The sequence below is a fragment of the Burkholderia sp. AU32262 genome (assembly GCF_020419985.1).
Lineage (GTDB): Bacteria > Pseudomonadota > Gammaproteobacteria > Burkholderiales > Burkholderiaceae > Burkholderia > Burkholderia semiarida.
Map to the genome: position 1 here is coordinate 1 of NZ_JAIZRS010000020.1, position 113,215 is coordinate 113,215.

General features: G+C 67.7%; 104 protein-coding genes, 1 tRNA gene and 1 pseudogene (1 of these 106 cut by a window edge). 58 read left to right on the plus strand and 48 right to left on the minus strand.

Going from position 1 to position 113,215, the window contains the following annotated elements; translation table 11 throughout:
• Both LGN10_RS22870 and LGN10_RS22875 read left to right on the plus strand, forming a co-directional pair.
• The coding region (locus LGN10_RS22870; protein WP_226225097.1) for a uracil-DNA glycosylase at positions 1–883 on the plus strand (883 nt) is incomplete at its 5' end.
• Entirely contained in the window at positions 880–1,845 is a 966-nt protein-coding gene (locus tag LGN10_RS22875) for a DUF1853 family protein (protein ID WP_226225098.1), read from the plus strand. The genes LGN10_RS22870 and LGN10_RS22875, both read left to right, overlap by 4 nt.
• 18 nt (positions 1,846–1,863) lie before the next feature.
• Here the strand turns inward: LGN10_RS22875 and thiD are convergent, their stop codons facing one another.
• On the minus strand, positions 1,864–2,673 hold the full coding sequence (gene thiD / locus LGN10_RS22880) for a bifunctional hydroxymethylpyrimidine kinase/phosphomethylpyrimidine kinase (RefSeq protein ID WP_089464922.1): 810 nt from the start codon (positions 2,671–2,673) through the stop codon (positions 1,864–1,866).
• Positions 2,674–2,731: 58 nt separating this feature from the next.
• The gene (gene lplT, locus LGN10_RS22885; RefSeq protein ID WP_059573680.1) at positions 2,732–4,039 is read right to left on the minus strand and encodes a lysophospholipid transporter LplT; all 1,308 of its coding nucleotides are present in this window, start codon (positions 4,037–4,039) and stop codon (positions 2,732–2,734) included.
• 218 nt (positions 4,040–4,257) lie between these two features.
• Here lplT and alr point away from each other — a divergent pair, with 218 nt between their 5' ends.
• From alr to LGN10_RS22900, 3 genes are all read left to right on the plus strand, one after another.
• Entirely contained in the window at positions 4,258–5,328 is a 1,071-nt protein-coding gene (gene alr, locus LGN10_RS22890) for an alanine racemase (protein ID WP_059645348.1), read from the plus strand.
• 11 nt (positions 5,329–5,339) lie between these two features.
• Complete coding sequence (gene radA / locus LGN10_RS22895; protein ID WP_060316840.1) at positions 5,340–6,716, plus strand: DNA repair protein RadA; 1,377 nt, start codon at positions 5,340–5,342, stop codon at positions 6,714–6,716.
• A 148-nt stretch (positions 6,717–6,864) separates the two neighbouring features.
• Entirely contained in the window at positions 6,865–7,131 is a 267-nt protein-coding gene (locus LGN10_RS22900; RefSeq protein WP_006488228.1) for a DUF2866 domain-containing protein, read from the plus strand.
• A 203-nt stretch (positions 7,132–7,334) separates the two neighbouring features.
• On the opposite strand, the gene LGN10_RS22905 is transcribed toward LGN10_RS22900, so the two are convergent.
• On the minus strand, positions 7,335–9,266 hold the full coding sequence (locus tag LGN10_RS22905) for an ATP-binding cassette domain-containing protein (RefSeq protein WP_060966279.1): 1,932 nt from the start codon (positions 9,264–9,266) through the stop codon (positions 7,335–7,337).
• 136 nt (positions 9,267–9,402) lie between these two features.
• Between LGN10_RS22905 and LGN10_RS22910 the strand changes: the two genes are divergently transcribed.
• Positions 9,403–9,882, plus strand: a complete 480-nt coding sequence (locus tag LGN10_RS22910) for a glutathione peroxidase (RefSeq protein ID WP_226225099.1) — start codon at positions 9,403–9,405, stop codon at positions 9,880–9,882.
• 28 nt (positions 9,883–9,910) lie between these two features.
• On the opposite strand, the gene cls is transcribed toward LGN10_RS22910, so the two are convergent.
• The 7 genes from cls to LGN10_RS22945 form a co-directional block, all read right to left on the minus strand.
• Complete coding sequence (gene cls, locus LGN10_RS22915) at positions 9,911–11,350, minus strand: cardiolipin synthase (RefSeq protein ID WP_226225100.1); 1,440 nt, start codon at positions 11,348–11,350, stop codon at positions 9,911–9,913.
• Between the two features lie 143 nt (positions 11,351–11,493).
• Entirely contained in the window at positions 11,494–12,402 is a 909-nt protein-coding gene (prmB, locus tag LGN10_RS22920) for a 50S ribosomal protein L3 N(5)-glutamine methyltransferase (RefSeq protein WP_059645359.1), read from the minus strand.
• Between the two features lie 11 nt (positions 12,403–12,413).
• Positions 12,414–13,553 carry a succinyl-diaminopimelate desuccinylase gene (gene dapE, locus LGN10_RS22925; RefSeq protein WP_059573687.1) on the minus strand — a complete coding sequence of 380 codons (1,140 nt, stop codon included), beginning with the start codon at positions 13,551–13,553 and terminating at the stop codon, positions 12,414–12,416.
• A 120-nt stretch (positions 13,554–13,673) separates the two neighbouring features.
• Positions 13,674–14,042 (minus strand): ArsC family reductase, encoded by a 369-nt coding sequence (locus LGN10_RS22930; RefSeq protein ID WP_034207673.1) that lies wholly within the window; start codon positions 14,040–14,042, stop codon positions 13,674–13,676.
• A complete protein-coding gene (gene dapD / locus LGN10_RS22935) occupies positions 14,042–14,869 on the minus strand; it encodes a 2,3,4,5-tetrahydropyridine-2,6-dicarboxylate N-succinyltransferase (protein WP_059573688.1) in 828 nt (275 codons plus the stop codon). The genes LGN10_RS22930 and dapD overlap by 1 nt, the downstream gene beginning before the upstream one ends.
• A 45-nt stretch (positions 14,870–14,914) precedes the next feature.
• On the minus strand, positions 14,915–16,147 hold the full coding sequence (gene dapC, locus LGN10_RS22940; RefSeq protein WP_226225101.1) for a succinyldiaminopimelate transaminase: 1,233 nt from the start codon (positions 16,145–16,147) through the stop codon (positions 14,915–14,917).
• A 176-nt stretch (positions 16,148–16,323) separates the two neighbouring features.
• Positions 16,324–17,376: an RNA-guided endonuclease InsQ/TnpB family protein gene (locus LGN10_RS22945; RefSeq protein WP_059573690.1), complete on the minus strand. Its 1,053-nt coding sequence runs from the start codon at positions 17,374–17,376 to the stop codon at positions 16,324–16,326.
• A gap of 92 nt (positions 17,377–17,468) precedes the next feature.
• On the opposite strand from LGN10_RS22945, the gene LGN10_RS22950 reads away from it, so the two are divergent.
• The 5 genes from LGN10_RS22950 to def all read left to right on the plus strand — a co-directional run bounded on the left by LGN10_RS22950 (position 17,469) and on the right by def (position 26,197).
• Positions 17,469–18,410: a DMT family transporter gene (locus LGN10_RS22950; RefSeq protein ID WP_059645379.1), complete on the plus strand. Its 942-nt coding sequence runs from the start codon at positions 17,469–17,471 to the stop codon at positions 18,408–18,410.
• Between the two features lie 139 nt (positions 18,411–18,549).
• Positions 18,550–22,062: a chromosome segregation protein SMC gene (smc, locus tag LGN10_RS22955; protein WP_226225103.1), complete on the plus strand. Its 3,513-nt coding sequence runs from the start codon at positions 18,550–18,552 to the stop codon at positions 22,060–22,062.
• Between the two features lie 85 nt (positions 22,063–22,147).
• Positions 22,148–23,428 carry a cell division protein ZipA C-terminal FtsZ-binding domain-containing protein gene (locus tag LGN10_RS22960; RefSeq protein WP_226225104.1) on the plus strand — a complete coding sequence of 427 codons (1,281 nt, stop codon included), beginning with the start codon at positions 22,148–22,150 and terminating at the stop codon, positions 23,426–23,428.
• Positions 23,429–23,591: 163 nt separating this feature from the next.
• The gene (ligA, locus tag LGN10_RS22965) at positions 23,592–25,667 is read left to right on the plus strand and encodes an NAD-dependent DNA ligase LigA (protein WP_099316527.1); all 2,076 of its coding nucleotides are present in this window, start codon (positions 23,592–23,594) and stop codon (positions 25,665–25,667) included.
• Positions 25,664–26,197, plus strand: coding sequence for a peptide deformylase (def, locus tag LGN10_RS22970; RefSeq protein ID WP_059573695.1), 534 nt, complete (start codon positions 25,664–25,666; stop codon positions 26,195–26,197). Before ligA ends, def begins: the two co-directional genes overlap by 4 nt.
• A gap of 82 nt (positions 26,198–26,279) precedes the next feature.
• Here def and LGN10_RS22975 read toward each other — a convergent pair whose 3' ends face one another.
• The 3 genes from LGN10_RS22975 to map are packed head-to-tail and all read right to left on the minus strand — an operon-like array spanning position 26,280 to position 31,481.
• A complete protein-coding gene (locus LGN10_RS22975; protein WP_226225106.1) occupies positions 26,280–28,025 on the minus strand; it encodes a pseudouridine synthase in 1,746 nt (581 codons plus the stop codon).
• Between the two features lie 16 nt (positions 28,026–28,041).
• Entirely contained in the window at positions 28,042–30,618 is a 2,577-nt protein-coding gene (locus tag LGN10_RS22980) for a [protein-PII] uridylyltransferase (protein WP_059645395.1), read from the minus strand.
• Between the two features lie 47 nt (positions 30,619–30,665).
• Entirely contained in the window at positions 30,666–31,481 is an 816-nt protein-coding gene (gene map, locus LGN10_RS22985) for a type I methionyl aminopeptidase (RefSeq protein WP_059573697.1), read from the minus strand.
• Between the two features lie 377 nt (positions 31,482–31,858).
• Between map and rpsB the strand changes: the two genes are divergently transcribed.
• The 16 genes from rpsB to LGN10_RS23065 all read left to right on the plus strand — a co-directional run bounded on the left by rpsB (position 31,859) and on the right by LGN10_RS23065 (position 47,541).
• Positions 31,859–32,599: a 30S ribosomal protein S2 gene (gene rpsB / locus LGN10_RS22990; protein ID WP_006483818.1), complete on the plus strand. Its 741-nt coding sequence runs from the start codon at positions 31,859–31,861 to the stop codon at positions 32,597–32,599.
• Between the two features lie 162 nt (positions 32,600–32,761).
• Positions 32,762–33,643 carry a translation elongation factor Ts gene (tsf, locus tag LGN10_RS22995; RefSeq protein WP_006483826.1) on the plus strand — a complete coding sequence of 294 codons (882 nt, stop codon included), beginning with the start codon at positions 32,762–32,764 and terminating at the stop codon, positions 33,641–33,643.
• Positions 33,644–33,799: 156 nt separating this feature from the next.
• Positions 33,800–34,513: a UMP kinase gene (gene pyrH, locus LGN10_RS23000; protein WP_006402648.1), complete on the plus strand. Its 714-nt coding sequence runs from the start codon at positions 33,800–33,802 to the stop codon at positions 34,511–34,513.
• Positions 34,514–34,646: 133 nt separating this feature from the next.
• On the plus strand, positions 34,647–35,207 hold the full coding sequence (gene frr / locus LGN10_RS23005; protein WP_006483822.1) for a ribosome recycling factor: 561 nt from the start codon (positions 34,647–34,649) through the stop codon (positions 35,205–35,207).
• 49 nt (positions 35,208–35,256) lie between these two features.
• Positions 35,257–36,039: a polyprenyl diphosphate synthase gene (gene uppS, locus LGN10_RS23010; RefSeq protein ID WP_034201584.1), complete on the plus strand. Its 783-nt coding sequence runs from the start codon at positions 35,257–35,259 to the stop codon at positions 36,037–36,039.
• The gene (locus LGN10_RS23015; RefSeq protein ID WP_226225108.1) at positions 36,033–36,854 is read left to right on the plus strand and encodes a phosphatidate cytidylyltransferase; all 822 of its coding nucleotides are present in this window, start codon (positions 36,033–36,035) and stop codon (positions 36,852–36,854) included. Before uppS ends, LGN10_RS23015 begins: the two co-directional genes overlap by 7 nt.
• A gap of 15 nt (positions 36,855–36,869) precedes the next feature.
• Positions 36,870–38,066, plus strand: a complete 1,197-nt coding sequence (locus tag LGN10_RS23020; RefSeq protein ID WP_226225110.1) for a 1-deoxy-D-xylulose-5-phosphate reductoisomerase — start codon at positions 36,870–36,872, stop codon at positions 38,064–38,066.
• 11 nt (positions 38,067–38,077) lie between these two features.
• Positions 38,078–39,466 carry an RIP metalloprotease RseP gene (gene rseP / locus LGN10_RS23025; RefSeq protein WP_060316790.1) on the plus strand — a complete coding sequence of 463 codons (1,389 nt, stop codon included), beginning with the start codon at positions 38,078–38,080 and terminating at the stop codon, positions 39,464–39,466.
• A 61-nt stretch (positions 39,467–39,527) separates the two neighbouring features.
• Complete coding sequence (bamA, locus tag LGN10_RS23030) at positions 39,528–41,837, plus strand: outer membrane protein assembly factor BamA (protein WP_059573701.1); 2,310 nt, start codon at positions 39,528–39,530, stop codon at positions 41,835–41,837.
• A gap of 64 nt (positions 41,838–41,901) precedes the next feature.
• Positions 41,902–42,399: an OmpH family outer membrane protein gene (locus LGN10_RS23035; RefSeq protein ID WP_048248617.1), complete on the plus strand. Its 498-nt coding sequence runs from the start codon at positions 41,902–41,904 to the stop codon at positions 42,397–42,399.
• A gap of 16 nt (positions 42,400–42,415) precedes the next feature.
• Complete coding sequence (lpxD, locus tag LGN10_RS23040; protein ID WP_060966269.1) at positions 42,416–43,495, plus strand: UDP-3-O-(3-hydroxymyristoyl)glucosamine N-acyltransferase; 1,080 nt, start codon at positions 42,416–42,418, stop codon at positions 43,493–43,495.
• A gap of 129 nt (positions 43,496–43,624) precedes the next feature.
• Positions 43,625–44,092: a 3-hydroxyacyl-ACP dehydratase FabZ gene (gene fabZ, locus LGN10_RS23045; RefSeq protein WP_006495559.1), complete on the plus strand. Its 468-nt coding sequence runs from the start codon at positions 43,625–43,627 to the stop codon at positions 44,090–44,092.
• Between the two features lie 67 nt (positions 44,093–44,159).
• Positions 44,160–44,948 (plus strand): acyl-ACP--UDP-N-acetylglucosamine O-acyltransferase, encoded by a 789-nt coding sequence (gene lpxA / locus LGN10_RS23050; RefSeq protein ID WP_059573703.1) that lies wholly within the window; start codon positions 44,160–44,162, stop codon positions 44,946–44,948.
• Positions 44,949–44,951: 3 nt separating this feature from the next.
• Positions 44,952–46,121, plus strand: a complete 1,170-nt coding sequence (gene lpxB / locus LGN10_RS23055; protein ID WP_059573704.1) for a lipid-A-disaccharide synthase — start codon at positions 44,952–44,954, stop codon at positions 46,119–46,121.
• Positions 46,118–46,762: a ribonuclease HII gene (gene rnhB, locus LGN10_RS23060; protein WP_226225112.1), complete on the plus strand. Its 645-nt coding sequence runs from the start codon at positions 46,118–46,120 to the stop codon at positions 46,760–46,762. Before lpxB ends, rnhB begins: the two co-directional genes overlap by 4 nt.
• Entirely contained in the window at positions 46,759–47,541 is a 783-nt protein-coding gene (locus LGN10_RS23065; protein ID WP_226225113.1) for a TrmH family RNA methyltransferase, read from the plus strand. Before rnhB ends, LGN10_RS23065 begins: the two co-directional genes overlap by 4 nt.
• A gap of 103 nt (positions 47,542–47,644) precedes the next feature.
• Here LGN10_RS23065 and LGN10_RS23070 read toward each other — a convergent pair whose 3' ends face one another.
• Positions 47,645–48,460, minus strand: a complete 816-nt coding sequence (locus tag LGN10_RS23070; protein ID WP_011549549.1) for a pyruvate, water dikinase regulatory protein — start codon at positions 48,458–48,460, stop codon at positions 47,645–47,647.
• A 375-nt stretch (positions 48,461–48,835) separates the two neighbouring features.
• Here LGN10_RS23070 and ppsA point away from each other — a divergent pair, with 375 nt between their 5' ends.
• The 3 genes from ppsA to LGN10_RS23085 all read left to right on the plus strand — a co-directional run bounded on the left by ppsA (position 48,836) and on the right by LGN10_RS23085 (position 52,829).
• Complete coding sequence (gene ppsA, locus LGN10_RS23075; RefSeq protein WP_059573707.1) at positions 48,836–51,235, plus strand: phosphoenolpyruvate synthase; 2,400 nt, start codon at positions 48,836–48,838, stop codon at positions 51,233–51,235.
• Between the two features lie 190 nt (positions 51,236–51,425).
• Entirely contained in the window at positions 51,426–51,860 is a 435-nt protein-coding gene (locus tag LGN10_RS23080) for an NfeD family protein (RefSeq protein ID WP_060316775.1), read from the plus strand.
• Between the two features lie 33 nt (positions 51,861–51,893).
• A complete protein-coding gene (locus tag LGN10_RS23085) occupies positions 51,894–52,829 on the plus strand; it encodes an SPFH domain-containing protein (protein ID WP_226225114.1) in 936 nt (311 codons plus the stop codon).
• Between the two features lie 152 nt (positions 52,830–52,981).
• Here LGN10_RS23085 and smpB read toward each other — a convergent pair whose 3' ends face one another.
• Positions 52,982–53,428 (minus strand): SsrA-binding protein SmpB, encoded by a 447-nt coding sequence (smpB, locus tag LGN10_RS23090; RefSeq protein WP_006478511.1) that lies wholly within the window; start codon positions 53,426–53,428, stop codon positions 52,982–52,984.
• A 99-nt stretch (positions 53,429–53,527) separates the two neighbouring features.
• On the opposite strand from smpB, the gene LGN10_RS23095 reads away from it, so the two are divergent.
• Together LGN10_RS23095 and LGN10_RS23100 are read left to right on the plus strand one after the other, a co-directional pair.
• A complete protein-coding gene (locus tag LGN10_RS23095) occupies positions 53,528–53,965 on the plus strand; it encodes a type II toxin-antitoxin system RatA family toxin (RefSeq protein ID WP_006483809.1) in 438 nt (145 codons plus the stop codon).
• A 4-nt stretch (positions 53,966–53,969) separates the two neighbouring features.
• Positions 53,970–54,293, plus strand: a complete 324-nt coding sequence (locus tag LGN10_RS23100; protein WP_050012887.1) for an RnfH family protein — start codon at positions 53,970–53,972, stop codon at positions 54,291–54,293.
• Positions 54,294–54,335: 42 nt separating this feature from the next.
• On the opposite strand, the gene LGN10_RS23105 is transcribed toward LGN10_RS23100, so the two are convergent.
• The 3 genes from LGN10_RS23105 to LGN10_RS23115 all read right to left on the minus strand — a co-directional run bounded on the left by LGN10_RS23105 (position 54,336) and on the right by LGN10_RS23115 (position 57,361).
• Positions 54,336–55,301 carry a DMT family transporter gene (locus tag LGN10_RS23105; protein WP_226225115.1) on the minus strand — a complete coding sequence of 322 codons (966 nt, stop codon included), beginning with the start codon at positions 55,299–55,301 and terminating at the stop codon, positions 54,336–54,338.
• 121 nt (positions 55,302–55,422) lie between these two features.
• A complete protein-coding gene (locus LGN10_RS23110; RefSeq protein ID WP_226225117.1) occupies positions 55,423–56,109 on the minus strand; it encodes a glutaminyl-peptide cyclotransferase in 687 nt (228 codons plus the stop codon).
• Positions 56,110–56,140: 31 nt separating this feature from the next.
• Positions 56,141–57,361: a helix-turn-helix domain-containing protein gene (locus LGN10_RS23115; protein WP_226225118.1), complete on the minus strand. Its 1,221-nt coding sequence runs from the start codon at positions 57,359–57,361 to the stop codon at positions 56,141–56,143.
• A gap of 113 nt (positions 57,362–57,474) precedes the next feature.
• Here LGN10_RS23115 and LGN10_RS23120 point away from each other — a divergent pair, with 113 nt between their 5' ends.
• From LGN10_RS23120 to guaA, 5 genes are all read left to right on the plus strand, one after another.
• Complete coding sequence (locus tag LGN10_RS23120; RefSeq protein WP_226225120.1) at positions 57,475–58,239, plus strand: DUF899 domain-containing protein; 765 nt, start codon at positions 57,475–57,477, stop codon at positions 58,237–58,239.
• 28 nt (positions 58,240–58,267) lie between these two features.
• A complete protein-coding gene (locus LGN10_RS23125) occupies positions 58,268–59,077 on the plus strand; it encodes a DUF2182 domain-containing protein (protein WP_226225122.1) in 810 nt (269 codons plus the stop codon).
• A 281-nt stretch (positions 59,078–59,358) separates the two neighbouring features.
• On the plus strand, positions 59,359–60,819 hold the full coding sequence (guaB, locus tag LGN10_RS23130) for an IMP dehydrogenase (protein WP_034207642.1): 1,461 nt from the start codon (positions 59,359–59,361) through the stop codon (positions 60,817–60,819).
• A gap of 6 nt (positions 60,820–60,825) precedes the next feature.
• Positions 60,826–61,434, plus strand: a complete 609-nt coding sequence (locus tag LGN10_RS23135) for a hypothetical protein (protein WP_226225124.1) — start codon at positions 60,826–60,828, stop codon at positions 61,432–61,434.
• 107 nt (positions 61,435–61,541) lie between these two features.
• Positions 61,542–63,161 carry a glutamine-hydrolyzing GMP synthase gene (gene guaA, locus LGN10_RS23140; RefSeq protein WP_059573715.1) on the plus strand — a complete coding sequence of 540 codons (1,620 nt, stop codon included), beginning with the start codon at positions 61,542–61,544 and terminating at the stop codon, positions 63,159–63,161.
• A 210-nt stretch (positions 63,162–63,371) separates the two neighbouring features.
• On the opposite strand, the gene LGN10_RS23145 is transcribed toward guaA, so the two are convergent.
• Entirely contained in the window at positions 63,372–63,989 is a 618-nt protein-coding gene (locus LGN10_RS23145; RefSeq protein ID WP_059645438.1) for a PolC-type DNA polymerase III, read from the minus strand.
• A 147-nt stretch (positions 63,990–64,136) separates the two neighbouring features.
• On the opposite strand from LGN10_RS23145, the gene LGN10_RS23150 reads away from it, so the two are divergent.
• Positions 64,137–64,727 (plus strand): 2'-5' RNA ligase family protein, encoded by a 591-nt coding sequence (locus LGN10_RS23150; RefSeq protein WP_226225126.1) that lies wholly within the window; start codon positions 64,137–64,139, stop codon positions 64,725–64,727.
• A gap of 3 nt (positions 64,728–64,730) precedes the next feature.
• Here LGN10_RS23150 and LGN10_RS23155 read toward each other — a convergent pair whose 3' ends face one another.
• The 8 genes from LGN10_RS23155 to LGN10_RS23190 all read right to left on the minus strand — a co-directional run bounded on the left by LGN10_RS23155 (position 64,731) and on the right by LGN10_RS23190 (position 70,977).
• Positions 64,731–65,180 (minus strand): acetyltransferase, encoded by a 450-nt coding sequence (locus tag LGN10_RS23155; RefSeq protein WP_226225128.1) that lies wholly within the window; start codon positions 65,178–65,180, stop codon positions 64,731–64,733.
• Between the two features lie 90 nt (positions 65,181–65,270).
• Positions 65,271–65,759: an NUDIX hydrolase gene (locus LGN10_RS23160; RefSeq protein ID WP_226225129.1), complete on the minus strand. Its 489-nt coding sequence runs from the start codon at positions 65,757–65,759 to the stop codon at positions 65,271–65,273.
• Between the two features lie 49 nt (positions 65,760–65,808).
• Positions 65,809–66,753, minus strand: coding sequence for an NAD(P)-dependent oxidoreductase (locus LGN10_RS23165; RefSeq protein WP_226225131.1), 945 nt, complete (start codon positions 66,751–66,753; stop codon positions 65,809–65,811).
• A gap of 36 nt (positions 66,754–66,789) precedes the next feature.
• Complete coding sequence (locus LGN10_RS23170) at positions 66,790–67,077, minus strand: gamma-butyrobetaine hydroxylase-like domain-containing protein (protein ID WP_059573720.1); 288 nt, start codon at positions 67,075–67,077, stop codon at positions 66,790–66,792.
• Positions 67,074–68,078, minus strand: coding sequence for a HEAT repeat domain-containing protein (locus LGN10_RS23175; RefSeq protein ID WP_226225133.1), 1,005 nt, complete (start codon positions 68,076–68,078; stop codon positions 67,074–67,076). The genes LGN10_RS23170 and LGN10_RS23175 overlap by 4 nt, the downstream gene beginning before the upstream one ends.
• Positions 68,079–68,213: 135 nt before the next feature.
• Positions 68,214–68,459: a ferredoxin family protein gene (locus LGN10_RS23180; RefSeq protein ID WP_006490846.1), complete on the minus strand. Its 246-nt coding sequence runs from the start codon at positions 68,457–68,459 to the stop codon at positions 68,214–68,216.
• A gap of 11 nt (positions 68,460–68,470) precedes the next feature.
• Entirely contained in the window at positions 68,471–70,210 is a 1,740-nt protein-coding gene (locus tag LGN10_RS23185; protein WP_060316695.1) for a fumarate reductase/succinate dehydrogenase flavoprotein subunit, read from the minus strand.
• Positions 70,207–70,977 (minus strand): GntR family transcriptional regulator, encoded by a 771-nt coding sequence (locus LGN10_RS23190; RefSeq protein WP_059573723.1) that lies wholly within the window; start codon positions 70,975–70,977, stop codon positions 70,207–70,209. Before LGN10_RS23190 ends, LGN10_RS23185 begins: the two co-directional genes overlap by 4 nt.
• Positions 70,978–71,296: 319 nt before the next feature.
• Here LGN10_RS23190 and LGN10_RS23195 point away from each other — a divergent pair, with 319 nt between their 5' ends.
• The 11 genes from LGN10_RS23195 to LGN10_RS23245 all read left to right on the plus strand — a co-directional run bounded on the left by LGN10_RS23195 (position 71,297) and on the right by LGN10_RS23245 (position 81,519).
• Positions 71,297–72,523: an MFS transporter gene (locus LGN10_RS23195; protein ID WP_104012059.1), complete on the plus strand. Its 1,227-nt coding sequence runs from the start codon at positions 71,297–71,299 to the stop codon at positions 72,521–72,523.
• Between the two features lie 274 nt (positions 72,524–72,797).
• Positions 72,798–73,199 (plus strand): DnaJ family domain-containing protein, encoded by a 402-nt coding sequence (locus LGN10_RS23200; protein ID WP_012328731.1) that lies wholly within the window; start codon positions 72,798–72,800, stop codon positions 73,197–73,199.
• A gap of 11 nt (positions 73,200–73,210) precedes the next feature.
• Complete coding sequence (tadA, locus tag LGN10_RS23205; protein ID WP_413227161.1) at positions 73,211–73,801, plus strand: tRNA adenosine(34) deaminase TadA; 591 nt, start codon at positions 73,211–73,213, stop codon at positions 73,799–73,801.
• A 103-nt stretch (positions 73,802–73,904) separates the two neighbouring features.
• On the plus strand, positions 73,905–74,843 hold the full coding sequence (gene ldcA, locus LGN10_RS23210; protein ID WP_059608799.1) for a muramoyltetrapeptide carboxypeptidase: 939 nt from the start codon (positions 73,905–73,907) through the stop codon (positions 74,841–74,843).
• A gap of 315 nt (positions 74,844–75,158) precedes the next feature.
• Positions 75,159–75,863: a GntR family transcriptional regulator gene (locus LGN10_RS23215; protein WP_060316692.1), complete on the plus strand. Its 705-nt coding sequence runs from the start codon at positions 75,159–75,161 to the stop codon at positions 75,861–75,863.
• Between the two features lie 149 nt (positions 75,864–76,012).
• Positions 76,013–77,497, plus strand: coding sequence for an NCS1 family nucleobase:cation symporter-1 (locus LGN10_RS23220; RefSeq protein WP_226225137.1), 1,485 nt, complete (start codon positions 76,013–76,015; stop codon positions 77,495–77,497).
• A gap of 10 nt (positions 77,498–77,507) precedes the next feature.
• Positions 77,508–78,299, plus strand: coding sequence for an aspartate/glutamate racemase family protein (locus LGN10_RS23225; protein ID WP_089464899.1), 792 nt, complete (start codon positions 77,508–77,510; stop codon positions 78,297–78,299).
• A gap of 150 nt (positions 78,300–78,449) precedes the next feature.
• A complete protein-coding gene (gene puuE / locus LGN10_RS23230; protein WP_059585148.1) occupies positions 78,450–79,403 on the plus strand; it encodes an allantoinase PuuE in 954 nt (317 codons plus the stop codon).
• Entirely contained in the window at positions 79,400–79,921 is a 522-nt protein-coding gene (gene uraD / locus LGN10_RS23235) for a 2-oxo-4-hydroxy-4-carboxy-5-ureidoimidazoline decarboxylase (protein WP_059585149.1), read from the plus strand. Before puuE ends, uraD begins: the two co-directional genes overlap by 4 nt.
• A gap of 75 nt (positions 79,922–79,996) precedes the next feature.
• Positions 79,997–81,010: an allantoicase gene (gene alc, locus LGN10_RS23240; RefSeq protein WP_059609106.1), complete on the plus strand. Its 1,014-nt coding sequence runs from the start codon at positions 79,997–79,999 to the stop codon at positions 81,008–81,010.
• Positions 81,007–81,519 (plus strand): ureidoglycolate lyase, encoded by a 513-nt coding sequence (locus LGN10_RS23245; RefSeq protein ID WP_059585151.1) that lies wholly within the window; start codon positions 81,007–81,009, stop codon positions 81,517–81,519. Before alc ends, LGN10_RS23245 begins: the two co-directional genes overlap by 4 nt.
• Before the next feature lie 75 nt (positions 81,520–81,594).
• Here LGN10_RS23245 and LGN10_RS23250 read toward each other — a convergent pair.
• The 3 genes and pseudogenes from LGN10_RS23250 to uraH form a co-directional block, all read right to left on the minus strand.
• A pseudogene (locus tag LGN10_RS23250) lies at positions 81,595–82,275 on the minus strand (LysR substrate-binding domain-containing protein); the annotation flags it as partial.
• Positions 82,276–82,393: 118 nt separating this feature from the next.
• Positions 82,394–83,587 (minus strand): urate hydroxylase PuuD, encoded by a 1,194-nt coding sequence (locus tag LGN10_RS23255; protein ID WP_089464898.1) that lies wholly within the window; start codon positions 83,585–83,587, stop codon positions 82,394–82,396.
• A gap of 53 nt (positions 83,588–83,640) precedes the next feature.
• Positions 83,641–83,994: a hydroxyisourate hydrolase gene (gene uraH / locus LGN10_RS23260; protein ID WP_060966249.1), complete on the minus strand. Its 354-nt coding sequence runs from the start codon at positions 83,992–83,994 to the stop codon at positions 83,641–83,643.
• Positions 83,995–84,501: 507 nt separating this feature from the next.
• Between uraH and LGN10_RS23265 the strand changes: the two genes are divergently transcribed.
• On the plus strand, positions 84,502–85,914 hold the full coding sequence (locus LGN10_RS23265) for an 8-oxoguanine deaminase (RefSeq protein ID WP_059585156.1): 1,413 nt from the start codon (positions 84,502–84,504) through the stop codon (positions 85,912–85,914).
• A gap of 131 nt (positions 85,915–86,045) precedes the next feature.
• Here LGN10_RS23265 and LGN10_RS23270 read toward each other — a convergent pair whose 3' ends face one another.
• Positions 86,046–86,975 (minus strand): LysR substrate-binding domain-containing protein, encoded by a 930-nt coding sequence (locus LGN10_RS23270; protein ID WP_006478550.1) that lies wholly within the window; start codon positions 86,973–86,975, stop codon positions 86,046–86,048.
• Between the two features lie 210 nt (positions 86,976–87,185).
• The gene (locus LGN10_RS23275; RefSeq protein ID WP_006493215.1) at positions 87,186–87,395 is read right to left on the minus strand and encodes a dodecin; all 210 of its coding nucleotides are present in this window, start codon (positions 87,393–87,395) and stop codon (positions 87,186–87,188) included.
• Positions 87,396–87,553: 158 nt separating this feature from the next.
• Between LGN10_RS23275 and LGN10_RS23280 the strand changes: the two genes are divergently transcribed.
• Positions 87,554–88,447, plus strand: coding sequence for an NAD(P)-dependent oxidoreductase (locus LGN10_RS23280; protein ID WP_226225138.1), 894 nt, complete (start codon positions 87,554–87,556; stop codon positions 88,445–88,447).
• Positions 88,448–88,513: 66 nt separating this feature from the next.
• Here the strand turns inward: LGN10_RS23280 and LGN10_RS23285 are convergent, their stop codons facing one another.
• The 4 genes from LGN10_RS23285 to LGN10_RS23300 form a co-directional block, all read right to left on the minus strand.
• The gene (locus tag LGN10_RS23285; RefSeq protein WP_006488003.1) at positions 88,514–88,960 is read right to left on the minus strand and encodes a hypothetical protein; all 447 of its coding nucleotides are present in this window, start codon (positions 88,958–88,960) and stop codon (positions 88,514–88,516) included.
• Between the two features lie 333 nt (positions 88,961–89,293).
• Positions 89,294–89,725 (minus strand): large conductance mechanosensitive channel protein MscL, encoded by a 432-nt coding sequence (mscL, locus tag LGN10_RS23290; RefSeq protein ID WP_059585158.1) that lies wholly within the window; start codon positions 89,723–89,725, stop codon positions 89,294–89,296.
• Between the two features lie 238 nt (positions 89,726–89,963).
• A complete protein-coding gene (locus LGN10_RS23295; RefSeq protein WP_226225139.1) occupies positions 89,964–91,145 on the minus strand; it encodes a tetratricopeptide repeat protein in 1,182 nt (393 codons plus the stop codon).
• A 91-nt stretch (positions 91,146–91,236) separates the two neighbouring features.
• Positions 91,237–91,917: a PspA/IM30 family protein gene (locus tag LGN10_RS23300; protein WP_059585160.1), complete on the minus strand. Its 681-nt coding sequence runs from the start codon at positions 91,915–91,917 to the stop codon at positions 91,237–91,239.
• A 476-nt stretch (positions 91,918–92,393) separates the two neighbouring features.
• Here LGN10_RS23300 and LGN10_RS23305 point away from each other — a divergent pair, with 476 nt between their 5' ends.
• On the plus strand, positions 92,394–94,916 hold the full coding sequence (locus LGN10_RS23305) for a penicillin-binding protein 1A (protein ID WP_226225140.1): 2,523 nt from the start codon (positions 92,394–92,396) through the stop codon (positions 94,914–94,916).
• A gap of 84 nt (positions 94,917–95,000) precedes the next feature.
• Here the strand turns inward: LGN10_RS23305 and LGN10_RS23310 are convergent, their stop codons facing one another.
• From LGN10_RS23310 to mfd, 4 genes are all read right to left on the minus strand, one after another.
• The gene (locus LGN10_RS23310; RefSeq protein ID WP_124658628.1) at positions 95,001–95,435 is read right to left on the minus strand and encodes a DUF3574 domain-containing protein; all 435 of its coding nucleotides are present in this window, start codon (positions 95,433–95,435) and stop codon (positions 95,001–95,003) included.
• Between the two features lie 145 nt (positions 95,436–95,580).
• Positions 95,581–96,600 (minus strand): threonine/serine dehydratase, encoded by a 1,020-nt coding sequence (locus LGN10_RS23315; protein ID WP_060966245.1) that lies wholly within the window; start codon positions 96,598–96,600, stop codon positions 95,581–95,583.
• A gap of 60 nt (positions 96,601–96,660) precedes the next feature.
• Positions 96,661–97,881, minus strand: a complete 1,221-nt coding sequence (argE, locus tag LGN10_RS23320) for an acetylornithine deacetylase (protein WP_226225141.1) — start codon at positions 97,879–97,881, stop codon at positions 96,661–96,663.
• Between the two features lie 126 nt (positions 97,882–98,007).
• Positions 98,008–101,478, minus strand: a complete 3,471-nt coding sequence (gene mfd / locus LGN10_RS23325) for a transcription-repair coupling factor (RefSeq protein WP_226225142.1) — start codon at positions 101,476–101,478, stop codon at positions 98,008–98,010.
• A 107-nt stretch (positions 101,479–101,585) separates the two neighbouring features.
• Between mfd and ispD the strand changes: the two genes are divergently transcribed.
• Together ispD and ispF are read left to right on the plus strand one after the other, a co-directional pair.
• Positions 101,586–102,296 carry a 2-C-methyl-D-erythritol 4-phosphate cytidylyltransferase gene (gene ispD, locus LGN10_RS23330; protein WP_059585166.1) on the plus strand — a complete coding sequence of 237 codons (711 nt, stop codon included), beginning with the start codon at positions 101,586–101,588 and terminating at the stop codon, positions 102,294–102,296.
• A 27-nt stretch (positions 102,297–102,323) separates the two neighbouring features.
• Positions 102,324–102,809, plus strand: coding sequence for a 2-C-methyl-D-erythritol 2,4-cyclodiphosphate synthase (gene ispF, locus LGN10_RS23335; RefSeq protein ID WP_060966243.1), 486 nt, complete (start codon positions 102,324–102,326; stop codon positions 102,807–102,809).
• A gap of 132 nt (positions 102,810–102,941) precedes the next feature.
• Here ispF and LGN10_RS23340 read toward each other — a convergent pair whose 3' ends face one another.
• The 4 genes from LGN10_RS23340 to ompR all read right to left on the minus strand — a co-directional run bounded on the left by LGN10_RS23340 (position 102,942) and on the right by ompR (position 106,420).
• A complete protein-coding gene (locus LGN10_RS23340) occupies positions 102,942–103,469 on the minus strand; it encodes a carboxymuconolactone decarboxylase family protein (protein ID WP_006478562.1) in 528 nt (175 codons plus the stop codon).
• A gap of 76 nt (positions 103,470–103,545) precedes the next feature.
• On the minus strand, positions 103,546–104,094 hold the full coding sequence (locus tag LGN10_RS23345; RefSeq protein ID WP_034207560.1) for a peroxiredoxin: 549 nt from the start codon (positions 104,092–104,094) through the stop codon (positions 103,546–103,548).
• A 189-nt stretch (positions 104,095–104,283) separates the two neighbouring features.
• Positions 104,284–105,645: an ATP-binding protein gene (locus LGN10_RS23350; RefSeq protein WP_059585168.1), complete on the minus strand. Its 1,362-nt coding sequence runs from the start codon at positions 105,643–105,645 to the stop codon at positions 104,284–104,286.
• A gap of 40 nt (positions 105,646–105,685) precedes the next feature.
• Positions 105,686–106,420 (minus strand): two-component system response regulator OmpR, encoded by a 735-nt coding sequence (gene ompR, locus LGN10_RS23355; RefSeq protein WP_006478565.1) that lies wholly within the window; start codon positions 106,418–106,420, stop codon positions 105,686–105,688.
• A 258-nt stretch (positions 106,421–106,678) separates the two neighbouring features.
• On the opposite strand from ompR, the gene LGN10_RS23360 reads away from it, so the two are divergent.
• The 3 genes from LGN10_RS23360 to LGN10_RS23370 all read left to right on the plus strand — a co-directional run bounded on the left by LGN10_RS23360 (position 106,679) and on the right by LGN10_RS23370 (position 109,879).
• Positions 106,679–106,957: a hypothetical protein gene (locus tag LGN10_RS23360; RefSeq protein ID WP_059585169.1), complete on the plus strand. Its 279-nt coding sequence runs from the start codon at positions 106,679–106,681 to the stop codon at positions 106,955–106,957.
• Between the two features lie 134 nt (positions 106,958–107,091).
• Positions 107,092–108,591, plus strand: a complete 1,500-nt coding sequence (locus LGN10_RS23365) for a DUF1800 domain-containing protein (protein ID WP_226225143.1) — start codon at positions 107,092–107,094, stop codon at positions 108,589–108,591.
• Positions 108,592–108,658: 67 nt separating this feature from the next.
• Complete coding sequence (locus LGN10_RS23370) at positions 108,659–109,879, plus strand: DUF1501 domain-containing protein (protein WP_226225144.1); 1,221 nt, start codon at positions 108,659–108,661, stop codon at positions 109,877–109,879.
• 10 nt (positions 109,880–109,889) lie between these two features.
• Here the strand turns inward: LGN10_RS23370 and hpnD are convergent, their stop codons facing one another.
• Positions 109,890–110,723 carry a presqualene diphosphate synthase HpnD gene (gene hpnD / locus LGN10_RS23375; RefSeq protein WP_059585325.1) on the minus strand — a complete coding sequence of 278 codons (834 nt, stop codon included), beginning with the start codon at positions 110,721–110,723 and terminating at the stop codon, positions 109,890–109,892.
• A 235-nt stretch (positions 110,724–110,958) separates the two neighbouring features.
• On the opposite strand from hpnD, the gene LGN10_RS23380 reads away from it, so the two are divergent.
• A tRNA-Leu gene (locus LGN10_RS23380) sits at positions 110,959–111,045 on the plus strand.
• 222 nt (positions 111,046–111,267) lie between these two features.
• On the opposite strand, the gene LGN10_RS23385 is transcribed toward LGN10_RS23380, so the two are convergent.
• The 3 genes from LGN10_RS23385 to LGN10_RS23395 form a co-directional block, all read right to left on the minus strand.
• Positions 111,268–111,498 carry a hypothetical protein gene (locus LGN10_RS23385; RefSeq protein WP_059585171.1) on the minus strand — a complete coding sequence of 77 codons (231 nt, stop codon included), beginning with the start codon at positions 111,496–111,498 and terminating at the stop codon, positions 111,268–111,270.
• Between the two features lie 112 nt (positions 111,499–111,610).
• Positions 111,611–112,720 (minus strand): class II histone deacetylase, encoded by a 1,110-nt coding sequence (locus LGN10_RS23390; protein ID WP_226225146.1) that lies wholly within the window; start codon positions 112,718–112,720, stop codon positions 111,611–111,613.
• Between the two features lie 14 nt (positions 112,721–112,734).
• A protein-coding gene (locus LGN10_RS23395) for an MFS transporter (RefSeq protein WP_226225148.1) crosses the window boundary here: on the minus strand, positions 112,735–113,215 show its final stretch. The gene runs 728 nt beyond the window's last position; only the last 481 of its 1,209 coding nucleotides appear in the window; its start codon lies beyond the right edge, outside the window — the gene reads right to left on this strand; the stop codon is at positions 112,735–112,737.

The following is a 113,215-nucleotide window of genomic DNA, read 5'->3' on the forward strand; positions in this document are numbered from 1 at the left end:
GGTGCGCGCCGCGCGGGCGCCGGTGCGGGACGATGCGCCCGCGGCTGTCGCGCATGGCGCGGCCGGCGGTGTGCCGGCTCGCGAGTCGCCGGCGGCGCACGGCGTCGTCGATCGCGATCGCCCGCCCGCGCAGGCCGCATCGACCGCATCGGCGGCATCGCCCGATACGATGCCGCCAAAGGGTGACGCGCCGCCAGCAGGTGACGACGATTTCGCGTGGTTCGACGCGGCGCCGCCGGGCGAATCCGTGCCCGTGCCGGCCGTCGAATCGCGCCCCGCCGGCATGCCGGTCGCCGCGCTCGACTGGGATGCGCTGGCCGAGCGCGTGGCCGGCTGCACGCTGTGCCGCCTCTGCGAGAAGCGGACCAACACCGTATTCGGCGTCGGCGACCGCGAAGCGGACTGGATGCTGATCGGCGAAGCGCCGGGAGAGAACGAGGACAAGCAGGGCGAGCCGTTCGTCGGCCAGGCCGGCAAGCTGCTCGACAACATGCTGCAGTCGCTGTCGCTCAAGCGCGGCGACAACGTCTACATCGCGAACGTGATCAAGTGCCGGCCGCCCGGCAACCGCAATCCGGAGCCGGACGAGGTCGCGCGCTGCGAGCCGTATCTGCAGCGCCAGGTCGCGCTCGTGAAGCCGAAGCTGATCGTCGCGCTCGGCCGTTTCGCGGCGCAGACGCTGCTGAAGACGGACGCGAGCATCGCGTCGCTGCGCGGCCGCGTGCATGCGTACGAGGGCGTGCCGGTGATCGTCACGTACCACCCGGCCTACCTGTTGCGCAGCCTGCAGGACAAGGCGAAGGCGTGGGCCGACCTGTGCCTCGCGCGCGACACGTTCCGGCGTGCGCAAGGCGCCGACGCGAACGGTCCGACCGGGCCATGACGACCGGCGCGGCGTACGCGTTCGTCGATACGCTGCATGACGTCGCGGTGCGCGATCTGTGCTGGCTGCTGGCCAGCCCGAGCCTGCTCACCGCGGCACCGGGCGCGCCGCTCGCGCGCCCGTGGCCGGATGCGGCGGGCCAAGCGGCCGTCGAAGCCTGGCTTGCCGCGCTCGATGCGCACCCCGGGCCGCTGCATCGCGCGCTCGACGGGTTCCGGCCCACGCGGCTCGGCCGCTACGCCGAATGCCTGCTCGAATACTTTCTGACGCACGGGCCGGCGCTACGGCTCGTCGCGGCCAATCTGCCGCTGCGCAGCAATGGCCGCACGCTCGGTGAAGTCGATTTTCTGGTCGATGCGCCGGACGGCCGGCGCCTGCACTGGGAACTCGCGGTGAAGTGCTATCTGTGCGCGCCGGTGCGCGGCGGCGCGGCGCTCGCCGACTTCGTCGGCCCCAATCTCGTCGACCGCTTCGACCGCAAGCGCAGCCGGCTGCTCGACCACCAGTTGCGGCTCGGCCAGCACGACGCTTTTGCCCGGCTCGGCTACGGCGCGCCGTCCGACGCGCAGATGTTCATCAAGGGCTGGCTGTTCCATCCGCACGGCGCGCCGGTGTTGCCAGTATCCACCGAAATCGCGCCGGATCACCCGCGTGGCTTCTGGCTCACGCACGCGCAGTGGCCGGCGTGGGCGGCCGCGCAGCGTGACGGCGCGGCATGGAGCGTGTTGCCGCGACTGGCGTGGCTGGCGCCGCGGCGTGCCGTCGCCGGCGCCGGTTTCGAGCCCGAGCCGCTGGCGAGCGCACCGGAGTTGCCGGCCGTGCTGGCGGCGCGCGGAGCGCCCGACCTGATCGCGATCCATGAAAAGGGGGCCGGCGGCACGTGGCGCGAGACGGCGCGCGGTTTCGTCGTGCCGGACGACTGGCCGGCGCGCGCGCAGGCGTTCGCCGCACAGGATCGCTGACGCCGCGCGAGCCGCCGCTCACCACCAGCGATGAAAATGGTGGACCGGGCCGACGCCGTGGCCGACGTCGAGGTCGGCGCTCGCGACGATTGCGCCGGTCAGGTAGGTCTTGGCCTCGCGTACCGCGCTTTCGAGGTCGGGCTGCTGCGGCAGCAGCGCCGCGATCGCCGACGACAGCGTGCAGCCGGTGCCGTGCGTGTTGCTGACCGGCACGCGCGTGCCGTCGAGCCGCACGGTGCGCGTCGTTTCGACGAGCCAGTCGGGGCTCGCGGACGCGTCGGGCAGGTGGCCGCCCTTCATCAGCACGGCGCGTGCGCCCGTCTGCAGCAAGGCCCGGCCTTGCCGGACCATGTCGTCTTCGGTGGTGGCGGGTGCGTCGTTGAGCAGCGCGGCCGCCTCGGGCAGGTTCGGCGTGACGACCGTCGCGAGCGGCAGCAGCGTGTCGCGCAGCGCGTCGACGGCATCGGGCGCGAGCAGCGCGTGCGCGCTCTTCGAGATCATCACCGTGTCGAGCACGACGAAGCGCGGCGCGTAACGGCGCAGCGCGTCGGCCACCGCCTGCACGATCGCCGCGTTCGCGAGCATCCCGATCTTGACCGCATCGATGCGGATGTCGCCGAACACCGCGTCGAGCTGCGCGGTCACGAAGGCGGCGTCCGGCGCATGCACGCCCGTCACGCCGCGCGTGTTCTGCGCGGTCAGCGCGGTGATCACGCTCGCGCCATACGCGCCGAGCGCGGAAAACGTCTTCAGGTCGGCCTGGATGCCCGCGCCGCCGCCCGAATCGGAGCCGGCGATCGTCAGGATGTTGGGTATCGGGTGCGTCATGAGGGCAATGCGCCGGTTCGAGGCCCGGCGCCGGCGGACGAAAACCGAAAGTGTAGCGTCAGTGCCGCGATTCGCCGATCAGCGCCACCGAGTCGAACTGACGCTGGTTCGCCTGATGGCGGCGCATCACGAGCCACATCGTCAGGCAGACGAACGTGCCGAACAGCACGATCACGACGCCGACCGGCACGTCGAGCCACACGAGCACCGCATACAGGCACAGCATCACGAGCACCGACAGGTTCTCGTTGAAGTTCTGCACCGCGATCGAATGGCCGGCCGACAGCAACACGTGGCCGCGATGCTGCAGCAGCGCGTTCATCGGCACGACGAAGTACCCGGACAGCGCGCCGACGCCGATCAGGAAGATGTAGGCGACGATCAGGTAGAACGGCAGGCGCAGGTGGCCGACATGCACGGCCCAGTGCGACGGGAACAGGTCGCGCGTGTAGAACGCCATCAGCATCACCGCGATGCCCATGATGATGCCGACGGGCAGCACGGTCAGCGACTTCTTCAGCGGGATCCGGGCGGCGGCGGCGATCGCGCCGGCCGCGACGCCGACCGCGACCACGGCCTGCAGGATCGCGCCTTCGGACAGCGACATGTTGAGCGACACCTCGGCCCACTTCAGCACGATGAACTGCAGCGTCGCGCCCGCGCCCCAGAACAGCGTCGTGACCGCGAGCGAGATCTGGCCGAGCTTGTCGCGCCAGAGCACCATGAAGCAGTCGGCGAAATCGGTGAGCAGCTTGACCGGGCCGCGCTCCTGTTTCGGATAGCGGGCGCCCGTGTCGGGAATGCGCAGGTTGAACAGAGCGGCGACCACGTAGATCGCCATGATGATCGCCATCGCCGCTTCGGCGGGCGTGCCGATCCAGGCGGGCGTGTGCGCGATCACGTGCGACGCGATGTGCGGGCTGATCAGCGCGCCGCCGAGCACGGTGCCGAGGATGATCGAACTGACGGTCGTGCCTTCGATCCAGCCGTTCGCGGCGACCAGCCGGTCGGCCGGCAGCAGCTCGGTGAGAATGCCGTACTTGGCCGGCGAGTAGGCTGCCGCGCCGAAGCCGACGATGCCGTACGCGATCAGCGGGTGGGCGCCGAACAGCATGATCAGGCAGCCGATCACCTTGATCGAGTTCGTGATGAACATCACGCGGCCCTTCGGACGCGAATCCGCGAACGCACCGACATACGCCGCCAACACCACATACGACAACACGAAGAACAGCTTCAGCAGCGGTGTCATCCAGTTGGGGGCGTGGAGATCTTTCAGCAGGGCGATGGCGGCGATGAGGAGCGCATTGTCGGCCAGCGACGAAAAAAACTGCGCGGCCATGATGGTGTAAAAACCTTTTTTCATCTGATGCGATGCTTTCGTCGCTGCGGCAGGGCCGCGTAGGCCGCCTGGTATGCGATCGGCTTATTCCGTTCGAAATGGGTTGTGCGCACGGCTTTATAACATGAAAATACGCGAATTCGGACTAGCAAGATTCCCCGATCGTTCCGCAAATTGTCGGCTTCGGTGCTCAAAAGGCGCGGTAAGCTGATGATTCGCAAGCGTCTTTACGTAAATTTCCCATGCCGCGCCCGATCTCCGCCACCATCCACACCGCCGCTCTCGCGAACAATCTCTCCGTCGTCCGCCGCTTTGCCGGCCCGTCCAAGGTCTGGGCGGTCGTCAAGGCCAACGCGTACGGCCACGGTCTCGCCCGCGTGTTTCCGGGCCTGCGCGGCACCGACGGTTTCGGCCTGCTCGACCTCGACGAGGCCGTGAAGCTGCGCGAGCTCGGCTGGGCCGGCCCGATCCTGTTGCTCGAAGGCTTCTTCCGCTCGACCGACATCGACGTGATCGACCGCTACAGCCTGACCACGACGGTCCACAACGACGAGCAGATGCGGATGCTGGAAACGGCGCGGCTGTCGAAGCCCGTCAACGTGCAGCTCAAGATGAACAGCGGGATGAACCGGCTCGGTTACGTGCCGGAGAAATACCGCGCCGCTTGGGAGCGTGCCCGCGCGTGCCCCGGCATCGGCCAGATCACGTTGATGACCCATTTTTCGGACGCGGACAACGAGCGCGGCGTCGCCGAGCAGCTCGCGACGTTCGAGCGCGGCGCGGAAAACATTGCCGGCGCGCGCAGTCTCGCGAATTCGGCGGCCGTGCTGTGGCATCCGGATACGCACTTCGACTGGGTGCGGCCGGGGATCGTGCTGTATGGGGCGTCGCCGTCCGGGCTGTCATCCGACATCGCGGACACGGGGCTGAAGCCGGCGATGACGCTCGCGTCGGAGCTGATCGCGGTGCAGACGATCGGAAAGGGGCAGGCGATCGGCTATGGCTCGACGTTCTCCGCGCAGGCGCCGATGCGCATCGGCGTCGTCGCGTGCGGCTACGCGGACGGCTATCCGCGCGTCGCGCCCGAAGGCACGCCGGTGATCGTCGACGGCATCCGCACGCGGATCGTCGGCCGCGTGTCGATGGACATGATCACCGTCGACCTGACGCCGTGCCCGCAGGCCGGCGTCGGCGCGCGCGTCGAGCTGTGGGGCAATGCGCTGCCGATCGACGACGTCGCGCGCCATTGCGGGACGATCGGCTACGAGCTGATGTGCGCGGTCGCTGCCCGCGTGCCGGTGCGAGCGGAATAAGGGCGTCGCGCGTGGCCAAACAGAAAACCGTATACGTCTGCAGCGAGTGCGGCGGACAGACCCCGAAATGGCAGGGCCAGTGCCCGTCGTGCCAGGCGTGGAACACCCTCGTCGAATCGGTTGCCGAGTCGCCGGCCGCCCATCGTTTCCAGTCGCTCGCGAAGCGCGCGCCGGTGCAGCGCCTCGTCGACATCGAGGCCGCCGACGTACCGCGCTTCTCGACCGGCATCGGCGAATTCGATCGCGTGCTGGGCGGCGGGCTGGTGCCGGGCGGCGTCGTGCTGATCGGCGGCGATCCGGGCATCGGCAAGTCGACGTTGCTGCTGCAGTCGCTCGCGGATATCGCGAGCGAGCGGCGCGCGCTCTATATCAGCGGCGAGGAATCGGCCGCGCAGATCGCGTTGCGCGCGCAACGGCTCGCGCTGCTCGACGGCGGCGCGCCGGCGGCCGAACTGAAGCTGCTCGCCGAGATCCAGCTCGAGAAGATCCAGGCCGCGATCGATGCGGAGCGGCCGGACGTGGCCGTGATCGACTCGATCCAGACCGTCTATTCCGAGGCGCTCACGTCGGCGCCCGGTTCGGTCGCGCAGGTGCGCGAATGCGCGGCGCAGCTCACGCGCATCGCGAAACAGTCGGGCACCGCGATCATCATGGTCGGGCACGTGACGAAGGAGGGCAACCTTGCCGGCCCGCGCGTGCTCGAGCACATCGTCGACACGGTACTGTACTTCGAGGGCGACACGCATTCGTCGTTCCGGCTCGTGCGCGCGTTCAAGAACCGTTTCGGCGCGGTCAACGAGCTCGGCGTGTTCGCGATGACCGAGCGCGGGCTGCGCGGCGTAGCCAACCCGTCCGCGCTGTTCCTGTCGCAGCACGAGCAGGTCGTGCCCGGCTCGTGCGTGCTCGTCACGCAGGAAGGCACGCGCCCGTTGCTCGTCGAAATCCAGGCGCTCGTCGATACGGCGCACGTGCCGAACCCGCGCCGGCTCGCGGTCGGCCTCGAGCAGAACCGGCTCGCGATGCTGCTCGCGGTGCTGCACCGGCACGCGGGCATCGCGGCCTTCGATCAGGACGTGTTCCTCAACGCGGTGGGCGGCGTGAAGATCACCGAGCCGGCCGCCGACCTCGCGGTGCTGCTCGCGATTCACTCGTCGATGCGCAACAAGGCGCTGCCGAAAGGGCTGATCGTGTTCGGCGAGGTGGGTCTGGCGGGCGAGATCCGGCCGTCCCCGCGCGGGCAGGAGCGGCTGCGCGAAGCGGCGAAGCTCGGCTTCACATCCGCGCTGATTCCGAAGGCGAATGCGCCGAAGCAGCCGATCGAAGGGCTGAACGTGATGGCCGTCGAGCGGCTCGAGCAGGCGATCGACCGCGTGCGCGATCTTGAATGAGCGGCCCGGCCCGTGCACGGGCCGTATCGAGCCGGGCGATCTGTCGCGTAATTCGCTGTAAAGAATATGTAGGCTGATGTAACCCGCCGGACATCGCTTTTCCCTATCCTTGGCCGGATTGTCGAACCGCGCAATGCGAAGGGAACCTATGTTGAAATCGTATGGGGAAGCGCCTGGCGGACGCCTTTACAACCTGCGCGGCTGCCGCGTGTCGGAGCCGATCCGCCAGCCGTGGGGTGGCGGATGCCGGATCGTCGAATGGATCGACGAAGAAGGGCGGCTGGCGCGCAAGGTCGTGTCCGAGGACGTGACGGAAGCGGAAGTCGCCGCGGCGATCCGCCGGCCGATCAAAGGGCGCCGGCACCTGATGGGCGACGACGAGCAGATGCCGCGCGACACGCTGCCGCGCCGCTGAGCGGATGGTGCGGCGGGCATAAGGGCCGGCCGATGCAGCCGCGTCGGACGCAGCCGTGACAAAGAGGCCGGGCCGGCGCGCCCGGCCTCGTCGTTTCAGGGGGCGGGGCCGCGGCCAGGCGGGTTCGTGGGGCGTCGACACCCCGACCGCCGCGGCGCACCCGCCGCCGATGAAGCGATCGGCTGACGACGCCCGCGCCGCGTTCAGCCGATCTGCTCGAGTTCTTCCTGCACGGCGAGCCAGTCGGCCTCGACCGTCTCGAGCCGAGTCGTGACTTCGCCGAGCTTGCGGATCGCGTCGGTCAGCTCCGTCTTGCGCGCGGCCTCGTAGCTCGCCGGATCGGCGACGAACGCGTCGAGGCGCGCTTTCTCCGCGTGCAGCGTCTCCATTTCCTTTTCGAGCTTCGTGATGCGGTTCTGCAGCGGCTTTTTCAGTTGCGACAGCCGCTGGCGTTCCTCGGCGGCCTGGCGTTTCTGATCCTTGCGGTTGACGCCCGGATCGGCGCCCGCGGCTGCCGCGCTGTCGGCCTTCGCGGCCGCGCGTTGCTCGGCCGCATGCTGCAGCAGCCAGTCGCGGTAGTCGTCGAGGTCGCCGTCGAACGGCTGCAGCCGGTGCTTCGCAACCAGCATGAACTGGTCGGTCGTCGCGCGCAGCAGGTGGCGATCGTGGGACACGAGGATCAGCGTGCCTTCGAATTGCGCGAGCGCCATCGTCAGCGCGTGGCGCGTTTCGAGGTCGAGGTGGTTCGTCGGTTCGTCGAGCAGCAGCAGGTTCGGCTTTTGCCAGATGATCAGCGCCAGCGCGAGGCGGGCTTTCTCGCCGCCGGAGAACGGCCCGACCGGGCTGGTCGCCATGTCGCCCGAGAAATTGAAGCCGCCGAGGAAGTCGCGCAATTCCTGTTCGCGCGTGTCGGGTGCGAGCCGCGCCAGGTGCGCGAGCGGCGAATCGTCCTCGCGCAGCGTTTCGAGCTGGTGCTGCGCGAAATAGCCGATCGTCAGCCCCTTGCCGTCGCGCACGTGCCCGGACAGCGGCGCGAGCGTGCCGGCCAGCGTCTTGATCAGCGTCGACTTGCCTTGGCCGTTCGCACCGAGCAGGCCGATGCGCTGGCCGTTCTGGATCGACAGCGCGACGCGCTCGACGATCGGGATGTCCGTTCCGTCGTCGGCGTGGTAGCCGCAGCGGACGTCCTCCATCACCATCATCGGGTTGGGCGCGGCGTCGGGCGTGCGGAATTCGAACGTGAACGGCGACGCGATGTGCGCGGGCGCGATCAGCTCCATCTTCTCGAGCGCCTTCATCCGGCTTTGCGCCTGCTTGGCCTTGGTCGCCTTGGCCTTGAAGCGGTCGACGAAGCTCTGCAGGTGCTCGATCGTCTTCTGCTGCTTTTCGTAGGCGCTTTGCTGCAGCGCCAGTTGCTGCGCGCGCAGTACCTCGAACTGCGAGTAGTTGCCGCCGTAGCGCTTCACCTGGCGATTTTCCAGATGCAGCGTGACGTTGCAGATCGAATCGAGGAACTCGCGATCGTGCGAGATCACGACGAGCGTGCCGGCGTAGCGGTGCAGCCAGTCTTCGAGCCAGACGATCGCGTCGAGGTCGAGGTGGTTCGTCGGTTCGTCGAGCAGCAGCAGGTCGGAGCGGCACATCAGCGCCTGCGCGAGGTTCAGGCGCATGCGCCAGCCGCCGGAGAAGCTCGCGACGGATTCGCGCGTTTGCGCGAGCGTGAAGCCGAGGCCGAGCAGCAGCGCTTCGGCGCGGGCCGGCGCGGTGTAGCCGTCGGCATCGGCGAACGCCGCGTGCGCGTCGGCTTCGGCCGCGCCGTCATGCGCGGCCGAAGCGGCGGCGATGCGCGCCTCGATCTCGCGCAGCGCGGTGTCGCCGTCGAGCGTGTAGTCGAGCGCCGAGCGGTCGACCGCGGGCGTTTCCTGCGACACGTGGGCGATCCGCCACGACGGCGGCATCGAGAAATCGCCTCCGTCGGAATGCAGCTCGCCGCGCAGGACGGAAAACAGCGTCGACTTGCCGGCGCCGTTCGCGCCGATCAGGCCGGCTTTCTCGCCGGGATTGAGCACGAACGAGGCCGACTCGAACAGCGGCTTGGTGCCGCGCGCAAGGCTGAACTGATTGAAACGGATCACGGCGGAAATGGCTGGCCAAAACCGCTATTCTAGACTGCGCGCCGCGTGCGCCGGGCATCGGCCGATCGGCGGATGCCGCCACGGCGCAATTTAGCCTAGACTCCACGTCGATCCGGTTTCGTAAAAGGAGTGCCCGATGTCCACCCTGTATTCGTTCGGTGCGGAGACGCTCGCCGGTGCGCCGGTATCGCTCGACGCGTATCGCGGCAAGGTGCTGCTGATCGTCAATACCGCGAGCGAGTGCGGTTTCACGCCGCAGTACGCTGGGCTGCAGAAGCTGTACGACCAGTACGCGGCGCGCGGCTTCTTCGTGCTCGGCTTCCCGTGCAACCAGTTCGGCAGGCAGGAGCCGGGCGACGCCGCGCAGATCGGCGCGTTCTGCGAACGCAACTACGGCGTCACGTTCCCGATGTTCGCGAAGATCGACGTGAAGGGCGACCATGCGCATCCGCTGTATCGCTACCTGACCGACGAGGCGCCCGGCATTCTCGGCCTCAAGGCGATCAAGTGGAATTTCACCAAATTCCTGATCGACCGCGAAGGGCGCATCGTCAAGCGCTATGCGCCGTCCACCAAGCCCGACGAAATCGCCGCGGACATCGACAAGCTGCTGTGACGGCGACGCGCGGCATGCGCCGCGGCCGTTACAGGATAGGCGCGAACAGCCGCGCGACGTGCATCGCGATGCGCCGCCAGGCGGGCGATTTCCGGTATTCGTCGGCATCGACCTCGTACGCCTGCGCGAAGTCGGCATCGAGCATCGCTTCCACTTCGTCGGCGAACGCGCGATCGACGGTCATGACCATGACCTCGAAATTGAGGCGGAACGAGCGGTTGTCGAGATTCGCGCTGCCGACCGCCGCCGCGATGCGGTCGATCAGCACGACCTTCTGGTGCAGGAAGCCGGGCCGGTAGCGGAACACCTTCACGCCCGCATCGACGAGCTCGCGTGCGTAAAGCTTCGACGCCTCGAACACGACGTAGTGATCGCGCCGGCTCGGGATCAGGATGCGCACGTCGACGCCGCGCATCACGGCGAGCTTCAGCGCGCAGACCACGGCTTCGTCGGGAACGAGGTACGGCGTGGTGATCCAGACCCGTTCGCGGGCGGCATTGATCGATTCGACGAAGAACAGCGAGCCGGTTTCCTGCTTGTCGGCCGGCCCCATCGGCACCGCGAGGCAATGCATGCCGTCGCCAGGCTGCGCGGGCGGCGGCAGCGCGATGGGCGGCAGCTTCTGCGTCGCCCAGTGCCAGTCTTCGGCGAACACGTATTGAATACTCGCCACCACGGGCCCGCGGATCTCGATGTGGGTGTCGCGCCATGGCGACAGCCGCGAATTCGCGCCGAGATATTCGACGCCGATGTTGTGGCCGCCGACGAACGCGCGATTGCCGTCGACGACGACGATCTTGCGGTGGTTGCGGAAGTTCAGCTGGAAGCGGTTGACGAATTTCCGGTTGGTCGCGAACGGATGGACCTCGACGCCGCCCCGGCGCAACGCGTCGACGTAGCGGTGCGGCAGGTCGAAGCTGCCGATGCTGTCGTACAGCACGCAGCAGCGCACGCCGGCCGCCGCACGCGCGAGCAGCGAGTCGCGCAGCATCCGGCCGAGCGCATCGTCGCGCACGATGAAGAACTGGACGAGCACGTAGTCGCGCGCGGCGTCGATCGCCGCCAGGATGGCCGAGAACGTCGCGTCGCCGTTGACGAGCGTGCGCACCGAATTGCCGCCGAGGAACGGCATGCCGCCGAGCCGCGTGAGCGCGAGCACGGCGGCCTGCCCCAGCGCGTCCGCGGCCGGCCCGTCGGTCGCGTCGGCGGTGCGCCACGGCGAGCGAGGCGTGTGCGTGCGCAACATTTCCGGCTCGTGGCGCCGGGCGTCGACGTAGCCTGAGAATTTGCTGCGGCCGAGGAACAGGTACGGAACGAGCGTCAGGTACGGCATGGCCGTGAGCGAGACGGCCCACGCGATCGCGCCTTGCGACGTGCGCGTGTTCATAATTGCGTGGCACGCCGCGACGATCCCGAGCACGTGGATGATCAGGATCAGGGTGCCGAGATGTAGCCAGTCGAGGGTCATGAGCGCGTAAAGAACTGCCGGGGTGCTGCCGGGAGAGCTCCCGAAGGGATTCCGCAGGGCGTGCGGCCGGGCGGCCGCCTACGCGCATCTTACCCAACCGTGCGGCGCAACGGTGCGCCGCACGGCGGGTGGCCCGCACACGCTCAGGCCTTGCGCGGCAGGTCCGATGCCTGGATCAGGAACACCGCGTCGTCGCCCGCGCTGGTGGGCAGCCACGTGAGCTCGAGGCCGCCGAACGCCGCTTCGACGTTCTCGCGTTCGTTGCCGATCTCGACGACGAGCACGCCGTCGTCGTGCAGCCAGCGGTGCGCTTCGGCGACGATGCGTCGCACGATGTCCATCCCGTCGTCGCCGCCGGCGAGCGCCATTTCCGGCTCGTGCCGGTATTCGGGCGGCAGCGCGGCCATCGACGTGGCATTGACGTACGGCGGGTTCGTCAGGATCACGTCGTAGCGCGAGCCGGGATCGGTGCGGAACGCGGGCAGCGGGGCGTAGAGGTCGCCGCGGTGCAGCCCGATGCGGTCTTCGAGGCCGTAGTCGCGCACGTTGATTGCCGCGACTTCGAGCGCCTTGTCCGACAGGTCGACCGCGTCGATCTCCGCGTTCGGGAACGCGCTCGCCGCGAGGATCGCGAGGCAGCCGGAGCCGGTGCACAGTTCGAGCACCGCGCCAACCTGCTCGGGATCGGCGACATACGGCTGCAGCCCGTCGTCGAGCAGTTCGCCGATGAACGAGCGCGGCACGATCACGCGTTCGTCGACGTAGAAGCGGTGGCCGTGCATCCACGCTTCGTGCGTGAGGTACGCGGCCGGTACGCGATCGGTCGCGCGTCGTTCGATCACCGCGAGCACGGCCGCGATTTCGTCGGGCAAGAGGCGCGCGTCGAGGAACGGCTCGAGCGTGTCGAGCGGCAGGTCGAGCGTATGCAGCACGAGGTAGGCCGCTTCGTCGTACGCGTTGTCGGAACCGTGGCCGAACGCGAGCTTCGCTTTCGAGAAGCGCGTGACCGCGTAGCGCAGCAGGTCGCGGACCGTGGCAAAAGGTGTCGTCATGCGAGGCTCCGTCAGGCGATCAGTTGTTCGAGCACGCGTCGGTACACGTTCTTCAGCGGGTCGACGAAGCGCAGCTCGATGTGCTCGTCGATCTTGTGGATGCTGCCGTTCGGCGGGCCGAACTCGATCACCTGCGGGCAGATGCGCGCGATGAAGCGGCCGTCCGACGTGCCGCCCGTCGTCGACAGCTCGGTCGTGATGCCGGTCTCGGCGCGGATCGCGTTTTCCAGCGCGCCCGACAGTTCGCCGCGCGGCGTGAGGAACGGCAGGCCGCTCACCGACCACTTCAGCGTGTATTCGAGGCCGTGCTTGTCGAGGATCGCGTGCACGCGGGCCTGCAGGCCCTCGACCGTGCTCGCGGTCGAGAAGCGGAAGTTGAACAGCAGGTCGGCGTGGCCGGGGATCACGTTGGTCGCGCCGGTGCCGGCGTGCAGGTTCGACACCTGCCAGGTGGTCGGCGGGAAGTATTCGTTGCCGGCGTCCCACTGCTCGGCGGCGAGCTCGGCGAGCGCCGGCGCGAGCAAGTGGATCGGGTTCTTCGCGAGGTGCGGATACGCGATGTGGCCTTGCACGCCCTTGACGACCAGTTCGCCGGACATCGAGCCGCGGCGGCCGTTCTTGACGACGTCGCCGAGCTCGGCGGTCGACGTCGGTTCGCCGACGATGCAGTAGTCGAGCCGCTCGCCGCGTGCCTGCAGCAGCTCGACGACCTTCACGGTGCCGTCGGTGGCCGGGCCTTCCTCGTCGCTCGTGATCAGGAACGCGATCGCGCCGCGGTGGCCTGGATGGGCCGCGACGAATTCCTCGGACGCGACGACGAACGCCGCGAGCGACGTCTTCATGTCGGCCGCGCCGCGGCCATACAGCTTGCCGTCGCGATGGGCCGGGATGAACGGCGGCGAGGTCCACTGTTCGAGCGGGCCGGTCGGCACGACGTCGGTGTGGCCCGCGAACGCGAGCAGCTTGCCGTCGCGGCCGTCGGTGCCGCGCTTGACGGCCCACAGGTTGGTCACGCCGTGCGACGCGATGGTCTCGCATTCGAAGCCGAGCGCGGCGAGGCGCTCGGTCATGATCTGCTGGCAGTGCTGGTCGTCGGGCGTCACGGACGCGCGGGCGATCAGCTGTTCGGTAAGGGCTAGGGTGGCGGACATGGTTCGGACCACTTTCGATAAAAAATGCCGGCGCGGTGGCCGGCAGCGACAGGGCGTCGGGCCAGCGCAAGCCCGTTATTAGCGTGAACAGGCCCGCCCGCAGGCGCGGCGCGGGCAGCCCTATGCGGCAAACAGCGCCGCGTATTGGTCGGCCGCGAAGCCGAGCGATTTCACGCGGCCGTTGACGACGAGCACGGGGCGCTTGATGACCGACGGCTTGTGGATCATCAGCGCGACCGCGCCGGTCTTCGTTTCGGCGGCCGCCTTCATCGCGTCGTCCAGGCCGCGCCACGTCGTGCCGCGCTTGTTCACGAGCGCGTCGAGCGACACGTCCTTCAGCCAGTCTTCGATCAGCGGCGCGCTGACGCCGAGCTTCTTGAAATCGTGGAACTCGAATTCGACGCCGTGATCGTCGAGCCACACGCGGGCCTTCTTCACGGTGTCGCAGTTCGGAATGCCGTAGACGACCACGGTGTGCGGCTTCGCCATCAGTCGCCTCGCAGCAGCTCGTTCAGGCCGACCTTCGCACGCGTCTTCGCGTCGACCTTCTTGACGATCACCGCGCAGTACAGGCTGTGCGAGCCGTCCTTCGACGGCAGGTTGCCGGCGACGACGACCGAGCCGGCCGGGATGCGGCCGTAGCTGACCTCGCCCGTCTCGCGATCGTAGATCTTCGTGCTCTGGCCGAGGTACACGCCCATCGAGATCACCGAGTTTTCCTCGACGATCACGCCTTCGACGACTTCCGAGCGCGCGCCGATGAAGCAGTTGTCCTCGATGATGACCGGGTTCGCCTGCAGCGGCTCGAGCACGCCGCCGATGCCGACGCCGCCCGACAGGTGCACGTTCTTGCCGATCTGCGCGCACGAACCGACCGTCGCCCACGTGTCGACCATCGTGCCTTCGTCGACGTACGCGCCGATGTTGGTGTACGACGGCATCAGCACGACGTTCCTCGCGATGAACGAGCCGCGGCGCGCGATGGCCGGCGGCACGACGCGGAAGCCGCCCGCGGCGAAATCCTCGGCCGTGTAGTTCGCGAACTTCGACGGCACCTTGTCGTAGAACTGCGAGTAGCCGCCGGCCGGCATCGGCGCGTTGTCCTCCAGGCGGAACGACAGCAGCACGGCCTTCTTCAGCCACTGGTGGACCGTCCAGTTGCCGTCGATTTTCTCGGCGACGCGCAGCGCGCCCTTGTCGAGTTGCTCGATCGCGTGAGCGACGGCCTCGCGGACGTCGGCGGGCGCGGCCTTCGGCGACAGCTCGGCGCGGTTTTCCCAGGCGGTATCGATGATTTGCTGAAGTTGTTGCGACATGTTCGTTTTCGCAGGAGATGGATGGAATTGATCGGGATGGACGTCTTACCGCGCGAGAGCCCGGCAGAAATCGACGATGCGTTGCGCGCCCTCGACGCATTCGGGGGTGCCCGCGACGAGCGCGATCCGGATGAAATCGCGGCCCGGGTTCGCGCCGTGCGCATCGCGCGCGAGGTACGAGCCGGGCAGAACCGTCACATTATAGTCGGCGTACAGGCGGCGGGCGAACTCGGTGTCCGACAGGCCGGTGCGCGACACGTTGGCCCACAGGTAGAACGCGGCGTCGGGCAGTTTCACGTCGATCACGTCGGCGAGCATCGGCGTGACCGTATCGAACTTCTGCCGGTACAGCGCGCGGTTCTCGCGCACGTGCGCCTCGTCGTTCCATGCGGCGATGCTCGCGTGCTGCCACACCGGCGACAGCGCGGCGCCGTGATACGTGCGGTACAGCAGGAATTTCCTGAGCAGCGCGGCGTCGCCGGCGACGAAGCCCGAGCGCATGCCCGGCACGTTGGAGCGCTTCGACAGGCTCGACAGCATCACGAGGCGCTCGAAGCCGCGGCCGAGGCGGTGCGCGGCCTCGAGGCCGCCGAGCGGGGGTGCCGCTTCGTCGAAATAGATTTCCGAGTAGCACTCGTCGGACGCGATCACGAAACCGTGGCGGTCGGACAGCGCGAACAGCTCGCGCCAGTCGTCGAGCGTCAGCACGGCGCCTGTCGGGTTGCCCGGCGAGCACACGTACAGCAGCTGCGTGCGCGCCCACACGTCGTCGGGCACGGCCGCGTAGTCGCACGCGAAGTTGCGGGCCGGGTCGCTGTTCGCGAAATAGGGTTCGGCACCGGCCAGGAGCGCCGCGCCTTCGTAAATTTGATAGAAAGGATTCGGACAGAGTACGATCGCCTTCTTGCCGTCCGCGGTCGTGCGCGCGTCGATCACGGTCTGCGCGAGCGAGAACAGCGCCTCGCGCGAGCCCGACACCGGCAGCACCTGCGTGGCCGGATCGACGGCCGGCAGCCCGTAGCGGCGCTCGAGCCAGCGTGCGATCGACGTGCGCAGCGCGTCCGAGCCGGCGGTGGCCGGATACGACGCAAGGCCGTCGAGCGCGGCCACCACGGCGTCGCGAATCAGCGCCGGCGTCGCGTGTTTGGGCTCGCCGATGCCGAAGCTGATCGGTTTGAGGTCGCCGGAAGGCGTCACGTCCTTGAACAGGGCGCGCAGCTTTTCGAAGGGATAGGGCTGGAGCGAGTCGAGTCGAGGGTTCACGGGCGAAGCGGCCATCGCGGCCGGTTGGAGCGAAAGAAGCGGCGGGCGCGCCGCGCGGCTGCGAGCGGCGCCTCGGGCGCGCGGGTCGCAGCGGATGATTATAGCGTGACGGAATGCGGTCACGGCCTGCCGGCGCGGCGGCCGGGGCCGCTCGAATAAAGGGTATCGAACCAATTGACGTCCTCGTCCGCCTAAAGGCGGAGGATTCCCACACCTGGCGATGCACGTCCGCATCGGAGAATGTTCAGCGCAGCGTTGATATCACGATCATGTTCGACACCACAGTCACTGCAGGTCCACTCTCTTATTCGCAGTCCCGCGATACCTTTCGGCCGCGTCGTGCTGTCTTGCGACCCGCACGACGAACAGGACTGGGTCGAACCGCTTTCGTCGACTTCCTCGAACGTGGCCCCGTGCGCGATCGCTTTGTAGCGGAGCTTGTTTCGGAAGGACGACCAGGATGCGTCGTAGACGCTCTTCGCCATCCTGGTTCTGGCAAGTTTGACGGCAGATACGTCGCCGACAGCGATGTAATCGAAACGCCGCACCAGATCGAGCGCGAGCTTATGCTGGAAATCGGCACGGGCATTCGCGACCTTGGCGTGCAACTTCGCGATATGACGCTTGTGCTTTCGCGCCCGTTGCGCTTTCGCCAGCTTTTCCGCCGCCCGTCGACCGAACTGTTCATTGGGCAGCTTCTCGCCGGTCGAAAGTGTGGCGAAGTCTTTCAGACCGAGATCGATGCCGACGCCGGAACGGATCGGGCGGGCCTGCACATCGGGCATCTCGATCACGATGTTCAGGAACCAGTTGCCGCGCGCATCCTGCGCAAAGTTGGTCCCGTCCTTGATCTTGCCTTCGGGAAGCGGTCGGCTGTTGAACACGCGAAACGTGTTGCCGGCGAAACGGAACGCGTCACCCTCGCGCTTCAGGTCACGGCCCTTCAGCGGCACCCAGCCCAGCGATTTCCTGCCGCGATAGCGCAGGTAGGGCCGTCGGTGCTGACTGCGCGACTTCGCATATTGCTCGCACGTCGCGTTGATCGTGCCGGAGTGGATGCCGAGTTCCTTGCTGCTCCCCGTCGTCAGCACGTTCAGATCGAACCCCGTCGGCCACTTCTTGCTCCACTTGAGCGCGTGCTTCTGCGTGTCATTGCAGAAGTTCCAGACGTAGTTCACCGCGCGGCTCTGCTTGTTAAGCAGTCCGTTGAGCGATTTCACCCGGTAGCGGTAGACAAGGATCATGCCGGTGATCCTAACCTGTGGGAAAAGCTGCCTGTCAACAGCACGCCTTTCCTTCCCGCCATCAATGGCGGGGTTTCTCGGAGCAAATTCTGATGAACAATGCGGTACGCGGCAGCCTGCCGACGCTGGCCATCCTGATCGGCGCGTCGGTATGGGGCCTGATCTGGTATCCGCTGCGGATCCTCGCGTCGCTCGGCGTGACGGGCACGCTGGCGAGCGCGCTGACGAGCCTCGTCGCATTCCTGTTCGTGATCGTCGCGCGGCACCGCGCGATCGCGACGCTGCGCTGGCACTGGGTGCTGCCGGGCATCGCGGTGACGGCCGGCGTGACGAACCTCGGTTTCGTGTGGGGCACGATCCACGGCGAGGTGCTGCGCGTGATGCTGCTGTTCTACCTGACGCCGGCCTGGACCGCGATCTACGCGCACTTCCTGCTGCGCGAGCGGCTGACCTGGGCCGGCGCGGGGCTCGCGGCGCTGTCGATCGGCGGCGCGATGCTGATGCTGTGGTCGCCGGCGCTCGGCTTGCCGCTGCCGGCCAACCCGGCCGAATGGGCGGGCCTCGCGGCCGGCCTGAGCTTCGCGATGAGCAACGTGCTGGTGATCAAGGCGAGCCGCGAGCTGCCCGACATGCGCGCGGAAATGCGCACCGCGACGCTGTTCGGCGGCGCGGCCGTGTTCGGCGCGATCGCGTCGCTGTTCGAGGGGCTGCCGGCCGCGCCGGCAAGCGGCCAGCTTGGCGTGGCCGCATTGATCATCGCGGCGATCGGCGTGACGATGGCGTCGAACAACCTGCTCGTCCAGTACGGCCTCGCGCGCGTGCCGGCGAACCGTGCATCGATCATCATGCTGTTCGAGATCGTGATCACCGCGCTGTCCGCGTGGGTGTTCGCGAACGAGCTGCCGAGCGCGCGCGAGTGGGCGGGCGGCGCGTGCATCGTGCTGGCGACGCTGCTGTCGAGCCGGGTCCATCGTGCCGCGCCGGCACCGGACAAACCCGGCGCCGGTCGGGACGGCGCACGCGCGATGGTATGATGGACGCCGTTTGCGGGGCCCAACGCTGGATGCGCGCGGCCCCGTTTTTGAATTCCGGGGCGCGTGGCGCGCAGGGGCTCTCCGGCTCCGCGCCGTGCGGCCCCGTCCGTCTCACACCTTCTTCACATCCGATACCGCCGTGCGTCTGAGCTCGATCAAACTCGCTGGCTTCAAATCCTTCGTCGATCCCACGCATTTCCAGGTTCCGGGCCAGCTCGTCGGCGTGGTCGGCCCGAACGGATGCGGCAAGTCCAACATCATCGATGCCGTGCGCTGGGTGCTCGGCGAGTCGCGCGCGTCCGAGCTGCGCGGCGAATCGATGCAGGACGTGATCTTCAACGGTTCGACCGCCCGCAAGCCCGGCAGCCGGGCCAGCGTCGAACTGATCTTCGACAACTCCGACGGTCGTGCGGCCGGGCAGTGGGGCCAGTACGGCGAAATCGCCGTGAAGCGCGTGCTGACGCGCGACGGCACGTCGAGCTACTACATCAACAACCTGCCGGCGCGCCGCCGCGACATCCAGGACATCTTCCTCGGCACGGGCCTCGGGCCGCGCGCGTACGCGATCATCGGGCAGGGCATGATCGCGCGGATCATCGAGGCGAAGCCCGAAGAGCTGCGCGTGTTCCTCGAGGAAGCCGCCGGCGTGTCGAAGTACAAGGAACGCCGCCGCGAAACCGAGAACCGCCTGCACGACACGCGCGAGAACCTGACGCGCGTCGAGGACATCGTGCGCGAACTCGGCGCGAACCTCGAGAAGCTCGAGGCGCAGGCGGTGGTCGCGACCAAGTACAAGGAGCTCGTCGCCGACGGCGAGGAGAAGCAGCGCCTCTTGTGGCTGCTGCGCAAGAACGAGGCCGCGGGCGAGCAGCAGAAGCAGCAGCGTGCGATCGAACAGGCGCAGATCGACCTCGAGGCGCAGACGGCGAAGCTGCGCGAAGTCGAGGCGCAGCTCGAGACGCTGCGCGTCGCGCACTACTCGGCGAGCGACGCGATGCAGGGCGCGCAGGGCGCGCTCTACGAGGCGAACGCCGAGGTGAGCCGCCTCGAAGCCGAGATCAAGTTCATCGTCGAATCGCGCAATCGCGTGCAGGCGCAGATCGCCGCGCTGAACGCGCAGCGCGAGCAGTGGCGCGCGCAGGCCGAGAAGTCGCAGGACGAGCTCGAGGAAGCCGAAGAGGCGCGCGCGATGGCCGACGAGAAGGCCGCGCTCGCCGAAGACAACGCGGCCGCGAAGCACGATGCGCTGCCGGCGCTCGAAGCGAAGTGGCGCGACGCGCAGGCGCAGCTCAACGACGAGCGCGCGCGGATCGCGCAGACCGAGCAGTCGCTGAAGCTCGAAGCCGCGCACCAGCGCAACGCCGACCAGCAGCTCCAGCAGCTTCAGCAGCGCCACGAGCGCCTGAAGAGCGAAGCGGGCGGGCTCGACGCGCCGGACGAGACGCAGCTCGAAGAGCTGCGCATGCAGCTGGCCGAGCAGGAAGAAATTCTCGCTGAAGCGCAGGCGCGCCTCGCGGACGCGGAGGAAACGGTGCCGCGCCTCGACGGCGAACGTCGTGCCGCGCAGGAGCGCGTGCAGGCCGAAGCCGCGCAGATCCACCAGCTCGAGGCGCGCCTCGCCGCGCTGAAGCAGCTGCAGGAGAACGTGCAGACCGAAGGCAAGGTGCAGCCGTGGCTTGACAAGCACGAGCTCGGCGCGCTGCCGCGGCTGTGGAAGAAGCTGCACGTCGAGGCCGGTTGGGAAGCGGCGCTCGAGGCCGTGCTGCGCGAGCGCCTCGCCGCGCTCGAAGTGTCGAATCTCGACTGGGTGAAGGCATTCGCGGCCGACGCGCCGCCCGCGAAGCTCGCGTTCTATGCGCCGCCCGCGGCCGGCGAGCCGCCCGCCGCGGCGGCCGGGCTGCGGCCGGTGCTGTCGCTCGTGCGCATCGACGACGCCGGTATCCGCGCGGTGCTGAACGACTGGCTCGGCAACGTGTACGTCGCCGACGACGTCGCGCAGGCGCTCGCCACGCGCACGCAGTTGCCGGCAGGCGGCGCGTTCGTCGTCAAGGCCGGCCACATCGTCACGCGCGTCGGCGTGCAGCTGTACGCGGCCGATTCGGAGCAGGCCGGGATGCTGGCCCGCCAGCAGGAAATCGAAAACCTGACGCGCCAGGTGCGCGCGCAGGCGCTGCTCGCCGACGAGGCGCGCACGGCGGCCGTGCGGGCGGAAGCCGCGCACACGCAGGCCACGCAGGCGCTCGGCGACGTGCGCGCGCAGGCCGAGCGCGCGACGCAGCGCGTGCATGCGCTGCAGATGGACGTGCTGAAGCTCGCGCAGGCGCACGAGCGTTATACGCAGCGCAGCACGCAGATCCGCGAGGAACTCGAGGAAATCGGCGCGCAGATCGAGGAGCAGCGTGCATTGCGCGCGGAGTCGGAAGCGAATTTCGAGCGCTTCGACGGCGAGCTCGCGGAACTGCGGGCGCGCTTCGAGGACAACCAGCTCGCGTTCGAGTCGCTCGACGAATCGCTGACGCAGGCGCGTCAGGAAGCGCGCGATCTCGAGCGCGGCGCGAACGACGCGCGCTTTGCCGCACGCAACGCGGCGACCCGCATCGACGAACTCAAGCGCACGATCCAGGTCGCGCACGAGCAGAGCGAGCGCGTCGCCGCGTCGCTGGAAGACGCGCGCGCCGAACTCGAGACGATCAACGAGCAGACCGCGCACACGGGCCTGCAGGACGCGCTCGAGATTCGCGCGGTGAAGGAAGAAGCGCTGCAGGCCGCGCGCATCGAGCTCGACGACCTGACCGCGAAGCTGCGCGCGTCGGACGAGCAACGGCTCGTCGCCGAGCGTTCGCTGCAACCGCTGCGCGACCGCATCACCGAGCTGCAACTGAAGGAGCAGGCCGCGCGCCTGTCCGTCGAGCAGTTCGCCGAGCAGCTCGCGGCCGCCGAGGTCGACGAGGCCGCGCTGGCCGCGAAGCTGACGCCGGATCTCAAGCCGTCGTACCTGCAGGGCGAAGTCACGCGCCTGAACAACGCGATCAACGCGCTCGGGCCGGTGAACATGGCCGCGCTCGACGAGCTGAAGGCAGCGAGCGAACGCAAGGTGTTCCTCGACGCGCAGTCGGCCGACCTGATCGACGCGATCACGACGCTCGAGGACGCGATCCACAAGATCGACCAGGAAACCCGCACGCTGCTGCAGGGCACCTTCGACGAGGTCAACCGGCATTTCAGCGACCTGTTCCCGCGCCTGTTCGGCGGCGGCCAGGCGAAGCTGATCATGACGGGCGACGAGATTCTCGATGCCGGCGTGCAGGTGATGGCGCAGCCGCCGGGCAAGAAGAACGCGACGATTCACCTGCTGTCGGGCGGCGAGAAGGCGCTGACCGCGACCGCGCTGGTGTTCGCGATGTTCCAGTTGAACCCGGCGCCATTCTGTCTGCTCGACGAGGTCGACGCGCCGCTGGACGACGCGAACACCGAGCGTTTCGCGAATCTCGTGCGCGCGATGTCCGACAAGACGCAGTTCCTGTTCATCTCGCACAACAAGATCGCGATGGAAATGGCGCAGCAGCTGATCGGCGTGACGATGCAGGAGCAGGGCGTGTCGCGGATCGTCGCGGTGGACATGGAAACCGCCGCGGGTTTTGCCCAGAATTGACGTTTGACGAAACCGGACCGCGTTCGCGCGGCGCATGGGCGCCCGTTCGCGGTCCCGACGAAAAAGAATTGCTGATGGAGCGTGCATGGACGAGTTGACACTCGGTTTGATCGGCGCGGGCGCCGTCGTGGTGGGCGGCGTCGTGGTCTACAACGCATGGCAGGGCGCGAAAGTGCGGCGCAGGATGCCGCGCCCGATGCCGGAGGAAGCGGCCGAGGCGATGAACCGCCCCGAGCGCGACGAAGAGCTGCCGTTCATCGAGCCGGTGCGTCAGCCGGTGCGTCGCGAGCCCGCGGCGCCGGTCTCCGCGGGTACGGCGGCCACGGCCGAAGCCACGCGCGTCGAGCCCACCTTCGGTGCGGCCGCGGGCGGCGCCGCGCCGGCCGATACGCCGGCCGACCTGCAGGCCGAGGCGACGGGCGTCGACACGTCGGCCCAACCGACCGAGCCGGCCGCGGGCGAGGAAGCCGTGCCCGCCGCCACGCACGAGGCGGCGGCCGAGCCGACCGAACCGGTGTTGCCGGCCGCGACGACGATCTCGTCGGCGCCGCCCGCGATCGTCGATCGCCGGATCGACTGCATCGTGCCGATCCGTCTCACCGGGCCGCTGCCGGGCGACAAGATCCTGCCGATCGCGCAGCGGCTGCGCCGCGCGGGCAGCAAGCCCGTGCACATCGAAGGCAAGCCGGAAGGCGGCCAGTGGGAGCTGCTGCAGAACGGCGTGCGCTACGAAGAGCTGCGCGCGGCCGCGCAGCTCGCGAACCGCGGCGGCGCGCTGAACGAGCTCGAATTCTCCGAATTCGTGACGGGCGTCCAGCAGTTCGCCGACGCGATCGACGGCGCGCCGGAATTCCCGGACATGATGGAAACGGTCGCGATGGCGCGCGAGCTCGACGCGTTTGCCGCGCAGTGCGATGCGCAACTGTCGATCAACGTGATGTCGGACGGCGCGCCGTGGTCCGCGAACTACGTGCAGGCGGTCGCGTCGCAGGACGGGCTGCTGCTGTCGCGCGACGGCACGCGCTTCGTGAAGCTCGACGCGAAGCAGAACCCGGTGTTCATGCTGCAGTTCGGCGATACGAACTTCCTGCGCGACGACCTGACGTACAAGGGCGGCAACATGATCACGCTGGTGCTCGACGTGCCGGTGGCCGAAGAGGACATCCTGCCGTTCCGGCTGATGTGCGATTACGCGAAGTCGCTGTCCGAGCGGATCGGCGCGCGCGTCGTCGACGATTCGTGCCGGCCGTTGCCGGAGTCGACGCTGCTCGCGATCGAGCAGCAGTTGATGAAGCTGTACGCGAAGCTCGAGGAAGCCGGCATTCCGGCCGGTTCGCCGGTCACGCGCCGCCTCTTCAGCCAGTAATGCGATCGCGCGGACGGCGGCGCCTGGCGCCGTCGTTCGTCGCCGCGGCGCACACCGCTCGGTGTGCGCCGCAGCATGCCATCGGGCCCGCATTGCGCACCCGCCGCGGCGTCAAACTGAGATAATCGGAAATCCGATTTTTCCGAACGAATCTGCCGCCAGCATGGCCCGAACCCAAGCCGAACCGCCAGCCAGCCAGCCCGACGCGCGCGCCGCGTGGCTGCGCGACCAACTCGAGCGGGCGAACCACGCCTATTACGTGCTCGATCAGCCGGATCTGCCCGACGCCGAATACGACCGGCTGTTCCGTGAGCTGCAGCAGCTCGAAACCGACCATCCCGAACTCGTGACGCCCGATTCGCCGACGCAGCGCGTCGGCGGCGAAGCGGCCGGCGGCTTCACGCCGGTCGTCCACGATGCGCCGATGCTGTCGCTGAACAACGGCTTCGCCGACGAGGACATCGTCGCGTTCGACAAGCGCGTCGCCGACGCGCTCGCCAAGACGACCGATCTCGCCGGCTCGGTGACGGACCCCGTCGAATACGCGTGCGAACTGAAGTTCGACGGCCTCGCGATTTCGCTGCGCTACGAGCAGGGCGTGTTCGTGCAGGCGGCGACGCGCGGCGACGGGACGACCGGCGAGGACGTGACCGAGAACGTGCGCACGATCCGCTCGATTCCGCTGAGGCTGAAAGGCAAGCACGTGCCGGCCGTGCTCGACGTGCGCGGCGAGGTGCTGATGTTCAAGCGCGATTTCGCGCGCCTGAACGAACGCCAGCGCGCGGCCGAGCAGCGCGAATTCGCGAACCCGCGCAACGCGGCGGCCGGCAGCCTGCGCCAGCTCGACTCGAAGATCACCGCGCAGCGGCCGCTGTCGTTCTTCGCATACGGGATCGGCGTGCTCGACGGGATGCCGATGCCCGACACGCACAGCGCGCTGCTCGACTGGTACGAGTCGCTCGGCCTGCCGGTGAACCGCGAGCGCGCGGTCGTGCACGGCGCCGAAGGCCTGCTCGACTTCTTCCGCAAGGTGGGCGAGAAGCGCGAGTCGCTGCCGTACGACATCGACGGCGTCGTCTACAAGGTCAACCGGCGCGACGAGCAGGAGCGCCTCGGTTTCGTGTCGCGCGCGCCGCGCTTCGCGCTTGCACACAAGTTCCCTGCGCAGGAAGCGCTGACGAAGCTCGTCGCGATCGACGTGCAGGTCGGCCGCACCGGCGCGATCACGCCGGTCGCGCGTCTCGAGCCGGTGTTCGTCGGCGGCGCGACCGTGACCAACGCGACGCTGCACAACGAGGACGAAGTGCGCCGCAAGGACATCCGGATCGGCGACACCGTGATCGTGCGCCGTGCGGGCGACGTGATTCCGGAAGTGGTCGGCGCGCTGCTCGACCGGCGCCCGGCGGATGCGGCCGAATTCGTGATGCCGACCGAATGCCCGGTGTGCGGCTCGAAGATCGAGCGCCTGCCGGACGAGGCGATCGCGCGCTGTACGGGCGGGCTGTTCTGCCCGGCGCAGCGCAAGCAGGCGCTGTGGCATTTCGCGCAGCGCCGCGCGCTCGACATCGACGGCCTCGGCGAGAAGATCATCGATCAGCTCGTCGAGCTGAATCTGGTGCGCACGCCGGCCGACCTGTTCAATCTCGGCTTCGCGACGTTGGCCGAACTCGACCGGTTTGCCGAGAAATCCGCGCAGAATCTGCTCGATTCGCTCGAGAAGGCGAAGCATACGACGCTCGCGCGCTTCATCTACGGGCTCGGCATCCGCCATGTCGGCGAATCGACCGCGAAGGATCTCGCGAAGCATTTCGGCTCGCTGACGCCGATCATGGACGCGTCGATCGAGGAACTGCTCGAAGTCAACGACGTCGGGCCGATCGTCGCCGAGTCGATCCACCAGTTCTTCGCGGAAGAACACAACCGGACCGTGATCGAGCAGTTGCGCGCGCCCGGCAAGGTCACGTGGCCGGAAGGGCCGCCCGCGCCGAAGGCGCCGCAGGGCGTGCTGGCCGGCAAGACGGTCGTGCTGACGGGCACGCTGCCGACTCTCACGCGCGATGCGGCGAAGGAAATGCTCGAAGCGGCGGGCGCCAAGGTGGCCGGTTCGGTGTCGAAGAAGACGGATTACGTGGTCGCGGGCGCCGAAGCCGGCAGCAAGCTCGCGAAGGCCGAGGAACTCGGCATCCCCGTGCTGGACGAAGACGGTCTGCACCAACTCCTGGAGGGCAATACGCCATGATTCGCGAGATCCTGAAGATGGGCGATCCGCGCCTGCTCGAAATCGCCCAACCGGTCGAGCGGTTCGATACCCCCGAGCTGCACGAGATCGTCGCGGACATGTTCGAGACGATGCATCACGCGAACGGCGCCGGGCTGGCCGCGCCGCAGATCGGCATCGGGCTGCAGATCATCATCTTCGGCTTCGGCAACAACAACCGCTATCCGGACGCGCCGCCGGTGCCCGAGACCGTGCTGATCAACCCGAAGATCGAGTACCTGCCGCCGGACATGGAAGAGGGCTGGGAAGGCTGCCTGTCGGTGCCGGGCATGCGCGGCGTCGTCAGCCGCTACGCGAAGGTGCGCTACAGCGGTTACGACCAGTTCGGCCAGAAGATCGATCGCGTCGCCGAAGGATTCCACGCGCGCGTGGTCCAGCACGAATACGATCACCTCATCGGCAAGCTGTATCCGATGCGGATTACCGACTTCACGCGCTTCGGCTTCACCGAGGTGCTGTTCCCGGGGCTCGATCCGGCCGACGACGACTGATCGTCCGCGCTTTGCGCGGAAAAGAAAAAGCCCGCGCAAGCGGGCTTCGTCATGGCGGGGCGCACGTCGCGCGTGCCCGAGGTCAGAACGTCTCGTCGGCCGACAGGTAGCGCCATTGGCCCTGCGGCAGCGCGCCGAGCATCACGCGGCCCATCCGCACGCGCTTCAGGCCGATCACGTCGAGGCCGACCAGTTCGCACATGCGGCGGATCTGGCGCTTCTTGCCTTCGCGCAGCACGAAGCGCAACTGTTCGCCGTTTTGCCAGCTCACCATCGCCGGCTTCAGCGGAACGCCATCGAGCTCGAGGCCGTGGCGCAGCTTCGCGAGCGATTCCGCCGGGAAGTGCTGGTCGATGTCGATCAGTCGCTCGCCGAAGCGCACGCGCACCAGGTATTCCTTGTCGATGTCCGACTGTTCGCCGATCAGCTGCTTCGCGATCACGCCGTTCTGCGTCAGCACGAGCAGGCCGGTGGAGTCGATGTCGAGACGGCCGGCCGGCGCAAGCGCATGCAGATGCTGCGGCGAGAAGCGCAGCGGCGAATGATCGCCGCTCCAGCGGTTCGCGCGCGTGATCAGCACGGACGCCGGCTCGTAGCCGTCTTCCGCCTGGCCCGACACGTAGCCGACCGGCTTGTGCAGCAGGATCGTTACCTGCGCGGCCTGCGCGGCGCTCGCTCGCTCGTCGATCTCGATCTTCTGATCGGCGCGCACCTTGGTGCCGAGCGTGTCGATGCGTTCGCCGTCGACGAGCACCCAGCCCTTTTCGATCCATTCGTCGGCTTCGCGGCGCGAGCACATGCCGAGCTCGGACATCCGCTTCGACAGGCGCATCAGGCCCGTTTCGTCGCCGTAGGCGACATCGGCCGCCGCCACGCGCTTGACGGGTTGCGCGGTCTTCACCGCGCCGAACGAACGGCGCTCGCCGTCGCGCGCGGGGCGGGCCGGGCGATCGCCGAAGCTGCGCTTCGCGCCTTCGCCGGCGGCCTTGTCGCGGTAGGACGGGCGTTTGCTGTCGTCACCGCCCGCTGCACGGCGCGGACGCGTATCGTCGTCGCTGCGGCGCGGCGGGCGATCCGATGACGTATTGCGGTCGCCATAGCTGCGTTTCGCACCTTCGCCGGCGGCCTTGTCGCGATAGGACGGGCGCTTGCTGTCGTCACCGCTTGCTGCGCGACGCGGACGGGCGTCGTCATCACGGCGGGGAGGGCGGTCGGAAGACGTGCGACGCTCGCCGAAGCTGCGCTTCGCGCCTTCGCCGGATGCGTTGTCGCGATAGGACGGGCGCTTGCCTTCGTCGCCACCCGCGCGACGCGGACGTGCGTCGTCATCGCGACGCGGCGGGCGATCCGACGACGTGCGACGCTCGCCGAAGCCGCGCTTCGCGCCTTCAGCGGATGCGTTGTCACGGTAGGACGGACGCTTGCCTTCGTCGCCACCGGCGCGGCGCGGCCGCGCATCGTCATCGTTGCGACGCGGCGGGCGATCCGACGACGTGCGACGCTCGCCGAAGCCGCGCTTCGCACCTTCGCCGGCCGCATTGTCGCGATACGGCGCGCGCGTGCCGCGCTCGGCGCCACCGTCACGCGGCGCGCGCTTCGCCGGTGCGCGATCCGCGCCCGGACGTTCGGCGCCGGCGGCGCCGCGCGGCTTGAACGAGCGCTCGCCGGTGGCGGCCGCCGCGGGCGCCTTCTTCGGGCGGGCCGGCTTGTCCGCCGCGGGCGGCGCGGCGGGGCGTACCGCCTTGCGGGCGACGAGGCTGCCGGAGCGGACGGGGGCGCGAGTCGGCGACGCCGGCTTCGGATTCTTGACGGTTAATTTGGTGCGCATAAACGCTGGGATTCATTCAGACTGCGATCGCACGCAGCAATTCGGTTTCGAGCTGGATCTGCAGGCGGTTGTCGGACAGGCCGGCACCCGCGAGCAGGAAGATGTCTTCGACGCGCTCGCCGAGCGTATTGATCCGCGCCGCATGGACGCCGATCCGATGTTCGGCGAGTACGCGCGCGATCGAATAGAGAAGGCCCGGCCGGTCGTTGGCCGACACGGACAGGATGTAGTACTGACCACGCTCGTCGGCCCGCAGGTCGACGCGCGGCGTGATCGGAAACGTCCGGGACAGCCGCGACAGGCGGCCCTTCGACGGCTCCGGCAGCGATGCGGTTTCGGCCAGCCGCGCCGCGAGCTGCTGCTCGACGAGATTCGCGATGTCGCGGTAGCGCACGTCGCGTTCGGTCTGCGTGACGATGAAGTTGTCGAGCGCATAGCCGTGCCGCGTCGTGCTGACGCGCGCGTCGAGCACCGACAGCCCGTTGCGGTCGAAATACGCGCAGATGCCCGCGAACAGGTCGGGGCGGTCCTTCACGTACACGAGCACCTGCAGCGCGTCGCCGATCGGCGACGGCCGCGCGCGGACGATCGCGGTTTCGGCGTTCACGTGCCGGTACAGCACGCGCGTCTGCCACGCGATGTCGGCCGCGTCGTGACGCAGGAAGAAGCCGACGTCGAGCTGATCCCACAATGCGCGGTGCGCGTCGTCGGGCACGGTTTCCAGGCGCAGCAGCGCGAGCGCCTGCTCCTGCCGCGACTTCAGCTCCGAATGCGCGTCGGGGTTCGCGCCGCCGAGCACCGCGAGCGTGATGCGGTACAGATCCTCGAGCAGCTTGCCCTTCCATGTGTTCCATACCTTCGGGCTCGTGCCGCGGATATCGGCGACGGTCAGCAGGTAGAGCGCGGTGAGGTAGCGTTCGTTGCCGACGACTTCGGCGAAGCGCTTGATGACCTCGGGGTCGCTCGTGTCCTGCTTCTGCGCGACCTGGCTCATCGTCAGGTGATGCTGGACGAGCCACACGATCAGCGCCGCGTCGTCGCCGTCGATCCCGTGCTCGCGGCAGAAGCGCCGCGCGTCGGCCATCCCGAGCGTCGAGTGATCGCCGCCGCGGCCCTTCGCGATGTCGTGGAACAGCGCCGCGACGTACAGCACCCACGGGCGCTCGAAGTTGCCGATCAGCTGGCTGCAGAACGGGTATTCGTGCGCATGCTCGGCCACCGCGAAGCGGCGGATGTTGCGCAGCACCATCAGGATGTGCTGATCGACCGTGTACACGTGGTACAGGTCGTGCTGCATCTGGCCGACGATGCGGCGGAAGTTCAGCAGGTAGCGGCCGAGCACGCTCGTCTGGTTCATCAGCCGGAACGCATGCGTGATGCCTTCGGGCTGCTGCAGGATCTGCATGAACGTGCGGCGGTTCTGCGGATCGCGGCGCCACGCGTTGTTCATGATTTCGCGCGAGTTGTACAGCGCCCGCAGCGTGCGGGCGGACAGGCCTTTCACGCCGCGCGTCGTCTCGTACAGCAGGAACGCTTCGAGGATTGCGTCGGGATGGCGCTCGAACACGCCGTCGTCGACGATCTCGAGCATGCCCTGTTTCTCGACGAAGCGATCGGCCGACAGCACGCGCGTGATGCCGCTCGTCGCGGGGAACAGCTGCGCCTCGATGTTCTGGATCAGGATCGTCGCGAGCTGCGTGACGGCCTTCGCGGCCCAGTAGTAGCGGCGCATCAGTTGCTCGCTCGCGCGCTTGGCCTGCGTCGGCTGGTAGCCGAAGCTCTCGGCGGCCTGCGTCTGCAGGTCGAACACGAGCATGTCCTGGCGGCGCCCGGCGATCACGTGCAGCCGCGCGCGCAGCGTCTTCAGGAAGCCTTCGTTGCGACGCAGCTCGCGTGCTTCGCGGTCGGTGATGAGCCCGCGCGTGTCGAGTTCGCGCCAGCTGCTGCCGAAGCCGGCCGCGCGCGCGATCCACAGGATCGTCTGCAGGTCGCGCAGCCCGCCCGGGCTTTCCTTCACGTTCGGCTCGAGGCTGTACGGCGTGTCCTGGAACTTCGCATGGCGCTGGCGCATCTCGAGCACCTTCGCGGTGAAGAACGCGCGGGCGTCGAGCGCTTCGTGGTAGCGCACGGTGAAGCGCTCGAACAGCGCGGTGCTGCCGACGATGCGGCGCGCTTCGAGCAGCGAGGTCTGCACCGTGACGTCCTGCGACGCCTCCTCGATGCACTGCGCGACCGTGCGCACGCTGCTGCCGATCTCGAGGCCGAGATCCCACGCCATCCCGATGAAGCGCTCGATGCGCGCGTCGAGCGCCGCGTCGTGCGCATCGGGCAGCAGCACGAGGATGTCGACGTCGGAATAGGGCGCGAGCTCGCCGCGCCCGTAGCCGCCGACGGCGACGAGCGCGAGCGTCGCGGGCAGCCCGCATTCGTCCCACACGCGCTTCAACGCGTCGTCGGTGAGTTTCGACAGCGCGTGCATCAGCGACGCGACGTTCGCCGCGCGGCGAAAACGCTCGAGCATTTCCGTCTTGGCGGCCTTGAATTCGGCGCGCCGCGACAGCGCTTCGGGCGAGGGGGCAGCGTGAGCGCTCATGGGCAGCCGTTCAGGTGCGAAAGTGGGGCGGGCTGGCGTGACGTCGCTCAGACGGCGGCGGCCGGTTGCGCGAACACGGGGCGCGCCGGCGTGCCGGCCGACACGGTCAGCACTTCGTAGCCGGTTTCGGTGACGAGCACCGTGTGCTCCCACTGCGCGGACAGGCTGCGGTCGCGCGTCTTGACCGTCCACTGGTCGGGCATCGTGCGGATGTCGCGCTTGCCGGCGTTGATCATCGGCTCGATCGTGAAGATCATGCCGGCCTTCAGCTCGACGCCGGTGCCCGGGCGGCCGTAGTGGACGACCTGCGGATCCTCGTGGAACACCGTGCCGATGCCGTGGCCGCAGTATTCGCGCACGACGCTGTAGCCTTGCGCTTCCGCGTGCTTCTGGATCGCGTAGCCGATGTCGCCGAGGTGCGCGCCGGGCTTGACCTGGTCGATGCCGAGCCACATGCATTCGTAGGTGGTCTGCACGAGGCGCTTCGCGAGGATCGACCCCTCGCCGACGATGAACATCCGGCTGGTGTCGCCGAAATAGCCGTTCTTGATCACGGTGATGTCGATGTTCAGCGCATCGCCGTTCTTGAGCACCTTCTCGCCGGGAATGCCGTGGCAGATCACGTCGTTGACCGAAATGCAGGTGGCCTTCGGGTACGGCGGATAGCCGGGCGGCTGGTAGTTCAGCGGCGCGGGGATCGTGCCTTGCTCGTTGAGCATGTACTCGTGGCAGAGGCGGTCGAGTTCGGCGGTCGTGACGCCCGCGACGACGTGCGGCGTGATGAAGTCGAGCACTTCGCTCGCGAGACGGCAGGCGACGCGCATCTGGGCGATATCGTGTTCGTTTTTGAGCGTAATAGCCATCGAGGTATGCCTGCAATGCGGTGAATTGACGGATTATCGCACCTTATGGCGGGCCTCGCAGCCCCTGCCGGCCGCGCGGATGCGGGTTTTCGCGGATTGTCCGGCCCGCTGCCGCACGGCACGCGAAAGTGCCGCGCGACTTGAGAGCGGACAATTCCGCGTGCTATACTCTCTGGCTAAGTCGATATCCAAATGCCGAATTTTCCCCGTCTTGGGGCGGCATCACGATGAAAGGCTTACGGCACGGGCGTTTTGCACGTGCCGAATCGCAAGCCGGCGCAACCAGGGTGCCGGCCGCGCGGTATCCGCGCCCTTCGGGCGGGTTCGCGCGGCGGTACGGCAGCCGGCTTAAGACCCAACCCTCGTGGAGAATTTACATGGCAGTCACGATGCGCCAAATGCTGGAAGCGGGTGTCCACTTCGGTCACCAGACGCGCTTCTGGAACCCGAAGATGGCTCCGTTCATTTTCGGTCACCGCAACAAGATTCACATCATCAACCTCGAAAAGACGCTGCCGATGTTCACGGACGCACAGAAGTACGTGCGCCAGCTGGCAGCGAACCGCGGCACGATCCTGTTCGTCGGCACGAAGCGCCAGTCGCGTGACACGATCGCCCAGGAAGCGCAGCGTGCGGGCATGCCGTACGTCAACGCACGCTGGCTCGGCGGCATGATGACCAACTTCAAGACGCTGAAGGTGTCGATCAAGCGCCTGAAGGACATGGAAGCGGCTGTCGAGGCAGGCGAGCTCGAGAAGATGAGCAAGAAGGAAGCGCTGCTGTTCGAACGCGAAATCGCCAAGCTGCAGAAGTCGATCGGCGGCGTGAAGGACATGGGCGGCATTCCGGACGCGATCTTCGTCGTCGACGTCGGCTACCACAAGATCGCCGTCACGGAAGCGAACAAGCTGGGCGTGCCGGTCATCGCCGTGGTCGATACGAACCACTCGCCGGAAGGTGTGGATTACGTGATCCCGGGTAACGACGACTCGAGCAAGGCAGTCGCGCTGTACGCGGAAGGCGTGGCCGACGCGATCCTCGAAGGCCGTGCGAACGCGGTCAACGAAGTGGTCCAGGCTGCACGCGGCGACGACGAGTACGTCGAGGAAAACGCGTAACTGGCCCCGAGCCGGCGCAAAAAGGGGGCTCTCAACAGGCCCCCTTTTTTTAAGCTTGTGCGCCGGACCTGATCGCGTCGAATCGGCGCGGGTCCGGAAACGAATCTCGGCCGTTCGCGTCCAAGCGGGCGGCGTTGTGAATACAGACTCAAGGAGCGAATGATGGCGGCAATTACCGCAAGCATGGTGGCAGAACTGCGCGCAAAGACCGACGCACCGATGATGGAGTGCAAGAAGGCGCTGACGGAAGCCGACGGCGATCTGGCCAAGGCTGAAGAACTGCTGCGCGTCAAGCTCGGCAACAAGGCGAGCAAGGCCGCGTCGCGCGTGACGGCGGAAGGCGTCGTCGCATCGTTCGTCGGCGGCAACGCAGGCGCGCTGGTCGAACTGAACTGCGAAACCGACTTCGTCGCGAAGAACGACGACTTCCTCGCGTTCTCGAAGACGGTGGCGGAACTCGTCGCGACGCAAAATCCGGCCGACGTGGCGGCACTGTCGGCGCTGCCGCTCGACGGCTCGACCGTCGACGCAGTGCGTCTGGCGCTGATCGGCAAGATCGGCGAGAACGTGTCGATCCGCCGTTTCGTCCGTTTCGAAACCGCGAACAAGATCGCCACGTACCTGCACGGCGCGCGTATCGGCGTGATCGTCGAGTACACGGGCGCGGACGAGCAGGTCGGCAAGGACGTCGCGATGCACATCGCGGCGATGAAGCCGGTCGCGCTGTCGTCGGCCGACGTGCCGGCGGAACTGATCGAGACGGAACGCCGCGTGGCCGAGCAGAAGGCCGCGGAATCGGGCAAGCCGGCCGAAATCGTCGCGAAGATGGTCGACGGCAGCGTCCAGAAGTACCTGAAGGAAGTGTCGCTGCTGAACCAGACGTTCGTGAAGAACGACAAGCAGACGATCGAGCAGATGCTGAAGGCAGCGAATGCCGCGGTGCAGAAGTTCGCGCTGTTCGTCGTCGGCGAAGGCATCGAGAAGCGCCAGGACGACTTCGCCGCCGAAGTGGCCGCGCAAGTCGCCGCAGCAAAGCAGCAGTAAGCAGTCAGGCAGTAACCGCGGCGGGCGTCCGCTCCGCCGCGGCCGGCGGCGCCGCCGGCCGGCCGGGTACCCCGGCCCGGTCGTCGGCGCTTGCCCGAATCAGTATTTCGCCCCTACAGTTCGTGGTTGTCATCCTCTCGTCGCTCGGAAGCCCCTATGTCCAATGCCTATAAACGCGTCCTCCTCAAACTCTCCGGCGAAGCGCTGATGGGCGACGACGCCTTCGGCATCAATCGCGCGACGATCGAGCGGATGGTGGCGGATATCGCAGAAGTCGTGCGCCTCGGCACGCAGCTCGCGGTCGTGATCGGTGGCGGTAATATTTTCCGCGGCGTCGCGGGCGGCGCGGCCGGCATGGACCGCGCGACGGCCGACTACATGGGGATGCTGGCGACGATGATGAACGCGCTGGCGCTGCAGGACGCGATGCGCCACGCGGGCATCGAGGCGCGCGTGCAGTCGGCGCTGCGGATGGACCAGGTCGTCGAGCCGTACATCCGGCCCCGCGCGATCCGTCAGCTCGAGGAAGGCCGTGTCGTGATCTTTGCGGCCGGCACCGGCAACCCGTTCTTCACGACGGATACCGCGGCCGCGCTGCGCGGCTCGGAAGTGGGCGCCGAAGTCGTGCTGAAGGCGACCAAGGTCGATGGCGTATATTCTGCCGATCCGAAGAAGGATCCGTCGGCTACGCGCTATACGACGATCAGCTTCGACGAGGCGATCAGCCGCAACCTGCAGGTGATGGACGCGACGGCGTTTGCGCTGTGCCGCGACCAGAAGCTGCCGATTCGCGTGTTTTCGATCAACAAGCCGGGTGCGCTCAAGCGCATCGTGCTGGGCGAGGACGAAGGTACGCTCGTCCACGTGTAAACTCCCGCGGATGCGGGCGACTGACGGCGGGCCACCGGCTATGTGCGACTGGCTGCGGGTTGCCGGCCGCGGCGCGCGACATGCGCCGGTCGGCGCTCGCGTTCTTTGAAGGTTTGAAGGTTCGGAGGTTGAAATGAGTGTCGCTGATGTCAAGAAGGGCGTCGAGCAAAAGATGCAGCGCTCGATCGAAGCGTTCAAGAACGATCTGGCCAAGATCCGTACGGGCCGTGCACACACCGGTCTGCTCGATCACGTTCAGGTCGACTACTACGGCTCGATGGTGCCGATCTCGCAGGTCGCGAACCTGACGCTCGTCGACGCGCGCACGATCGGCGTGCAGCCGTGGGAAAAGAACATGGTCGCGAAGGTCGAGAAGGCCATCCGCGAAGCCGATCTGGGCCTGAATCCGGCCACGGCCGGCGACCTGATCCGCGTGCCGATGCCCGCGCTGACGGAAGAGCGCCGCCGCGAGCTGACCAAGGTCGTGAAGAGCGAAGGCGAAACGGCCAAGGTCGCGATCCGCAACCTGCGCCGCGACGCGAACGAAGCGCTCAAGAAGCTCGTGAAGGACAAGGAAATCTCGGAAGACGACGAGCGCCGCGCAAGCGACGACGTGCAGAAGCTGACCGACAAGCACGTGGCCGAAGTCGACAAGCTCGTGCAGACCAAGGAAGCCGAGATCATGACGGTCTGACGACCGTCCTCGCGCGCCGCCTTCTTCCCGCATTACTGTCTCAACGGCCATGACCTATACCAGCTCTACCGTTCGCGTGCCTGACGTCGGCGTCGTGCCGCGTCACATCGCGATCATCATGGACGGCAATGGCCGTTGGGCGACCGAACGCCGCTTGCCGCGCGTCGCGGGGCACACCCGCGGCGTCGATGCCGTGCGGGCGGTGGTCGAAGGCTGCGCGCGCGCCGGCGTCGAATACCTGACGCTGTTCGCGTTCAGTTCGGAAAACTGGCGCCGGCCGAACGACGAAGTGTCGTTCCTGATGCGGCTGTTCATCACCGCGCTCGAGCGCGAGGTGGGCAAGCTGCATGCGAACGGGATCCGCCTGCGTGTCGTCGGCGATCTCGACCGTTTCGAGCCGCGCATCCGTGAACTGATTCGCCGCGCCGAAACCAAGACGGCGCGCAATACCCGTCTGACGCTCACCATCGCGGCCAACTACGGCGGCCGGTGGGACATCCTGCAGGCGACGAAGAAGCTCGTCGAGCAGGCCGTGCGCGAAGGTCGCGAGATCGAAGTGACCGAGGACGCTTTCGCGCCGCACCTGGCGATGGCCTACGCGCCGGAGCCCGATCTCTTCATCCGCACGGGCGGCGAGCAGCGCGTCAGCAACTTCCTGCTGTGGCAGCTCGCGTACGCCGAATTCTATTTCACCGACAAGTACTGGCCGGATTTCGACGGCGCGGCACTGGCCGACGCGATGGCGTCGTATACCGAGCGCGAGCGCCGTTTCGGGCGCACGAGTGCGCAGCTCGAACCGCAATCGCAGAACGCCGACTCCCTTTCATGCTGAAAACCCGTGTGATCACGGCGATCGTGATGCTGGCCGTGCTGCTGCCGGTGACGCTGTTCGCGCCGCTCGCCGGGTTCGGCGCGCTGATCGGCGTCGTGCTGGTGTTCGCCGCGTGGGAGTGGGCGCGCCTGCTGAAGCTCGGCGGCGCCGCGCCGGTCGTCTATGCGCTCGTCGCGGCGCTCGCGCTCGCGGCCACCGCGCCGCTCGGCGTCGACGCGGCTTCGTCCCGTCCCCTTTTCATCGCGGCTGGCGTGTTCTGGCTGCTGGTCGGCCCGTTCGCGCTGCGGCGCAAGCCCGAACTCGCGGGCGGCGTGTGGCGACCGTTCCTGCTGGCCGCCGGTCTCGTCGTGTTCGCCGCCTGCTGGCACGCGCTCGTGGCAGCCCGCGCGCAGGGCGTGCCGTTCGTGCTGTCGCTGCTTCTGGTCGTCTGGCTGGCCGATATCGGCGCATACTTCGCCGGCAAGGCCTTCGGAAAGCGTAAACTGGCCATCACGATCAGCCCCGGCAAGAGCTGGGAAGGCGCGATCGGCGGCTGGTTCGCGGTGATGGTCGTCGCCAGTGTCGCGATGGCCGTACACGCTTTCGAACCGACCCTGTTTTCCGCGCTCGCCGCGCGCTACGGAATGCCCGGCACGTGGGCCGCACTGACGCTGCTGGTTGCATACAGCGTGATTGGCGACCTGTTCGAGTCGCTGCTGAAGCGGCAGGCGGGCGTGAAGGATTCGAGCGGACTGCTGCCGGGCCACGGCGGCGTGCTCGATCGGGTCGACGCGCTGCTGCCGGTGCTGCCGCTCGCGATGCTGCTGCTTGGTTAAACCATTATTTCTGTTATGCAAAAACGCCTGACATTGCTCGGTTCCACGGGCTCGATCGGAGACAGCACGCTCGACGTGGTCGCGCGCCATCCCGAGCGCTTCTCGGTCTACGCGCTGACCGCGCACCGCAACGGCGACAAGCTCGTCGAGCAGTGTCTGCGCTTCGCGCCTGAAGTGGCCGTGGTCGGCGATGCCGCGACGGCCGCGCACGTCGACGCGAAACTGCGCGCGGCGGGCAGCAAGACGGTCGTGCTGCACGGGCCGCAGGCGCTCGTCGACGTGTCGAAGAGCGACGGCTGCGACACGGTGGTCGCCGCGATCGTCGGCGCGGCCGGCCTTGCGCCGAGCCTGGCGGCCGCACGCGCCGGCAAGCGGATCCTGCTCGCGAACAAGGAAGCGCTCGTGATGTCGGGCGCGATCTTCATGGACGCCGTGCGCGACCATGGCGCGATCCTGCTGCCGGTCGACAGCGAACACAACGCGATCTTCCAGTGCATGCCGCGCGACGCGGCCGAGCACGGCGGGATCTCGAAGATCATCCTGACCGCGTCGGGCGGCCCGTTCCGCACGCGCGAGCCGGCCACGCTCGTCGACGTGACGCCGGACGAGGCGTGCAAGCACCCGAACTGGGTGATGGGCCGCAAGATCTCGGTCGATTCCGCGACGATGATGAACAAGGGCCTCGAGGTGATCGAGGCGCACTGGATCTTCGGGCTGCCGGGCGACCGGATCGACGCGCTGATCCATCCGCAGAGCGTGATCCATTCGCTCGTGTCGTATCGCGACGGCTCGGTGCTCGCGCAGCTCGGCAACCCCGACATGCGCACGCCGATCGCGCACGCGCTCGCGTTTCCCGAGCGCGTCGACGCGGGCGTCGATCAGCTCGACCTCGCGCAGATCGCCCAGTTGTCGTTCGAGAAGCCCGACTACGCGCGCTTCCCGTGCCTCGCGCTCGCGCTGAAGGCGCTCGAGGAAGGCGGTATCGCGAGCGCCGCATTGAACGCGGCGAACGAAGTGGCGGTCGAAGCATTTCTCGAGCGCCGGATCGGCTTCATGGCGATCGCGGCGACGGTCGACGCCGTGCTCAACACGCTGCCGAACCGCGCGCCCGACGGGCTCGACGACGTCCTCGCGGCGGATGCCGAGGCTCGCCGCCTCGCCGCCGCGATCATTGCGAAAGCGCCTGCGCCACGCGTGGAGCGTGCGGTCTGAATGGAGTGCTCATGAACGTACTGGTCGAACTGGTCGCGTTTGCGGTGGCGATCGGGGTGCTGGTCGTCGTGCATGAGTATGGACACTATCGCGTCGCGCGCTGGTGCGGCGTGAAGGTGCTGCGTTTCTCGATCGGCTTCGGCCAGCCCGTCGCGCGCTGGGTCAGCCGCAGGACGGGCACCGAGTGGACGCTGTCCGCGCTGCCGCTCGGCGGCTACGTGAAGATGCTCGACGAGCGCGATCCAGGCCCGGGCGGCATTCCGCCCGAGGAACTCGGGCAGGCATTCAACCGCCAGTCGGTCTACAAGCGCATCGCGATCGTCGCGGCCGGACCGATTGCGAACTTCCTGCTGGCAATCGTGCTGTTCTCCGCCATATTCGCCACCGGCGTGACCGAGCCGACCGCGATCGTCGCGCCGCCGGCCGCCGGCACGGTGGCGGCTCGCGCGGGCTTCGACGGCAGCGAGACGGTCGTGTCGATCCGCGACGTGCGCGTGAGCGACGCGCAGGGCGGCGAGTCGGAGCCGGTGCGATCGTGGTCGGACCTGCGCTGGAAGCTGCTGTCGGCCGCGCTCGACCATCGCGAGGTCGTGCTCGGCGCGCGGGACGGCAATGCGACGTTCGATTTCCGCGTCGACCTGCGCAACGTGCCCGACAGCCAGCTCGACGACGACTTCATGGCCCATCTCGGCTTCGAGGCCGGCGGCGGCACGTTGTCGGTCGCGTCGGTGCAGCCGGGCAGTGCGGCGGAGCAGGCGGGCCTGAAGGCCGGCGACAAGCTGGTCGCGCTCGACGGCAAGCCGATCGGCGGCGCGTCGCGTTTCATCGATACGGTGAAGCACCATGCGGGCCAGCCGCTCGCGCTGCAGATCGAACGCAACGGCGCCGCGCGGACGGTGTCGATCGTGCCGCAGATGCAGCGCGACGACGAATCGGGGCAGCAGGTCGGCCGCATCGGCGCGGCGCTGTCGATGCACGCACCGTCGGTGGACGTGCGCTACGGGCCGATCGAGAGCCTGCGGCTCGGCGCGCACCGCACGTGGGACATTTCCGTGTATTCGCTGAAGATGTTCGGGCGGATGATCACGGGCAACGCGTCGTTGAAGAACCTGTCGGGCCCGGTGACGATCGCCGACTACGCAGGCAAGAGCGCACGGCTCGGTCCGTCGGCGTTCCTGTCGTTCCTCGCCCTTGTCAGCATTAGCCTTGGCGTCCTGAACTTGTTGCCGATTCCCGTTTTGGACGGGGGGCATCTGTTATATTATGCGGTTGAAGCCGCGACCGGGAAAGCCGTCTCGGAACGCTGGCAGCTGATTCTGCAAAGAGCCGGGTTGATCTGCATCGTCGCGTTGTCGGCGATCGCGCTGTTCAACGATCTGGCTCGGTTAATCCATTTCTGAAGCGTCAGGCGGCGGCCGCTGGCCAGCCGCCCGATTTGATGCAGCTAAATATTGGGGATGCATGTTGTTCAAACCTCATCGCTTTGTACCTAAGACAGTTGCAGCGGCCGCGCTCGCCGCGCACGGCCTCGCGGCGCATGCAGCGGCACCGTTCGTGGTGCAAGACATCAAGATCGAGGGGCTGCAGCGCGTCGAAGCGGGTTCGGTGTTCGCCTATCTGCCGATCAAGCAGGGCGATACCTTCACGGACGACAAGGCATCCGAAGCAATCCGCGCGTTGTACGCGACGGGCTTTTTCAACGACGTGCGCGTCGCCACGCAGGGCAACGTCGTGATCGTGCAGGTGCAGGAGCGGCCGGCCATCGCGTCGATCGACTTCACCGGCACGAAGGAATTCGACAAGGACAACCTGACGAAGGCGCTGCGTGCGGTCGGCCTCGCCGACGGCCGCTACTACGACAAGGCGCTCGTCGACAAGGCGGAGCAGGAGCTCAAGCGCCAGTACCTGACGCGCGGCTTCTATGCGGCCGAAGTCAAGACGACGATCACGCCGGTCGACGCGAACCGCGTGTCGATCCTGTTCGCGGTGGCCGAAGGCCCGAGCGCGAAGATCCGCCAGATCAACTTCATCGGCAACAAGGCGTTCAGCACGAGCACGCTGCGCGACGAGATGCAGCTGTCGACGCCGAACTGGTTCTCCTGGTACACGAAGAACGACCTGTACTCGAAGGAAAAGCTCACGGGCGACCTCGAGGCCGTGCGCTCGTACTACCTGAACCGCGGCTACCTCGAGTTCAACATCGAGTCGACCCAGGTATCGATCTCGCCGGACAAGAAGGACATGTACCTGACGGTCACGCTGCACGAAGGCGAACCGTACACGGTGTCGGGCATCAAGCTGTCGGGCAACCTGCTCGATCGCGAGGCCGAACTCAACAAGCTGATCAAGATCAAGCCGGGCGACCGCTTCTCGGCCGAAAAGCTGCAGCAGACCACCAAGTCGATCGTCGACAAGCTCGGCGAATACGGCTACGCATTCGCGACCGTCAACGCGCAGCCGGACATCGACCAGGCGAACCACAAGGTGAACCTGAACCTCGTCGTCGATCCGAGCCGCCGCGTGTACGTGCGCCGCATCAACGTGGTCGGCAACACGCGTACGCGCGACGAAGTGGTGCGCCGCGAAATGCGCCAGCTCGAAAGCTCGTGGTTCGACTCGAACCGCCTCGCGCTGTCGAAGGACCGCGTGAACCGCCTCGGCTACTTCACCAACGTCGACGTGACGACGGTGCCGGTCGAAGGCACGAACGATCAGGTCGACGTGAACGTGAAGGTCGACGAAAAACCGACCGGCGCGATCACGCTGGGCGCCGGCTTCTCGTCGACGGACAAGGTCGTGCTGTCGGCCGGCGTGTCGCAGGACAACGTGTTCGGCTCGGGCACGAGCCTGTCGGTGAACGTCAACACCGCGAAGAGCTACCGCACGCTGACCGTCACGCAGGTCGATCCGTACTTCACGGTCGACGGCATCAAGCGGATCACCGACGTCTACTACCGCACGTACCAGCCGCTCTATTATTCGACGAGCTCGAGCTTCCGGATCATCAGCGCGGGCGGCAACCTGAAGTTCGGCATTCCGTTCTCGGAAGTCGACACCGTCTACTTCGGCGCGGGCTTCGAACAGAACCGTCTCGACGTCGATTCGAACACGCCGCAGAGCTACCAGGATTACGTGAACGAGTTCGGCCGCGTGTCGAACACGGTGCCGCTGACGGTGGCATGGTCGCGCGACGCGCGTGACAGCGCGCTGATTCCGAGCCGCGGCTACTTCACGCAGGCGAACATGGAGTACGGCGTGCCGGTCGGCAAGATCCAGTACTACAAGGCCGACCTGCAGGCGCAGTACTACTATTCGTTCTCGCGCGGCTTCATCCTGGGCCTGAACCTGCAAGGCGGCTACGGTAACGGTATCGGCAACCCGTACCCGATCTTCAAGAACTACTACGCGGGCGGTATCGGCTCCGTGCGGGGCTACGAGCCGAGCTCGCTGGGCCCGCGCGACACGAAGACGAACGACCCGATCGGCGGTTCGAAGATGCTGGTCGGCAACATCGAGCTGACGTTCCCGCTGCCGGGCACCGGCTACGACCGCACGCTGCGCGTGTTCACGTTCCTCGACGGCGGTAACGTGTGGGGCAACGCGCCGGGCGGCACGAGTACGGGCGCCAACGGCCTGCGCTACGGCTACGGTGTGGGTCTCGCGTGGATCTCGCCGATCGGCCCGCTGAAGCTGAGCCTCGGCTTCCCGCTGCAGAAGCACGAAGGCGACCAGTACCAGAAATTCCAGTTCCAGATCGGGACGGCGTTCTGACCGAACGCATGACAACAGCAACGAGAGGGTAATTTTGCTAACCGGTAAGTTTTCGAAACGAGTGATGTGCGCGCTGACCGTTGCGCTGGCCCTGGGCGCGGCAACGGTGCACGCACAGGACGTCGCCCGCATCGCGGCGGTCAATTCGGATCGGATCCTGCGCGAGTCGGCGCCCGCGAAGGCGGCGCAGACGAAGCTCGAAGCCGAGTTCGCGAAGCGTGACAAGGATCTGCAGGACCTGGCGGCCCGTCTGAAGTCGATGTCCGATTCGCTCGACAAGAACGGCACGTCGCTGTCGGCGGCCGATCGCGCGCAGAAGCAGCGCGATCTCGCGCAGCTCGACACCGACTTCCAGCGCAAGCAGCGCGAGTTCCGCGAAGACCTGAACCAGCGGCGCAACGAAGAGCTGGCGGCTGTGCTGGAAAGGGCGAACAAGGTCATCAAGCAGATCGCCGAGCAGCAGAATTACGACCTGATCGTGCAGGAAGCCGTGTACGTCAGCCCGCGCATCGACATCACCGACAAGGTGCTCAAGGCGCTCGCGTCCGGCTCGACGAACTGAACGGAGCAGACGACGAATGGCATTGACGCTCGAGGCACTCGTAAAGCGGTTCGGCGGCGAGATCGCCGGCGACGCACAGTGCACGGTCGGCGGCCTCGCGCCGCTCGACCAGGCAGGCCCTCAGCAGCTCGCGTTCCTCGCGAACCCGAAGTACCTGTCGCAGGTCGAGACGACCCGCGCCGGCGCGGTGCTGATCGCGCCGAAGGATCTGGAAAAGCTGGGCGCGGCCGCGAAGGGTCGCAACTTCATCGTGACGCCGAATCCGTACGCGTACTTCGCGCGCGTCGCGCAGATGTTCATCGATCTCGCCACGCCGCCGCGCGCGGCCGGCGTGCATCCGAGCGCGACGATCGATCCGGCCGCGAAGGTCGCCGCGACCGCGGTGATCGGCCCGCACGTGACGGTCGAGGCCGGCGCGGTGATCGAAGACGGCGTGCAGCTCGACGCGAACGTATTCGTCGGCCGCGGCACGACGATCGGCGCCGGCTCGCACTTCTATCCGAACGCATCGGTGTACCACGGCTGCAAGATCGGCCCGCGCGCGATCGTCCATGCGGGCGCCGTGATCGGTTCCGACGGCTTCGGCTTCGCGCCGGATTTCGTCGGCGACGGCGACGCGCGCACCGGCAGCTGGGTCAAGATTCCGCAGGTCGGCGGCGTGACGATCGGCCCGGACGTCGAGATCGGCGCGAACACGACGATCGACCGCGGTGCGATGGCGGATACCGTCATCGAGGAATGCGTGAAGATCGACAACCAGGTCCAGATCGGCCACAACTGCCGGATCGGCGCGTACACGGTGATCGCCGGCAGCGCCGGCATCGCGGGCAGCACGACGATCGGCCGCCATTGCATGATCGGCGGCGCGGCCGGGATCGCCGGCCACGTGACGCTCGGCGACTATGTCATCATCACCGCGAAGTCGGGCGTATCGAAGTCGCTGCCGAAGGCCGGCATCTATACCAGCGCGTTCCCGGCCGTCGACCACGGCGAGTGGAACAAGAGCGCCGCGCTCGTGCGCAACCTCGACAAGCTGCGCGAGCGCATCAAGGCGCTCGAAGCCGCGCTCGCCGCCCAGGGCGGCACCCACGCCTGAGCCCATCATGCGAGATCACGAACCGGGCACGGCCAGCGCAACCGGCCCGGTTTGCCAGACTGGGCCGCGCGGCGGCCCGCTTCAGCCTTTGCATCACCACCGCGCAGCCTCTGCGTGAGACGAACCATCATGAGCACTGAAAAAATCAATCTCGACATCCACAAGATCCTCACGCTGCTGCCGCATCGCTACCCGATTCTGCTCGTCGACCGCGTGCTCGAACTCGAACCGCACAAAGGGATCAAAGCGCTGAAGAACGTGTCGATCAACGAGCCGTTCTTCCAAGGGCATTTCCCGAAGCGGCCGGTGATGCCGGGCGTGCTGATCCTCGAGGCGCTCGCACAGGCCGCGGCGCTGCTGACGTTCGCGGAAGAGCAGCCGAAGGATCCGGAGAACACGCTGTACTACTTCGTCGGGATCGACGGTGCGCGCTTCAAGCGCGTGGTCGAACCGGGCGACCAGCTGATCCTGAACGTGACGTTCGAACGCTACATTCGCGGCATCTGGAAGTTCAAGGCGGTGGCGGAAGTCGACGGCAAGGTCGCGGCGGAAGCCGAGCTGATGTGCACGGTCAAGACGGCCGACGCGGCGCCCTGAGCGACGCGGCACGCATGGGCAACATAACGCGAGCAACGCGACACATGATATCGAGAGGCAACGGCGCATGACCAGGATTCATCCTACCGCGATCGTCGAGCCGGGCGCGCAGATCGACGAATCGGTCGAGATCGGCCCGTACGCGATCGTCGGCCCGCACGTCACGATCGGCGCGCGCACGACGATCGGCTCGCACAGCGTGATCGAAGGCCATACGACGCTCGGCGAGGACAACCGCATCGGCCATTACGCGTCGGTCGGCGGGCGTCCGCAGGACATGAAGTACAAGGACGAGCCGACGAAGCTCGTGATCGGCAACCGCAACACGATCCGCGAATTCACGACGATCCACACGGGCACCGTGCAGGACGTCGGCGTGACGACGCTCGGCGACGACAACTGGATCATGGCCTACGTGCACATCGGCCACGACTGCCGCGTCGGCAACAACGTGATCCTGTCGAGCAACGCGCAGATGGCCGGCCACGTCGAGATCGGCGACTTCGCGATCATCGGCGGCATGTCGGGCGTGCACCAGTTCGTGCGCATCGGCGCGCATTCGATGCTGGGCGGCGCGTCGGCGCTCGTGCAGGACATCCCGCCGTTCGTGATCGCGGCGGGCAACAAGGCCGAGCCGCACGGGATCAACGTCGAAGGGCTGCGCCGGCGCGGCTTCTCGGCCGACGCGATCTCGGCGCTGCGCAGCGCGTATCGCGTGCTGTACAAGAACAGCCTGTCGCTCGAGGAAGCGAAGGTGCAACTGCGCGAGCTCGCGGAAGCGGGCGGCGACGGCGATGCACCGGTGAAGGCGCTCGTCGAGTTCATCGACGCGTCGCAACGCGGCATCATCCGCTAAGCGATGCCGCTTCCGACCAACCAGCTCCGGCTCGCGATGGTGGCCGGCGAACCGTCGGGCGACCTGCTCGCGGCCTCGCTGCTCGGCGGCCTGCGCGAGCGGCTGCCCGAATCGGCCCAGTATTACGGGATCGGCGGGCCGCGCATGATCGCGCAGGGCTTCGACTCGCACTGGCAGATGGACAAGCTGACCGTGCGCGGCTATGTCGAGGCGCTGGGCCAGATTCCCGAGATCCTGCGGATTCGCGGCGAACTGAAGCGCCAACTGCTCGCCGAGCGGCCGGACGCGTTCATCGGCGTCGACGCGCCCGATTTCAACTTCAACGTCGAACAGGCCGCGCGCGACGCGGGCATCCCGTCGATCCACTTCGTGTGCCCGTCGATCTGGGCGTGGCGCGGCGGCCGGATCAAGAAGATCGCGAAATCCGTCGACCACATGCTGTGCCTGTTCCCGTTCGAACCGGCGATCCTCGACAAGGCCGGCGTCGCATCGACCTACGTCGGTCATCCGCTCGCCGATGAAATCCCGCTCGAACCCGATACGCACGGCGCGCGCATTGCGCTCGGCCTGCCGGCCGACGGCCCCGTGATCGCGGTGCTGCCGGGCAGCCGGCGCTCGGAGATCGCGCTGATCGGCCCGACGTTCTTCGCGGCGATGGCGCTGATGCAGCAGCGCGAGCCCGGCGTGCGGTTCGTGATGCCGGCCGCGACGCCCGCGCTGCGCGAACTGCTGCAGCCGCTCGTCGACGCACATCCGCAGCTCGCGTTGACGATCACCGACGGCCGTTCGCAGGTCGCGATGACGGCCGCCGACGCGATCCTCGTGAAGAGCGGCACCGTCACGCTGGAAGCCGCGCTGCTGAAAAAGCCGATGGTGATCTCGTACAAGGTGCCCTGGCTGACCGGGCAGATCATGCGCCGGCAGGGCTACCTGCCGTATGTCGGCCTGCCGAACATCCTGGCGGGGCGCTTCGTCGTGCCGGAGCTGCTGCAGCATTTCGCGACGCCCGAGGCGCTCGCCGATGCGACGCTCACGCAACTGCGCGACGACGCGAACCGCCGCACGCTGACCGAAGTGTTCACTGAAATGCATCTTTCGCTGCGGCAGAACACGGCCGCGAAGGCGGCCGAGGCCGTCGTGCGCGTGCTCGAACAACGCAAGGGGCGCGCATGACCGCAGTCCGTGCGGCACGCCGCCGCGCGTCGGCCGACGTGCAGGGCGGTTTCGATTTCAGCCGCCCGGACGAGATCGTCTGCGGCGTCGACGAAGCCGGCCGCGGCCCGCTCGCAGGGCCGGTGGTGGCCGCCGCGGTGATCCTCGATCCGGCTCGGCCGATCGACGGGCTCGACGATTCGAAAGCGCTGTCCGCGAAGAAGCGCGACATGCTGTACGAGCTGATCGTCGCGCGTTCGCACGCGTATTGCGTCGCGTCGGCGAGTGTCGACGAGATCGATACGCTGAACATCCTGCACGCGACGATGCTCGCGATGAAGCGGGCCGTCGAAGGCCTGTCGGTGCTGCCGACGCTTGCGCAGATCGACGGCAACCGTTGCCCGACACTGAGCGTGCGCGCCGAGGCGATCGTCAGTGGCGACGCGCTCGTGCCGAGCATCTCGGCCGCGTCGATCCTCGCGAAGGTCACGCGCGATCGCATGCTGGTCGACCTGCACGAACGCTTCCCGGTGTACGGCTTCAACGTGCATGCGGGCTACGGCACCGCGAAACATCTTGCCGCACTGCGCGAGCACGGCCCGTGCGAAGCGCACCGGCGCTCGTTCGCGCCGGTTCGTGCGGCGCTCGATCTGATTCGATGAAAAGCATCACTTCCCGCGACAACCCGCTGTACAAGCGCCTGAAGGCGCTCGCGGGTTCGACACCCCAGCAGCGCCGCAGCGGCCAGGCGCTGCTCGAAGGTTTCCATCTCGCGAGCGCGTACCTCGATACGGGCGCGACGCCGGAGCTGTGCGTCACGACCGAAGGCGCGCTCGGCCACGCGGAGGCGCAGGCGATCGTCGCGCGCATCGACGCGCAGCGGGTCGTCTCGCTGCCGGACGCGCTGTTCGGGCAGTTGTCGAACGTCGTCAACGGCGTCGGCTTCCTGCTGCTGGTCGACCGGCCGGCGCACCCGCTGCCCGCGCGCGTGACGCATACGTCGATCGTGCTCGACGGCGTGCAGGATGCCGGCAACGTCGGCTCGATCCTGCGCAGCGCGGCGGCGGCCGGCGTGCGTCACGTGTTCTGCGCGCCGGGGACGGCCTACGCGTGGTCGTCGAAGGTGCTGCGCTCGGGCATGGGCGCGCATTTCCTGTTGTCGATCCATGAGAACGTCGAAGCCGCGGCGCTTGCCGAACGCCTCGACGTACCGGTCGCGCTGACCGATTCGCACGGCGCGCGGGCGGTCTACGACTGCGATCTGTCGGGGCCCGTCGCATGGGTGTTCGGCAATGAAGGCGCCGGCGTGTCGGCATTCTGGCGCGACGCGGCCACGCATCGTGTGACGATTCCGCAGCCGGGCGGGATGGAGTCGCTGAACGTCGCGGCCGCCGCCGCGGTGTGCCTGTTCGAGCAGGTGCGGCAGCAGCGGCCCGCGTGACGCCGCACGCGCGCAATTGATTACCGTAAAACGAAACAAGGCCGCGTTCGACGCGGCCTTGTTGCTTTCGGCGGCGGCTGGACAGCCGCCCGCGCATCCGCGCTCAGTACGACTGCCGGTCGAGGCGGATTTCCTGCAGGATCGTCGTCGCGATTTCCTCGATCGACTTGTGCGTCGACGACAGCCACTTGATCCCTTCGCGGCGCATCATCGCCTCGGCCTCGTTGATCTCGTAGCGGCAGTTCTCGGGCGCCGCGTACTTGCTGCCGGGTCGGCGTTCGTTGCGAATCTCCGACAGGCGCTGCGGGTCGATCGACAGCCCGAACAGCTTCTCGCTGTACGGCGCCAGCGCCGACGGCAGCTTGCCGCGTTCGAAATCCTCCGGAATCAGCGGATAGTTGGCGGCCTTCACGCCGTACTGCATCGCGAGGTACAGGCTCGTCGGCGTCTTGCCGCTGCGCGACACGCCGACCAGGATCACGTCGGCCTCCGACAGGTTGCGGTTCGACTGGCCGTCGTCGTGCGCGAGCGAGAAGTTGATCGCCTCGATCCGCGTCTTGTATTCCTCGGTGTCCGCGTTCTGGTGGCCGCGGCCCATCGCGTGGCTCGACTTGAGCTCCAGTTCCTGCTCGAGCGGTTCGACGAAGCGCTGGAACATGTCGAGCACGAGCGCGTTCGAGCGTTTGACGATGTCGTTCGACTCGCTGTCCACGAGCGTCGTGAACACGATCGCGCGACGGCCGTCGTGCACGGCGGCCTCGTTGATCTTCTCGACGGTCGCGTAGGCCTTGTCGAGCGAGTCGACGAACGGCACGCGCACGAGGCGGAATTTCTGGTCGAACTGGGAGAGGATCGAGTGCGCGAAGGTTTCGGCAGTGATCCCGGTGCCGTCGGAGACGATGAATACGGTAGGCAGCATGAATCTGGACGTCGAGCGTGAAGGGCGGTTGCGCGGACCGCTGGAGGTTCGCCTCCACACGCAGTGACAAGGTCGCGCCACATCCGGCAGCCGGCACGGTAGAATAGCGGCAACCTGTTGGATAAGCAATTGCGGGGCGGGGCGCGAACGGCGGCCCGTAGCTGGGCCGCACGATTCCAGAATTCCCGGCAAGTCTGGCGATTTGTCTGCAAATATCGCCCTTCTGCCGGGATTTTTGCAAATCGGGTCTGAACATTTTCGCCGCTGCGAATGCTTATCTAACAGGTTGCGCAAGACGCGCCGCGCCTTTTTGCAAGCGCCCGCGTTCGAGCCCACTTGCGCGATCGAGCATTTTTTTCACACTTAGGGGCTTGTATGACTAACGCAGCAAACGTCGCAAAGGACCAGGCGTATGTAATTCCGTTCGAGCAGTTGCGGATGACCGATGTGGAAATCGTGGGCGGCAAGAATGCGTCGCTCGGCGAGATGATCAGCCAGCTTTCCGAAGCAGGCGTTCGCGTACCCACCGGTTTCGCCACGACCGCGCTCGCATTCCGCGATTTCCTCAAGCACAACGACCTCACCGATCGCATCGCCAAGCGTCTCGAGTCGCTCGACATCGACGACGTGAAGGCGCTCGCCGAAGCCGGTGCCGAAATCCGCAAGTGGATCGTCGACGCGCCGCTGCAGCCGCGCCTCGAGCAGGAAATCCGCGCGCAGTTCGAAGTGCTGAAGAACGGCTCGCCGAGCGAGCTGTCGTTCGCCGTGCGCTCGTCGGCGACCGCGGAAGACCTGCCCGACGCATCGTTCGCGGGCCAGCAGGAGTCGTATCTGAACGTCGTCGGCATCGACGACGTGCTCGACCGCATGAAGCACGTGTTCGCGTCGCTGTATAACGACCGCGCGATCTCGTACCGCGTGCACAAGGGCTTCACGCACGCCGAAGTCGCGCTGTCGGCCGGCGTGCAGCGCATGGTCCGCTCGGACGTCGGCGCCGCCGGCGTGATGTTCACGATCGATACCGAATCGGGCTTCAAGGACGCCGTGTTCATCACGTCGAGCTACGGCCTGGGCGAAACCGTCGTGCAGGGCGCGGTGAACCCGGACGAGTTCTACGTGTTCAAGACGACGCTCGCGCAGGACAAGTATCCGATCATCCGCCGCTCGATCGGCTCGAAGCTGATCAAGATGGAATTCACGCAGCCGGGCGAGCCGGGCCGCGTGAAGACGGTCGACGTGCCGCACGAGCAGCGCAACCGCTACTCGATCACCGACGAAGACGTGATCGAGCTCGCGAAGTACGCGGTCATCATCGAGAAGCACTACCAGCGTCCGATGGACATCGAGTGGGGCAAGGACGGCCGCGACGGCAAGATCTTCATCCTGCAGGCACGCCCGGAAACGGTGAAGAGCCAGGCATCCGGCAAGGCCGAGCAGCGCTTCAAGCTGAAGGGTCAGTCGCAGGTGCTCGCGACGGGCCGTGCGATCGGCCAGAAGATCGGTGCGGGCCCCGTGCGCGTGATCCAGGATCCGTCGGAAATGGAACGCGTGCAGCCGGGCGACGTGCTGGTGGCCGACATGACCGACCCGAACTGGGAGCCGGTGATGAAGCGCGCGGCGGCGATCGTCACGAACCGCGGCGGCCGCACCTGCCACGCGGCGATCATCGCGCGTGAGCTCGGCGTGCCGGCGGTGGTCGGCTGCGGCGATGCGACCGACATCCTGAAGGACGGCGCGCTCGTCACCGTGTCGTGCGCGGAAGGCGACGAAGGCAAGATCTACGACGGTCTGCTCGAGACGGAAGTCACGGAAGTGCAGCGCGGCGAACTGCCGGAAATCCCGGTCAAGATCATGATGAACGTCGGCAATCCACAGCTCGCGTTCGACTTCTCGCAACTGCCGAACGGTGGTGTTGGCCTCGCGCGTCTCGAGTTCATCATCAACAACAACATCGGCGTGCACCCGAAGGCGATTCTCGAGTACCCGAACATCGACCAGGACCTGAAGAAGGCGGTCGAGAGCGTCGCGCGCGGCCACGCGTCGCCGCGTCAGTTCTACGTCGACAAGCTGACGGAAGGCGTCGCGACGATCGCGGCGGCGTTCTATCCGAAGCCCGTGATCGTGCGTCTGTCCGACTTCAAGTCGAACGAGTACAAGAAGCTGATCGGCGGTTCGCGCTACGAGCCGGACGAGGAAAACCCGATGCTGGGCTTCCGCGGCGCGTCGCGCTACATCGCCGACGACTTCGCGCAGGCGTTCGAGATGGAATGCCGTGCACTGAAGCGCGTGCGTGACGAGATGGGCCTGACCAACGTCGAGATCATGGTGCCGTTCGTGCGGACCGTGAAGCAGGCGGAGCGCGTCGTCGGCCTGCTCGAGAAGTTCGGCCTGAAGCGCGGCGAAAACGGCCTGCGCCTCGTGATGATGTGCGAAGTCCCGACCAACGCGATCCTCGCCGAAGAGTTCCTCGAACACTTCGACGGTTTCTCGATCGGCTCGAACGACCTCACGCAGCTCACGCTCGGCCTCGACCGCGATTCGGGCATGGAACTGCTCGCAGTCGACTTCGACGAACGCGACCCGGCCGTCAAGTTCCTGCTGAAGCGTGCGATCGATACCTGCCGCAAGATGGGCAAGTACGTCGGTATCTGCGGCCAGGGCCCGTCCGATCACCCGGATTTCGCGCAATGGCTGACCGACGAAGGCATCGCGTCGATCTCGCTGAACCCGGACACGATCATCGATACGTGGCAGGCGCTCGCCAACCGGAAGTAACGATCCGTCATGCAACTTCGGCGAAAGGGCGGTCCACCGCGCTTTCGTTGAAGGCAAAATGCAAGGTTCATGCTATAAACACCCCGGTAAGCACCGGGGTGTTTTTTTCGTCGGTACGCGCCGGCCGCTTCGCCCAGTTGCGAGCGCGGCGAATATAGTGAGCATCGGGGGCGTTTTTCGGGAGACCACAATGATGTCGGGGCATCTGTTCTGGTGGGTCGCGGTGGGCGTGCTGGTCGTCGCCGAGTTGCTGACGGGCACGTTCTATCTGTTGATGATCGCACTCGGCTTTCTCGCGGGCGGCTTGCTGCAACTGGCCGGTTTCGCGCCGCACGTGCAGTTCGGCGCGGCGGCCGCGGTGGCGATCGTCGCGATGATCGTGCTGCGCCGGTCGGGGCTCGGCCGCAAGCAGAAGCGCGACACGTCGGCGAATCCCGACGTCAATCTCGATATCGGCTCGACCGTCACGGTCGACGCGTGGCGTGACGGCCGCGCGCGCGTGCAGTATCGCGGCGCCGACTGGGACGTCGAGCTCGCGCACGGCGAGCGCGACGATGCGCACGTGTACCAGGTGAGCGCCGTGCGCGGCAATTGTCTCGTGGTCGTGGCGAAACCCGCGGGCTGATCGTCCGCCAATACAACAAGGAGGGAATATTTCATGGATTCGCTGATCATCTGGGTTGTCCTGCTCGTCATCGCGATCGTGATCGTGTCGAAGACGGTGAAGATCGTGCCGCAACAGCATGCATGGGTGCTCGAGCGCTTCGGGCGCTATCACGCGACGCTGTCGCCCGGTCTCAATATCGTGCTGCCGTTCGTCGATCGCATCGCGTACCGGCACGTGCTGAAGGAAATTCCGCTCGACGTGCCCAGCCAGGTCTGTATCACGCGCGACAACACGCAGTTGCAGGTGGACGGCGTTCTGTACTTCCAGGTGACCGATCCGATGAAGGCGTCGTACGGGTCGAGCAACTTCGTGCTGGCGATCACGCAGCTCGCGCAAACCACGCTGCGCTCGGTGGTCGGCAAGCTCGAACTCGACAAGACGTTCGAGGAACGCGATTTCATCAACCACAACATCGTGTCGGCGCTCGATCAGGCTGCGGCGAACTGGGGCGTGAAGGTGCTGCGCTACGAGATCAAGGACCTGACGCCGCCGAAGGAAATCCTGCATGCGATGCAGGCGCAGATCACCGCCGAGCGCGAAAAGCGCGCGCTGATCGCCGCCTCCGAAGGCCGCAAGCAGGAACAGATCAACCTCGCGTCGGGTGCGCGCGAAGCGGCGATCCAGAAGTCCGAAGGCGAGCGGCAGGCCGCGATCAACCAGGCGCAGGGCGAAGCCGCCGCGATTCTGGCGGTGGCCGAGGCGAACGCGCAGGCGATCCAGAAGATCGCGAGCGCGATCCAGTCGCAAGGCGGGATGGATGCCGTGAACCTGAAGGTCGCCGAGCAGTATGTCGGCGCGTTCGCGAATCTCGCGAAGCGGGGCAACACGCTGATCGTGCCGTCGAACCTGTCGGATCTCGGCACCGCGATCTCGTCGGCGCTGACGATCGTCAAGAGCGCGGGCGCGGCGTCGGGTGCGAAGGGCTGAGCCGACATCGACGCGCGCGCGGTTGCCGCGTGCGCGTCGTCGTGCGGCGAATCGTCGCGCAGCCGCGCGACCGGCCGGTGCGATTCACCACGTCCAAAGCAACACGGCCCGCTTCGAGCGGGCCGTGTCGTGTGCGATGAATGCGGTGGGCGTCAGGTGCCGGCGCGCATGATGCGTGCCTTCTCGCGTTCCCAGTCGCGCTTCTTCTCGGTTTCGCGCTTGTCGTGCAGCTTCTTGCCTTTCGCGAGTGCGATGTCGCACTTCACGCGGCCGCCCTTGTAGTGGAAGTTCAGCGGCACGAGCGTGTAGCCGCGCTGCTCGACCTTGCCGATCAGTTTCTTGATTTCCTCGCGGTGCAGCAGCAGCTTGCGCGTGCGAACCGGGTCGGGCTTGATGTGCGTCGAAGCCTCGGGCAGCGGGCTGATATGGGTCCCGATCAGAAAGATCTCGGCGTTCTTCACCACGACGTAGCCTTCCTTGATCTGGCCGCGTCCGGCGCGCAGCGCCTTGACTTCCCAGCCCTCCAGCACGAGCCCCGCTTCGTAGCGTTCCTCGATGTGATAATCGAAGTGCGCTTTCCTGTTGTCGATGATGCTCATGAAAGGATTGGGCCAACTCGTTTAAAATCACGATTTTAGCAAAGCGGGGCGGCAATTGCCCGGCTTGGCGTTTCCACTTTCAGCGATGCCGCGCGATTTATGGCAGATGTCCAGAAAACCGTATTGATTCGCCATTCGGCGGAACAGATGTTCGACCTCGTCACCGACGTGGCCGACTACCCCAATTTCCTGCCCTGGTGCGGCGGTGTCGAGATTCGCCGTCAGGACGAGAGCGGAATGGAAGCGCGCATCGACATCAACTTCAAGGGCATCAAGCAGCATTTCGCGACGCGCAACACGCAGCAGCGCCCGACCCGCATCGACATGGAGTTCGCGGACGGGCCGTTCAAGAAGTTCACGGGTTCGTGGCGCTTCATTCCGCTGCGCGCCGATGCGTGCAAGATCGAATTCGCGCTGCACTACGAATTTTCGAGCATCCTGCTCGAAAAGATCATCGGGCCGGTGTTCAGCCACATCGCGAACACGTTCGTCGATTCGTTCGTGAAGCGCGCGGACCAGCGGTACGGAAAGGGGTGACGCGATGCTGTCGATCGAAGTCTGCTACGCATTGCCGGACCGCCAGACGCTGATTCCGCTGTCGCTGCCCGAAGGGGCGACCGTGCGCTCGGCCATCGACGCGAGCGGCGTGCTCGCGCTGCACCCGGAGATCGATCTCGCGCACGCGAAGACGGGCGTCTACGGCAAGCTCGCGCCGCTCGATGCGCCGCTCGTCGATCACGACCGCGTCGAGATCTATCGTCCGCTGATCGTCGATCCGAAGCTCGCACGCCAGCGGCGTGTCGACAAATCCCGCCGCGACGGCTCGATCGAGGGCCGCAAGTGGATGCACAAGGACGCGCGCTGACGCGTCGTGCGCTCAGGTTGGTCCGATCAAACGCCGCGGCGCTCAGTGGGCCGCGGCGTTTGCGTTTGCGGGCGCGCCGCCCGGCGTGTCGCCGTGCCGTCGCACCGAGCCGTATACGCCCGCGAGCAGCAGCACGAGCGCGGCGAGCTCGAGTGCGCGCGGCATCCGCTGGTCGTACACGAACGCATACAGCATCGCGAACACGGTTTCGAACACGATCAACTGGCCCGACAGCGTGAGCGGCAGCCGCTTCGACGCGGCATTCCACAGTCCGTTACCGAGCCACGACGCACCGATCGCAAGCACGAGGTTCAGCAGCCAGAACAATTGCCAGCGCGAGGCGGGGACGGCCGCCTGTACCGTCCCGGCGGGCAGCGCGAGGATCGCCAGCCAGCAGAGCCCGCCGATCAGGCCCGTCACGACACCCCACAGCACCGACCATTCGTTGCCGCCGAAGCGGTGATGGCGCTGCAGGTAGCGTGTGTTTGCCACCGCATACCAGGTCCAGCTCGCGAGCGCGCCAGCCGCGCAGGCGATACCCGCAAGCTTCTGGGCGAGCGTCGTCGCGTGCGCGGCTTCGGACGTAAACAGATCGACGTTTATGCAGACGATGCCCGCGATCACGAGCGCGAGCGGGGCGGCGAGCCGCCGCAGCGGCATCGCGCCCTGGTCGCCGAGGCCCGCGAGCGTGACGGTCACCGGCAGCACGCCGACGATCAGCGAACTGGGCGCGATGCCGATCAGGTGCACGGCGCCGGACAGCAGCATGTAATACGCGACGTTGCCGATGACGGCGAGCCTCACCAGTGCGACGAGGTCCGCGCGGGTCAGCCGATCGAGCAGCGAGCGGGCGGCCGGCAGCGCGGCCGCGAGCGACACGAGGCCGTACATCGTGTAGCGGCCGGCGCTCAGCAGCAGCGGCGAGAAATCGGTCAGCAGCCGCGGAACGAGAAACACCATGCCCCACAGGGCGCCTGCCAGGACACCGTACACCACGCCGCGCTGCATCGACCGCTCCGAACGAATGACTGAGGTGCGCGCATCTTAGCGATGCCGGCGCGGCGGCGTCTTGTTCATTCCTGCACTCGCGGCCGGGTGCGGCCGTCACGCGGCTTCGGCGGGCGGCGAATCATTCGTCCGCCGAATCGGGGGTTGGCCGCGTGCCGTCGCCGGCAGCATCCGTGCGCGTCGGGCGGCGCACGACACGCAGCTTGCCGCTGTTGCCGCCGCCGCAGTAGAAGCGGTCGCGGCCATCGGATTCGAGGCCCGACACGCCGACGCCGGGCGGCATGTCGACCTGCTCGAGCACTTCGCCCGTGCGCGGATCGATGCGCCGCAGGTCGCTGCGGTCGGCTTCCCACGTGCCGTGCCACAGCTCGCCGTCGACCCACGTCACGCCGGTGACGAAGCGGTTCGACTCGATCGTGCGCAGCACGGCGCCCGATTGCGGATCCACCTGATGAATCTTGCGCTCGCGGTACTGGCCGACCCACAGCGTGCCTTCCGCCCACGCGAGCCCCGAATCGGCGCCGCCGCCGGGCGCCGGAATCGTCGCGAGCACGCGGCCCGATTCGGGGTCGATCTTCTCGATGCAGTCCTCGACGATCTGGAACAGGTGGCGGCCGTCGAACGCCGTGCCCGCGTGCGCGGCGACGTCGAGCGAGCGGACGATCGTGCCGCGCTCGGGGTCGAGCGCATTCAGCTTGTCGCCGGACGCGTACCACACGTGCCGCCCGTCGAACGTGACGCCGTGCACGCCGTCGACGCCCGGAAACGGGCCGTACTCGTGAAGGATGTCTGCGGTGGAGCGCTTCATGTTCGTCACCTCGTCGTTCGATGAGGCCATCCTAATCGCCCGGCAGCGCAAGCGGGAGTAACAAGGTCGTCGCGAATCCGGGCAGCGGCGGCGTGAGCCAGCGGCGCGCGCGTCCGCGGCCGAGTGCCTGCACCTTGCCGGTTTGCGCGAGCGCATCGAGCGCGCGCTGCACGGTGCGCTGGCTGGCGCCGAGCGCGAGCGCCAGCGCGGAGCTCGACCACGCTTCGCCGTCGGCGAGGAGCGCGAGCACGGCCGCATGGCGATCGTCGACCGGCCGCGCGAGGACGACGGTTTCGCGCACGCCGAGCGGTTCGAGCGCGAAGCCGCGCGGCGTCGCGACGACGTTCGCGAGCGGGCGCAGCACCGCGCGCAGCCGGCCGATCTCGACACGCAGCCGCGCGCGGTGCGATTCGTCGGCCTGTTTCGCGCGGAACGCGGCGGCGACGAGCGCATTTCTCGACACGTCGGCCGGCCAGGCCTCGCCAAGTGCACGGGCGAGCACGAACAGCACCGGGCGTCGCGCGAGCGACACGGTCGTGCGCGCATCGCGCACCGTGTGGCGGCACGCGTCGACGACGAGCGCATTCGACTCGAACAGCGTCTCGACTTCGTCGAGCGGCACGAGCCGCGACGTGCCGCGCGCGATGAGCCGCGCGGCCGGTGCGTCGAGCACGCGCGCCGCGGTGTCGACCTCGGCCGCCAGCGCGGCGATGCCGGCGGCGCGGGCGGCTGTCCGTGCGCGGTCGAGCGCCGCGCGGGCCGCGTGCGTGCGGATGCGGCGCATCGCGATGCCGGCCGCGATCAATTCATGGGCGGCGCGCGACGCGGGCGGCAGCGGCGCGGGGTCGAGATGCGCGAGTAGCCGCTCGGCTTCGTCGAGATGGCCGATCAGCAGCAAGCGGCGGACGCCGAGATAGCGGGCGTGCGCGGCGTTCGCGCGGTCGCCATGCGCGTCGAGCGTCGCGCAGGCCGCATCGAGCGCGCGCGTCGGCCAGTGCAGGTCGCGCGACGCGAGCGCGATTTCCGCTTCCGCGACGACGCAGCGCGCCCGTGCGACCGCTTCCTTCGCGCCGAATGCGCGTGCGGCGCCGCGCACGAGCGACCGTGCCCGTTCGAAATCGCCGAGCTGCGCCAGCGCGATCCCGCGCAGCGCGAGCGCCGGCGCATCGTCGCGCAGCGCGACGCGGTTCAGCGCGCCGAGCGCGTCACCGGCCGCGAGCGCGTGCGCGGCCGCCGTGATCAGCGAATCCATTCGAATCCCGACACACTTGTCACTCCCTTCGGTCCGATGCCCGCCACTAATCTAGCACCACGCACACGGCCCGTACGCCGTGCCCGGAAACCCATCGGAAGGAGGACCCCACCATGACGACCCATCTCACCGGCACCCGCGACGAATGGCTGGCCGCGCGCCGCGCGCTGCTCGACGCGGAAAAGGCGCTGACGCGGCACAGCGACGAACTCGCGCGGCAGCGCCAGGCGCTGCCGTGGGTGCGCGTCGACAAGACCTACCGGTTCGACACCGAAGCAGGGCAGGCGACGCTCGACGACCTGTTTGGCGGCCGTTCGCAACTGCTCGTCTATCACTTCATGTTCGGCCCCGACTACAAGGCCGGCTGCCCGTCGTGCTCGGCGCTCGCCGATGGCTTCGACGGCTTTGCCGTGCATCTGGCGCATCACGACGTGACGCTCGCGGCCGTGTCGCGCGCGCCGCTCGCGAAACTGCTCGCGTACCGGCAGCGGATGGGCTGGACGTTCCCTTGGGCGTCGTCGGTCGGCAGCGATTTCAACTTCGATTTCAACGTGTCGTTCACCGAAGCGCAGCAGCGCGCGGGCGACGTCGAATACAACTATGCGAAGGCCGGCCATGCGATGGACATGGGTCCGCCGCCGGCGCCCGTCGTGCAGTTCGCGGCCACGTGCGGCACCGATCCGGTCACGTATGCGCTCGATCGGCCGGGGATGAGCGCGTTCGTGCGCGAGGACGGCGCCGTCTATCACACGTATTCGACCTACGCGCGCGGCCTCGACGGATTGTGGGGGATGTATCAGTGGCTCGATCGCGCGCCGCGCGGACGCAACGAGGCCGGCCCGTGGTGGCGCCGTCACGACGAATATGCGCGTGGCTGAGCGGGCCGGCCACGGGCGGGAGCGCGCGATGACGCGAACGGCAACCGGCGAGGCGGCCCCCGATCCGCGGGCATTCGGCGTGGCGGCCACCGCCGTGTTCGCGCTCGCCGCGATGGCGACGCTAGCGCAGCACGCGTCGATGGGTGCGATGGGCGGCGAACCGATGCCCGGCGGCTGGATGGCTTCGGCCGTATGGCTGCGGCCGTGCGGCCAGGGCGCCGGCCGCGCATTCGCGGCCTTCGCCGGAATGTGGGGCGCGATGACGGTGACGATGATGCTGCCGGTGCTCGCGCCGCAGCTCTGGCATTACCGGTGGCGCATCGGCCCGCAGGCGGCGGCGCGGTCGGTCTGGCTCGTCGTCGTCGCGGGGGCGGGATATTTCTCGGTCTGGATGGTGCTCGGGGCGCTCGTGTTGCCGGCCGGCGCTGCGCTGACGGCGGCCGCTGCCCGTCTGCCGGCGCTCGCCGGGGCGATGCCGTTCGTGGCCGGCGCCGTCGTGCTGGCCGCGGGCACGTTGCAATTCACCGAATGGAAGGCGCGGCGGCTCGCGTGCTGCCGGCACCCGACGGCGCACGACGTGCATCGGCCACGGGCAGCGGCCGTCACGGCATGGCGGTACGGCGTGCACGCCGCGATCCGATGCGGCGCGTGTTGCGGGAACCTGATGGCGGTCGCGCTGGCGGCCGGCATGATGGACCTGCGCGTGATGGCCGCCGTGACGGTCGCGATCGCCGCCGAACGCGTTGCGCCTGCCGGCTGGCGCGTGTGGCGGATCGTCGGTTGCGGGACGGTGGCGGGCGGCATCGCGATGATCGCCCGTGCGGCCGGTCTGGCGTGAGGTCGGGCAGGCAAGCCGCTTCGGCGGCGGGTCGCCGGGCCGTGCGCGGCCGCCGCCGTCGCGCCCGTGTCGCCTCGCCGCGACACGCGCACGTGCCGTCCGGCCGCCGGCTGCGCGAATGGCTCGACGCAGCGGTGAAACGAAAGTCGATCGAAAACGAACCGAACGGCGATCCGAACGATTCGGCCCCCGAACCGCCGAAACCGGCTAAGCCGTTGTTCGTGTTGTGAAAAATCACGGCGCTTCGCGTATAATTCGCTTTTGCGCCCATAGGATTTGCCATGCGTCTGATCCAAAAAGCACTCACTTTCGATGACGTGCTCCTCGTTCCCGCCTTCTCCGACGTTCTCCCGCGCGACACCAGCCTCAAGACCAAGCTGACCCGCAACATCTCCCTGAACATGCCGCTCGTGTCCGCCGCGATGGACACGGTCACCGAAGGTCGCCTCGCGATCGCGATGGCGCAGCAGGGGGGCGTCGGTATCGTCCACAAGAACCTCACGCCGGCCGAGCAGGCCCGCGAAGTCGCGAAGGTCAAGCGTTTCGAGTCGGGCGTCGTCCGCGACCCGATCACGGTGCCGCCGCAAATGAAGGTGCGCGACGTGATCGCGCTGTCGCGCCAGCATGGCATCTCGGGCTTCCCGGTCGTCGAAGGCCCGCAGCTCGTCGGCATCGTCACGAACCGCGACCTGCGTTTCGAAACGCGCCTCGACGAGCCGGTCAAGTCGATCATGACGCCGCGCGAGCGCCTCGTCACGGTCAAGGAAGGCACGCCGCTCGCCGAAGCGAAGGCGCTGATGCACAGCCACCGCCTCGAGCGCGTGCTGGTCGTCAACGACGCGTTCGAGCTGCGCGGCCTGATGACCGTCAAGGACATCACGAAGCAGACCGAGCACCCGGACGCGTGCAAGGACGAACACGGCAAGCTGCGCGCAGGCGCGGCGGTCGGCGTCGGCCCGGACAACGAAGAGCGTGTCGAGCTGCTGGTGCAGGCCGGCGTCGACGTGATCGTCGTCGATACCGCGCACGGCCACAGCAAGGGCGTGCTCGAGCGCGTGCGCTGGGTCAAGCAGAACTTCCCGCACGTCGAGGTGATCGGCGGCAACATCGCGACGGCCGCCGCCGCGAAGGCGCTCGTCGAATACGGCGCGGACGCGGTCAAGGTCGGTATCGGCCCGGGCTCGATCTGCACGACGCGCATCGTCGCGGGCGTCGGCGTGCCGCAGATCAGCGCGATCGCGAACGTCGCGGAAGCGTTGAAGGGCACCGGCGTGCCGTGCATCGCCGACGGCGGCGTGCGCTTCTCGGGCGACGTGTCGAAGGCGCTCGCGGCCGGCGCGAACGCGGTGATGATGGGCAGCATGTTCGCGGGCACCGAAGAGGCGCCGGGCGACGTGTTCCTGTACCAGGGCCGCCAGTACAAGTCGTACCGCGGCATGGGTTCGGTCGGTGCGATGAAGGACGGCGCGGCTGACCGCTACTTCCAGGACAACTCGGCGAACATCGACAAGCTCGTGCCGGAAGGCATCGAAGGCCGCGTCGCGTACAAGGGTTCGGTCAACGCGATCCTGTTCCAGCTGGTCGGCGGCGTGCGCGCGAGCATGGGCTACTGCGGCTGCCGCACGATCGACGAGCTGCACGAGAAGGCGGAATTCGTCCAGATCACCGCGGCGGGCATGCGCGAGTCGCACGTGCACGACGTGCAGATCACGAAGGAAGCACCGAACTACCACGTGGACTGATCGCCGATGAAACCGCTGCTGCGAGCCGTGCTGATCGTCGATGCCGTGCTGCTGCTGGCGTTCGGCGCGCTGTTCGTGCTGACGCCCTGGCAGGCGCTGTTCAATGCGCTGCAACTGGCGAACATCCAGCCCGCGATGCTGGGCCAGGCGTTCGGCATCGCGCTGCTCGGGCTCGCGTGGCTCGCGTTTCATGCGGCGTTCAACGGCGATCTCACGGCGCCCGTCGCGCGCCCGGTCGGCCACGTGTACTGGCTGACCGGCGTGCTGACGATCGTGTGGTCGATCGGCACCGGCAGCGGGCCGGCGCTCGCGGCCGCCGGCCGGGTGCTGTCGGCCGTGGCCGGCGTCGCGCTGATCGTGCTCGGCCTCGGCGGCGTGCGGCTCGCATCGGCCGTGCGGCGGCGCGAAAGGGCCGACAGGGCGCAGGCGCTCGAGGGCCGCGATGCGAAGCGTCCGGTCGAACCGGCGCCGGCCTCCGTGGCGCAGCCGCGAGTCGAGCCGGTCGTCAGCCGTCCGGTGGCGCCTGCGGCGCCGGCCGCGGCTACCCCGTCGGCCGCATCCGACCGTGCGTCAGGCAGCGTCGCGTTCGACGCGCGCCCGCCGTCGCAGGATTGACCGGCGATGCGTCGCGCGAGCCGCCTGCCGCCCGACGCCGCTGTCCATGCTTTTGACGCAGCGCTCGATGCGCTGCTTTTCTTATTCTCTTCATCCCGTCCGCAGCCATGCACGACAAAATCCTGATTCTCGACTTCGGTTCGCAAGTCACCCAACTGATCGCGCGCCGCGTGCGCGAAGCGCACGTCTACTGCGAAATTCACCCGAACGACGTGTCCGACGACTTCGTCCGCGAGTTCGCGCCGAAGGCGGTGATCCTGTCGGGCAGCCACGCGAGCACGTATGAAGACCACCAACTGCGTGCGCCGCAGGCCGTGTGGGATCTCGGCGTGCCGGTGCTCGGCATCTGCTACGGGATGCAGACGATGGCCGTGCAGCTCGGCGGCAAGGTCGAGTGGAGCGATCATCGCGAATTCGGTTACGCGGAAATGCGTGCGCACGGCCATACGCGCCTGCTCGACGGCATTGAGGATTTCACGACGGCCGAAGGCCACGGGATGCTGAAGGTCTGGATGAGCCACGGCGACAAGGTGGCCGAGCTGCCGCCGGGCTTCGCGCTGATGGCGTCGACGCCGAGCTGCCCGATCGCCGGCATGGCCGACGAGGCGCGCGGCTACTACGCGGTGCAGTTCCACCCGGAAGTCACGCACACGGTGAAGGGTCGGCAGATCATCGAACGCTTCGTGCTGCAGATCGCCGGCGCGAAGCCCGACTGGATCATGAAGAACCACATCGAGGAAGCCGTCGCGAAGATTCGCGAGCAGGTCGGTGACGAGGAAGTGATTCTCGGCCTGTCGGGCGGCGTCGATTCAAGCGTCGCGGCCGCGCTGATCCATCGTGCGATCGGCGATCAACTGACGTGCGTGTTCGTCGACCACGGCCTGCTGCGCCTGAACGAAGGCAAGATGGTGCTCGACATGTTCGAGGGCCGCCTGCATGCGAAGGTCGTGCACGTCGACGCGTCCGACCAGTTCCTCGGCCATCTGGCCGGCGTGACCGATCCGGAAGCGAAGCGCAAGATCATCGGCCGCGAGTTCGTCGAGGTGTTCCAGGCGGAAGCGAAGAAGCTGTCGAAGGCGAAGTGGCTCGCGCAGGGCACGATCTACCCGGACGTGGTCGAATCGGGTGGCACGAAGACGAAGAAGGCGACGACGATCAAGAGCCACCACAACGTCGGCGGCCTGCCGGAAACGCTCGGCCTGAAGCTGCTCGAACCGCTGCGCGACCTGTTCAAGGACGAAGTGCGCGAGCTGGGCGTCGCGCTCGGCCTGCCGCCGGAGATGGTGTACCGCCATCCGTTCCCGGGCCCGGGCCTCGGCGTGCGGATTCTCGGCGAAGTGAAGCGCGAGTACGCGGATCTGCTGCGCCGCGCGGACGCGATCTTCATCGAGGAACTGCGCGGCACGGTCGCGACCGCGCAGGATGCGGCGGCCGGCCTGTGCGGCGACGCCGACGTCGGCAAGAGCTGGTACGACCTGACGAGCCAGGCGTTCGCGGTGTTCCTGCCGGTGAAGTCGGTCGGCGTGATGGGCGATGGGCGGACGTATGACTATGTGACGTCGTTGCGGGCCGTGCAGACGACCGACTTCATGACCGCGCATTGGGCGCATCTGCCGTATGCGCTGCTCGGCCGTGCGTCGAACCGGATCATCAATGAAGTGCGCGGGATCAATCGCGTGGTGTATGACATCTCGGGGAAGCCGCCGGCGACGATTGAGTGGGAGTGAGCATTTCGGCTAGATCGGCGTTCGATTCCGCTTGTGTCGTGGCGCATCGCTTGATGTCGCGATAGTTCGCAAGCGGATGACCGATTCGGTTGGCTTGCTGCCCCGGCTCACGCAGGGGCAAGAAGCGGCCTGGCAATTGATTGCCAGGCCGTTTTGCGTTAACGCATGAAATCGGCGAGCGTGGCGTTTTCCGTTCCGCGACCGGATACGTCACACATGCGCCCGCCCGAGCGACCGCAGATACATCGGCACTTTCGCCTTGGTCGTCGCCTGAACCCGCGACATCAGCGCATGATCGATGCGATCCAGCCCATAAGTCCGCGAAATATCCTGCTGCAACCGGCACCACAGATGGCCGGCCATCTCCGCATCGACCATCGCGCGGTGCGCACGGCCCGATTGCGGAAGCCGCAGCATCTCGGCCAGGCTCGACAGGCGGTGACTGCGCGCGTCCGGGTAGATCCGTCGCGCCACCAGCATCGTGCACGCAAATGCATGGTCGGCCGACATGCCGAGCATCCCGAGTTCCGACTGCCAGAAGCGCTTGTCGAAACCGGCGTTGTGGGCCACGACCGCATGCTGGCCGACGAACGCCGCCGCTTCCTTCATGACTTCGGAAGCCGGGGGCGCCGCCGCGATCATGTCGTTCGTGATGCCCGTGAGCGCGACGACGTCGGACGGGATGCGTCGGCCTGCATTCATCAAACTCTGGAAACGGTCGACGACCTGCCCGTCGCGCAGCAGGATGACGGCAATTTCGGTTGCACGGTCGCCCAGATTCGGCGACAGCCCGGTTGTTTCGAAGTCCAGTACCGCGACGGTTTGCATGGTTGAATTCGGGTGCTTCATTAGAAGATGTCGAGTGTGGCCGAGAGGGTAGCATCTTCGGGCGCGCGAACGGCGGGTTCGTCGAGCGGGCAGGCTGTCGATTGACGATAATGAAAATCTCGCTCCAGGCCAGTCGGACATGCTGCCGTGACTCAACTGACGCTTCCCGGATTCGATGCGCCGCCGCCGGTTCCCGTGCACCGCTTCTTTTTCGCCGTGATGCCGGATCCGGCCACGGCCGTGCGCATTGCCGCCATGGCCAACAGCTTGCGACTGGAGAAGGACAGTCCAGTGGGCCCGGAGCGTCTGCACATCACGCTCGGCTCTCTAGGCGACTTCGCTTACGTGCCGGACGCTACGCTTGCGCGGGCCCGCGCGGTGGCGGACCGCGTGGATGGGCCGTCTTTCTCCGTGAAGTTCGACAGGATCATCAGCTTCAACGGGCGGCCCGGTCATCAGCCGCTCGTGCTGATGGGGCGGGCCGGTCTGGGACACTTGATCGACTTTCGACGGCAGTTGCGACGTGCGCTGAAACAAGAGGCGGGGCTGAGCATTCTTCCTGCAGGTTTCACCCCGCACGTGACGCTGCTGTATGGCGCGCCAAGGCCCGATGAGTATCGGATCGAGCCGATTACCTGGACCGTCTTCGACTTCGTCCTGATCGATAGCTGGCTCGGCAAGTCGCACTACGACGTGTTGGGGCGCTGGCCGCTGACGACCGGCGGCCCGTCGGGATGATTTTCAGTCTCGACCGCACCCGCGATAACGAAGGTGAATCAGCGGATAAGGCCGCCCTTGTCCATCCAGCTCCGATCGCCCGCAGCGCTCGAATCCGAGCCGTTCATAGAATCGTGCCGCCGCTTCGTTCTGTTCGTTGACGTCGGTCGACAGGTCGGGATGGCGCTTGATCGCCTCGTCGACGAGCAGCCGCCCGACCCCCGCGCGATGGTGGGCGGGATCGACGAACAGCGCTTCCATGTGGCTGCCGTCGAGCAGCATGAAGCCGATCGGGCGATCGGTTTCGTCGACGGCCAGATCGAGCGGTGCGCTCGGCAGGAACGCGACGACTTTGGATTCGATCGCGCGACGATCGTCTTCGCTCAGGAAGTGATGCGTGGCATCGACGGCTTGGCGCCAGATGTCCAGTACGCGTGTGCCGTCGGCCTCGGTGGATTGTCGAATTTTGATCATGGTTTGATATGGGATGACTTGGCGCTCGGCTGGGGCCGCCTCGGTGACGGAGCGAACGCGTCGCGGTAATGCACAAGCGACAGCGAAGTGTCACGCGGATGGCTGCCGCGCGTGCTCCAGCACCACCGCCCGCTCGATCGCCCGTCGCGCGACATCGCGCACGCCCGCGCTCATCGGCAAATCGTCGCGGTCGAGTTCGTCGAGGCTGAACCAGCGCGCGTCGAGCGCGTCGTCGCCGGCGGCTGGCGTGCCGCGCAGCCATCTGCACAGCACCGCGACCATGATGAAATGCTGGCGCACGGCGCCGTACGCATCGTAATCGAACGCGTCCAGCGCGGTAAAGGCGTCGAGCGCCTCCACGTCGATCGTCGTTTCTTCCGCGATCTCGCGCACGACCGCCTCGGCAAGCGGCTCGCCCGGCTCGATCTTGCCGCCGGGGAAGCCCCAGCAGCCGGCATCGGGCGGGTTCGCGCGGCGCACGAGCAGCACGTCGCGCTCGCGCAGCACGATGCCGATCACGGCGGGAACGGGGCGCAACGGTGCAGCGTTGCCGGTTGCGGACGTGCCGGTAGCGGACATGGTTGTGCCTACCTGCCGCTGCGAACGAATAGGTGAGTGTGCACGCCGCTCATGGCATGTCCCCGGTGCGCCGTTCGATCGCACGAATCACGGCGACCATGTCGGCCGCGCCATGGCCGGCCTGCTCGGTTTCCGCGTAAAGCGCATGGCAGATGTCGAGCAGCGGCGACGCGATGCCGATGCCGCGCGCGGACTCGGCGACGAGGCGCGCGTTCTTCAGCACGTCGCTGATCGCGGCCTGCACCGAGAAATCTTCCGTGACGAACTTGCCGAGCTTCACGCGCGACACGTCGCTCGCCATCGGGCCGGCATTCAGCACGTCGGCGAAGCGCGCGAGGTCGATGCCGTGACGTTGCGCGAAGTGCGTGGCTTCGGCGAGACCGGTGACCATCGTGATCAGGAACAGGTTGACCGCGAGTTTCATCGTCAGCGCCGCCGGCACGTCGCCGCACACGAAGCTGTCGCGGCACAGCGGCTTCACGAGCGTGCGGATGGCATCGACATCGTCCGGCGCGCCGGCCAGCATCACGACGAGCTGACCGGCTTCGGCCGGCTTGCGCGAGCCCGATACCGGCGCCTCGACGTAGCGGCCTGATGCGGCGGCGATGTCGTCGGCGAGCGCGCGAGAATACTCGGGCGCATTCGTGCCCATGTTGACGATCGTGTGTCCACCGACCCGCGCGGCAAAAGCACGTGTGCCGCGGGCGAGAGCGGCATCGATGGCCGCGTCGTTCGCGAGCATCAGGATCACGGTGCGGCAGGACGCGAATACGTCGTCGATGCCGTCGGCCACCCGTGCGCCGGCGTCGCGCAGTGCATCGTCGCTGCGGTGCGAACGACTCCACACGACGAGCGGCGTGCCGGCGCGCGCGAGATTGAGCGCCATCGGCGTGCCCATCACGCCGAGGCCGATGAATCCGACTGCGGTTTGCATGATGCTGCTCCCACGGTGGGTGATGCGATCGTGGGCGTCAGTATCGCAGCGTTTGCGCATGCCTGCCATCCGGCCCGCGCGACCGCGGCAGCCGGGTCATCGCCGCGACGCGATCTCCGCCAGGTACGGCCACGGATAGATGCCGCGTGCATGGCCGTCGCCGAACAGGAAGCGCACGCCGTAGCCGAGCGCTTCCACGCCGTCCAACGTCAGGCTGGCCCGCGCGTCGATATGGCCGCCATCGAAGCGGATTCTCCGGCATTGCGCACACGGGCAATCGCCGCGCAACCGCGCATAGCCGATGCGTTGCGTGACGCCGCCGGGCCAGTGCAACGTCAGTGCATGCGCGGGGTGATCGAGTGCAATTTCGGTCGGCGCGATCATCGCGACGCCTCGTCGATCTGTCCGATCGCGATCCGCGCGGCCTTGCGTACTTCGGGGTCGCGATCGTCGAGTGCGCCGTGCAGCGCGGGCAGCGTCTCCCGGTCGCGCAATTCGCCGAGCGCGAGTGCGGCCTCCTTGCGCAGATTGCTGATCGCATGCGAGAGCAGCGCGACGACGGCCGATGCCGCGGCCGCATCGCGCAATTGGCCGAGTGCGCGGACGGCGCGCACGCGCACTTGCCAGTAATCGTCGTCGAGCGCGGCGACGAGCGGGTCGCGCGCAACGGCGGCGCGCAGCTTGCCGAGCGTGGCAGCGGCTTCCTCGCGTACCTGCCATGCGGCGTCGCGCAGCGCGGCGAGCAATGCGGTGACGACGGCCGCATCGCTCGCCGAAGCAAATCCGATTGCGCCGACCGCGGCGCGGCGCACGTCCACATCGGTGTCCGTGGTCGCGACGCGCGCGAGCGGCGGCAGCGCGCGGCCGTCCTTGAGCCAGCCGAGCACGACGACCGCCTCGGCGCGGACGTCCGCATTGCTTGCATCGAGCGCGCGCAGCGCCGGCGCGAACGCATCGGGGTCGCGCAACTCGCGCAAGCCGCGCAGCACGGCGGCGCGCACGAACGGCTCGGGCCGGTCGGCCCAGCGGCACAGCACGGCGCCCGATGCCGCGCTCTTCAGTTCGGACAGGCTTTGCGCGGCGGTCGCGCGCACGCCGCCGTCCGGATCGAGCAGCGCGTGGCACAGCGCGTCGACGACATCGGGCTGCTCCCACGCGTCGAGCACGCGTGCAGCCTCGCGGCGCACGTCGGCCGACGCATCGTCGCGCAGCGCCGCGACGAACGACGGCACGAGTTCGGGCGCTTCGAGGTCGGCGAGTTCGAGCAGCGCGATGCGGCGCACCGATGCATCGGCTGCGGCGAGGCGCGCGACGAGCGCGGCATGATCGGCGTGATCGCCGGCCGGCACGCCCGGCAGCGGAAAAGCGGAGGAAGAAGCGGTCATGGATAAAGTCGGTGCGGTGAACGGGCCGGCATGCGTACTGATGCGACGTTCGCGCAATAGCGCGAGACAGCGGCGCTCGATGTCGACGGAGGCCGGCTCGGTCGTGCCGTCGCCGGTGCGGGGCCGCGCGCCGTGTCAGCGCAGCAGGTAAGGGATGTCGACCTTGACCGCGCCGGTCGGGCAATCGCGTTCGCACGGCATGCAGTACCAGCATTCGTCGAACTGCATGTAGGCCTTGCCCTTGGTGACGTCGATCGCGAGCAGGTCGAGCGGGCATACGTCGACGCACACGGTGCAGCCCTTGTCGGCGATGCACAGCGACTCGTCGATCGTCACGGGCGCGCTGCTGCGCTGGAAGATGTCGTGCGGGGTATGCGGCATGGCAAGGTTCCTCAAAGGGCGGCCGCGAGCGCGGCCGGTTCGCGGATGCGCAATTGCGCGTAGGCGCCGCGTTCGTCGTCGGCAAGCGGCACGACGTACGGCTCGACCGGCCGCTTCTCGCTGCGCATCGCGCCCGCGGCATCCTTGCGCAGCCAGGTGTGGCAGAACCATTCGGCATCGTTGCGATGCGGAAAATCGACGCGATGGTGGTACAGGCCCCAGCGGCTTTCGGTGCGGAACAACGACGCGCGCGCGGCCATTTCCGCGCAGTCGCGGATCGCGCGCACTTCGGCGGCGCGCATCAGCTCGTGCGGATGGTTCGCTTTGATCTCTTCGATATCCTCGGTAATGGCGTCAAAGCGTTGCAGCCCGATTTCCATCTTGCGCGTCACCTTCGGCGGTTGCAGGTAGTCGTTCACCATGCGGCGCAGCTTGTACTCGACCTGCGCCGGCGCGAGGCCGCGCTCGCGCAGCAGCGGTGCGAGCACGCGGGTGCGCTCGGCGTCGACCTGTTCGTCGTCCACCGGCGCATGGTCGCGGCCGGCCACGTAATCGGCCGCGTTCTGCCCGGCGAACCAGCCGTACGTAAACGCCCCGAGCATGTAGTTGTGCGGGACGGCCGCCATGTCGCCCGCTGCGTAAAGCCCCGGCACGGTCGTCTCCGCGCGTGCATTCACGTACACGCCGGATGCGCTGTGGCCGCTGCAGAAGCCGATTTCGGAGATGTGCATCTCGACCATCTGGCGGCGGTAGTCGGTGCCGCGCCCCGCATGGAAGCGGCCGCGGCTCGGCCGTTCGTTCGTATGCAGGATCTGCTCGATGGTTTGGATCGTTTCTTCCGCGAGATGGTCGAGCTTCAGGAATACCGGGCCGTTGCCGCTTTGCAGTTCCTGGTAGAACTCCCACATCATCTGGCCGCTCCAGTAGTCGCATTCGATGAAGCGTTCGCCCTTGCCGTTCGCGGTGAATCCGCCAAGGGGCCCCGTCACGTACGCGCACGCCGGGCCGTTGTAGTCCTTGATCAGCGGATTGATCTGGAAGCATTCGAGATTCGCGAGCGCCGCGCCCGCGTGATAGGCCATCGCGTAGCCGTCGCCCGCGTTGGTCGGGTTCTCGTACGTGCCCATCAGGTAGCCCGACGCCGGCAGGCCCAGGCGGCCGGCCGCGCCGCAGCAGAGGATCACGGCCTTCGCGCGGATCGCGTGGAACTCGGCGGTGCGGCAGTCGAAGCCGAGCACGCCGCTCGCGCGGCCCTGCGCGTCGGTCAGCACGCGCGTCGCGACGATCCGGTTCGTGATCGCGATGCGCGCGCGCTTCAGTTGCCGGTACAGCACCTTCTTGATGTCGTGTCCTTCCGGCATCGGCAGCACGTACGAGCCCATGTGATGGACCTTCTTCACCGCGTAGTCGCCGGTGCCGTCCTTCTCGAACTTCACGCCCCAGCGATCGAGCTGCTCGATCGTCGTGAAGCTGTGCGCCGCGTACGCGTACACGGCCGCTTGATCGACGATCCCGTCGTTGGCGATCGTGATCTCGCGCGTGTACTGCTCGGGCGTCGCATGGCCGGGAATCACCGCGTTGTTCAGGCCGTCCATCCCCATCGAGATCGCGCCGCTGCGTTTGACGTTGGCCTTCTCGAGCAGCAGCACGCGCAGCGACGGATCGCGCTCCTTCGCCTTGATGGCCGCCATCGGCCCGGCCGTGCCGCCGCCGACCACGACGATGTCGTATTCGTGCACATGGGTGTTCATCGTGGGTTCCTTGCAGGTTTGCGCGCCTTCTGCCGGTCGACGCGCAACCGGTACTGGAAGGCGTCGCCGCGGAAGTACAGGTGTTCGTAGTCGATCGGCGCCCCCGACGCGTCGTGCGTGAGGCGCTCGATGCGCAGCACGGGGCTGCTTTCCTCGACGTGCAGTGCGTCGACGATGTCGTCGTCGGCGAGGATCGCGTCGATCGACACGTCGGCGTGGCCGAGCGGGATGCCGCAGTCGTTCTCCAGGATCAGGAAGATGTCGCGGGTCGCGAGATCGGCACCCGCGAGCCGCTTGCCGAGCGCCTCCGGCACCCAGGTCTGTTCGAGCGACACGGGTTCGCGGTTCAGCAGCCGCACGCGATGGATCTCGACGAGCGGCGCGCCTTCCGGCACGTTCAGCTTCGTCGCGAGATGGCGATCGGCCTTCACGGTGCGCAGGCTGCGCAACTGGTTGACGATCTCGTAGCCCATCGACGACATCGCCTCGGCGAACCCTTGCAGCGACGTCACGTTCTGGAAGGCCTTCGGCTTCGACACGAACGTGCCCTTGCCGTGCAGCTTGAACAGCAGGCCTTCCTTCTGCAGGTCGCCGAGCGCCTGGCGCACCGTGATGCGGCTGACGTCGAACATCGCGCACAGTTCGTGCTCGGACGGCATCCGGCTGTGCGGCGCATAGGTGCCGTCGAGAATGCGCGCGCGCAGCGTGTCCTTGATCTGCACGTAGAGCGGGGCCGCTGACAGCGGCACGACGTTGGGTGGGGGCATCGGTCAACTTGTTATGACAAGATGAGGCGAGTGTAGCCAGCGCAAGGGCGCGCCCCAACCAAGCATTTCTGATTTCGATTTCCCGTGGTGGAAAAAGGGGCGGCGGCAGGCGGCGGCGCGAGCGGGTGAACCGACCCTTGCGAGCCGAGCGGGATCGCCGACAATAAAAAACGTGGCCCGATGCGCGCCGCATGTCGATTCCCGGATGCGTCGCCCGTCGTATCGATGTCGACCGGGCAGTGCGCCGCGCCATGCGGCCGGCCCCCCCGGTTTTCCGCGAATGGCGCAACGAACGAGGAGAAACCCCATGACACGCCACATGCCGGATTCCCGATACCGCTGGGTCATTGTCGCCGCGGGCGGCCTGATGGGGTGCGTCGCGATCGGCGCGATGTTTTCGTTGCCGGTGTTCCTGCGGTCCATCGCGCACGATACGGGCTGGTCGATGACCGGTATTTCCGCGGCGATGACGCTCGGCTTCATCGCGATGGCGTTTGCGAGCATGGCGTGGGGCAGTCTGTCGGACCGCGTCGGCACGCGGCCCGTCGTCATCGCGGGGGCCGTGCTGTTGTCGGCCAGCCTGGCGCTCGCGAGCCGCGCGCCCTCGCTGCTGGTGTTCCAGCTCACCTTCGGACTGGCCGTCGGCAGCGCGACGGCCGCGATATTCGCACCGATGATGGCGTGCGTGACCGGCTGGTTCGACACGCACCGCAGCCTCGCGGTGTCGCTCGTGTCGGCCGGCATGGGAATGGCGCCGATGACGATGGCGCCGCTGGCCGCGTGGCTCGTGTCGGTGCGAGACTGGCGCACGTCGATGCTGCTGATCGCCGTGCTGGCGGCCGTCGTGATGATTCCGGTGTCGCTGCTGGTGCGCCGGGCGCCCGCGCTCGAGCACGCGTCCGCGCAGGCGGCGGCCGAGTCGGCGCCTGCCGGCGCGCCGGCCCCGACGATGTCGGTCGCGGATGCGCTGCGCTCGCCGCAGTTCATGGTGCTGGTGCTGACCAACTTCTTCTGTTGCGCGACGCATTCGGGCCCGATCTTCCATACGGTCAGCTATGCGGTGACCTGCGGGATTCCGCTGATCGTCGCCGTGTCGATCTACAGCGTCGAAGGGCTGGCCGGCATGGGCGGCCGGATCGCGTTCGGGATACTCGGCGACCGCCTCGGCGCCAAGCGCATGCTGGTCGCCGGACTGCTCGCGCAGGCGTTCGGCGCGCTCGGCTACTACTTCGTGCGCACGCTCGACGGCTTCTACGCGGTCGCGACGCTGTTCGGCTTCATCTATGCGGGCGTGATGCCGCTGTATTCGGTGCTCGCGCGCGAGAATTTCCCGCTGCGCATGATGGGCACGGTGATCGGCGGCTGCGCGATGGCTGGCAGCCTCGGGATGGCCGCGGGCCCGGTGGCCGGCGGGCTGATCGTCGATGCGCTCGGCAGCTACGGCTGGCTGTACCTCGGCTCGTTCGCGATCGGGATCGGCGCGTTCCTGATCGCGACGCTGTTCCGCCCGTTCGCGAAAGCGCGACAGGAAACGGTGGCTGCGTAATCGGGCGGGGAGTGGGGCGCCTCGCGTTTTCTCGGGGCGGGCAGTGGCCAGCGCCTGGCTCGGATAAAAAATGGGTCGGACATCGCGCCCGGTCGGACGCGGCCGAACGGCGCTCGGCCTGCTGCGGCGCAGCAGCGCGGCAAGTGGCTGCGATCGGCGCGCATGCGCTGCGATTCGGCCCCTAAAAGCACAATATCGAGCATGTATTCGAAGGGCCTGTCATACCGGCGTCACCCTGATAGAATTCGGCCTGCCGCATTGTTCCGATTGACTGATGAGATTGCTTGACGCTCTGGTCGAACAACGTATTGCCGCCGCCGCCGCGCGGGGCGAGTTCGACGATTTGCCGGGTACCGGCGCGCCGCAGGCGCTGGATGACGACCTGCTCGTGCCCGAGGAGGTGCGGGTGGCTAACCGTATCCTGAAGAATGCGGGCTTCGTGCCGCCGGCCGTCGAACAACTGCGCGCGCTGCGCAACCTGCACGACGAGGTGCAGGCGGTCAGCGACCGCGCCGCGCGCTGCCGGCTGCAAGCGAAGATCCTCGCGCTCGACATGGCGCTCGAATCGCTGCGCGGCGGCCCGATGGTGATGCCGCGCGACTACTGCCGACGTATCGCGGAACGCCTGTGCGAGCGCGGGCTCGACGAAGCGCCCGCCGAAGCGGGGCCGATGTGACGTCCGGCGCGCTGCCCGACGCAGCCCCTGCCGGCCTTGCGGCAGCCGCCTCGGGCGCTGAACCCGCCGCCGATTCTCCCGTTCTGGAAGCCGCGCCCATCTCGGCGCGCGATCTGCATTTCATGCGTCTTGCGCAGGCCGCCGCCGAAGAGGCGCGCGCGGCCGGCGAAGTGCCGGTCGGCGCGGTGCTCGTGCGCGGCGACGAAGTGATCGCGCGCGGCTTCAACCATCCGATCGGCGGGCACGACCCGTCCGCGCATGCCGAAATGGCCGCGCTGCGCATGGCTGCGCAGCACCTGCGGAATTACCGGATGCCCGGCTGCGAGCTGTATGTGACGCTCGAGCCGTGCCTGATGTGTGCGGGCGCGATCATGCATGCCCGCATCGCGCGGGTCGTCTATGGCGCGGCCGACCCGAAGACGGGCGCGTGCGGCAGCGTGATCGACGCATTCGCGAATCCGCAACTGAACCACCACACCGAAGTGACGGGCGGCGTGCTCGCCAACGAATGCGGCGCCGCGCTGAAGTCGTTCTTCGCCGAGCGCCGACGCGCGCTGCGCGAAGCACGGCTTGCCCGCGACGCCGAATCCGGCGCGTCATAGGCGCGTCGCCGCCGCGTCCGTCGTTGTGGGCGCGCATGGTTTCGTGAACCGCCCACGGTTCGGACCCTCTAAGCAGGTTTGACGACCTCCGACACCTTCCGCCATGTCCTTCCAGCCCGCCGCGTCCTACACCATTCGCCTGCTGGCGCCGTCCGGCTATCCGCACGACCCCGACGCGATCAACCGCGCGCTCGAGCGCCTGAGCACCGCGCAGCAGCGCATCGAGAACATCGAGGCGACGCAGCGCCGCTTCCAGCGTTTCGGCGGCACCGACGGCGAGCGGGCAGGCGACCTGAACCGCCTCGCCGATCCCGCACGGCCGTTGCCGGACATCGGGCTCGCGGTGCGCGGCGGCTACGGCGCCGCGCGCATCCTGCACGGGCTCGACTATCGCGGGCTCGAACGCCGGCTGCGCGACCAGCCGGTCGCGCTCGTCGGTCACAGCGACTTCACGGCGATCCAGTTGGCGCTGTACGCGAAGGCGCGCATCAAGACGTTCGGCGGCCCGATGCTGTCGGCCGATTTCGGCGCGGAAACGCCGAGCGACTTCACGATGCAGCATTTCTGGCAGACGCTGACGCAGCCGAGCACGACGATCGTGGCCGACGCCCCGCAGGTGCAGGCGGTGAACGTGACGGGCACGCTGTGGGGCGGCAACCTCGCGATCCTCACGTCGCTGGTCGGCACGCCATACATGCCCGACATCGAGGGCGGCATCCTGTTCATCGAAGACGTCAACGAGCAGCCGTTCCGGATCGAGCGGATGATCTATCAGTTGCACCTGTCGGGGCTGCTCGCGCGCCAGCAGGCGCTCGTGCTCGGCCAGTTCACCGGCGCGCGGCCGTTCGAGTACGACAACGGCTACGACATGCAGGCGATGATCGACCAGGTACGGGCAGTGGTCGGGATTCCGGTCGTCACGGGGCTCCAGTTCGGCCATGTGCCCGACCTGTTGACGCTGCCGTTCGGCGCACAGGCGCAACTGGTCGCGAATGCGCACGGGTTCCGGCTCACGCTGTCGGACTACCCGCATCTCGGCTGACGCCGGCGATGCCGGCGCGATCGATCGAAAGGCGGTTTCCCGCCTTTTTCTTTATGCAAATACGCAACTAACGGTCGATATTTTTCGTTGACGCCGACCTGAGTTTCGCCCGGTTTTGCACCATTTTTGTCAACAAAATCGGCGGAAGGGTATACGACGAGAAGGGCCTCCGTCTTGCCTGTGAGGCTTGATGTGCATGGATTTCGTGCGCGTTGCACCGAATGAAGGCACGCCGGCGCACGCCGATTGTGCGAAATCCTTCAAAAGAATTGTTGACAATCTTTATGTCCACCCTAGGATGAGGACCATCACACGATGCCGATCATGAACGAGCCTGATTCCCCTCCGTCCGGTGCGGCCAGCCCTGAAGCGATCGCCGAGCGGATCCGCACCGCGATCCTCGAGCATCGGCTCGCGCCCGGCGCGAAGCTCACGGAGGCGCAGCTCTGCGACGTGTTCGGCGTGAAGCGCGGAACGATCCGCCAGGCGCTCGCGCAGCTCGCGACCGACAAGCTGGTCGACCTGGAGCCGAACCGCGGCGCGTTCGTCGCGAGCCCGACGCTGCAGGACGTGCACGAAGTGTTCGAGATGCGCCGGATCATCGAGCTGGCCGTGGTCGAGCGGCTCGCGACCGGCCCCGGCGCCAGGCGGCTGAAGGGCGTCGCCGCGCTGATCGACAAGGAACGCAAGGCGTTCGAGCGGCACGACTTCGCGGCGTGGATCCGGCTGTCGGGCGAATTCCATACGGCGCTTGCCGCGCTGATGGGCAATGCGACGCTCAGCGAGTGCCTCGAAGGGCTCGTCGCACGCTCGACGCTGATGTCGGCGCTGTACGAATCGCACGGGCGCAGCCCGTGCTCGTGCGACGACCACGACGAGATCCTCGCCGCGCTGGAGGCGGGCGATCCGAAGCAGGCGGTGACGCTGATGGCGCGCCACCTGCAGCATGTCGAACTGAAGATGCTGGACCGGCCCGCGCAAGGGCAGGTCGATTTGCGCGAAGTGTTCGGCGGCGCCTGAGCGGCGACGCGAACACGGCCGCGCGCCACAGAACGAGCGAAATGCAGGCCCCCGGCGTTTGCCGCGGGCCGCTGGTCCGACTCCGGGCGACGATCCGGGGCGATATCGATGACGGTGGAGCGGCCTTGCGGCCGCGTCAAGGAGAAGTCATGGCTCAGTTCAGTGTGGCGCACGACAGCGCCTATCCGGCGGAAGAAGGCGGCGAGGGCGGTGGTTCGGCACTGCCGGATGGTTACAGCGAACGTCTGTATAACGAAGATTTGGCACCCCTTAAGAATCAGACATGGGGCGCGTACAACATCTTCGCGTTCTGGATGTCGGACGTGCACAGCGTCGGCGGTTACGTGTTCGCGGGCAGCCTGTTCGCGCTCGGGCTGACGAGCTGGCAGGTGCTGATCGCGCTGATCGTCGGCATCGGCCTCGTGAACGCGCTGTGCAACCTGATCGCGCGGCCGAGCCAGCAGATCGGCGTGCCGTATCCGGTCGCGTGTCGCGCGACGTTCGGCGTGCTCGGCGCGAACGTGCCGGCCGTGATCCGCGGGTTGATCGCGATCGCGTGGTACGGGATCCAGACGTATCTGGCGTCGAGCGCGCTCGTGATCGTCGTGCTCAAATTCTTCCCGCAATGGCTGCCGTACGCGGACGTCCATCGCTACGGCTTTCTCGGGCTGTCGGCGGTCGGCTGGGCCGGCTTCATGCTGCTGTGGGTGCTCCAGGCGTTCGTGTTCTGGAACGGGATGGAGACGATCAAGAAGTTCATCGATTTCGCGGGCCCGGCCGTCTACGTCGTGATGTTCGTCCTCGCCGGCTACATGGTGTGGCGCGCGGGCTGGCGCAACATCGGCATCAACCTCGGCGGCGTCAAGTATCACGGCGCGGAAGTGATTCCGGTGATGATCACCGCCGTGTCGCTCGTCGTGTCGTACTTCTCCGGGCCGATGCTGAACTTCGGCGATTTCTCGCGCTACTGCCGCTCGTTCGGCGACGTGAAGCGCGGCAATTTCTGGGGGCTGCCGGTCAACTTCCTCGCGTTCTCGCTCGTCACGGTGATCACCACCGCCGCGACGCTGCCGGTGTTCGGCCAGCTCATCACGGACCCGGTCGAGACGGTCGGCCGCATCGACCATCCGACCGCGGTGATCCTGGGCGCGCTGACGTTCACGATCGCGACGATCGGCATCAACATCGTCGCGAACTTCGTGTCGCCCGCGTTCGATTTCTCGAACGTCGCGCCGCGCCTGATCAGCTGGCGCGCGGGCGGGATGCTCGCCGCCGTCGCGTCGATCTTCATCACGCCGTGGAACCTGTTCAACAACCCGGCCGTGATCCACTACACGCTCGACGTGCTTGGCGCGTTCATCGGTCCGCTGTACGGCGTGCTGATCGCCGACTTCTACCTCGTCAAGCGCGGCCGCCTCGTGCGCGACGACCTGTACACGATGTCGGAAAGCGGCGCCTACTGGTATACGGGCGGCGTGAATCGCCGTGCGCTTGCGGCGCTGCTGCCGGCCGCGGTGATCGCGGTCGCCTGCGTGATGGTGCCGGGTTGGGAGGGCGTCGCGAATTTCTCGTGGTTCATCGGCGCGGGGCTCGGCTTCGTGTTCTACCGGATGCTCGCGAGCGCGAAGGCGTAAGGAGCGGGCGATGAAGATCCGACTGATCAATCCGAATACGACGCAGCGGATGACCGACGCGATGGGCCGCTGCGCGCGCGAGGTCGCGGCCGCCGGCACGGAGATCGTGGCCGTGAGCCCGCCGATGGGCCCGCCGTCGATCGAAGGGTATTACGACGAGGCGCTCGCGACGCCGGGGCTGCTTGCCGAGATCGCGCAAGGCGAGCGCGACGGTTGCGACGCGTACGTGATCGCGTGTTTCGGCGACCCGGGCCTGTATGCGGCGCGTGAGCTCGCGCGCGGGCCGGTGATCGGCATCGCCGAGGCCGCGATGCATGCGGCGAGTGTGCTCGCGCCGGGCTTCTCGGTCGTGACGACGCTCGCGCGCACCTGCGGGATGGCGTGGCACCTCGCGGAACGCTACGGGATGAAGCGGTTCTGCCGCAACGTGCGCGCGACCGACGTCGCGGTGCTCGAACTCGACCGGCCCGGCTCGGCCGCGCGCCGGATCATCGTCGACGAATGCCGGCGCGCGCTCGACGAGGACGGCGCCGACGCGATCGTGCTCGGCTGCGCGGGAATGGCCGAATTCGCGCACGAGATCGAGCAGCAGATCGGCGCGCCGGTGGTCGAGGGCGTCACGGCGGCCGTGAAGTGGGCCGAGGCGCTCGTCGCGCTGCGCCTCGCGACCGCGAAGCGCGGCGACTACGCGCGCCCGCTGCCGAAGCGCTACGACGGCGCGTTCGCCCGCTTCAGCCCGCCGGACGGCGAGGCGGCGCAGCCGGGCCCGAATTTGCCGCAACCGCACATACACACCGTCTGACACGCACTATCTGCGCCGCTGTATGGGCGCGTATGAGCGTTTTCGCTACACTGGGCCGTCATCGCATCGGCTCGTGCGGCCGGCCTCGGGGCGCCGTGCAGCCGATGCGAACCCATTACTTCAGCAAGGCTTTCGCCGCACCTCGAACCCATGCCACTCGATCCCAACTATCCTCGCGACCTGATCGGCTACGGCCGCCATCCCGTGCAGGCGAACTGGCCGGGGCGCGCCCGCGTCGCCGTGCAATTCGTGCTGAACTACGAGGAGGGCGGCGAGAACTGCGTGCTGCACGGCGATCCGGGCTCCGAGCAGTTCCTGTCCGAAATCGTCGGCGCGGCCGCGTACCCGGACCGCCACATGAGCATGGAGTCGATCTACGAATACGGGTCGCGGGCCGGCGTGTGGCGCATCCTGCGCGAATTCGAGAAGCGCGGATTGCCGCTGACGGTATTCGGCGTCGGCATGGCGATCGAGCGTCATCCGGAGCTTGCGCGCGCATTCGTCGAGCTCGGCCATGAAATCGCGTGCCACGGCTGGCGCTGGATCCACTACCAGAGCATGACGCCGGAGCTCGAAGCCGAGCACATGCGCCTCGGGATGGAGGCGATCGAGCGCGTGACGGGCGAGCGTCCGCTCGGCTGGTACACGGGCCGCGACAGCCCCAATACGCACCGCCTGGTCGCCGAATACGGCGGCTTCCTGTACGACTCCGACAACTACGGCGACGACCTGCCGTTCTGGATGGACGTCGAGGTGTCGGGCGGCCGCACGTCGCCGCAACTGATCGTGCCGTACACGCTCGACACGAACGACATGCGTTTCGCGACGCCGCAGGGCTTCAACACCGGCGACCACTTCTTCCAGTACCTGCGCGACGCCTTCGACGTACTGTACGCGGAGGGCGACGAGGCGCCGAAGATGCTGTCGATCGGCATGCACTGCCGGCTGCTCGGCCGGCCGGGCCGGTTCCGCGGGCTGCAGCGTTTTCTCGACCACATCGAGCAGCACGATCGCGTATGGGTGACGCGCCGTGTCGATATCGCGCGTCACTGGCGTGAACATCATCCGTATCAGCCCAATCATCGAAACGAAGGGAAAGCATGAAGGCGATGCGTTACACGTTGGAGCAACTGAACACGATGGCGCCCGGCGCATTCGTCGCGGCGCTGTCGGGCATCTTCGAACATTCGCCGTGGGTGGCCGAGGTCGCCGCGGGCAAGCGGCCGTTCGCGAGCATCGACGCGCTGCACGAGACGATGTCGGATGCGGTGGAAACCGGCGGCGAAGCGCGCCAGCTCGCCCTGATCAACGCCCACCCGGAGCTGGCCGGCAAGGCCGCCGTGCGCGGCGAGCTGACGGCCGAGTCGACCCGCGAGCAGAGCGGCGCGGGCCTCGACCAGTGCACGCAGGAAGAATTCGACAAGCTGCTGACGCTGAACCGCACGTATCGCGAGAAATTCGGCTTCCCGTTCATCCTCGCGGTGCGCGGCTATGACCGCCACGGCATCATCGCGAACTTCGAGTCGCGCGTGAATCATTCGCGCGACGAGGAGCTGCGCGCGAGCCTCGACCAGATCTACCGGATCGCGCGCTTTCGCCTCGACGACCTGATCGACGCCTGACGTCGACGCCTGACACCGCACTCCGGGCCGCCGCGTCGCGGCGGCCCGATCGCCTCACTGAAACAAGGAAACATCATGGCTGTTCCGCTTCTCGATCCGAACGCACCCGATTTCACGCGGCGCTACGTGAACCTTGCCGACCCGCGTCTCGGTGCGCAGGCGCTCGAGGCCAGCGACGATTTCTTCGCGCCGAAGGAGCGGATGCTGAACCCCGAGCCGGCCGTCTTCATTCCCGGCAAGTACGACGATCACGGCAAGTGGATGGACGGCTGGGAAACGCGCCGCAAGCGTACGACCGGCTACGACTGGTGCATCGTCAAGCTCGCGCGGCCGGGCGTGATCAAGGGCTTCGACATCGACACGAGCCACTTCACCGGCAACTTTCCGCCGGCCGCGTCGATCGAGGCCGCGTTCGTGGCCGACGGCGCGCCGACGCAGGCGACCGACTGGGTCGAGATCGTGCCGTCGACGACGCTGCAGGGCAACAGCCACCACTACGTCGAAGCGAGCGACGCGCGTGCGTTCACGCACCTGCGCGTGAACATCTACCCGGACGGCGGCATCGCGCGCCTGCGCGTGTACGGCCAGCCGCAGCTCGACTGGGCCGGCGCGAGCGCGACCGAGCAGTTCGATCTCGCGGCGATGGAAAACGGCGGCTACGTGGTGGCCGCGAACAACCAGCACTTCGGCGTCGCGTCGAACCTGCTGCTGCCGGGCCGCGGCGTGAACATGGGCGACGGCTGGGAAACCCGCCGCCGCCGCGAACCGGGCAACGACTGGGCGATCATCGCGCTCGCGCAGCCGGGCGTGATCCGCAAGATTGAAGTCGATACCGCGTTCTTCAAGGGCAACTACCCGGACCGCTGCTCGATCCAGGCCGCGTACGTGTCGGGCGGCACCGACAGCTCGCTGATCACGCAGTCGATGTTCTGGCCGGTGCTGCTCGGCGAGCAGAAGCTGCAGATGGACAAGCAGCACTACTTCGAACATGAGATCGCGTCGCTCGGCCCGGTCACGCACGTGCGGCTGAACATCATTCCGGACGGCGGCGTGTCGCGCCTGCGCCTGTGGGGGACGCTCGACAAATGAAGACGCTTGCCATCGAACCGCTGACCAGGGAAGCCTTCGCGCCGTTCGGCGACGTGATCGAAACGGAAGGGGCGAAGCAGATCCCGATCAACCTCGGCACGACGATCCGCTTTCACGATCTCGCGAAAGTCGACGTGGCCGACGAAGGCGGCCGCCCGCTCGTCAACCTGTTTCGCGGCCAGCCGCGCACGCTGCCGTTCGAAGTGAAGATGCTGGAGCGGCACCCGCTCGGCAGCCAGGCGTTCGTGCCGCTGAACGACCGGCCGTATCTCGTCGTCGTCGCGCCGGCGGGCGATCTCGATCCGGCGAAGATCCGCGCGTTCGTCACGAGCGGCTGGCAGGGCGTGAACTACGCGAAGGGCGTGTGGCATCACCCGCTGATCGCGCTCGGCGGCGTCAGCGACTTCATCGTCGTCGATCGCGGTGGCGACGGCCTGAACCTGAACGAGCAGGATCTGCCGGAATCGCTGTGGCTCACCGACGACGCGCTGCATGCGTTGACGGCCTGAGTCGGGCCGATCGTCCGTCGATCGAAACCCGCGCGATTCGCGCGGGTTTTTTCATGCGCGTCGTTTTCAGGCGAATCAGGCCGCCGCGCCCTTGCGCGTATCGCGCGCACCCTGACCGCGGCGGCGGCTCGCGACCGGCGCATGCCGCGCCATCAGCTCGGCCACCCAGTCGACGAATACGCGCAGCTTCGCGCTGACGTGCCGGTTCGGCGGGAAGGCGACATACATCGGCATCGGTTCGAGTTGCCACTGCTCGAACAGCGGCACCAGCTCGCCGCTCGCGCGATGCGCGGCGGCCATGTAGTCCGGCAGCCACAGGATGCCGAGCCCCGCGAGGCCGGCTTCGAGGTACGCATTGCCGTCGTCGACCGCGAGCACGTAGCGCCCGCGCACGTTGACCCGCTCGCCGTCGCGTGCCATCGCGAACGGCAGCGTCTTGCCGGTGCGCGCCCACAGAAAGCCGACGACCCGGTGATGCGTTTCTTCGAGCTCGGCCGGATGCGACGGCGTGCCGGCGCGCGCGAGATAGGCGGGCGATGCGTACACGCCGAGCCGCAGGTCGCCGATGTGGCGTGCGACCAGCGCGCGGTCGGTCGGCTCGCCGCCGCGCACGACGCAATCGACGTTTTCGCCGATCACGTCGACCACGCGGTCGCTCACGCCCATGTCGAGCTGGATGTCCGGATGGCGCGCATGAAACGCGGGTAGCGCCGGGATCAGGATCAGGCGCGCGAACGGGGTCGGCACGTCCACTCGCCCGACTGACGCGCGAAGCGCATTCAGCCCCCGCGCGGGCAAAAAAACGGGCCCGTCACCGGGCCCGAGAACGAAGAGGCTGGCGCCGGTGAATGATTTCCGGTGCCCGGCGGGCGGCTTACTTGACCGCGCCGCCCTCGAACCACGCGGCGAGCTTCGTCCGCTCGTCGTCGGTCATGTGCGTGACGTTGCCGATCGGCATCGCCTTCAGGCGCACGGCCTGGTCGTAGATGCGCTGCGCGTTCTTCGACACTTCGTCGGGCGTGTCGAACATCACGCCGGCGGGCGCGCTGCCCATCAGCGTCGGCTTGGCCGAGTGGCACGCGACGCAGCGCTGCTGCAGGATCGGCATGATGTCGTTGATCACGATCTTCGGTGCGTTGGCCGCTTGCGCTTCCGGCGCGACCGGCTTCGGCATCGTCCACACCAGCGCGCCCGACAGCAGCGCGACGCCGCCGATCGGCAGGTACCACAGCTGCTTGCCGCGGTGGCGCATGACGAAGAACTGGCGAATCAGCGCGCCGGCCAGCATGATCAGCACGAGCACGACCCAGTTGAACTTGTTCGTGTACGTCATCGCATAGTGGTTCGACAGCATCGCGAACACGACCGGCAGCGTGAAGTACGTGTTGTGCACCGAGCGCTGCTTGCCGCGCTTGCCGTAGATCGGATTCGGCTCCTCGCCCTTGAGCATCTTGTCGACCATCTTGCGCTGGCCCGGGATGATCACGAAGAACACGTTCGCCGACATGATCGTCGCGAGCATCGCGCCGACGATCAGGTAGGCGGCCCGGCCCGAGAAGATGTGGCATGCGAGGTACGCGGCGATGACGACGTACAGGCCCACGCAGATGCCGAGCACGCGGTCGTTGGTGCCGAGGATGCGGCACAGCGAGTCGTAGACGATCCAGCCGGCCGCGAGGAAGCCGAGCGCGGAGGCGACGGCGACCACCGGGCCCATGTCGAGCACGTTCTTGTCGATCAGGTACGTGTTCGGGGCGAGCAGGTACAGCACGAAGAACAGCGTGAAGCCCGACAGCCACGTCGTGTACGACGGCCACTTCGACCAGTGCAGGTCGTCCGGCATTTCCGGCGGGGCGACCGTGTACTTCTGCATGTTGTAGAAGCCGCCGCCGTGGACGTGCCACAGCTCGCCGAACACGCCGCGCTTGCGCTGGTTCGCGTCGGTCGGCGGTTTCAGGCTGTTGTCGAGCGCGACGAAATAGAACGACTCGCCGATCCACGCGATGGCGACGATGACGTGCAGCCATCGCAGCGCGAGGTTCAGCCAGTCGGTGATGAAGCCTTCCATGAAACTCCTCCAGACTCAGATCGTTTGTCTTGATGCAGGCGCTGATTCGTGTGTCAGCTGCCGCGATAGGTGCTGTACGACCACGGCGACACGAGCAGCGGCACGTGGTAGTGCGCGCCGGTGTCGGCGATGCCGAAGCGCAGCACGACGCGGTCGACGAAGCGGGGTTCGGGCACCTTCACGCCGAGCGACGCGAAGTAGTCGCCGGCATGGAACACGAGTTCGTATTCGCCGGCGGCGAGCGCGGCGCCTTCGAGCAGCGGTTCGTCGCAGCGGCCGTCGCTATTGGTCAGCACGGTCTTGATCGCGCGGCGCGATTCGCCGTCCAGCGCGTAGAGGTCGACCTTGATGGCCGCGCCGGGACGGCCGTGCGCCGTATCGAGTACGTGGGTAGTGAGCTTTCCCATTCGTTGTGTCCTTGTGTGAATGCGAGGTTCGGCGGCGACCCGATCCATGACTGTGCGGCGGATCGAGGCTCCACGTCACGTGGCTACATACCCGTCGGCGAGCGTGAAGCGAGCGCCGTGCAGGCATTGTAAAAAGGTTCCCCGTGCAAATTCGTGCGCGATATCGAAGATAATGCGCCGCGCATGAGCGGCTGTCGACGGCCCGCCCGACAGGGCTTCGCGCGTGGATGCCGGGCGCCCGGCGGGGCGGCGGGCGGCGTACCATACCGAATCCCGGAAGGACGGTATTCGGGATCGCGCATTGTGCGCGGCGCGCGCTTGGGCGATCCTCCCGCCGTGCGCGTCGGCCCGTGGCCCGCGCGTACCCCGAAGACGGCGAGCACGCCGGGTAACCGGGCCAGGGCGTTCGAACGGACGCAGGCACCGGGGCGTGCCGCGATTCAGCGTTCGAACGGCTGTGTGACCGCCTCCAGGGCAACCCGGGAGGCAGACCGACGCGGAGAACGCATGAATCTCGAGCAGCACGCCGGCGCACGCGCGCCGAACCCCACCTCATCCCGCCCGACGACGCTGCTGGTCAAGCACGCCGACGTGCTCGTGACCATGGACGACACGCGCCGCGAGCTGCGCGACGCGGGGCTCTACATCGAAGACAACCGGATCGTCGCGGTCGGCCCGAGCGCCGAGCTGCCCGACACGGCCGACGAAGTGCTCGACCTGCGCGGCCACCTCGTGATCCCGGGGCTCGTGAACACGCATCACCACATGTACCAGAGCCTCACGCGCGCGGTGCCGGCCGCGCAGAACGCCGAACTGTTCGGCTGGCTCACGAACCTGTACCGGATCTGGGCGCACCTGACGCCCGAGATGATCGAGGTGTCGACGCTCACCGCGATGGCCGAGCTGCTGCAGTCGGGCTGCACGACGTCGAGCGACCATCTGTACATCTATCCGAACGGCAGCCGGCTCGACGACAGCATCGGCGCCGCGCGGCGGATCGGCATGCGCTTTCACGCGAGCCGCGGCGCGATGAGCGTCGGCCAGCGCGACGGCGGGCTGCCGCCCGATTCGGTCGTCGAGCGCGAACCGGATATCCTGCGCGACACGCAGCGCCTGATCGAGACCTATCACGACGAAGGGCGCTACGCGATGCTGCGCGTGGTGGTCGCGCCGTGCTCGCCATTCTCGGTGAGCCGCGAGTTGATGCGCGACGCGGCCGTGCTCGCGCGCGAATACGGCGTGTCGCTGCACACGCACCTCGCGGAGAACGTCAACGACATCGCATACAGCCGCGAGAAGTTCGGGATGACGCCGGCCGAATACGCGGAAGACCTCGGCTGGGTCGGCCACGACGTGTGGCATGCGCACTGCGTGCAGCTCGACGATGCGGGCATCGGTCTGTTCGCGCGCACCGGCACGGGTGTCGCGCATTGCCCGTGCTCGAACATGCGGCTCGCGTCCGGCATCGCGCCGGTGAAGAAGATGCGGCTCGCGGGCGTGCCGGTGGGGCTCGGCGTCGACGGTTCCGCATCGAACGACGGCGCGCAGATGGTCGCCGAGGTACGCCAGGCGCTGCTGTTGCAGCGCGTCGGCTTCGGGCCCGACGCGATGACCGCGCGCGAGGCGCTCGAGATCGCGACGCTCGGCGGCGCGAAGGTGCTCAACCGCGACGACATCGGCGCGCTGAAACCCGGCATGGCCGCGGATTTCGCCGCGTTCGACCTGCGTCAGCCGCTGTTCGCGGGCGCGCTGCACGACCCGGTCGCGGCGCTCGTGTTCTGCGCGCCGTCGCAGACGGCGTACACGGTGGTGAACGGCAAGGTGGTGGTGCGCGAAGGGCGGCTGGCGACGCTCGATCTGCCGCCCGTGATCGAGCGCCACAACGCGCTTGCGCACGCGCTCGTGGAAGCGTCGCGCTGACGCGTCGGCGCGGAGGTCGCGCAGCACGTTGCGGATCGGGTGCGCGGCCGTGGCGGCCACCGCCCGCCGCGCAACCCGCCGCGGCCACGCGCAACGGCGTGACCGGCGCGCGCGGGGCGCGCCCTGTGCGCTTACGCCTCGATCAGCGTGCGGGTGGCTTCGGCGACGAGGCTGCGCAGCCAGCGCACTTCATCGGAGTAATGGCACCGCTCGTGCCACAGCTGGTAGTACTGCATCGGCGGGAAGTCGAGCGGCGCCGGCACGACCGACAGCGGCAGGAACTTCGCGTAGTGATCGGCGAACAGCCGCGTGGTCGTGAAGATCAGGTCCGACTTCACGAGCACGTAAGGCGCGAGGTTGAAGTACGGCAGCGTGACGACCACGTGGCGCTTGAGCCGTTCGCGCGCGAGATGCACGTCGATCGCGCCGCGCTGGCCGACCGAGTACGGCGTCGGCGCGAGATGCGGCGCGTTCAGGTACTGGTCGAGCGTGAGCCCGCCGCGCTTCGCGAACGGGTGCGTGTTGCTCATCAGGCAGACGATTTCGTCGACGAACAGGTTCGACAGGTGCAATTGCTCGGGTGGCTCGGGCCAGTTACCGACGACGATGTCGAGCTTGCCGTCTTCCAGCGCGAGCTCGTAGTCGAACGCGGGGCCGAGCGAGTGGAACTCGAGCGTCGCATTCGGCGCGGCCAGGCGAAAGCGTTCGACGACGGTCGGCACGAACAGCACGTTCAGGTAGTCGGGGCAGCCGATCCGGTAGCAGCGGATCGACGTGGCCGGGTCGAAGTTGTGCTGCTGGAACTTGATGCGCTCGATTTCGCGCAGCGCGTTCTGCACGGGCTCGAGCAGGCGCAGCCCGTATTCGGTCGGCACCATGCCGGACTTGCCGCGCACCAGCAGCGGATCGCCGGTGATGTCGCGCAGGCGCCGCAGCGCGGCGCTGATCGCCGGTTGCGACTGGTTCAGTTTGACGGCCGCGCGCGTGACGCTGCGCTCCATCAACAAGGTGTGCAAGACGCGCAAGAGGTACGTGTCGATCGCCTCGCGTTGCTGACTCATGTTATCTCCGGGTTATATGGCTGGGCTGATCGAGGGGTGGGTGGGGTATATCGTTTTTAATATGAACGAAAATCAGCGTCAAGAGATGGATACCCGCAGGTATCCGCCGGCCGGGCCGCGACAAGGGGCCTGAACGGATGGGCGCGCGGCGCCGCGCGGATCCGTATTGCGCGGATCCGGACCGCGGCGCGGCGGGTGGCGACGGGTGCGTCAGTCGTCGATGCGCATGCCGACCTTCAGCGTGACCTGCCAGTGCACGACCTGATCGCCTTCGATGTGGCCGCGCGTTTCGGTCACCTGGAACCAGTGCAGGTTGTGCAGCGTCTTGCCGGCTTTCGAGATCGCGTTGCGAATCGCGTCGTCGCTCGATTGCCGCGACGATCCGGTCAGCTCGATCATCTTGTACACGTGGTCGCTCATGATGCCTCCCTGGGATATCGGTCTGTTTTGCCGGTGCAAGGCGCGGTCCCGCTTCGGTCCCGCTACGGTCGTCCCGCTACGGTTCCGCGTGCGTGCCCGGCTTCTTGAGTGATAGGTATGATGGGCGGCAACTGCAACCCATATCGGAGACGACGAACGTGGAAGTCGGATTTTGCGGACCGGGATTGATGGGCGCGCCGATGATTCGGCATTTGCTGGCGGCCGGGCATCGCGTGAGCGTGTGGAACCGCTCGCGCGAGAAGGCCGAGGCGCTGGTGAAGGACGGCGCGCAGGTGGTCGGCACGCCGCGCGAGCTGGCCGAGCGCGTCGAGACGGCGTTCGTGTGCGTGCTCGACGGCCGGGCGGTCGGCGACGTCGTGTTCGGCGAGCACGGGCTGCTTTCCGGTGACGCGAGCGCGCGTCGCGTGCGGCGCATCGTCGATCATTCGAGCATTCCGCCCGCCGTCACGCGCGACTATGCGGCGCGTGCGGGCGCGCTCGGCGTCGGCTGGGTCGATGCGCCGGTGTCCGGCGGCGTGCCGGGCGCGCAGGCCGGCACGCTCGCGGTGATGGCCGGCGGCCGCGCGGCCGATCTCGACGCGGTGCGCCCGTTGATCGATACGTACGCGTCGCGCATCACGCACATGGGCGACGCGGGGGCGGGCCAGACGGCGAAACTGTGCAACCAGGCGATCGTCACCGCGACGGTCACCGCGATCGCCGAGGCGGTCGGCCTGGCGCAGGCGAGCGGCATCGACGCCGCGCGTCTGGCCGAGGCGCTGGCCGGCGGATGGGCCGATTCGGTGCTGCTGCAGACCTTCGTGCCGCGCATGACGTCGGGGGGCCATCCTGCGATCGGCGCGCTGAGTACGTTTCAAAAGGATGTCGACGCCATCGCGGACGCCGCGCGCGACACGGGCGCGGTGATGCCCGTGTCGGCCACCGTGCAGCAGGTGCTGAGGCTCGGCGCCGCGCAGGGGCTCGCCGGCGCCGATTTCGCCGCGTTCATCGACATCGTGCGGCCGGGCAACGGTCGCCGGCAGGCGCCGTGACGGGCAAGCAGGGCGCGTGAATGGCAGATGGGCCGCCCGGAGGCGGCCCATCGAATGACTGGGGGATCAGCCGAGCGAGCGGGGTGTCGTATCGCCGGCGTTCTGGCGGCCGAGGCCGCCGCGCAGGCTCGCTTTCGTGCCCGCACCAAACTCGGGCAGGATGCGCGCACGCGCGCGACTGGCGAACACGAGGAAGCCGAAGCCGTTCGCTTCGTACCAGTAACCACCGTTCTCGAGGCCGTCGAGCGGTTGCTCGAGCGCGTTGGCGATCGATTCGATGCAGCGCTTGCGCAGCTCGGCGATGGCCGGATAGGGCGGCTGCGCGCCGCGCACGCTGCACAGGAGCACGTCGAGGCCGGGCAGCACGTGCGCATAGAGGACGGGCTCGTCCTGCGCGCGGGCGCGGGCAATCTTGGTGTCGAGCTGGGCAAACGGCTTCGAGTGGCGCAAGACCGCGAGGAACGACTCCTGGCCATCCTGCGGCGCACGCCGACGTTTTTTCGGGAAGGACATAAACACTCGCCTCAAAAACAATTGCAAGAAATGCGGCACTTTCATGCGACCCACTCCCGGCTATGTACGCCGCATGTCGATCCTTTATAGCACACGAAAATGCTGCATTCGTGCAGTACGACGATCAATGTCTCCCGTCGACCTGCTCGCCATGATCGACACAGCCAGCGTCTTGGCGCCCGTACTGTCGTTTAGTCTCCATCATAGACCTGCTTTTCCCGCGCGTGCATTCGCCCGTCACAAAAAAGTGAGATGGGCCGCATGCGGCGGTGCATCGCATGCGCAATAAAAAGGCCCGCACGGGGCGGGCCTGGCACGCGAAGCGTGGCGCGATCAGCGCTGCTTGAGCGAATCGCGGATCTCGCGCAGCAGCACGATGTCTTCCGGCGTCGCGGCCGGCGCGGCTTCTTCCGGCTTGCGCAGCTTGTTGATGAATTTCACCATCAGGAAAATGATGAACGCGAGGATCACGAAATTGATCGCCACGGTGATGAACGAGCCGTAGCCGAATGCGGCGACGCCTGCGGCCTGCAGGTCCTTGAACGAATCGGGATTACCCTTGAACGACGGGGGGATGGTGCCGAGCAGAATGAACTTGTTCGAGAAATCCAGGCCGCCGGTCAGCACGCCGATGACCGGCATGATGAGATCCTTCACGACCGAGTCGACGATCTTCGAGAACGCGCCGCCGATGATCACGCCGACGGCGAGATCCATCACGTTGCCCTTGACGGCGAACTCCTTGAATTCCTTGATGATGCTCATGAGCGGCTTTCTCCTGTTTGGGGGCGGGGGAGGCGTGCCGCGACGCGCAGGATTGCCTTGCGTCGAATGAGGGTCGGTGGCACGCCGATGGCCGCATGATAGCGAACGTGCCCCATTGCCGGTAGTCCATCTTGAAATGATTGACAAATCCGCGCGTCGGCAGCGGGCGGCCATGCGGCAGCGCGCGGCGTGCGCGGCCGGGCGTCGAGACGGACGTCGACGCCTGGCCGTCGGTGCTTCAGGTGTTGTCGTCGGTCCAGCCGTCGTCGTTGCTGCCGAGGTCCATGCCGCCACCGCCACCATTGCCGTCGCTCCAGCTCGAATCGTCGCCGCGGCCGAGGTCGAAGCCCGGGTCGGCCTCCTGCCGGTGGCGTTCGCCGTCGACGATCACGTCGCGTTCGACCACGCGCTCGCGGCCGCCCGACATCGCTTCGCCGAGCAGCACGCCGGTCAGGAGCCCGCCCATCCCGCCGCCGAAACCGCCGCCTTGCTGAATCACGACGGGCGGCTGCTGTTGCGGATAGGGCTGTTGCGGCGGATAGGGCTGCTGCTGATACGGCTGGCCCTGGGCGCCCGTCATGCGGTCGGCTTCCTGCGCGTACACGGAGCCGCTGCCGTTCGCCGGCGCCGCGGGCTGCGCCGCCGGGTCGGGACGGCCTTCGACGCGCGCCTTCACGCTGGCGTGGCGCTGTTCGAGTTCATCGACGCGATACGGCGGCACCGGATTCTTGCCGCTCGAGAGCGTCTCGACGAGCGTGCGCGCGTCGTTCTCGATCGCTTCGAGCTCGCCGGTCAGCGCCGCGGCGCCGGGCGCCGTCGACAGCTTCGCATCGAGCTTCAGCGGCCGGATGTCGTTCAGCACGTCGGTCGCGCGCTTGAGCTGCGTGCGGCGTTCGTCGTCGGCGCGGCCGTCGTCGGCCGTGCGCGCGCGTCGCAGCGTCCAGCGCAGCACCAGCGCGATCACGGCGACGATCAGCCCGAGGCCGATCCACATGCCGGTCGACGGGCCGTGTTTTTCGGCCGGCGCGACGGCGGGAGCGAGCCCCGGCTGCAGGGTGCCCGCCTGCGCGGCCGACGGCGTGTTGCCGCTCACGCGCGCGGCATCGGCGCGAATGCGCGACTCCGTCTGCGCGAAGCGCGACGCGTCGGTGAACTTCAGTTGCGGATCGAGCGATTTCGCGCGCTGCAGTTGCGCGAGCGCGTCGGACGCGCGGCCTTCGCGGTCCAGCACCTGCGCATACAGGTAGCGCGCGTGCGCGTTGTTCGGATGGGCATCGATGACTTGCGACAGTTGCGTGTCGGCTTGCTGCCAGTTGCGCTGCGCGATCGATTGCTCGACCTGCTGCAGCGACGGGACCGCAAACGCGACGGACGACAGCAACATCAGCGAGAGGCCGAGTGCGGCGAGAGATTTCTTCATGGTCGAACCGGGCGCGAGGCGCCCGTCTCCTGACGATCGGTTCGCGCCGCGCGCCCGGGCCGGGGCGCGACGCGGGGGCTCGCGGCGGCGGTTACTGCGCGGGCGTATCGAGCTGCTTCTTCAGCGCGGCGAGACGATCTTCGACCGACGGGCCCTTGTTCAACGCGGCGAGCTTGTCCTCGAGCGCCTTGCCGCTCGACGTGTCGGCCGAATTGAGGCGCGCGTCCGAGCGGGCGTTCTGCAGCGCGACCTTGTCCTCGAGCTTCTGGAAATCCTCGGACAGGTTCTTGCCGCCGATGCCGCCCAGCGCGCTGGCGGCCACGTCCTTCGCCTGCGCGATTTCCTGCTTGGCCTGCAGGATGTTCGAGCGCGCGTTGAGGTCGTTGCGGCGCTGGCGCATGTCGGCGATCTGCCCCTTCAGCTTGTCGACCGACGGCTCGAGCGTCGCCAGTTCGGCCGCGAGCGCATCGCGCTCGGCTTCCGCGTTGGACTGTGCGGCGAGCGCCTCGCGGGCGAGCGCTTCGTCGCCGGCCTGCAGCGCACGCTTCGCGCCGTCCTCGTACTTCTTCACCTTGTCGTCGGCCGCATCGCGCTTGCTGCGCTGGGTGGCGACCTGTGCCTCGATCTCGATCAGCGAATTCTCGGCACGGCCGATGCTGTCGTCGAGCTCCCGCACGATCTGCCGTGCGTCGCGCGACGGATCCTGTACCGAATCGGCCGCATCGTTCAGCAGGCCTTTGATCGTGCGCGAAATAGAGTCGAAAAGCGACATGAAATCCTCCGTGGTTGAAAGGCGCCGCGTGACCGCGGCAATGCCCGCTGCGAGCTGGTCCCGCTACGGTTCCGCTTCGGTTCCGCTACGGTTCCGGCCCGCGTGAGCCGGCGGATATTACACCACCGGTTCACTTAAATACGGCTTAAACGCGCGAGTTCAAGCGGCTCGTGCATCAGGATGCCCAACCTTTCGCGGCTGAAAGAAACGCGTGCGCACGCGCCGTGTCGCGTGTCCATCATAGGCCGAGGATGCCGACAATACGTGCCGCAAATCACGCCATTGCGGGAATTTTTACAAAAAATCGCGAAGGCCCCCGGTCGATTTCATTAAAATGCGCTGTCACGTCGCGGGAACGGATCGCCGCGCGGCGGGGTCTGTCGACGTGACAGCCGCATCTCGATGCACCCACTCTGATTCATCCGCTTGCATTTCCGCATGCGTCCGAGGGCGCCACGACCGCCCGCCATTCCGACATGCCAATTATCAAACGACCGCCTTCTTCTTCCGACAGGAACGAACCCCACTACACGCTGCGCCGTTCGCCGTCCGGAGCCTATTACCCCGATGATGACGATCGCGACGACGGCCGCCGCGCGCAGCAGCGCGGTGGCGGAGGCGGAGGGCGCCGCCGCACGTTCGGCTCGCGCGTCGCGCTGTGGTTCGTCGGCCTCATCGCGACGCTCGCGGTCGTCGGCGCGCTGATCGTCGGTTACGCGCTCGTCGTGATGGCGCCGCAACTGCCGTCGCTCGATGCGCTGACGAATTACCAGCCGAAGGTGCCGCTGCGCGTGTTCACCGCCGACCACGTGCTGATCGGCGAGTTCGGCGAGGAGCGCCGCAGCCTCGTGCGCTTCCAGGACATTCCCGACGTGATGAAGAAGGCCGTGCTCGCGATCGAGGACTACCGCTTCTACGAGCACGGCGGCGTCGATTTCCTCGGCATCCTGCGCGCGGGCGTGGCCGACCTGATGCACGGCGGCGCGCGTCAGGGCGCGAGCACGATCACGATGCAGGTCGCGCGCAACTTCTTCCTGTCGAGCGAGAAGACCTACACGCGCAAGATCTACGAAATGCTGCTCGCGTACAAGATCGAGAAGGCCCTGACGAAGGACCAGATCCTCGAGCTGTACATGAACCAGATCTATCTCGGCCAGCGTTCGTACGGCTTCGCGGCCGCCGCGCGCGTGTACTTCGGCAAGGACCTGAAGGACATCACGCTCGCGGAAGCGGCGATGCTCGCGGGGCTGCCGAAGGCGCCGTCCGCGTACAACCCGGTCGTCAATCCGAAGCGCGCGAAGGTGCGTCAGGAATACATCCTGAAGCGCATGCTCGACATCGGCTACATCACGCAGCCGCAGTACGACGCAGCGATCAAGGAAGAGATTCACGTGCGCACGCCGGGCAATCAATACGCGGTGCACGGCGAGTACGTCGCCGAGATGGTGCGGCAGATGATGTACGAGCAATACAAGGACGAAACCTACACGCGCGGGCTGACCGTCACGACGACGATCAATTCGGCTGACCAGGAAGCCGCATACCAGGCCGTGCGTCGCGGGATTCTCGACTACGAGCGCCGCCACGGCTATCGCGGCCCCGAAGCGTCGATCAACCTGCCTGCGGCCGGCGACGAGCGCGACGAGGCGATCGACGACGCGCTCGCCGATCACCCGGACAACGGCGACCTGCAATCGGCGGTCGTGCTGTCGGCGTCGCCGAATGCGGTCGAGGTGCAGTTCGTCGGCGGGGCGACCACGACGATCGGCCCGGCCGGGCTGCGTTTCGTGTCGGCCGCGCTGGGCCCGCGCGCGAACAACGCGCTGCGCATCAAGCCGGGCTCGGTCGTGCGCGTGCTGAAGGACGGCAAGGCGGGCTGGCAGGTCGTGCAGTTGCCGCAGGTCGAAGGCGCGCTCGTCGCGATCGCGCCGCAGGACGGCGCGATCCGCTCGCTCGTCGGCGGCTTCGACTTCAACAAGAGCAAGTTCAACCACGTGACGCAGGCGTGGCGGCAGCCGGGCTCGTCGTTCAAGCCGTTCATCTACTCGGCGTCGCTCGACAAGGGGCTCGGGCCGGCGACGATGATCAACGACGCGCCGCTGTACTTCCCGCCGAGCGTGCCGGGCGGCACCGCGTGGGAGCCGAAGGACGACGACCAGCCGGACGGCCCGATGACGATGCGCACCGGCCTGCAGCGTTCGAAGAACCTCGTGTCGATCCGGATCCTCGCGTCGATCGGCACGCAGTACGCGCAGCAGTACGTGACGCAGCGCTTCGGCTTCGATCCGGCGAAGACGCCGCCGTACCTGCCGATGGCGCTCGGCGCGGGCCTCGTGACGCCGCTGCAGCTCGCGACCGGCTATGCGGTGTTCGCGAACGGCGGCTACAAGGTCGACCCGTACCTGATCGCCGAAGTCGACGACGCGCGCGGCCAGCCGATGCAGAAGTCGCAGCCGGTGGTCGCGGGCAGCACGGCGCCGCGCACGATCGAAGGCCGCAACGCGTACGTGATGAACAGCCTGCTGCATTCGGTCGCGACGGCCGGCACGGGCGCGGGCACCAACGCGCTGGGCCGCAACGACCTGCAGGGCAAGACGGGTACGACGAACGATGCGAAGGATGGCTGGTTCGCCGGCTACCAGCAGTCGCTCGTCGCGGTGGCTTGGATGGGCTTCGACCAGCCGAAGAGCCTGGGCAGCCGCGAATTCGGCGCGCAGCTCGCGCTGCCGATCTGGGTGAACTACATGCGCACCGCGCTGAACGGCGTGCCCGAGCAGCAGATGCCGATGCCGGACGGCCTAACCACGATCGACGGCGAGCTGTACTACGCCGATCGCACGCCGGGCAACGGCTTCGTCGCGAACGTCGACATCAACCCGGCCGAGAACGCGATCAGCGCAAACGACGCCCTCGGTTCCGCCGGCGCGGCAGGGCTGGCGCCGCCGCCCGTCACGCCGCAGGAGAAGCAGCAGATCATGGACATGTTCGAGAGCAAGTAAGCGATACGCCGTTCTCCGCGCATGCGACGGGCGCCTTCGGGCGCCCGTTTTTTTTGCGTGCGGCCGGGCAGCAAAGACGGTGAATCAGAACGACGCGCAGGCCGGCACGACGGTCATGCCGACCGATTGCTGATGAAATCGCCGGGCGTACGCTTGCCGGATCGCGGCGAGCCGTGCGCGCGTGTCCGGCGTATCGTCGGCGATGATACGGATCACGAAACTGTCTTCGCGCGTGATCGCGCCGCTCGCGCGGTCGCGCCACTGACCGTGCGTGTCCCAGTACGTGAGGCCGTCGGGGAAGCGTGGCGTGACCGTGTCGGCGAGGAATGCCGCGCGTTCGGCATCGGTGACGGGGCCGCGCCCGGCGATGTCGCGCCCGAACAGCAGGTCGGCCTGCAGCATGCGGCTTTCGCCCGGCCGCGCGCAGGACGCAGATTGCGCGGTGGAGGTGGACGAGGGTGGCGCCGCGCAACCGGCGAGCAGGGCGAGCACCGCAGCGCATGCGGCCAGCCGCCGCATCTGCCCATTTCGTGACGATCGACCTTCGCGCGCGCAAAACGCCGCCCGCTCAACCACTTGCGCGCTTGTCCGGCGGGTTATCAACAGGGCTGTCAACATAATCTGGGGATAACCCCGGGTCGGTCCGCGCACGCACGACGCGTGGTCAGTGCTGCAGTTGCGCGTGCGCGAGGTGCATGCCGAGCGTGGCGGGATCGGTGTTCGTGCCCGACAGCAGCACGCCGACGCGCTTGCCCTGCAGCGTTTCGCGCAGCGGGCCGAGGAGCGCCGCGAGCGCGGCCGCGCAGGCCGGCTCGACCGACAGTTTCAGGTGCGAGAACAGGAACAGCATCGCGGTGCGCAGTGCATCGTCGGAGACGGTGACGATGCGATCGAGATGGCGCCGGCACAGCTGATAGCTGTATTCCTCGGTATGCGGCGCCATCAGCGAATCGGCGATCGACTGCATCGCGCTCATCTTGATCGTGTGATTGGCCGCGAAGCTGCGGCTCATCGCGTCGGCGCCTTCCGGCTCGACGCCGTACACATGCACGCGCGGATTCGCGAGCCGCAGCGCGGTCGCCATGCCGGCCGCGAGCCCGCCGCCGCCGATCGGCACGATCACCGCGTCGAGATCCGGCGTCTGCGTCGCCCATTCGTAGCCGAGCGTCGCGGTGCCGAGAATCGTGTGATAGCCGTTGAACGGATGAATGAAGAAGCGGCCTTCCTCGGCCTCGATGCGCCGCACGAGGTCGAATGCCTGCGACGCGCTGCCCGCGAGCACGACTTCCGCGCGGTACTGCTTGCACTGCGCGATGCGCGTCGGGCTCGCGGTATGGAACATCACGACTTTCGCGCTGCTGCCGAGCCGCATCGCCGCGTACGCGACGGCCGCCGCGTGATTGCCGGCCGACACGCAGGTGACGCCCGCGTTCTTGCGGGCTTCGTCGAGCGCGAGCACGTGCGTGAACGCGCCGCGCGCCTTGAAGCTGCCGCTCGCCTGCAGCAGCTCGAACTTGAAGTTGACGTGCGTGCCTTCGAGCGAGGGCAGGTCGGCGCGCTCGAATACGGGCGTGCGCGCGACCCACGGCGACAACGCGAAATGCTGCGCGGCGATCTCGTCGAGCGTCGGAATCGGCTCGCCGTCGATCGTCGTATGGGCCGTGCCCTGTTGTTCAGTCGACATGACGTGGCGGGTGGCGGAGTGGGCCGGCCCGCGCACGCGGGCCGGCGTGGCGGGAGGCAGTCAGTGCGCGTCGACCGACATGCTGCGGATGAACTTGCGCAGGAATTGCTCGCAGCCGGCGAGCTGCGCGAGCTCGACATATTCGTTCGGCTTGTGCGCCTGCTCGATGTTGCCCGGCCCGCACACGACGCTCGGGATGCCCGCGCGGGCGAACAGCCCGGCCTCGGTGCCGTACGCGACCTTGCGCTTGTCCTGGTCGGCCGTCAGCGCGCGCACGAGCTGCGTGATCGCCGCCTGCTCGGTCGCGTCGAGGCCGGGCGCCGCGGCGATCTTCGAGAACTCGATCGCGGCGCCCGGATGCTCGCGCAGCATCTGCGGCAGCAGCGTTTCCTGCGCGTAGGCTTCGATGCGCGCGAAGATCTGTTCGGGATCGAGCGTCGGCAGGTTGCGGAATTCGAAGTCGAAGCGGCACTCGGCCGGCACGGTGTTGATCGCGTTGCCGCCCTGGATCGTGCTCGTCTGCGCGGTCGTGAACGGCACGTCGTACAGTTCGTCGAACGGGCCTTCGGCGCGAAAGCGCTCGGCGATGTCGCGGATGTGGCAGATGAGGCGCGCCGCATACTCGATCGCGTTGAGCCCCTTCGGCGTCAGCGACGAATGCGCGGCGTGGCCGCGCACGCAGCAGCGGTACGCGTTGATGCCCTTGTGCGCGATGATCGGCCGCATGCTGGTCGGCTCGCCGACGATGCAGCCGGACGGCTGCACGCCGCGCTTCACGAGATCCGCGATCATCAGCGGCGCGCCCGCGCAGCCGATTTCCTCGTCGTAGGACAGCGCGAAATGGATCGGCTTCGCGAGCTTCGTCGCCTGCATCTCGGGCAGCAGCGCGAGCGCCGCGCCGATGAAGCCCTTCATGTCGCAGGTGCCGCGGCCGTACAGGCGGCCGTCGCGGATTTCCGGCGCGAACGGGTTGCTGTCCCATTGCTGGCCGTCGACCGGCACGACGTCGGTATGGCCCGACAGCACGATGCCGCCGTTCGTCGAACCGTCGTGCGCGGGCACGGTGGCAAACAGGTTCGCCCAGCCGTCGCGCGGGTCGTGCGTGATCGTCGACGCGATGCCCTTCGCGGCGAGCGCGTCGCGCACCGTCTCGATCAGGCCGAGGTTCGGCACGCGGCTCGTCGTGTCCATCGACACGAGTTGCTTGACCCAGGGCAGGCTGACGAGCGATGCATCGCCTTCGGTGGCGGCGGACGGCGCCGTCGCGTCGAGAGTGGACATGGCAAAACTCCGTCTGATGAATGAGAAATCATACTCAAAAACGCGCCCGGCCGCCTTCGCCGGGCGCGATGCGGTGCAGCAACGTCGCGCCCGTCAGGATCGCATCGGCGCCGCGTCGGCGCTGCATCAACGGGCCGCGACGGCCGCCCCCTGTTTCGGGGCGAGCGCGCGCAACGTTTCCTTGATCGTCGACACGCGGATCGCGAGGTCGGGCGAGCGCGTCTCGATGCGCAGTTTGTCCTGGCCCGCGAGCTTGATGTGGCGATGCTTCTGCACCATCTCGATGATCCGCATCGGGTCGATCGGCGGGTTCGGCTCGAACTGCAGCCCGATCGCGGCCTCGCTCGCGTCGATCTTCACGATGCCGAGCGGCTTCGCGGCGATCCGCAGCCGGTGCGTCTCGACGAGCGCGTGCGCCTGCGGCGGCAGCTTGCCGAAGCGGTCGATCAGTTCCTCCTGGATGCCGTCGATCGCGTCGCCGTGCTCGCAGTTCGCGAGCCGCTTGTACAGCGACAGCCGCTCCTGCACGTCCGCGCAGTAGTCGGCCGGCAGGATCGCGGGCGCATGCAGGTTGATTTCGGTCGTCGCGGCGAGCGGGGCGGTGAGGTCGGGCTCCTTGCCGTTCTTCAGCGCCTTCACCGCGTCGTTCAGCATGTCCGTATAGAGCTGGAAGCCGATCTCGTGGATTTCGCCCGATTGCTTGTCGCCGAGCACCTCGCCGGTGCCGCGGATCTCGAGGTCGTGCATCGCGAGATAGAAGCCCGAGCCCAGTTCCTCCATCTGCTGGATCGCTTCCAGCCGGCGCTGCGCCTGCTTGGTCAGCGACTGGGGATCGTGCACCAGCAGGTACGCATACGCCTGGTGGTGCGAGCGGCCGACGCGGCCGCGCAACTGGTGAAGCTGCGCGAGGCCGAACTTGTCCGCGCGGTGCATGATGATCGTGTTCGCGCTCGGCACGTCGATGCCGGTCTCGATGATGGTCGTGCACAGCAGCACGTTCGCACGCTGCGCGACGAAATCGCGCATCACGCGTTCGAGCTCGCGCTCGTGCATCTGGCCGTGCGCGATCACGATGCGCGCCTCGGGCACGAGCGCCTCGAGCATCGCCTTGCGGTTCTCGATCGTCTCGACCTCGTTGTGCAGGAAGTACACCTGGCCGCCGCGCTTCAGCTCGCGCAGCATCGCCTCGCGGATCACGCTTTCTTCCTCGCGGCGCACGAAGGTCTTGATCGCGAGCCGCTTCTGCGGCGCGGTCGCGATCACCGAGAAATCGCGCAGCCCTTCGAGCGCCATGCCGAGCGTACGCGGGATCGGCGTCGCGGTGAGCGTCAGCACGTCGACTTCCGCGCGCAGCGCCTTCAGCGCTTCCTTCTGGCGCACGCCGAAGCGGTGCTCCTCGTCGATGATCACGAGGCCGAGGCGCTTGAACTGCACGTCCGACGACAGCAGCTTGTGCGTGCCGATCACGATGTCGACGCTGCCTTCGTTGATCTGCGCGATCGCCGCGTTCACTTCCTTCGCGGTCTTGAAGCGCGACAGCTCGACGATGCGCACCGGCCAGTCCGCGAAGCGGTCGGCGAAGGTCTGCGTGTGCTGCTCGGCGAGCAGCGTCGTCGGCGACAGCAGTGCGACCTGCTTGCCGCCCATCACCGCGATGAACGCGGCGCGCAGCGCGACCTCGGTCTTGCCGAAGCCGACGTCGCCGCACACGAGGCGGTCCATCGGCTTGCCGCTCGTCATGTCGCCGATCACGGCCGCGATCGCCGCGGCCTGGTCGGGCGTTTCCTCGAAGCCGAAGCTTTCCGCGAATTTCACGTAGTCGCGCGGGTCGAGCGCGAACGCGTGGCCCTCGCGGGCCGCGCGGCGCGCGTACAGATTCAGCAGCTCGGCGGCCGTGTCGCGGATCTGCTGCGCGGCCTTGCGCTTCGCGCGCTCCCACTGGCCGGAGCCGAGCGCGTGCAGCGGTGCGCTGTCGGGATCGGCGCCGCTGTAGCGCGAGATCACGTGCAGTTGCGCGACGGGCACGTAGAGCTTGCTGTCGCCCGAGTATTCGAGGTGCAGGAATTCGGTCTCGCCTTCGCCGAGATCCATCGACACGAGGCCCATGTAGCGGCCGATGCCGTGCTGCGCGTGGACGACCGGGTCGCCGACCTTCAGCTCGGACAGGTCGCGCACCATCGCGTCGACGTTGCTCGCCTGTTCCTGCCGGCGGCGGCCCGCGCGGCGCCCGAGCGCGCCGTACAGCTCGGTTTCGGTGACGATCGCGTAGCCTTCGCCCGGCACCGCGAAGCCGTTCGCGAGCGGCGCGGCGCCGAGCGCGAAGCGCGCGTCGCTCGCGAGCCAGCTCGCGAAATCGTCGTTCGAGGATGGCCGCAGGTGATGTTCCGCGAGCAGTTGCAGGATCGTTTCCCGACGGCCGGCCGATTCGACGGTGAGCAGCACGCGCTTGCCCGACGATTCGACGAACGTGCGCAGCGACGCGAGCGGATCCTCCGCATGGCGGTCGACGGTGAGCTCGGGCAGCGCGGTCGCCCAGCCGCCGGCGGGCTGCGCGGGCAACACGACGCGCGCGAACGGCTTCGCGAACGCGAAGAAATCCTCGTCGGACAGGAACAGCCGCTGCGGCTCGAGGATCGGCCGCTCGCGATCGTGCGCGAGGAACGCGTGACGCTGCTTCGTATCGGCCGTGAAGCGGCGGATCGACGCTTCGAGGTCGCCGGTGAACACGAGGTGCGCGTCCTGCGGCAGGTAGTGGAACAGCGTGGCCGTCTCGTCGAAGAACAGCGGCAGGTAATACTCGATGCCGGCCGACGGCACGCCGTTGCCGATGTCCTTGTAGATCGGCGCGCGGCTCGGGTCGCCCTCGAAGGTTTCGCGCCAGCGGCTGCGGAAGGCCGTGCGCGCGGCCTCGTCGAACGGGAACTCGCGGCCGGGCAGCAGGCGCACGTCGCGCACCGGGTAGAGGCTGCGCTGCGTATCGGGGTCGAACGCGCGGATCGAGTCGACCTGGTCGTCGAACAGGTCGATCCGGTACGGCAGCGGCGAACCCATCGGGTACAGGTCGATCAGCGAGCCGCGCACGCAGTATTCGCCGGGCCGCACGACCTGGCTCACGTGCTCGTAGCCGGCCAGCGTGAGCTGCGATTTCAGCTTCGCCTCGTCGAGCCGCTCGCCCTGCGCGAACGCGAACGTGTACGCGGCCATGAACGACGCGGGCGGCATCCGGTACAGCGCGGTGGTCGCGGGCACCAGCAGGATGTCGCAGCGGCCCTCGCCGAGGTCGTGCAGCGTCGCCAGCCGCTCGGACACGAGGTCCTGGTGCGGCGAGAACGTGTCGTACGGCAGCGTTTCCCAGTCGGGCAGCAGGCGCACGCGCGCGTCCGGCGAGAAGTAGCGGATTTCCTGCGACAGCCGCTGCGCGTCGACCGCGTTCGCGCAGATCACCGCGAGGAGCGGCACGTCCTGGCGGTTGTCGGCGAGATAACGGGCGATGGCGAGCGCGTCGGCGGAGCCGTGCGCGCCGTCGAAGGCGAAACGCTGGCCGGGCTTGACGCGGGCAACGGGTGAAGCGGACGGGGTGGAAGCGTTATCTGGCATAGGGACGACAGGGGTGGCGTGCACGGGCGCATCGCGGTGCGCCGGTCGAGACGAAAGACCTATTATAAAATCCGCTTCTCGATTTCACCTTTCCGGCGTTTCCCTTCGTGACTCCCCGACTTTTCGCCCTGATTCCCTGTGCCGGCACGGGCAGCCGTTCCGGCTCGGCCGTGCCGAAGCAATACCGCACGCTGGCCGGCCGCGCGCTGCTGCACTACACGCTCGCCGCGTTCGACGCGTGCAGCGAGTTCGCGCAGACGCTCGTCGTGCTCGCGCCCGACGATACCCATTTCGACGCGCGCCGCTTCGCGGGCCTGCGCTTCGCGGTGCGCCGCTGCGGCGGCGGCTCGCGGCAGGCGTCGGTGCTCAACGGGCTGCTGGAGCTGGCGGAATTCGGCGCGACCGACCACGACTGGGTGCTCGTGCACGACGCCGCGCGCCCGGGCATCACGCCGGCGCTGATCCGCACGCTCGTCGCGACGCTGAAGGACGACCCGGTCGGCGGGATCGTCGCGCTGCCGGTGGCCGATACGCTCAAGCGCGTGCCGGCCGGCGGCGACGCGATCGCCCGCACGGAGCCGCGCGACGCGCTGTGGCAGGCGCAGACGCCGCAGATGTTCCGTATCGGCATGCTGCGCGAAGCGATCCTGCGCGCGCAGCGCGAAGGGCACGACCTGACCGACGAAGCGAGCGCGATCGAATGGGCCGGCCATACGCCGCGCGTCGTGCAGGGCAGCCTGCGCAACTTCAAGGTCACGTACCCGGAAGATTTCGCGCTCGCGGAGGCGATCCTCGCGCGCCCCGAAAACGCTTCCTGACTTTCACTCCTCTCAATCGGAACACGCATGGATTTCAGAATCGGACAAGGCTACGACGTGCACCAGCTCGTCGAAGGGCGCCCCCTCATCATCGGCGGCGTGACGATTCCGTACGAGCGCGGCCTGCTCGGCCACTCGGACGCGGACGTGCTGCTGCACGCGATCACCGACGCGCTGTTCGGCGCGGCGGCGCTCGGCGACATCGGCCGCCATTTCTCCGACACCGACGCGGCGTTCAAGGGCGCCGACAGCCGCGTGCTGCTGCGCGCGTGCGCCGAGCGCGTGAAGGCGGCCGGCTTCGCGATCCAGAACGTCGACAGCACCGTGATCGCGCAGGCGCCGAAGCTCGCGCCGCATATCGACGGGATGCGCGCGAACATCGCCGCGGATCTCGGGCTGCCGCTCGAGCGCGTGAACGTGAAGGCGAAGACCAACGAGAAGCTCGGCTATCTCGGCCGCAGCGAGGGGATCGAGGCGCAGGCCGCCGCGCTGCTGGTGAAGCAGGGCGGCTGACGTCCGGCCGTGGCGGCGTGCGGTTCGCGCCGCACGCCGCGCCGCCGAAATGAAAAATGCCACGCGCATGCGTGGCATTTTCGTTGGAAGCGGGCGCCGCGTATGGCGAGCGCCGCGCAACCGCTCATTCGCTCATTCGCCTTCGGCGGCGATCACCTGCGCGGCGGCGTTGATCACCGACGCGATGCGGCCGACGTCGCGCAGTTGCGTGACGGTCATCCCTTGCTCGTTCTTCAGCAGCGCATAGTGCGACTTCACGCAGAAGTGGCACTTGCCGACGATCGACGCGGCAAGCGCGTACATCTCGAACTTGCGCTTGTCGACGCCGCCGTGCGTCGCATACGCGCCCATCCGCAATTCGGCGCGCTGCGTCTTCAGGTCGGCGTCGTCGGCCATCTCGACATACGGATACCACGTGTTGTTCATCCCCATCAGCGCGGCCGCCGTCAGCACGGCGTTCGTCTCTTCGGGCGACAGCACGCCGGCTTCGCGGATCGTTTTCACGAGCACCGTGCTCTTCGCCGCGATGGCCGCCGCCAGCGCCACGCCGACCGCGTCGGTGCCTTCGAGCGACGAGCGCGAGATCGTGCCGTCGAGATTCAGGCGAATGTCTTTCGCGTAGTCGGGGATACGTGCCTTAATCGAGTCGATGAATTCCATTGATATCTCCTATGGGTTGGCCGTTAAAAAAGCCCGCAGGCAGGACGTGCGCCGCGGGCTTCGTGCATCGATGCGCTTACAGCGTTGCGCCGCCGACTGCACGGTTGCACGGGCACAGTTCGTCCGTTTGCAGGCCGTCCAGAATACGCAGGACTTCTTCCGGGCTGCGGCCGACGTTCAGGTTGTTCACCGAAACGTGCTGGATCGTGTTGTCCGGATCGACGATGAACGTCGCGCGCAGGGCCACGCCGGCTTCCTTGTCGCGCACGCCGAGCTGGTCGATCAGTTCGCCCTTGACGTCGCCGAACGAGTAGTGGTTCAGCTTGTCGAGATCCTTGTGCTCACGGCGCCATGCGAGCTTGACGAATTCGTTGTCCGAGCTGCCGCCGAGCAGGACGGCGTCGCGCTCTTCGAACTGCTTCGTGAGCTTCGCGAATTCGACGATTTCCGTCGGGCACACGAACGTGAAATCCTTCGGATAGAAGTAGATGATCTTCCACTTGCCCGGGAACGACGCTTCGGTGATCGTCTCGAACGCCGACTGGCCGTTTTCCTCATGATTGTTGAAGCCCGGCTTCGCGGCTACGACGGTGAATGCTTCGAGTTTATCGCCCACGGTTTTCATGCGGATACTCCTGTGTGAGTTGGGAAGAAGACTGAGTCAAGCTACCTCGGTGCTGCAACGATGATGTGACAGCATGCCGAAGACTATAACACTATTAATAAGGCACTTCAATAGATTTTGTCTAACGACCCTCATAGCTTTTATCAACCGGGCCGATAGTGTGACGCGCAAGATGCGTGCGCGAGCGTGTCACGCGGTCGCACGCGCCTTGCCGGCGCCCGGGAACTCGAGCGTGACTTCCAGGCCCGCTTCGGGGTGGCGGTTGCGCAGGCGCAGCGCGCCGCGATAACGGCTGACGAGCCGCAGCACGATCGCCATCCCGAGGCCCGTGCCGTCCGCCTTGGTGCGCGCGGTGTCGACGCGGTAGAACGGCCGCATCACGAGCGGCAGTTGATCCTCCGGGATGCCGGGGCCTTCGTCGCTCACCGCCAGTTCGACACGCGCATGCGACACGCGCGTCTCGAGCGTGATGCGCGAGATGCCGTCCTGCTTGCTCTGGCCGTACTTGCGCGCGTTCTCGACGAGGTTGCCGATCACGCGACGCATGTCGGTCTCGTCGGCTTCGATGATCGCGCTCGGCGCGAGCCGCGTGCGGATCTCGACGCCGTCCTCGCCCGACACGCGCGCGGCGACTTCGTGCGCGATCGACGACAGGTCGACCGGTTCGGGCTTGCGCTGCGACGGGCGTGCGTAGTCGATGAAGGCCGCGATGATGCGGTCCATCTGCTCGATGTCGTCGACCATCGCATCCTTCGTCGCCTGGTCGGACGGGCTCATCTCGGTTTCGAGCCGCAGCCGCGCGAGCGGCGTGCGCAGGTCGTGCGAGATGCCCGCGAGCATCAGCGCGCGATCGGCCTCGAGCTGTTCGAGGTCGCGCACCATCTGGTTGAAGCTGCGGTTGGTTTCGGCCGCGACGCCCATCCCGCGCTCGGGCAGCGGCTCGGGCGCCTGGCCCGAACCGACCTGGCGCGCGGCGAGCGCGAGCCGCGAGAACGGCCGGTTCACGAGGCTCGTGATGAACGCGGAGCCGAACAGCGACAGCGCGAGCGCGAACAGCCCCCAGCCGGCCCACTGCAGGCCCGTGACGTTGTCGAGCTGGTCGCGGTCGAGCGCGACCCAGTAATCGTCGTCGTCGATCTTGAAGCTGATCCATACGCCGGGAATGTCGTTGACCGACTGCGCGATCACGGTATCGTCGCCGAGGCGGCTGCGGATGTCGTGCTCGATCAGGCGGTTCAGCGATTCGTCGGGCTGCAGCTTGAACTTGTCGGTTTTCTCGCGCGGGTACACGCGCACGCCCTCGTTGCTCTCGAGATCCTGCAGCAGCGCGCGCCGCAAGTCGGGATCGGAATAGAGCAGGGCGGTGCGCGTGAGCTTCACGACCGCGACGAGCTGGAGCGCGACGCGCTGCGCACGCGGCTCGCGCTCGATCACGCGAAAACTCTGGAACCACGCGGCGAGACTGACCGAGATCAGCAGCGCGATCAGCAGGAAGGTGCGCCAGAACAGCCCGCCGAACGCGAGCTGCAGAAGGCGCCGGTCGATACGCATGGGACGGGCCGTGGGCGGGGCGAAACCGGGAAGAAAAAACTCAGGCGGCGCCGTCCGGGATGAACACGTAGCCGAGGCCCCAGACGGTCTGGATGAAGCGCGGGCTGCCCGGATCCGGTTCGATCAGCTTGCGCAGGCGCGAGATCTGCACGTCGAGGCTGCGGTCGAACACTTCGTATTCGCGGCCGCGCGCGAGCTCCATCAGCTTTTCGCGCGACAGCGGCTGGCGCGGATGACGCGCGAAGACTTTCAGCACCGAGAATTCGCCGGTGGTCAGCGGAATTTCCTGGCCGGACTTCGTCAGCGTGCGCGTGGCGAGGTTCAGCGAGAATTCGCCGAACTCGAACACCTCGGTGGTTTCCGACGGCGCGCCCGGCAGTTCGGCCGGCGCCTGGCGGCGCAGCACCGCATGAATGCGCGCGACCAGCTCGCGCGGGTTGAACGGCTTCGGCAGGTAATCGTCGGCGCCCATCTCGAGGCCGACGATGCGATCGACGTCTTCGCCCTTCGCGGTGAGCATGATGATCGGCGTGCGGTCGTTGCTGCCGCGCAGGCGGCGGCAGATCGACAGGCCGTCTTCGCCGGGCAGCATCAGGTCGAGCACGAGCAGGTCGAAACGCTCGCGTACCCAGAGCTTGTTCATCGCGGTCGCGTTTTCCGCGACGTAGACGTTGAAACCCTGCTCGCCGAGGTAGCGGCGCAGCAGATCGCGCAGGCGAGGGTCGTCGTCGACGACGAGAATCTTGGAGGGGTTTTTCGTTTCCATGATCGGCATCTTATCGCGAATGGGAATTGACGCACGGCCGCGTATTTTCGTGCGTTACAGTCGGTTACAAAATTTACCCGTAGTGTCGCGCCGAGTAAAGGCAGGCTATATAGATTCCTTTACTCGAAGCCGAAATTCGGTAGATACTCCCCTGCACTCCATCTTTCATCTTTGCACACCCGAATTCCGCAGGGTTTTTCAAGTACCAGAGGTAGCCGGTTGCCGCGTGACGAAGGGAACAAATCGACCAAAGAAGCGAGGACGGTCATGCGATCTGCCCGGATTGCACTGATGCTGACGATCGCGCTTGCCGGTCCGTATGCGTCGAACTTCGCGTATGCGCAGCGCCCCGAGCAGGGCGCACCGTCGCGCAAGCTGCCGCGCGGCAAAGCGTCGCAACCCGATCGCGCCGCCGACATGACGGCCCGTTCCGCCGTGCCTCCCGATCTCGAACAGCGCCGCCGCGACGGGCACATGACGCCCGAAGAGCGGCACCTGTTGCGCCAGCACATCGAAGACGCCGTTCGCGAGCTGTACAAGCGCTGATGCGTGCCGTCGTTTTTCGTGCGCGGAAATGCCCGCGCGGAAAGAATTCGTAGCACTTTTTCCGTCAACTTTCGGCCGCTGAATGCCGTTGTACGGGCATCCGCACCGCCGGTGCGTTCCGGGAGTCCATGACGATGAAAGCGAACGCTGCCGCACCGGCGCCGTCGCCTGCCATGCAGTCGCCGCTCGATGCCGACGACGCGCTGTTTTTCCTCAGCCGCACCGGTTTCTCTCCCACACCCGCCGAGGTCGCGCGCATCGTCGGCATGACGCGCGCGCAGGTCGTGGCCGACACGCTCGGCGATGCGCGGCGCGAGCCCGTCACGACGTGGCCCGACTGGCTCGCCGAGCCGCCGCCGACGCGCGCGCAGCGCCAGGCGCTCACGCCCGACATGCGGCGCGACGAGCAGCGCGAGCGCAATCGCCGCTACGATGCGTTGCGGGCGGCCTGGATCAACGAAATGGTCGCGACGCCGTCGCCGCTCACCGAGCGCATGACGCTGTTCTGGCACGGGCACTTCACGTCCGGGCAGGACAAGGTGCCTTACCCGCAGACGATGGCCGCGCAGAACGCGCTGTTTCGCCGCGAGGCGCTCGGCAACTTCGGCACGCTGCTGCATGCGGTCGCGAAGGATCCGGCGATGCTGCAGTATCTCGACGGCGCGAGCAATCGCAAGGGGCGGCCGAATGAGAATTTCGCGCGCGAGGTGATGGAGCTGTTCACGCTCGGCGAAGGGCGCTACACGCAACACGACGTGACCGAAGCCGCGCGCGCGATGACGGGCTGGACGGTCGATCCCGACACGCTGCGCTTCGCGGTGCGGCCCGACTGGCACGATGCCGGCGACAAGACGATCCTCGGCGAGACCGGGCCGTTCGACGGCGACGGCTTTCTCGACATCCTGCTGAAGCGGCCGGACACCGCGCGCTTCATCGCCGGCAAGCTGTGGCGCGAGTTCGTGTCCGATACGCCGGAGCCGGATGCGCTCGATGCGGTGGCCGACCGGTTTCGCGCGAGCGGCTACGACGTTCGCGCGGCGCTCGCGGCGCTGTGGTCGACCGACGCGTTCTGGGATCCGCGCAACCGCGGCGTGCTCGTCAAGTCGCCGGTGGAATTCGTCGTCGGCTCGGTGCGGCTGTTCGACGTCGCGTACGGCGATCCGCTGATGCTCGCGAACACCGTGCGCACGCTCGGGCAGAACCTGTTCTATCCGCCGAATGTGAAGGGCTGGCCGGGCGGCGCGCTGTGGATCAACAGCACCACGCTGCTGTCGCGCAAGCAGTTCGTCGAGCAACTGTTCCGCGCGACCGAGACGGCCGGCATGCGGCCGCCGGCCCGTGCGGTCCCGACGCCGCCGAACGCGCGGGCACAGGCGATGCCGGTGGCCGACGCGGCGTCGGCCGGCATGCGCGGCACGCCACCGAAGCCGGCGCGCGGCGGCCTGCGGTTCGATCTCGAGCGCTGGCTGGCCCAGTATCGTGCGCGGCCGCAGGCGATCGCGGGATTGTCGACCGAGCTGCAGTTGCAGCATGCGGTGCTGCAACTCTCGCCGGTCGCCGCGATCGACACGGATTCGACCGGCAGCGCGTATCTCGAGGCGCTGCTGATGGATCCGGCCTATCAACTGAAATGATGCGAACGATGACGAAGCGGGCAGCCGCCGCGGCCAAGGCGCCGGGCGGAGAACCGAAGGATGTGCGATGAACCGACGTGATTTTCTGACGCTGACCGGTGCCGCGGCCGCCGCCGGCGTGTCGATGTGGCAGGCGCCCGCGACGGCGGCTGGCGCGACGCCGGCCGAGCGAAAGCCGGCGACCGGGTATGCGAACGTGCTGATTCTCGTCGAGCTCAAGGGCGGCAACGACGGCCTCAACACGGTCGTGCCGTACGCGGATCCGCTGTACTACCAGTGCCGGCGCAGCATCGGCATCAAGCGCGACCAGGTGCTGCAGCTCGACGCGCGGACGGGGCTGCATCCGTCGCTCGCGCCGCTGATGCCGCTGTGGCGCGACGGTCAGGTCGCGGTCGTGCAGGGCGTCGGCTATCCGCAGCCGAACCTGTCGCATTTCCGCTCGATCGAGATCTGGGACACCGCGTCGCGCTCGGATCAGTACCTGCACGAAGGCTGGCTCACGCGCACGTTCGCGCAGGCGCCCGTGCCGCCCGGTTTCGCGGCGGACGGCGTCGTGCTCGGGAGCGCCGAGATGGGGCCGTTGTCGAACGGCGCGCGCGCGATCGCACTCGTCAATCCCGCGCAGTTCATCCGTGCGGCCCGGCTCGCCGAGCCGTCGTCGCTGCGCGAGCAGAACCCGGCGCTCGCGCACATCATCGACGTCGAGAACGACATCGTGAAAGCGGCCGACCGGCTGCGCCCGCGCGGCGGGATGCGTGAATTCAGGACGACCTTTCCGGCCGGCGCATTCGGCACGTCGGTCAAGACCGCGATGCAGGTGCTGGCCGCGTGCGAAGCGTTGGGGCCCGGCGTGCAGGACGGTGTCGCGGTGCTGCGCCTGACGCTCAACGGCTTCGACACGCACCAGAACCAGCCGGCGCAGCACGCCGCGCTGCTCAAGCAGTTCGCGGAAGGGATGAGCGCGATGCGTGCCGCGTTGATCGAACTCGGGCGCTGGAACGAGACGCTCGTGATGACGTATGCGGAGTTCGGGCGGCGCGTGCGCGAGAACCAGAGCAACGGCACCGATCACGGCACGGCCGCGCCGCACTTCGTGATGGGCGGCCGCGTCGCCGGCGGGCTGTACGGCGCGCCGCCGGCGCTCGGGCGGCTCGACGGCAACGGCAATCTGCCGGTCGCGGTCGATTTCCGCCAGCTTTACGCGACCGTGCTTGGGTCCTGGTGGGGGCTCGATGCGACGCGCGTGCTGCAGCAGCGCTTCGACACGCTGCCGCTGCTGAAGGCGTGATGCGCGCCTGTCAGCGGCGGCGCGCGGCGCGCCACGCGATCCACAGCTTGCGGATCGGCGTCAGCGCGATGCGCTGGTGCAGCACCTGGTAGCCGTCGCGCGCGATTTCGTCGAGCAGCGCGCCGGCCAGCGCGATCTGCGCGCGCAGCGTGCGTTGCGCGCGGCGTTCGGCGGCGGGGATCGCCGCATCGGCTGCCGCGAGCGCGTCGCGCGCACGGGTCGTCTGGAATTGCAGCAATTCGGTGAAGGCTGGGCTGTAGCGGCGGTTCAACAGATCGGCCGCGGTTACGTTGTAGCGCTGCAGTTCGTCGATCGGCAGATAGATACGGCCGTGGCGCGCGTCGTTGCCGAGTTCCTGCACGAATTGCGCGAGCATCAGCGCGCGGCCGACGTCCGCGGCCCACGGTTGCGGTGCGGCCGGATTCGCCGAACTGGCGCGCGCGACCAGCGACGCGAAGGTGCCGCCGACCTGCGCGATATAGCGCTGCAGGTTCGCGAAGTCGAGGTAGCGCGCCTGTTCGAGATCCATCCCGTAACCGTTGACGAGCGTGCGCAACGCGTCGGCTTCGGCGGCGATCGCCGGGTGATGCTGCGCGAGCGCCTTCGTGACCGGGTGCGACGGCTGCCCGTCGGCCAGTGCCGCGAGTTCCTTGTGCCACCACGCGAGCTTCGTGTGGCCGACCGTCGGATCGCTGGTTTCCTTGACGGTTTCCTCGAGTTCGCGGCGCAGCGCGAACAGCGCGGTCAGGCGCGGCTGCGTGGCGAGCGGCGCCTGGCGCAGCGCGTAGTAGACGCTGGAGCCTGCGGGGGCGGCCTTTTGCTGACAGTAGTCGTCGAAGTTCACGGGCTGAATCGGGTGGGGCGGGTTCGGGGGACGCGCGGCGGCGCGTTGCCGAAACGTCGAGCGCGGCATTCTAGCACCGCGGCACGACGGGCGCCGGCAGGGCGAGACAAGACCGCAGGGATCGGGTAGAATCTCGCGCTCGCCTGATCGGGCGTGCCGGTTTTTCGGGCCGGCGTGAAGTCCCGGGCGCGTGGAGCACGCATCTTGCGTGCCGCGCGGTCAGGCGACGGAATGCGCGTGAGTGGCGAAATTGGTAGACGCACCAGGTTTAGGTCCTGACGCCCGCAAGGGTGTGCCGGTTCGAGTCCGGCCTCACGCACCAGAAGTCGAACGTGTCCCGTCACGGGCCGTTCGCGAAAAAGCGCTGCCGGTCGGCTGACCGCAGCGCTTTTTTGTTGATGGCCCTCAGCCGGGATGATGCCGTTCGCGCAGGCACGGTAAATCGGCGATGTGTAATATGACGCAACCATTCAGAGCGCTGCGTCGTTCGACAAGCAAGCGCCGCGCGTCGCCCGAGCGCGCCGCTTCGTCGTTTCCGCCACGCCTATTCCCAGAAGCTGCGGATCGCGACGGCCACGATCACCGGCACCGAGAACACCAGCGGAATCGCGAAATACTGTGCTTCGCGATCGACGACCCAGCTATAGATCACCCATGCCGCACCGATCGCGAACGTGATCAGGCCGACCGTCACGGCGGCGATGTTCAAGGCCAGCTTCGACGGCTGGCGGCGCGTTTTGGTGTTGTCGTCGTGATCGCGCGGGGACGATTTCATCGGAAGAGTGCGGCCTCGTGCCGGAACAAGGGTAAAGGCACAGGAAACCCCATCCGCGCGGATCGCGCAAGGGCCAGCGCGGGCCGGCCCTTGCCACGTCCGTTCCCGCCCGTTACAACCCGAACGACGCGGCCAGGTCGTCGAGCAGTTCGCGCTGAAACGCGACGAACCGCTCGCCCGGCTGCTGCGCGATCGCGAGGTCGAGCATCGGATCGGCGACCTCGGTGCGCACGCCGGCCAGTTCCTCGACGATCGCGAGCCCGCAGAACGGCACGTACGCCTCCGAATAGCCGCCTTCGTGAACGATCACGAGCCGCCCGCCGCAATGGCGCTGCGCGGCGTCCTTCACCGCGCGCGTCATGAACCGGTAGCTGTCGGTATGCAACTGCATGCGCGCGAGCGGATCGACCGCGCTCGCGTCGAGGCCGCTCGCGACGACGATCAGCTCGGGGCGAAAACGGGCAAGCGCCGGCAGCACGATCCGATCGAATGCATACCGGTAGGCATCGTCGCCGCTGCCCGCGAGCAGCGGCACGTTCAGGTTCGCGCCGATGCCCGCGCCTTCGCCTCGGTCTTCCGCGCCGCCGTAGCCGGGCGGAAAGCAGCGATCCTGGTGCAGCGAGATCGTCAACGTATCGGGATCGTCGTAGTAGATCGACTGCGTGCCGTTGCCGTGATGCACGTCCCAGTCGATCACCGCGACGCGCTCGATGCCGTGCTTCGCGCGCGCGGCCTCGATCGCGATCGGGATGTTCGCGAGCAGGCAGAAGCCCATCGGGCGGTCGCGCAGGCAGTGATGGCCGGGCGGACGCGACAGCGAGAACGCATTCGCCGCGCGCTCGCCGACGACCGCGTCGACTGCCGCGATCGCGAGGCCGGCCGACAGCGCGGCGATCTCGTAGCTGCCCTTGCCGAATGGCGCGAGATCGCCGAGGTCGCCGCCGCTCGCGTCGCTCAGCGCGCGGAACGCGTCGAGATAGTGCGCCGGGTGAATGCGCAGCAGGTCGGCCGTCGTCGCGGGTGCCGCGCCGCGCAGGTCGAGCCGGGCGGCCAGCCCCGACGCCTGCACGAGCGACAGGAAGCGGCGCTTCGAATCGGGCGATTCCGCGTAGCCCGCGCTCGACGGCGGCTGGACCCAGCCGCCGACCGGGAGGAACAGCGCGTGCGTGCCGCCGGTGTGCCAGAAAGTGCGTTCGTCGGTGAAGAAGGCAGTGCGATTCATGGGTGCTTGACCTGTCACGGTTGGGAGGAAACGGAGGGGCGCGCGCGGCGATCGATGTGGCGCAGCGCGGCGAACGACACGATCGCGACGGCCGTCGCGGCCACGAACAGCGCGCGCATCGTGCCGCCGGCGTCGAGCATCAGGCCGGCCAGCAGCGGGCCCGCAGCGAGCCCCGCGCCGATCACGAAGTTGAGCGTCGCGACGAGCCGCCCAGACGTGTCGATCTGCGCGACCGTCGCGAGAATGAACGGCAGCACGAAGGTCCATGCGAACTTGAACGCGAAGATCGCCGCGCTGTAGCTGCTGCCGTGGCGCATCGCGGCGAGCGCGACGAGCGATGCCGCGAGCAGCGCGTACCCGGCCGCGAGCATCGCGCGCCGCGCGAGCCGGCCGCCCGCGCACGATGCGAGCGCCGCGCCGGCGATGCCCATCACGCTCGCGATCGCGAGCACGTTGCCGGTCGACTGCGGATCGAGCCCGGCCTCGGCCGCCGCG

Bases quoted from the DNA above. Each gene is read 5' to 3' on its own strand.
- LGN10_RS23300 (WP_059585160.1), bottom strand. From the start codon at position 91,917: ATGTCGCTTTTCGACTCTATTTCGCGCACGATCAAAGGCCTGCTGAAC.
- LGN10_RS23385 (WP_059585171.1), bottom strand. From the start codon at position 111,498: ATGAAATCGTCCCCGCGCGATCACGACGACAACACCAAAACGCGCCGC.
- LGN10_RS23180 (WP_006490846.1), bottom strand. From the start codon at position 68,459: ATGCCGCATACCCCGCACGACATCTTCCAGCGCAGCAGCGCGCCCGTG.
- LGN10_RS23095 (WP_006483809.1), top strand. From the start codon at position 53,528: ATGGCAGATGTCCAGAAAACCGTATTGATTCGCCATTCGGCGGAACAG.
- LGN10_RS23175 (WP_226225133.1), bottom strand. From the start codon at position 68,078: ATGACCGCTTCTTCCTCCGCTTTTCCGCTGCCGGGCGTGCCGGCCGGC.
- puuE (WP_059585148.1), top strand. From the start codon at position 78,450: ATGCCACTCGATCCCAACTATCCTCGCGACCTGATCGGCTACGGCCGC.
- cls (WP_226225100.1), bottom strand. From the start codon at position 11,350: ATGACCCTCGACTGGCTACATCTCGGCACCCTGATCCTGATCATCCAC.
- ldcA (WP_059608799.1), top strand. From the start codon at position 73,905: ATGTCCTTCCAGCCCGCCGCGTCCTACACCATTCGCCTGCTGGCGCCG.
- mfd (WP_226225142.1), bottom strand. From the start codon at position 101,478: ATGCCAGATAACGCTTCCACCCCGTCCGCTTCACCCGTTGCCCGCGTC.
- mscL (WP_059585158.1), bottom strand. From the start codon at position 89,725: ATGAGCATCATCAAGGAATTCAAGGAGTTCGCCGTCAAGGGCAACGTG.
- LGN10_RS23215 (WP_060316692.1), top strand. From the start codon at position 75,159: ATGCCGATCATGAACGAGCCTGATTCCCCTCCGTCCGGTGCGGCCAGC.
- LGN10_RS23195 (WP_104012059.1), top strand. From the start codon at position 71,297: ATGCCGGATTCCCGATACCGCTGGGTCATTGTCGCCGCGGGCGGCCTG.
- LGN10_RS22910 (WP_226225099.1), top strand. From the start codon at position 9,403: ATGTCCACCCTGTATTCGTTCGGTGCGGAGACGCTCGCCGGTGCGCCG.
- uraH (WP_060966249.1), bottom strand. From the start codon at position 83,994: ATGGGAAAGCTCACTACCCACGTACTCGATACGGCGCACGGCCGTCCC.
- rpsB (WP_006483818.1), top strand. From the start codon at position 31,859: ATGGCAGTCACGATGCGCCAAATGCTGGAAGCGGGTGTCCACTTCGGT.
- tsf (WP_006483826.1), top strand. From the start codon at position 32,762: ATGGCGGCAATTACCGCAAGCATGGTGGCAGAACTGCGCGCAAAGACC.
- ligA (WP_099316527.1), top strand. From the start codon at position 23,592: ATGGCCCGAACCCAAGCCGAACCGCCAGCCAGCCAGCCCGACGCGCGC.
- LGN10_RS23265 (WP_059585156.1), top strand. From the start codon at position 84,502: ATGAATCTCGAGCAGCACGCCGGCGCACGCGCGCCGAACCCCACCTCA.
- LGN10_RS23105 (WP_226225115.1), bottom strand. From the start codon at position 55,301: ATGCAGCGCGGCGTGGTGTACGGTGTCCTGGCAGGCGCCCTGTGGGGC.
- LGN10_RS23080 (WP_060316775.1), top strand. From the start codon at position 51,426: ATGATGTCGGGGCATCTGTTCTGGTGGGTCGCGGTGGGCGTGCTGGTC.
- def (WP_059573695.1), top strand. From the start codon at position 25,664: ATGATTCGCGAGATCCTGAAGATGGGCGATCCGCGCCTGCTCGAAATC.
- LGN10_RS23100 (WP_050012887.1), top strand. From the start codon at position 53,970: ATGCTGTCGATCGAAGTCTGCTACGCATTGCCGGACCGCCAGACGCTG.
- LGN10_RS23305 (WP_226225140.1), top strand. From the start codon at position 92,394: ATGCCAATTATCAAACGACCGCCTTCTTCTTCCGACAGGAACGAACCC.
- LGN10_RS23370 (WP_226225144.1), top strand. From the start codon at position 108,659: ATGAACCGACGTGATTTTCTGACGCTGACCGGTGCCGCGGCCGCCGCC.
- LGN10_RS22980 (WP_059645395.1), bottom strand. From the start codon at position 30,618: ATGAGCGCTCACGCTGCCCCCTCGCCCGAAGCGCTGTCGCGGCGCGCC.
- pyrH (WP_006402648.1), top strand. From the start codon at position 33,800: ATGTCCAATGCCTATAAACGCGTCCTCCTCAAACTCTCCGGCGAAGCG.
- LGN10_RS23170 (WP_059573720.1), bottom strand. From the start codon at position 67,077: ATGATCGCGCCGACCGAAATTGCACTCGATCACCCCGCGCATGCACTG.
- LGN10_RS23160 (WP_226225129.1), bottom strand. From the start codon at position 65,759: ATGTCCGCTACCGGCACGTCCGCAACCGGCAACGCTGCACCGTTGCGC.
- LGN10_RS23110 (WP_226225117.1), bottom strand. From the start codon at position 56,109: ATGAAGCGCTCCACCGCAGACATCCTTCACGAGTACGGCCCGTTTCCG.
- LGN10_RS23125 (WP_226225122.1), top strand. From the start codon at position 58,268: ATGACGCGAACGGCAACCGGCGAGGCGGCCCCCGATCCGCGGGCATTC.
- LGN10_RS23145 (WP_059645438.1), bottom strand. From the start codon at position 63,989: ATGCAAACCGTCGCGGTACTGGACTTCGAAACAACCGGGCTGTCGCCG.
- LGN10_RS23190 (WP_059573723.1), bottom strand. From the start codon at position 70,977: ATGCCCCCACCCAACGTCGTGCCGCTGTCAGCGGCCCCGCTCTACGTG.
- LGN10_RS23165 (WP_226225131.1), bottom strand. From the start codon at position 66,753: ATGCGCAAACGCTGCGATACTGACGCCCACGATCGCATCACCCACCGT.
- smpB (WP_006478511.1), bottom strand. From the start codon at position 53,428: ATGAGCATCATCGACAACAGGAAAGCGCACTTCGATTATCACATCGAG.
- LGN10_RS23035 (WP_048248617.1), top strand. From the start codon at position 41,902: ATGTGCGCGCTGACCGTTGCGCTGGCCCTGGGCGCGGCAACGGTGCAC.
- lplT (WP_059573680.1), bottom strand. From the start codon at position 4,039: ATGAAAAAAGGTTTTTACACCATCATGGCCGCGCAGTTTTTTTCGTCG.
- LGN10_RS22875 (WP_226225098.1), top strand. From the start codon at position 880: ATGACGACCGGCGCGGCGTACGCGTTCGTCGATACGCTGCATGACGTC.
- LGN10_RS23270 (WP_006478550.1), bottom strand. From the start codon at position 86,975: ATGAGTCAGCAACGCGAGGCGATCGACACGTACCTCTTGCGCGTCTTG.
- fabZ (WP_006495559.1), top strand. From the start codon at position 43,625: ATGAGCACTGAAAAAATCAATCTCGACATCCACAAGATCCTCACGCTG.
- LGN10_RS23225 (WP_089464899.1), top strand. From the start codon at position 77,508: ATGAAGATCCGACTGATCAATCCGAATACGACGCAGCGGATGACCGAC.
- LGN10_RS22945 (WP_059573690.1), bottom strand. From the start codon at position 17,376: ATGATCCTTGTCTACCGCTACCGGGTGAAATCGCTCAACGGACTGCTT.
- alc (WP_059609106.1), top strand. From the start codon at position 79,997: ATGGCTGTTCCGCTTCTCGATCCGAACGCACCCGATTTCACGCGGCGC.
- LGN10_RS23345 (WP_034207560.1), bottom strand. From the start codon at position 104,094: ATGAAAACCGTGGGCGATAAACTCGAAGCATTCACCGTCGTAGCCGCG.
- LGN10_RS22950 (WP_059645379.1), top strand. From the start codon at position 17,469: ATGAACAATGCGGTACGCGGCAGCCTGCCGACGCTGGCCATCCTGATC.
- dapE (WP_059573687.1), bottom strand. From the start codon at position 13,553: ATGTCCGCCACCCTAGCCCTTACCGAACAGCTGATCGCCCGCGCGTCC.
- rseP (WP_060316790.1), top strand. From the start codon at position 38,078: ATGAACGTACTGGTCGAACTGGTCGCGTTTGCGGTGGCGATCGGGGTG.
- LGN10_RS23135 (WP_226225124.1), top strand. From the start codon at position 60,826: ATGAAACCGCTGCTGCGAGCCGTGCTGATCGTCGATGCCGTGCTGCTG.
- alr (WP_059645348.1), top strand. From the start codon at position 4,258: ATGCCGCGCCCGATCTCCGCCACCATCCACACCGCCGCTCTCGCGAAC.
- prmB (WP_059645359.1), bottom strand. From the start codon at position 12,402: ATGACGACACCTTTTGCCACGGTCCGCGACCTGCTGCGCTACGCGGTC.
- ppsA (WP_059573707.1), top strand. From the start codon at position 48,836: ATGACTAACGCAGCAAACGTCGCAAAGGACCAGGCGTATGTAATTCCG.
- LGN10_RS23255 (WP_089464898.1), bottom strand. From the start codon at position 83,587: ATGGAAGGCTTCATCACCGACTGGCTGAACCTCGCGCTGCGATGGCTG.
- LGN10_RS23200 (WP_012328731.1), top strand. From the start codon at position 72,798: ATGAGATTGCTTGACGCTCTGGTCGAACAACGTATTGCCGCCGCCGCC.
- thiD (WP_089464922.1), bottom strand. From the start codon at position 2,673: ATGACGCACCCGATACCCAACATCCTGACGATCGCCGGCTCCGATTCG.
- LGN10_RS23070 (WP_011549549.1), bottom strand. From the start codon at position 48,460: ATGCTGCCTACCGTATTCATCGTCTCCGACGGCACCGGGATCACTGCC.
- dapD (WP_059573688.1), bottom strand. From the start codon at position 14,869: ATGTCGCAACAACTTCAGCAAATCATCGATACCGCCTGGGAAAACCGC.
- rnhB (WP_226225112.1), top strand. From the start codon at position 46,118: ATGACCGCAGTCCGTGCGGCACGCCGCCGCGCGTCGGCCGACGTGCAG.
- LGN10_RS23350 (WP_059585168.1), bottom strand. From the start codon at position 105,645: ATGCGTATCGACCGGCGCCTTCTGCAGCTCGCGTTCGGCGGGCTGTTC.
- lpxD (WP_060966269.1), top strand. From the start codon at position 42,416: ATGGCATTGACGCTCGAGGCACTCGTAAAGCGGTTCGGCGGCGAGATC.
- bamA (WP_059573701.1), top strand. From the start codon at position 39,528: ATGTTGTTCAAACCTCATCGCTTTGTACCTAAGACAGTTGCAGCGGCC.
- LGN10_RS23115 (WP_226225118.1), bottom strand. From the start codon at position 57,361: ATGGATTCGCTGATCACGGCGGCCGCGCACGCGCTCGCGGCCGGTGAC.
- LGN10_RS23295 (WP_226225139.1), bottom strand. From the start codon at position 91,145: ATGAAGAAATCTCTCGCCGCACTCGGCCTCTCGCTGATGTTGCTGTCG.
- lpxA (WP_059573703.1), top strand. From the start codon at position 44,160: ATGACCAGGATTCATCCTACCGCGATCGTCGAGCCGGGCGCGCAGATC.
- LGN10_RS23310 (WP_124658628.1), bottom strand. From the start codon at position 95,435: ATGCGGCGGCTGGCCGCATGCGCTGCGGTGCTCGCCCTGCTCGCCGGT.
- LGN10_RS23120 (WP_226225120.1), top strand. From the start codon at position 57,475: ATGACGACCCATCTCACCGGCACCCGCGACGAATGGCTGGCCGCGCGC.
- LGN10_RS23085 (WP_226225114.1), top strand. From the start codon at position 51,894: ATGGATTCGCTGATCATCTGGGTTGTCCTGCTCGTCATCGCGATCGTG.
- LGN10_RS22930 (WP_034207673.1), bottom strand. From the start codon at position 14,042: ATGGCGAAGCCGCACACCGTGGTCGTCTACGGCATTCCGAACTGCGAC.
- LGN10_RS23245 (WP_059585151.1), top strand. From the start codon at position 81,007: ATGAAGACGCTTGCCATCGAACCGCTGACCAGGGAAGCCTTCGCGCCG.
- LGN10_RS23185 (WP_060316695.1), bottom strand. From the start codon at position 70,210: ATGAACACCCATGTGCACGAATACGACATCGTCGTGGTCGGCGGCGGC.
- LGN10_RS22960 (WP_226225104.1), top strand. From the start codon at position 22,148: ATGGACGAGTTGACACTCGGTTTGATCGGCGCGGGCGCCGTCGTGGTG.
- LGN10_RS23155 (WP_226225128.1), bottom strand. From the start codon at position 65,180: ATGATCAAAATTCGACAATCCACCGAGGCCGACGGCACACGCGTACTG.
- guaA (WP_059573715.1), top strand. From the start codon at position 61,542: ATGCACGACAAAATCCTGATTCTCGACTTCGGTTCGCAAGTCACCCAA.
- LGN10_RS23275 (WP_006493215.1), bottom strand. From the start codon at position 87,395: ATGAGCGACCACGTGTACAAGATGATCGAGCTGACCGGATCGTCGCGG.
- frr (WP_006483822.1), top strand. From the start codon at position 34,647: ATGAGTGTCGCTGATGTCAAGAAGGGCGTCGAGCAAAAGATGCAGCGC.
- LGN10_RS23390 (WP_226225146.1), bottom strand. From the start codon at position 112,720: ATGAATCGCACTGCCTTCTTCACCGACGAACGCACTTTCTGGCACACC.
- LGN10_RS23285 (WP_006488003.1), bottom strand. From the start codon at position 88,960: ATGTCCTTCCCGAAAAAACGTCGGCGTGCGCCGCAGGATGGCCAGGAG.
- ompR (WP_006478565.1), bottom strand. From the start codon at position 106,420: ATGCCGATCATGGAAACGAAAAACCCCTCCAAGATTCTCGTCGTCGAC.
- LGN10_RS23365 (WP_226225143.1), top strand. From the start codon at position 107,092: ATGAAAGCGAACGCTGCCGCACCGGCGCCGTCGCCTGCCATGCAGTCG.
- LGN10_RS23020 (WP_226225110.1), top strand. From the start codon at position 36,870: ATGCAAAAACGCCTGACATTGCTCGGTTCCACGGGCTCGATCGGAGAC.
- LGN10_RS23220 (WP_226225137.1), top strand. From the start codon at position 76,013: ATGGCTCAGTTCAGTGTGGCGCACGACAGCGCCTATCCGGCGGAAGAA.
- LGN10_RS22975 (WP_226225106.1), bottom strand. From the start codon at position 28,025: ATGCGCACCAAATTAACCGTCAAGAATCCGAAGCCGGCGTCGCCGACT.
- LGN10_RS23015 (WP_226225108.1), top strand. From the start codon at position 36,033: ATGCTGAAAACCCGTGTGATCACGGCGATCGTGATGCTGGCCGTGCTG.
- uppS (WP_034201584.1), top strand. From the start codon at position 35,257: ATGACCTATACCAGCTCTACCGTTCGCGTGCCTGACGTCGGCGTCGTG.
- lpxB (WP_059573704.1), top strand. From the start codon at position 44,952: ATGCCGCTTCCGACCAACCAGCTCCGGCTCGCGATGGTGGCCGGCGAA.
- LGN10_RS23360 (WP_059585169.1), top strand. From the start codon at position 106,679: ATGCGATCTGCCCGGATTGCACTGATGCTGACGATCGCGCTTGCCGGT.
- dapC (WP_226225101.1), bottom strand. From the start codon at position 16,147: ATGGCCGCTTCGCCCGTGAACCCTCGACTCGACTCGCTCCAGCCCTAT.
- guaB (WP_034207642.1), top strand. From the start codon at position 59,359: ATGCGTCTGATCCAAAAAGCACTCACTTTCGATGACGTGCTCCTCGTT.
- uraD (WP_059585149.1), top strand. From the start codon at position 79,400: ATGAAGGCGATGCGTTACACGTTGGAGCAACTGAACACGATGGCGCCC.
- LGN10_RS23065 (WP_226225113.1), top strand. From the start codon at position 46,759: ATGAAAAGCATCACTTCCCGCGACAACCCGCTGTACAAGCGCCTGAAG.
- ispF (WP_060966243.1), top strand. From the start codon at position 102,324: ATGGATTTCAGAATCGGACAAGGCTACGACGTGCACCAGCTCGTCGAA.
- LGN10_RS23340 (WP_006478562.1), bottom strand. From the start codon at position 103,469: ATGGAATTCATCGACTCGATTAAGGCACGTATCCCCGACTACGCGAAA.
- argE (WP_226225141.1), bottom strand. From the start codon at position 97,881: ATGTCCACTCTCGACGCGACGGCGCCGTCCGCCGCCACCGAAGGCGAT.
- LGN10_RS22900 (WP_006488228.1), top strand. From the start codon at position 6,865: ATGTTGAAATCGTATGGGGAAGCGCCTGGCGGACGCCTTTACAACCTG.
- LGN10_RS23315 (WP_060966245.1), bottom strand. From the start codon at position 96,600: ATGTCGACTGAACAACAGGGCACGGCCCATACGACGATCGACGGCGAG.
- map (WP_059573697.1), bottom strand. From the start codon at position 31,481: ATGGCTATTACGCTCAAAAACGAACACGATATCGCCCAGATGCGCGTC.